Genomic DNA, 113,302 nt, shown 5'->3' with positions numbered 1-113,302 from the left:
TGTGGAGATTGTACTGCACCTCATCGGCCTCGGTTCGGACATAGCCGTTATGGACACCGTTTACCGTGGCGTAGAATGCATCTTCATCTGCTATTCCGAGATCGCCAAATGCGTCTTTCATCTGTCCAAACAGCCAGCCTGTGAAGGCGCGAGAGCGGCCCAACTGGTTCTCGTAAATCCGGCTTTGGCTTTCATGCACGCCCATCGACACGCCCTGCCCCAGCGGTGTCAGCGCATAGTCAGGGTCGATGCCCTGTTCATAGGCGGCATGGCCGACCTCGTGAATGGTCGAATAGAAACAGTTGAACGGATCGGTCTCGCTGGTACGGGTGGTGATCCGAACGTCCAGGCCGCTGCCCGAGCTGAACGGATGCACGGCCTTGTCGATGCGACCGGTGTTCAGGTCATACCCGAAGGTGACGGCAAGTTTCTGCGACAACCTCATCTGGACCAGCTCGTCAAAACTACCGGTCAGACCAGGCGGTGCGGGTTTATCCAGCACGGCCGCACGCAATGCCACCAGACGCGGGCGCATCTGATCGAAAATCTCTGCGATCTGAGTTCCGGTCGTGTACGGCTCATAATCCTCGACCATGGCGTCGTAGATGTCTCCGCCCTGCGCGAGCGCTGCGCCCTCTTCTCGCTTCAAAGCGACGACTTCGCTGAGCGCGGGTAGAAAGGCTGCGACGTCCTCATCGGCGCGGGCCTGCGCCCATGTGCCTTGTGCGGCCGACGTGACACGCGCGATGGCCGTGGCCAGATCCGCCGGAACTTTGACCGCGCGATCATAGGCGCGGCGAATTTCGCGTAGCTGCGCCTGCTCGACCTCATCCTTGGCACGGGCCTGTTCCAGCCAGTCTGCAACCCGAGGGTCGGAACGACGCGCGTGCAACACTGCCTCGATCGCAGCCATCTCTTCGGCGCGCTGCGCGGCCGCACCGCGCGGCATCACCGTTTCCTGATCCCAGCCCAACCGTCCGGCAATCTGCCCAAGGGCCGACGTTTCGCGTTGGAACGCCATCAGGTCTTTGTAAGCACTCATTGGTATCAGGCTCCGCGCAGAGAGGTTGCGATTGGGTAAGCTGTCAGGAAGCGGGCGCGCAGGATCAATGTCCAGACGACAACGGCCATGAACTGGTGGAAAATGGCGATCTGCCACGGCGCTCCGTAGACCACTGTCAGGATGCCGATCACCACTTGTAGCGACAACGCTGCAAAGGCCGCGTTTAAGGCAAAGCGCGTTTGCGGATGGGCGCTGGTGCTGCCACGACGCCAGACGACCACGCCGAATGCAAACAACAGATAGCCCGCGCAACGGTGGATGAACTGAACCAGGCCGGGGCTTTCGAAAAAGTTCCGCCACATCGGTTCCAGTATCGACGCGTCGGGCGGCAAGACCTGTCCGCCGATCAGCGGCCAATCGGTATAGGACCGGCCAGCGTCGATCCCGGCCACCATCGCGCCAATGAGTATTTGTAAAAAGGCGAAATGCATCAGGCCGGTGGATAGTGAGAACAGACGCGCCTCTTTCGCGCGCCGGGCCTGCATCAGGTCACGCTCTTCGCGGCCCAGCATAAAGATGTACCAGGCGAGGAACCCAAGGATTACAAACGCGAGGCCGAGGTGGATTGCCAGACGATAGCTTGCAACCGCGATCATCCCCTCGCCCTGAGTCACGCCCGAGGCGACCATCCACCAACCGACCGCGCCCTGAACACCACCCAGAGCACCCGGGATCAAAAGCCTGCTGGTCCAACCGACGGGAATTTTCCGAGCAATGAGAAATCCGAAGAACCCGATGGCCCAAACCAGTCCGATCACGCGGCCCAGTTGGCGGTGACCCCATTCCCACCAGTAAATGGATTTGAAATCGCCCAGCTCCATCCACTGGTTCTGGATGCGCCACTGGTCGATCTGCTTGTATTTGTCGAACTCGGCCTGCCAGTCGGTCTCGCTCATCGGCGGGATGGCTCCGGTGATCGGCCGCCATTCGGTGATCGACAGCCCGCTATCGGTCAGGCGGGTCAGCCCGCCCACGGCGATCATCACGACCACAAGTGCAAACAGGATCATAAGCCAGGCGCGAATAGCCTTGCGCGCGCCTCCGCGACCGCGGTCAATCATGCCCGGCTGAACGGCTTGTTGTTTTTCTGTGTCTGAGACGTCTTCGAAGATGCTGCGCTTACCGCTCATGCTGTCCTCTTGTGCCTTGGATTTCGTCGCAAGCTAGGGTGAAGCGGAACATAGGTCCAGCCTCAGCCCTTGTCTTTCCAGCGGACCATCTGCCGCATGATCCCGTGCAGCATCTGCACATCGGCCCGAGTCATGCGCATCCGTGACCAAAGATTGCGCAGGTTCGTCTTCATGCCTTCGGCCTTTTCAGGCGGGTAAAAGAACCCGGCCTCTTCCAGCCGGTCTTCATAGTGTTCGACCAGCTTCTCGACCTCGATGCCTGTGGCCCAGTCGCCCTTGCCCAGATCTGTGGCCTCATGCACCACGTCCCCGGTCTGACGCATCCACTCATAGGCGGTTAGCAACACACATTGCCCAAGGTTCAGCGAAGCATATTCCGGGTTCACCGGAACCGAGATGATGGCGTTCGCCTTGGCGATATCTTCATTCTCCAGCCCGGCGCGTTCAGGCCCAAACAAAACGCAGACCTTCTCGCCCGAGGCGACCTTTTCAGCGGCCAACTGCATTGCACGTTCGGGGCTGTAGACCGGTTTGGTCAGCCCCCGTTGCCGCGCCGTGGTGGCAAAGACAAAGGTGCTATCAGACAGCGCACCCGCCAGATCGTCGTATAGCTGCGCCTCATCCAGCAAACGCCCGGCCCCGCTGGACATCGCAACAGCCTTGGGGTTCGGCCACCCGTCGCGCGGCGCCACGATCCGCATCCGGTCCAGCCCGAAATTCCACATAGCCCGCGCGGCGGCACCAATGTTTTCACCCATCTGCGGGCGCACAAGCACGAATGAGGGCTGAGATTTGTCGCTGGGCATGGCTGTCTCCGAAAGTTCCGCCTGCTCTAATCCGCGCGCAAACGCAGGGCAAGCCGTCCACGCCTTCATTTACCCCCGAAACGGGCATAAAAGTTTGCTTCCCCGCCGCAATCCGCTAAACCGCGCAAAAGACTGAAAGCGAAGGACGCGCCAATGGACACCCCCGAGCAGCCACAGATTTACCTGATCACGCCTCCGACCATCGAGCTGAGCACCTTTCCCAACCGTTTGGCCGGCGTGCTGGACGGTGCCGAAATCGCCTGTATCCGTCTGGCACTGGCTGGCGGAGATGAAGACACCATCGCCCGCGCCGCCGATGCTTGCCGTGAAGTAGCTCATGCGCGGGACGTGGCACTTGTGATCTCGAACCATGTATTGCTGGCACAGCGTTTGGGGCTGGACGGCGTGCATCTGGACGACGCGGCGCGTTCCGTTCGAGCTGCGCGGAAAGAACTGGGTGCTGACGCAATCGTCGGCAGCTTTTGCGGGGCCTCCAGCCATGACGGCATGTCCGCTGGAGAAGCGGGTGTGGATTACGTCGCCTTCGGTCCGGTCGGATCGTCAACTTTGGGCGACGGCACAACCGCCGAGCGTGACCTGTTTCAATGGTGGTCCGAGATGATCGAGGTGCCGGTTGTCGCCGAAGGCGGCCTGACGCCAGACCTGATCCGTGGTCTGACACCCTGTACCGATTTCTTTGGCATCGGCGAAGAAATCTGGTCGCAGGATGACCCTGTGGCGGCGCTGACAGGTCTGACCGACGCGATGCGCTGAACCGTGTGAGCGTTAACCCTTGCACCCGCGCCGGGGCTGCGGCATGACGACGACATGACTCAGAACAGCGACATTCTTTGCATCGGTTCTGTCCTTTGGGACGTGATCGGCAGGTCTGCCAGCGCCATGCGGCAGGGCTCGGACGTGCCGGGGCGGATTACCCGGCTGCCCGGTGGTGTGGCCATGAACATTGCCATGACGCTTGTGCGCTTTGGCATGACACCTACCCTCTTGACAGCCATCGGCCGCGACCCCGAGGGCGATGAACTGGTCAATGCCTGCGCCCGGCTGGGGATGGTGACGGACCACATCTACCGCTCGCAGGATCTGCCAACCGACCGCTATATGGCCGTAGAAGGTGCTAATGGCCTGATTGCTGCCATTGCCGATGCCCATTCACTTGAGGCGGCTGGGGCCAAGATACTGCGACCACTGATGCACGGGCCGCTGGGGTTTGAAAACGCCCCCTTCAACGGACCGATCGCGCTGGACGGTAACCTGACACTGAACCTGCTTGAGGAAATCGCCCAAAGCCCCGCCTTTGCCCGCGCCGATTTACGCGTGGCCCCGGCCTCGCCCGGCAAGGCCGAACGTCTGCTGCCGTTCCTGAAACATGCGCGTGCGACATTGTATGTGAATCTCGAAGAGGCCGGCATTCTGTGCCAACGCGAATTCGCGAATTCCGAGTCGGCCGCGAAGGGCCTGCTGGATCGCGGCGCGTTGCGCGTGCTGGTCACGGATGGCGGCAACTCGGCCACCGTTGGCAATGCTGACGAGATTTTGACCCAAACACCCCCGTCCGTTCTGGTCACCCGCGTGACCGGCGCGGGGGACACATTCATGGCGGCCCATATCGCCTCAGAATCCGGCGGAGCATCCAGCGCAGAGGCTCTGACCCGCGCTCTGAACGCCGCCGCAACATACGTATCCGGAGAGACCCCACTGTGATCGACATTCAATATTCCGCCGAGGTCCGCGCCGCCAAAGACGCAGGCCAACCCATCGTTGCGCTGGAAAGCACCATCATCACCCATGGGATGCCCTACCCTCAGAATATCGAGGTGGCGGCACAGGTCGAACAGGACATCCGCGACGCAGGCGCAGTCCCGGCTACTATAGCCGTGATCAAAGGAAAGCTGCACGTCGGTCTTGAGGCCGATGAGCTGAAATCGCTGGGCCAGGCTCAGGGCGTCGCCAAGCTGTCCCGTGCGGACATGGCTGCCTGTATGGCAACCGGCGGAACCGGCGCGACGACGGTCGCGGCCACAATGATCGCCGCGCATTACGCCGGGATCGAGGTTTTCGCCACTGGCGGCATTGGCGGTGTACATCAGGGCGCCGAGACGACCTTTGACATCTCGGCCGATCTGCACGAGCTGGCGCAGTCCCCGGTAACGGTCGTGGCTGCGGGTGCCAAAGCCATCCTCGACCTGGCCAAAACGCTAGAGGTTCTGGAAACGCTGGGCGTTCCGGTCATCGCATACGGACAGGACGAATTCCCGGCTTTCTGGTCTGCGAAGTCGGCCTATGCCGCACCGCTTCGCATGGACAGCGCAGACGATATCGCCAAGGCCCACGCAACACGCCGCGCGCTTGGTCTTCCGGGCGGTCAACTGGTCGCCAACCCCATACCGACCGAGGATCAAATCCCGGCCGAGGAACTGGCCCCGATCATCGCCTCGGCCCAGGCTGACGCTGACGCACACCGTATCAGCGGCAAAGGTGTCACGCCCTACCTGCTGCAACGAATCTACGAGCAGACAGAAGGACGTTCGCTGACGGCTAACATCGCCTTGGTGCGTAACAATGCGCGACTGGCGGCCGGAATTGCACGGGCCCTGTCCAACCGAACCGATTGAGATAAACCTATTGTACCTACGCACCGGACTGCTTAACTAACTCGGCAGAAAACCGCTCAGGACCGCAATGAACACACCATTTGACGAAGAACCGCATCGCCGCCCGGGTCTGCTGTCCCGGCTGCGTGCGTCTTTCCTGACAGGCATTGTGGTCATTGCACCGGTGTGGCTGACGATCTGGCTGATCTGGTCGGTCGTCGGCTGGATCGACAGCGCGGTGCTGCCGCTTATACCTCAGCAGTTCCAGCCTCAGGAATATGTCGGCATTAACCTGCGTGGCGTGGGCGTCGTCATCTTCCTGACCTTCACCGTCATAGTCGGTTGGATTGCAAAGGGTATTCTGGGTCGGTCCCTGATCCACTTTGCTGAAAGCCTTGTGAGCCGGATGCCCGTTGTCCGGTCTGTCTACTCCGGGATCAAGCAAATCTCGGAAACCGTGTTTGCACAGACCGAGCGGTCCTTTGAAAAAGCCTGCCTGATCCAATACCCGCGCCGGGGCATATGGGCGATTGGCTTTGTCTCCACCACAGCAAAGGGTGAAGTCAGCGATCGGGCAGAAACCAGTGGCGGCCTGCTGGGTGTATTCGTTCCGACCACACCCAATCCGACGTCCGGGTTCCTTTTGTTCTTTCCGGCTGAGGACGTGATCATATTGGACATGTCCATCGAAGACGCCGCGAAACTGGTGATTTCTGCGGGCCTTGTTTACCCCAACGAAAAAGACCCGACGCAACCGCCCGAGTGATCAGCCAAACATCTCGGGCAAGTTGACGGTGCTGCGCGCGCCGAGATCATCCTTGTTTTCCGACAGGAACCTATCCGCGGCGGCACGTCCGGCATCTTTTAGTTTGTGCAGGATTACCGGGTTCGGAACTGTTTTCGTCGCAACCGAAAGCTCGTTCATCAACTCATCATCCGCAATCATATGTACGAGAACCCGGTTCATCTCTCCGGCCTTCAGCTTACCCTCCGCCAACAGACGCTGAACAAAACTGATCGCCCGCAGTTCACGAAACAGGGACGAGTTAAAGCTGATCTCGTTGATCCGGTTCTGTATCTGTTGCGGCGTTTTCGGCACCTCGTCCCGTTCCAGCGGATTGATGTTCACGATCACCACGTCGTCGGGCAAATCCGCGTTGAACAAAGGATACAGCGCCGGGTTGCCGGTATAACCACCATCCCAATACGCCTCCGTCCGGCCAGACTTCGGATCAAAGATCTCAACCGCCTGGAACAGGTTCGGCAGGCAGGCCGAAGCCAGAATGGCATCTGTCGAGATCTCATCTCCGGTAAATACGCGGATCTTACCGCTGCGCACACAGGTCGCGCAGACAAACAGCTGCGGCCCTTCATCGGCACAGATTTCATCGAAGTTGAACCGGTCCACGACCGGTTCCAACGGGTTGCGATAGAACGGACCATAGGCGTAAGGCGACACCAGACGCGACCAGGCATCGCCGACCGAGAAAGGCAACGAATATTCCATCGCCTGCGCGATCTGAGCGGGCTCCAGCGACTGCATCCAGTTGGCAAGGCGCATGTCGCCAACTGCGCCCATGCGGGTCCACAAACCGTCCAGACTCGCCCGCGCCCCGTCGCGCCTGTTGTGAACCATCCCGGACTTAAACGCGGCCCCATTCAGAGCCCCGGCCGAAGTTCCGGTAATCGCCGCGACCTCGACATCCTCTTCGTCCAGTAGCCGATCCAGAACGCCCCAGGTAAAAGCCCCATGCGCCCCGCCACCCTGCAATGCCAGATTGATCCGTTTCACCATCCCGCCCCTTCACCTTTTCCAAAATACTCCGGGGGTACGGGGGCAGAGCCCCTGTGAAACCTCACAAAGCCGTCCAACCGCCATCCACTGAAATCGTGGTCCCGGTGATTTGTGCGGCCGCATCTGAGCACAGGAAGATCGTGGTGCCGCCGAGTTGCTCAACCGTGGCAAACTCTTTCGATGGCTGACGCTCCAGCAGGACGTTTTTAACCACGTCCTCGCGGCTCATGCCATACTCCTTCATCGTGTTCGGGATCTGGGCTTCGACCAGAGGCGTCAACACGTAGCCAGGACATATCGCATTGCAGGTGATCGGTTCCTGCGCCGTTTCCAACGCCACAGTCTTGGTCATCCCCACGACCCCGTGCTTGGCCGCGACATAAGCTGCTTTGAACGGAGATGCCGTCAAACCATGCGCCGAGGCGATATTCACGATCCGCCCCCACCCGGCCGCGCGCATCATTGGCAGAGCAGCAGCCATAGTGTGATAGGTCGAGTTCATGTTGATCGCGATGATCGCATCCCACTTGTCGGTCGGAAACTGATCGATGGGCGCGACATGCTGAATTCCCGCGTTGTTCACCAGAATGTCGCAAGCCCCGGCCTGCTCGATCAGAGCGCGGCATTCATCACCCTTGGACATGTCGGCTTTGATATAGCGCGCATTGGTGCCGGTTTCTTGCGAGATCTCGGCGGCCAGGGCGTGATCCTCGTCGCGGTCGGTAAAGGAATTCAGCACGACGTTCGCGCCAGCCTTGGCCAATTCACGCGCGACCCCCAATCCGATGCCCGAATTTGATCCGGTGATGATGGCTGTTTTTCCCGAAAGGCTCATGGCCGAACTCCTTCAAAATCCAGTTTGACGACACACTGCCATGCTGCACCTGCAAAGAAAACGGGGAAACATTCGGACGGCACATCCGGAGCCAAATCCGCACAAAAAAAACGCCCGCACGAAGCGGGCGTTAAGTTATTGAGGCAGGTTTCATACAGGCAAGAAACCTATCGAGCAGTGGAACCTTTATAAGCAATTCCGCGCCTTCGTCCAAGCTAAAAGTTTGAAAATATGAAAAATCATCGCTACGATGAATCCCAACAAAATAAGGCCAGAGCAGGATTGTTTCCAAAATGAGCCCCGATTTTCTACGCCCCGTACGTCCTTGGATTGCGGGAATCACTGCCCTTTTGAGCACTTCCATCGCTCATGCAGAATCGGCCCATGGCATAGCTATGTATGGCGACCCGGCGCTACCACCGGATTTTGTGTCTCTGCCCTACGCCAATCCGGATGCGCCAAAAGGTGGGAACGTCGTTTTCGGGAATACCGGCGGCTATAACAGTTTGAACCCGTTCGTGCAAAAAGGCAGCTCTCCGTGGCAATTGCGGTTTTGGACCCACGAAAGCCTGATGGGCCGATCCTGGGACGAACCTTTCACTCTTTACGGGCTATTAGCCGAATCAGTTGAGACTGCTCCGGACCGGTCCTGGGTCGAATTTACGCTCCGGGAAAACGCTCGATTCTCGGATGGCACCCCGGTGACTGTCGACGATGTCATCTGGTCGTATGAGACGTTGGGCACCGAAGGCCATCTGCGATATCGCGGTCTGTGGGGCAAAATTGACAGCATCGAACAAACCGGACCTAGGTCCGTGCGCATCACCTTTAACGAGCCTGACCGCGAACTTGCCCTTATTGCGGGGATGCGCCCAATCCTGCAGAAAGCCCAATGGGAAGGAAAAGACTTCGCCAATGCCGGGCTGCATGACATTCCGGTCGGCACCGGCCCTTATGTCGTCGACAGCTATGAGGCTGGCAGATACGTAAACCTGAAACGGAATCCGGATTATTGGGGCACCGACATCCCCTTCCGCCGCGGCACCATGAATCTGGATGAGATGCGGATCGAATTTTACGGCGATGGCACCGTTCTGTTCGAGGCCTTCAAAGCCGGAGAACTGACCGCCGTGCGCGAATTCAACGCCGACAAATGGGCCACACAATACAACTTCCCGGCCGTTCAAAGCGGTGACGTCATCAAAATCGAAATCCCGCACGGCAAGCCCTCGGGCATGACCGGGTTCGTGATGAATACACGTCGGGCTCCGTTTGACGACTGGCGCGTTCGCGAAGCGTTAATGTTGGCCTTTAACTTCGAGTTTATCAACGACACCATCACGGGTGACGCACAACCGCGTATCACATCCTATTTCTCAGGCTCGGATCTGGCCATGCAGCCTGGCCCAGCTACCGGGCGCGTCGAAGAGCTGCTGCTGTCCTTCAAAGACGATCTGCCGCCCGGAGCGCTAGAGGGATACACCCTGCCGGAAGGCGATGGATCTGCCCGGAACCGGTCCAATGTCCGGGCCGCGACCAAACTGCTGGCTGACGCGGGATGGACCATTCAAGACGGTATACTGCGCAACGAAAATGGCGATTCCTTCACGATGACCGTGTTGCTACAACAAGGCGACACCGAGAGTCAGACGGCTATCGAGATTTACTCGCGCGCGTTGGAGCGTCTTGGTATTCAGGTGACAATAGAACAGGTCGACAGTGCCCAATTCACCGGACGAACATCCGAGCTGGATTTCGACATGACATTCTTCCGCCGCGCTCTGTCCTTGTCACCAGGCAACGAACAACGCCTGTACTGGGGCAGCGAAAATGCGGACACGCCGGGCACCCGCAATTTGATGGGTGTCACCTCACCCGCTGTGGACGGTTTGATTGACGCGATGCTTGCTTCGGAAAGCCATGAGGATTTTGTTGCGGCGACCCGCGCCCTTGATCGCGTTCTGACCGCGGGACGCTATGTCATTCCGATCTGGAACTTCGATGTGGGACGGATCGCCCATGCCAAAGAGCTTAAACAGCCGCAGACTCTGCCGATTTATGGCGATGGGCCGGAATACATGCCGCAGGTCTGGTGGTACGAAGAGTAATCAGCCAGTCGCGGCCTTTACAGGCGTAGGCGGAAATCGGCACAATGCCATATGCCACCGCATATAGCGGACCTCTTTCCGACCTGCGCCGACATGTTGTCGTTGACCCTACGTCAAGTAGCCTTTTAAAAAACCTACACAAAAGGCTTTACTGAACGGGTATTGGCAATATAGCTTGTACATATATTGCAGCGTACGTCGCGAACTGATTATTGCTTTGATTTTCAAAACATAACTCTTCGTCCGGTGCAATTCACATCGAATTCACGGACCGGCCTCCACTCACTCCAAACTTAGGTCCGTTTGCCCGTTGCGGGTAGGCTGCAACGGGCAATTTCGCTTCTGTCAAACAACATACACAGGTGCGACATTTTGTCATGCCCGGTCACTACCTTTGCGTCCGTACGCTGAACTACGGGCCGAGCAGTTGTGAAACCTAAAATACGGAAAGCTCGCTGATGTTGAACTGGACCGATCTAACGCAAGACTGGGACGCAATGTATGCGCGCGCCAAACGGCGTTTTCCGAACCTGCGGGATCAGGACATGGTGCGGTTGAGCAAGGACCGCAAACGTTTCGAAGCGTATCTGGCCGAGCGCCACCAACTGACTATGAACGAAGCCCACGAAGAGCTTGAGGACTTTTTGTTCACAGAAGGTTTGAACCGCGAATTTAGCCGCTCGTTAAGTAAGTGATGTCACCCACAGGATCATTGCGTCTTCGTCGCTGACCGAGATTACATTGTGACCCATGCTACCGTCGTAATAGGCGCTGTCGCCGCGGCGCATCTCAACTGGTTCATAAAACTCGGTATACAGGCGAACAACCCCCGTCAGAACATACAGGAACTCTTCGCCGTCGTGGCGCACCCAGCCGTCGAACTCTTCCATTGAACGTGCGCGGACGCGAGCCCGATAGGGCAGCATCTGCTTTTTCGTCAGCGTGTCAGCCAGCAATTCATGTTCGTAAGTGGCAGTGGGGTGTGCCGACCCTTCGCCCATCCGCGTTACGGCCATTCGGCCGATCACCTGCTCTCGCTGCGGCGGGGTAAACAGCTGCGGTACGGAAATCTCCAAACCGGTTGCCAGCTTTTTCAGCGCGTCATAGGTGGGCGACATCTGGCCGTTTTCAATCTTGCTGAGCGTTGAACGCGCCAGACCAGCCTGCGTTGCCGCCTGTTCAAGCGTCCACTGTCGCGCTTTTCGCAGCTCGCGCACACGCGCGCCGAGGTCAAGCGGTTCAACTTCCGTATGTTCGCCCGAGTCACGCGCGATGCGGATCAGGGATGTCTGGTCTTGGGTGCTCATGAGTCATTCTATAGGCGCAGCCTGTCGTGCTTGCAACGCACCTGTCGTCACGCTAGCCAGTTGCTATGCTTTCTGTATTCGATCAGGGGCCGCCGCCGGCCTGCCCGACACCATTCAATCTGGCTGCGCATGTTCTACGCTCTGCGGACAGGCTTGCGGACAAGACCGCCCTGTCCGTTCTGGGCCCGACGGATGCCACGCATTGGACATATCGCGACCTGAAACAGGCCATTCTTGGCACCGGAACCGGGCTGCTGAATGCCGGGTTAAAACCCGGCGATATCGCGTTGATGCGGTTGGGGAACACAGTTGATTTCCCCGTTGCCTATCTGGGCGCGATTGCTGTCGGTATCGTGCCCGTTCCGACTTCGTCGCAGCTGACCGAGCCCGAAACGGCGCGCATGATCGAAGACCTCAAGCCCGCCGCGATCCTGCGCGACCCGGCTGTCGCCTGCGCCATGCATCCGGTTCAGATTGATTTGAGCGCTTTGGCCGGGATGCGCGCCCTGCCCCCGGCCGCGTTTCAAATGGGCGACCCGGACCGAATGGCTTATGTCGTCTATACGTCAGGTACGTCCGGTAAACCGAGGGCCGTGGCCCATGCCCATCGCGCCATCTGGGCACGCCAGATGATGGTCGACGGTTGGTACGGTCTGCGCGAGAGCGACCGTTTGTGCCATGCGGGCGCGTTCAACTGGACGTATACCCTGGGCACCGGGTTGATGGACCCGTGGACTATCGGCGCGACGGCTTTGATCCCCGAACCTGGAACCGATTTAAACGCCCTGCCCGCCCTATTGCGCCGACATCAAGCAACCATATTCGCCGCCGCACCCGGTGTATTCCGAAAAGCGTTGAGCTCTGCGGATGACCTCCACCTGCCAGACCTGCGACACGGGCTGTGCGCCGGCGAAAAGCTGTCGCGCCACCTTCACGAAAGATGGACGCAGACGACGGGTACCGAGCTTTATGAGGCTTACGGGATGTCCGAATGCTCGACCTTCATTTCCTCCAGCCCGGAACATCCGGCGCGGGGCGATGCGTTGGGGCAACCTCAGCCCGGCCGTCGCGTGGCGATACTGGGGTCGGATGGGCCGGTGCCGCAGGGTCAGGAAGGTACGATTGCCGTGCACCGGTCTGACCCTGGCCTGATGCTGACCTATCTCAACGCTCCGGACGAAGCCAAAGCCCGCATGCAGGGCGATTGGTTCCTGACCGGCGATCAGGGAGCGATGGCCGTTGACGGCCAGATAACCTATCTGGGCCGCGACGACGACATGATGAACGCGGGCGGCTACAGGGTGTCTCCGGTCGAGGTCGAGGCCGTGCTGTCCAGATACCCCGGCATCGCACAGGTCGGGGCGGCCGTTGTCGAAGTCAAACAGGACACATTTGTGATAGCCGCCTTCTATACCGGTCCGGAAAAGCTGGACGAAAACGCTCTGCGCACCTATGTCGAGGCAAATCTGGCACGTTACAAACAACCGCGCGCCTTCATCCATCTGCCCGAACTGCCCACCGGCGGAAACGGCAAACTTCTGCGCCGGGCGCTGCCGGCCTACTTCAAGGCGACCAACGAATGACCCAGACCGTCAAGCTTGATATCATGTCCGACCCGATCTGCCCGTGGTGCTATATCGGCAAAACGCATCTGGACAAGGCTCTGGCAGCAATCCCCGACCACCCGTTCGTCATTGAATGGCATCCGTTCCAATTGAACCCCGATATGCCGGATGCGGGCATGGACCGCCGCGAATACCTTGAGCGTAAGTTTGGCGGCAAAGAAGGGGCTGTGCGCGCCTATGCTCCGGTCGTCGAGCACGCCGAAAATGCTGGTTTAAAGATCGACTTCGAAGGCATGAAGCGCACGCCCAACACTCTGGACGCCCATCGCCTGATCCACTGGGCCGGGATCGAGGGCAAACAGAACGCTATTGTGGACGCCTTGTTCGACGCCTATTTCGTACAGGCCCGCGATATCGGTGATCACGAGGTGCTGGCCGATATCGCTGACAATGCCGGAATGGACGCGGCCGTTGTACTGAAACTGTTGAAATCTGACGCCGACCGCGAGGATATCAGCAACCGCGACAGCCATTCCCGGCAGATGGGCGTCAGCTCGGTCCCAACCTTTATCGTCGCCAATCAGCACGCTGTTCCCGGGGCGCAACCCCCTGAAATGTGGGAAAAAGTGATTGCCGAGATCATATCTCAACTTGAGGCTTCCCCTGCAAATTAGCACAGACCCCTGTGCATTTAGACACCTAGCGCCACCTGATCTGCCGTGATAGCGCGATCAGGTCAGGAGGGCGCCATGGCCAATCGCATGTCTCGCGGCGAGTTCATCGCACTTATCGCAATGATGTTTGCAACGATCGCGTTTTCGATCGACTCGATGTTGCCGGCACTGCCGAATATTGGCGCACAGCTCAGCCCGGATGACGTCAACAAGGCGCAGCTGATCCTCACCTCGTTTGTTCTGGGCATGGGGATCGGCACGTTTTTCACCGGCCCGCTGTCCGACGCCTTTGGCCGCAAACCGGTGATCTATGTCGGTTCTGTTCTGTATATCGTGGCCGCCGCAGCGGCATGGGCCAGTTCTTCGCTCGAGATGCTGCTGGTTGCCCGTATCTTTCAGGGGATCGGGTGTGCGGCCCCTCGTGTGGTGGCCATGGCGATTATCCGTGACCTGTACTCGGGCCGTGAAATGGCCCGCATCGTGTCCATCGCCATGATGATCTTCACGCTGGTGCCCGCGATTGCGCCGATGCTGGGGGCTGGCGTGATCGCCCTGACAGGCTGGCGTGGCATCTTTGCCTCGTTCATGCTGTTCTCGCTGATCACCGTTGTTTGGATGGGTCTGCGTCTGCCCGAGTCGCTTGCTGCGGAAAACCGTCGCCCCTTGCGCCTGCCACTGATGCTGGACGCCGCACGCCAGATGTTTGCACACCCAACCGTTCGGGTGTCTATTATGGTGCAGACCCTCTGCCTAGGCATGCTGTTCACCATGCTGACCATGGTACAGCCGATCTACGACATCATCCACGACAGCGCCGACAGTTTCCCGTTCTGGTTCGGTTTCGTTGCCTTGATGTCTGGGTCCGCCAGCCTGTTGAACGCGGCGCTTGTTATCAAACTGGGCATGCGTCGGATCGTGACTTGGGCATTGGGCGCTCAGGTCATCTTCACAACAGCCGTCATCGCGCTAAATGCGACAGAGCTTTCGCCCACCTTGTCCTTTGCTGTTTTCGTCAGTTGGCAGACGGCCGTGTTCTTCATGGCGGGCATGACGATGGGCAACCTGAACGCCATCGCGATGGAGCCGATGGGCCATATTGCAGGTATGGCGGCTTCGGTGATCGGGGCGATCTCAACTGTTCTGGCCGCTGCGATCGCGGCTCCGATTGGCCTCTTGTTCGACGGATCAATCGCCCCGCTGGCACTGGGCATTCTGACCATGAGCACGCTTGGTTTCAGCCTGATGCTGCACATGGGCCGTGTTGAAAACCGGCTGGCGGCCTGACCTGTGCAGAGCCAATGAATCAGTCTAACCTTCCCTCAATCCGAGGGGAGATTTTCAATGAGCGATTACTACGATCTGGGCGTCTATTCCTGTCCTGTCACAACCAGTTCCTCTGACGCACAGCTGTGGTTCGACCGCGGGCTGAACTGGACCTACGGTTTTAACCACGACGAAGCAGTCGTGTGCTTTCAGCGTGCATTAGAGTTTGACCCCGATTGTGCAATGGCACACTGGGGCGTCGCGTACGCGGCGGGCCCGAACTACAACCTCCCCTGGGATCTGCGCGATGACCGCGGACAACAAAAAGCACTGGCACTCGCCTACGACGCAACTCAGCAGGCATTGACCTTGGCCGAGTATTGCACCCCCATTGAGCAAGCGCTGATCCGCGCCCTGCCTGCAAGGTACCCACAGCGCGACCCGGTTGATGATATGCACGGATGGGACCACGATTTTGCCGACGCCATGCGCGCAGCCTTTGTAGAACAGCCCGACCATTTAGATCTGCGCACCATTTACGTAGAGTCCTTGCTGAACCTGACCCCCTGGCAGATGTGGGACCTGAAATCCGGGCAGCCCGCAGAAGGCGCTGCGACGCTGGAGGCACAGAATGCGCTAGAAGATGCGATGGCCAACGATCCTGGGGCCATGTCACACCCGGGCCTGCTGCATCTTTACGTTCACCTGATGGAGATGTCGCCGACGCCGGAAAAGGCGCTGAAGGCCGGCGATGTCCTGCGCACTCTGGTTCCGGATGCTGGCCATCTGGTGCACATGCCGACGCATATCGACGTATTGTGCGGGCACTATCACAACGTCGTCTATTGGAATGAAAAGGCCACCGAGGCAGATCTGGAATATTACGAGCGCGAGGGCGCGTTCAACATCTACACCGGCTATCGCCAGCACAATTATCACTTTGCCATCTACGGCGCGTTGTTTCTGGGACAGATGGAACCCGCACTGCGCGCCAATCAGGGGATCTGGGACACCACGCCCGAAGAAATGCTACGTATGGAAAGTCCGCCCATGGCGGATTTCTTCGAAAGCTACATGTCGATGGGGCCTCATATCCTGATCCGCTTTGGTCGGTGGGAAGAGGCGAAAGCCCTGCCCTTGCCAGAAGACCAAAACCTCTACCGCACGGTCACGGCGACCACCCATTACGCCCGCGCAGTCGCATATGCCGCGACCGGACAGGTCGCCGAGGCTGAGGCCGAAGAGCAGCTGTTCCTCGCCGCCAAGGACCGGGTGCCTGAAACCCGGCTACTGCACAACAACCGGGTGGTTGATCTGCTGGAAATCGCCCGTGAAATGCTGCGGGGCGAAATCGAATACCGAAATGGCAACTACGAGCAGGCCTACACCCACCTGCGCCGTTCCGTCGAGCTGGACGACACGCTGCCCTACGACGAGCCGTGGGGCTGGATGCAGCCCACGCGCCATGCGCTTGGGGCGTTGCTGTTCGAGCAGGGGCACGCAGCCGAGGCAGAGGCGGTCTATCGTGAGGATCTGGGTTTGGGTGGCAACCTCAGCCGCGCCTCAATTCACCCGGACAATGTCTGGAGCCTGAAGGGTCTATACGATTGCCTGAAAGCCCGCGGCGAAACCGTCGAGATCCAACAGATAAAACAGCGCCTCGATCTGGCACTGGCCCGTGCCGACCGCGCTGTCGGAGCCTCCTGTTTCTGCGCCCAAGCCGCTATGAGGGCTACTTGATGAAATTTACCCTTGTGCTTTTGGCCATGATCTGCGGCCCGGCCCTTGCCGAGCGGCAGTCGTTTCCGCCCGTCGATGAGGCGGACCGCGATCCAACACTTGTGGCCTTTCGCGAGGCGTTGCTGGCTAAGGTTGCGGCGCGGGATATCGAAGGCGTCATCGCTGATACCTGCCCGGATATCTATCTCAGCCATGGCGGCAATGGCGGCCCTTTGGAGTTGCGCGCGAACCTTGACCCCGACCCGGAAACCCTGCCGGAACAGGATCGCCGCCACGCGGACAAGATCCGCGAAGGGTATTGGAGCGATCTGGAGCACACGCTGACCCAGCCCGGATATTTCGACGAAGAAGGCGAGTTCTGGATGCCGCATCAATGGCAGATCACCCTGCCCGCCACACTGGACCCGCACATGGCTTTCTATGTCACGGGTCAGGACGTGGCGCTGCGCAAAGCGGCCGTTGGCGGCGCACCAATACTGGCCCTTATCAGCCACGAGATCGTCATCGCCCCGAGCTACTCAGAGGTTAACGACTATCAAAGCGTCTATCTGACTGACGGAACAGCTGGCTACATGCACAGCGACTATCTGTGGCCCATGACTGGTCACCGTGCCGCGTTCGTGAAGTCCGACGCTGGCGAATGGCAACTGTGCACCTTTGTCAGCGGAGACTAGGCTTTCGCCTTTTTCTTCTTCTCGGCCATGACCTTCTCGGCCAGATCGCGAGCTATAGCGAAGGCGCCTTTGATTTTGTCGCTGTCCTTTTTCCAGTCACGACGCACGACGATCTTATTGTCTTTGACCTTCGCCAGCCCACGCTGGTTCTGGATGAACTCAACCAGACCCTGCGGGGACGCAAACTTGTCATTGTGGAATTGGATCGTTGCGCCTTTCGGCCCGCCATCCAGTTTTGCAATGCCTGCGCGTTTGCACATGGCCTTGATACGAACGACCAGCATCAGAGTGTTCACCTCTTTCGGCAGCGTGCCGAACCGGTCGATCAGTTCGGCGGCAAACCCTTCGAGTTCCACCTTGGTCGAGAGCGACGAAAGACGGCGATACAGACCCAGACGCACATCGAGGTCCGGCACATAATCCTCGGGGATCAGAACAGGCACGCCCAGATTGATCTGTGGTGCCCATTGATCGTCCGCGTCCGACAGCCCCTCCATCTCGCCGGCTTTGATCTTGGCAATCGCCTCTTCCAGCATGGATTGGTAAAGCTCGTACCCCACATCGCGCATCTGGCCGGATTGCTCCTCGCCCAGCAGGTTGCCCGCGCCGCGAATATCCAGGTCCTGCGAGGCCAGCGTGAAACCCGCCCCAAGGGTATCCAACGATCCCAGAACCCGTAGGCGTTTCTCGGCCGTGGCCGTCAGTTTCTGACGCGGCTTGGTGGTCAGATAGGCATATGCACGCGTTTTGGACCGTCCCACCCGGCCCCGGATTTGGTAGAGTTGTGCAAGGCCGAACATATCCGCACGGTGCACGACCATCGTATTCGCGGTTGGAATATCCAACCCGCTTTCGACAATCGTCGTCGCCAGCAACACGTCGTACTTGCCGTCGTAAAAGGCGTTCATCCGGTCGTCGAGCTCACCCGCCGCCATCTGTCCATGCGCCACGACATAGGTCAGCTCAGGTAGTTGTTCTTTCAGGAACTCTTCGATCTCAGGCAGGTCCGAGATGCGCGGCACCACGTAGAAGCTTTGCCCACCGCGATAGTGTTCGCGCAGCAACGCCTCGCGAATTGTCACCGCATCGAACTCGCTGACATAGGTCCGGATCGCCAGACGGTCGATGGGCGGTGTCCCGATGATCGACAAGTCCCGCACTCCGGTCAGAGACAATTGCAACGTTCGCGGGATCGGAGTTGCGGTCAGGGTCAGGACGTGGACATCACTGCGCAGTTGCTTCAGGCGTTCTTTGTGCCCAACACCGAAATGCTGTTCCTCGTCGATGATCAGCAGGCCGAGATTGTTGAACCGAATACCCTTGGCCAGCAGCGCGTGAGTGCCGATCACGATATCCACCGTTCCCCGTCCCAACCCGTCACGGGTCTGCTGCGCCTCTTTTGCAGAGACAAAGCGCGACAGTTGCCGCACCTCCAGCGGAAAGCCCCGGAAACGTTCCTTGAACGAAGCTGCGTGTTGGCGCGCCAACAGCGTGGTCGGTGCGATTACGGCGACTTGAACTCCGGACATGGCCGCAACAAAAGCCGCACGCATTGCAACTTCGGTTTTGCCAAATCCCACATCGCCGCAGATCAGGCGATCCATCGGCGCGCCTGAATGCATGTCCTCCATCACCTCGGAGATCGCGCGCAACTGGTCGTCGGTTTCCTGATACGGGAAGCGCGCGCTGAACTCCTCCCAGGCGTGTGGCGGCGGGTCCATGACAGGCGCCTTGCGCAATGCGCGTTCGGCCGCGATGCGGATCAGCTTATCCGCCATCTCGCGGATACGCTCTTTCAGCTTGGCCTTCTTCGCCTGCCACGCGCCACCACCCAGACGGTCCAGCAGCCCTTCGTCATGGCCGTATTTCGACAAAAGCTCGATATTTTCGACCGGCAGGTACAGCTTGGACTGTTCGGCGTATTCCAGCAGCAGGCATTCATGCGCGGCACCAGCAGCCGTGACGACCTCCATCCCCATATAGCGCCCGATCCCGTGGTCGACATGAACCACCAGATCACCGGGGGACAGCGATTGGGTTTCGGTCAGGAAGTTCTCGGCCTTGCGGCGTTTCTTGGGCTGGCGGATCAGGCGGTCGCCCAGAACGTCCTGCTCGGCAATGACCGCCAGACCCGGCGTTTCGAACCCATGCTCCAGCGCCCAGACTGCCAGATGCAGACCGCGTTTGCCGATGCGCGTGCCGTCGGTGACGGGGATCGCTTCGGCCAGACCTTCATCCTCGATCAAGCCAGTCAGGCGTTCACGCGCGCCCTCAGAGTAAGACGCGATTAGAACTGGCCGCTTGGCCATCTTGTCGGTGATATGGCTTGCCAGCGCACCAAACAGGCTGACGCTTTCCTGTTGTCTCTCGGGTGCAAAGTTTCGCCCGATGCGCCCGCCCGCGTCGATCACGCCGGGGCCACTGGCCTGTGGCAGAGGGCTGAACTGCATCACACGCCGGTCGCCGACCGCCTGTTCCCAGGCGGCGTCATCCAGATACAGCAATCCGGGTGGTGTTGGCTTATACACCGTGTCCATGCGCGAACGGTTTTCCAGCGCAAGCCGCCGCGTTTCGTATTGATCAGCAATCGTGTCCCACCGCGCCAGCCGCGCGGGCGTTACCTGATCGTCCAGCGAAACCGTCGCGCCGGGCAGATAGTCAAACAGCGTCTCGAGCTTTTCGTGAAAGAACGGCAGCCAGTGTTCGATACCCTGATGTTTGCGGCCTGCACTGACGGCCTCGTACAGCGGATCATCGGTACCGGCCGCGCCAAACTCAATACGGTAATTTTGACGAAACCGGGTTATGGCGGCATCGTCCAATATGACCTCCGAGACCGGTGCCAGTTCCACTACGTCCAGTTTTTCTGTCGTGCGCTGCGAAACCGGATCGAACCGGCGCGCACCATCGAGAACATCGCCGAACAGGTCCAGCCGGACAGGGCCGGATTCGCCCGGAGGGAAAATATCGATGATCCCGCCGCGGATTGCATAGTCGCCCGGCTCCATCACCGTTGGGCTCTGTGTGAATCCCATCCGCACAAGGAAGTTCCGCAACGCGGTTTCATCCACGCGTTGATTTACGCGCGCGGTAAAGGCGGCTTCGCGCAGGACATCGCGTGCAGGCACCCGCTGGGTCGCGGCATTCAGCGTCGTCAGCAGGACAAACCGATCGGGCATCTGGTGAACCAGCGCCGCCAGAGTCGCCACACGCGCTGCAGCGATATCTGCGTTGGGCGAGACCCGGTCATAAGGCAGACAGTCCCAACCCGGAAAAACGAACACCGGCATATCTGGCGCAAAAAAGGCCAGCGCCGCCCGCATGGCTTCCATTCGCTTGTCGTCGCGCGCGACATGACAGACCGGCCCGCCCGAGCGCGCGATCTCGTTCAGCACAAGCTGCGCGTCAAACCCTTCGGGAGCGCCGCCAACCGTCACATGGTTCGGAGCCGTCATCGCCTTGCCTTTCCGATTTTCATCCCCCGAGAACGCCGATCGAAACGTTCTGGTACATACCCCAAAGTGACGTAACCAAAATTGAGATCATGCCGATAATCTGCGTGTAAATTCGGCACCGGGTGAGCGTCTTCGTCACAAACTCCAACCTCTGGTCGCTCTGCTGTAGCTTACGCGCGGCACGTATATTGATAAGCGTCACGAGACACACGGGGAAAAGCAGTAAAAACACCGCCTGCGCAAATTCGACGCCGTAGTAAAATCCCAGCGTCGCGAGCCCGGTAAAAATGAAACAACTCAGCGCCAGAATGACCAGTCCGGACACATCCACGATGTACAGCAACCGGTTACGGTTTATCCGCACGATGTCCAGCAGATCCTGTTCGGACTGTCCGCCAACCCGACGCGCACGCACGACCAGATCGTAAGGAACCCCCATCGCCCAATGGCTTGCCGACGACCACAGAACCGCCAGAACGATCCAATACCACAGATTCGAAAAGCTGCGCATGTCGATGAGTTCGAAGATCGAAGAGTGCAAATCCACGCATCAGCCCTTTGTTCACTGTCCTTGGGGCCTTCTTCGCACAGGCGCGTCCATTGTTACCCTTGAGACCACCGGGAATTCATGCCACCCAATGCGCGAATATTCAAGGAGAGCGCGACATGAAACCGACCATCGCCCCTTATCCTCTGGCCCGATTTCGCAGAGCGCGCCAATCCGACGCGATCCGGGGGCTGGTGCGCGAGACTTCCCTGACCACGGACGACCTGATCTGGCCGGTTTTTGTGCGTGACGGCGAGGGTATTGAAGAACCCGTTCCCTCAATGCCGGGTGTGGTGCGCCGCTCGGTTGACCTGATCGCCAAAGCAGCGGTCGAGGCGCAGGCGCTGGGTATCCCCGCGATCTGCATTTTTCCGTACACGGACCCGTCCCTGAAAACCGAAGACTGCGCCGAGGCCTGGAACCCCGACAACCTGTCGAACCGCGCCATTCGGGCAATCAAGGCTGCGGCACCGGATATCGCCATTATGACTGATGTCGCATTGGATCCATACAACATCAACGGCCACGACGGCTATGTAGTGGATGGCGAGATCGTGAACGACCAGACAGTCGAAGCGCTTGTCAAAATGACGCTGGCGCAGGCCGACGCCGGAGCCGACATCATTGGCCCATCCGACATGATGGACGGCCGTATCGGTGCAATGCGCCGTGCGCTGGAAAAGGCCGGGCACACGAACGTCATGATCCTCAGCTACGCGGCAAAGTATGCCAGCGCCTTCTACGGCCCCTTCCGCGATGCGGTGGGCGCGTCGGGCGCGCTGACCGGCGACAAAAAAACCTATCAGATGGACCCGGCCAATTCGAACGAAGCCCTGCGCCTGATCGAAAGGGATCTGACCGAAGGCGCCGACATGGTGATGATCAAGCCGGGCATGCCCTACCTGGATATCTGTCGCCGCGTCAAAGACACGTTCGGAGCGCCGACCTACGCCTATCAAGTGTCCGGGGAATACGCGATGATTCAGGCCGCAGCTCAAAACGGTTGGATCGACGGCGAGAAGGTAATGCTGGAAAGTTTGTTGGCCTTCAAGCGTGCGGGCTGTGACGGCATCCTGACCTACTTTGCACCTCCGGTCGCACGCATCCTTCAAGGCTAAAACCCCAGACACACGCGATTTTTCGCCGATTGCGGAGGTGGGCTGCCCAGCTTTCCCGTGACACACGGGCGCAATCGGCGTATTCTTGCACACAAGATCGGGAACACCCGACACTCCAGGCAGTTAATACAGAGAAAAAACATGAGCAGTTCCAACTCTCCCCGACTGAACCGTCGCGGCTTTGCGCTTGGCATGGCCGGGCTGACGGTGACAGCAGCCTGCGGCAATGGCGTGGGCAATTCGAACGCGGCCCAGATCGACGCCCGCGTGAACGTGACGCTGAACGAAATGTTCACCAAGTACCCCAACACCGTCGAAATCGCCAACAAGTCCACCGGCATGCTGGTGATGCCGCTGATCACCGAGGCCGGGTTCATCTTTGGCGGTGCCTACGGTCAGGGTGCGCTGCGCATCAATGGTGCCACAGTCGACTATTACTCGGCCGTTTCCGGCAGCGCCGGCCTGCAGATCGGCGCGCAGCAATATGCACATGTTCTGTTCTTCATGACGCAGGACGCATTGGATGACTTCCGCCGCTCCAGCGGTTGGACCGCGGGGGCGGATATCGGCTATGTCGTCGATGCCACCGGCGAGTCAATCTCAACCGACACCAACCAATTGCGCAAACCCGTACTGGCCGCCGTTTTCGGGCAAGCCGGTCTGAAATTCGGCGCCACCGTCGAAGGCACCAAATACACACGCATCATTCCCTGATACCGGATACCACGACCCCCCTCCGGCAAACCCCGCCCCATCCTCCGACGATGTGGCGGGGTTTTTTATCTCAACATGTTAACACCAAGTTCCTGCGGCGTTCCTCTTTCGGTCAGTCAGGCCTTCAAGTAGTGTTCAGCACATAAATTTTCGCACGAAACTGTGGGGCATTCATGGGTCTTGTCTTTCGCTGGCTGGTTCGGATTGCAACGGGTCTGGTCCTGTTGGCTGTGGCGGCTGTGGGTCTTGTCTATTTCCTCGCCAGCCAGTCCCTGCCGGACTATGACCAGACCGTCGAAGTCAACGGGCTGAGCGCGCCTGTCGAGATTGTGCGCGACACCGCCAATGTCCCTCACATTCTGGCCGAAAACGACCCCGACGTGTTTTTTGGTCTGGGCTATGCCCACGCGCAGGATCGCCTGTGGCAGATGACCGTGATGCGCCGCACGGCTCAGGGCCGCTTGTCCGAAGTATTCGGCAAGCGCACGGTCGCCATCGACAAGCTGTTGCGCCGCTTTGATCTTTACGGCCTCGCCCATCGCTCGGTCGAGGTGCAGGACGATTACACCAAGGCTGCGCTTCGGGCCTATTCCGCAGGCGTAAATGCGCGTCTGGATGAGATCAACGAAAACGCGCTGGGACGCGGTGCACCCGAGATGTTCCTATTCAATGCGCCTGTTTCGCCGTGGCAGCCCGGAGACAGCATCGCGGTCATCAAACTGATGGGCCTTCAGCTGTCTGGCCATTTGAAAGACGAGGTGCTGCGCGCTCGCACATCCCTGATGCTGAACGATCCCGAGCGGCTGGCCGATATTCTGCCGGATGTACCAGGCCCGGGCATCGCGGCACTGCCGGAATACGCGATGCTGTTTCCCGGCCTCCCCCGCTATGCCAAAGGCACGCCGATGCCGGACTCTCCGTTGTCGCCATTCCCCAAGCGTGGTCTGGCCGGGGCATCGAATGCATGGTCCGCCGCACCTTCACGTTCGGCAATCGGCGGCACACTTCTGGCCAACGACCCGCATCTGGGTCTGACTGCGCCCGGTGTTTGGTATTTGGCACGTCTGGAACTGGCAAAAGGCGGCCTCATCGGCGCGACAATTCCTGGTATTCCCGCAATCATGACGGGCCGCAGTGACCGTCTGGGCTGGGGGCTGACCTCATCCTATCTGGACGATCAGGATGTTCATATCGAGCAGTTGAACCCCAACAACCCCGAGGAATACCTGTCGCCAGACGGCTTCCAGCGCTTCCGCACCCGCCCGTCGATCATCGAGATCAAAGATGAGGCGCCCATTACCCTAACCCTTCGTTGGACGGAAAACGGACCTGTCCTGCCCGGCAGCCATTATGATCTGGAAACGATCACCCCACCCGGACACGTTGCCTCCCTGTCCTGGACCGCGCTCAGCCCTCGCGACACGTCCATGACGGCGTCGATGGCGCTGATGAATTCGGACAATGTGCGCGAAGCCATTGATGTGGCAGAACTGTTCATCGCGCCCTCGCAAAACCTGTCGCTTGTCGACAAGGACACCATCGGTATGAAGCTGATCGGCGCGATGCCCAAGCGAGACATTCGCAACCAAAGCCGCGGTCGCATCCCTACACCCGGCTGGCTTGCCGAGAACCTCTGGCAAGGACGACTGCCTTATGCCGACAATCCGGAATTCGTTGCGCCTGCTGGCGGGATACTGGGCAACACCAATAACAAGATCATCGACCGCCCCTTTCCCGAGCATGTGTCATACGAATGGGGCGATACCCAACGCATAAACCGCTGGGAACGCCTTATGCAGTCGCGTGAAGTTCACACTCGCGACAGCTTTATCGAGGCACAGCTTGATACCGTCAGCTTTACGGCACGCTCGCTGCTTCCGCTGATTGGCGCGGACTTGTGGTTTACCGAGGCATCGGCCCCCGAAGGCACCCCGGAACGCCAGCGTCAGGTCGCTCTGTCTCTGCTGGCCGAGTGGAATGGTGAAATGAACGAACACCTCCCCGAGCCACTGATCTACGCCGCGTGGCTGCGCGCGCTGCAGATCCGTTTGATCTCGGACGAATTGGGACCGCTGGCGGCCGAATACAAACATGTCGAGCCGCTGTTCATCGAACGGGTGTACCGCGACATCGACGGCGCCTCAGTCTGGTGCGACGTCCGCCAGAGCGCGCCCGTGGAGACCTGTACCGATATGGCGCGGCTGGCGCTGGACGATGCGTTGATCTGGATAACTGAGAAATATGGCGGTGCTTTGGAATCCCTGCGATGGGGCGATGCCCATCAGGCCACGCATGACCACCAGGTTCTGGGGTCAGTTCCGGTTTTGCGATTCTTCGTCAACATCCGCCAATCCACCAGCGGCGGCGACAACACCCTGCTGCGCGGACGCACTTCAGGCGAAGGCCCCGACCCGTTCCAGAACGTGCATGGCGCAGGGTATCGCGGCGTTTATGACTTTGCCGATCCCAACAGCTCGGTCTTTATCACGGCAACCGGTCAATCCGGTCACTTCCTGTCGCGCTACTACGACGATCAGGCGCAGCTTTGGCGGCGGGGTGAGTACATCCCGATGTCGCTGGATCTGGATCTGGCACGGGCCGCGGCGGTCGGTGTCACCAACCTGATCCCGCGTTGATTTCATCGCTTCGGCAGGACCTTGCCCCTTTTTGAGCGCGCCGTGGACGCGCACAGGTGTTTTCGCCTACGATCTGCTGGCCGACAATTCGGGACCTTGGGGGTACAGATGGCCAGTATTCGGGATATGATGAACAATCTCGCGCGCGATTACGCAATCGCGTGGAGCTCAGGCGATCCAGAAGCGGTTGCCAGTTTTTATGCACCCGATGGGCAAATCACCATAAATCGGGGTGAACCGATCGTTGGTCGCGCCGCTGTTGCGGATATGGCTCGCGGGTTCTACGCAGACTTCCCGGACCTTGAAGTCCGATGCGACATGCTCCGGTGGGCTGGAACACACGCCATCTTTGTCTGGACACTAGAAGGCCACCATTCCGAGACCGGCAACCACGTAGTCACACGTGGCTGGGAAGAATGGGAACTGACGGCCGACAACAAGGTCCAGTCCTCGCTCGGCTGGTTCGACGCCGAAGACTATCAGCGTCAGATTGACGGGCGGTAATCTGAAATCCAGTTATTCGGTTGTGATCGCGTAGTCTCGGGGGATACCCTTGGTCACCTCGAACCATACGGATGCTTTGGTTCGAGCTTGGTGCGCGTCAAAAGCCACCTGACTTGCAAAGACTTCGCTGACATTGAACCGGCCCGGGACGGCCGCTTCTTCCTCAACATCGAACGAAAGGCAGCCGGGTTCAGCGCGTGTCAGCGCGATATGCTCGGGCAGAGCATCCCGGACCTGCGCGAGTCGATCAGCAGGTACGGATATGTGGCCTTTCAGAATAACTTTTGCCTCTGACATATTCGTCTCGCGGTCCCATCAAAGTGCGTTAAATTGTGCCGCCTGTTTGTCGGTCCACAAGACGGTGATCTCAAACCCGGTTTCCGTCTGTTCTTCGGATCGAACGACATCCTGACGGAACAACCAAGCGCGCTTGTCGCCTTCGGCAAATCCCAGCGTCAGCACAGCTTGGTGCCGAACGCCTTGCAGCTTGACCGCTATCTCGGCAAGCAACGGCTCGATACCCTCACCGGTAACGGCCGAAATGGCAAAGATTGACGGATCGCGATCAGCCCGCGCAAAAGCGGCCTCGCGTTCATCCTCGCTCAGCAGGTCAATCTTGTTCCAAACTTCAATGCGTGGGCGTTCATCGTCCACACCAAGCGAGGTCAGAATGGCCTCGACATCCTGTGCCTGTTCGTCGGTTTCCTCGTGACTGATATCGCGTACATGGACGACGATGTCTGCGCCCAGAACCTCTTCAAGCGTGGCTCGGAACGCTGCAACCAGTTCGGTTGGAAGGTTCGAGATAAAGCCCACCGTGTCCGACAGGATCACCTCGGGGCCGTCGGGAAGTTCGACCCGCCGCATGGTCGGATCGAGCGTGGCGAACAACATGTCCTTGGCCATCACTTCCGCCCCGGTCAGGCGGTTGAACAACGTGGACTTACCCGCGTTCGTGTACCCTACTAACGCCACAATCGGATAAGGCACCTTTGCCCGAGCCGCGCGATGCAGCGTGCGAGTCTTGATCACCTTCTGCAACTGACGGCGCAAGCGCACCAATTGGTCATCGATGGCGCGGCGGTCGGCCTCAATCTGGGTTTCACCCGGACCACCGACAAACCCCAGACCGCCCCGCTGACGTTCCAAGTGGGTCCAGGCCCGAACCAGACGCGTGCGCTGATAGCTAAGCGCGGCCATTTCGACCTGAAGCACACCTTCACGTGTGCGAGCGCGGTCGCTGAAAATCTCCAAGATCAGCCCGGTTCGATCAAGAATCTTAACCTTCCACGCCTTTTCCAGATTGCGTTGCTGAACCGGTGTTACCGGGCCGTCGATCAGCACCAGTTCGATTTCGTTCTCGTGGAAACGTGCGCCAAGCTCTTCGATCTTGCCACTGCCGAACAGAAGACCTGGCTGGGCGCGCTGAAGGCGCACGATTTCAGACCCGATCACATCCAGATCGGGCAAAGCGGCGGCCAGTGCCACCGCCTCTTCCAGCGCCGGTTCAGGGACACGGCGCTGTTCATCTGATTTGATTTCCGGATGCAGCACCCAAGCCCGGGTGCGCGTCCTGTCATGTTCCATCAAGAGGCGTCTTCGCCCTCATACAGGCTGATCGGCTGCGACGGCATGATCGTCGAAATCGCATGTTTGTAGACCAGCTGCGACTGTCCGTCGCGGCGCAACAATACGCAGAAATTGTCGAACCAGGTGATTACACCCTGCAATTTCACGCCGTTGATCAGGAATATTGTGACCGGGACCTTTGCTTTCCGTACATTGTTCAGGAACGCGTCCTGCAGATTCTGTCTGTCCGAAGCCATATTTTTATAATCTCGCCATTGTTCTTGCTACGCGCTGCGGACCAACGCGCTCCCTCTGGCCGAGTATGGAGTGGAGTTAGCCGATATTCCAGATGAAAAATAAGGCGTCAGCAAAGGTGAGGATTCTCAGTCTCGCCAGAGGGTTGGCGTGATCAACGCGATAATCGCCAATGTTTCCAGCCGCCCGATCACCATCGCCGCGCACATGGTCAGCTTTGCTCCCCACGGCAAATCAACCAGTCGAATGGGAACATCCGTGGCCAGTTCGATCAACGGCCCCGTGGTGCTGAGCGCAGCAACGCTGAGAACCATGGCTTGTTCGAACCCTGACCCCATCGCCGCCAGCAACAGATTGAACAGCGCCGCAGTGAGGGCAAACATCATCAGGAAGATCCAGGCGATAAAAGCCCCGTCGCTTTGAATACGCCGGTTGCCGCCGCCAATACCGCTGACGGACGATGGATAGATCAGGCGATCAATCTCGCGCGCGCCGTTCAGGTACAAGGCAAAAACACGCAACAGCTTCACCCCACCCGCCGTTGTGGCCACGCCTCCTCCGATCAGAGCGAGGCCCATCAGGATCAACCCCGGAGTCCCTAAGCCAGACAGCTGTTGCGCATCATTCCAATTCGCGCTTTCGAATCCGGCCGTAGTCAAAAAGGACAAGGCCGTGAAGATCATTCCCCAGATCACGCCGAGTGCCTGAAGCGGCTCCAACTGATTGCCAATTTCAAGGACACCAGCCCAGACGCGGGCAAACAACAGTGCAGCGACGAAACCGACAATCATCAGACCAATCCGAAATTCCGGGTCCTTGTCCAGCCGGGAATACCCCGACGTTGCCGTGTCCGTGGAAAACGTCAGCCGGGACAAGGCGAAGAACAGGAATAGGAACAGGATCGCCTCGCCTGTGATACCCGCCTGTGCCCCTTCCAGACCCCCAACCGGCGAAATACCGGACGTGGCCATGGTTGACATCGCGTGACATACGGCGGTCAGCCCCTCTTCTCCTGCGACAAGAAGCAGAATCCATATGACGGCCGTCAGCCCGGTATAGACAGGTGTCAGAGTGCGCGTTACCCGGATCAGCCGACCGCGCGGGTCGACCGCTTCGCTTTGGGCAACGCCTGAAACGGGGCGACCGGGCTGACCGCGCGCCGTAATCTCGAACCCGCCCAGCGACAAAGGGGCCAGAATGGCGGCCGCTGCAATCCACATCAGCAGGCCACCCATCCAACCGACTAGCGCCCGCCACAGGTGCAGTGGCGCAGTAAGGCGATCCGGGTCCGGGAACAGATCCGCACCGGTAGTGGTCACGGCGCTGACCATATCGAAATACGCGTTCAGGTAGGTCGTGTTGCCCAGGGCATCATGCAATGGAATCGCAAGAAACAGGGGCAAAACGGTGAAACACGCCAGCAGCACGGCCAGTTGTCCCAAGGTCCCGCGACGCGGAACCCGGTTGGACGAGGCCAGCGCGATGCTGGTCACAATGAACAGCCCCAACAAACCTGAGTAGAAAAACGATCTGGACGTATCGTGATCGTCTAGCGCCAGCGCATAAATTGCTGGTATCCACATGGACAACGCAACGATACCCGAGATCAACAGAAACAGCGGTAACCGCTGCACCAGCCTGATCTGTTGTGTCCGAGCGCGCGCCATCAGAAGAAATCGATTGAAACCTGCATCAGGCGTTCGACCTCGGGCACATCCTTGGCCATGGCGAAAATCGCCACCACATCCTTTTCATCGATCCGCAGGCTGCCGGTCGGGCGTAAAAGCTCATCGCCTTTTCGAACCGCGCCCACCAAAACGCCTTCGGGGAAATCAATGTCCCGCAGCTTCTGCCCTGCCATCGGAGAGGTCGACAGCACCTCGGCTTCGATCACTTCTGCCTCGGCATCCCCGATGGAGTAGACCTGCCGCACCCGCCCATGGCGGATATGGCGCAGGATCGAGCTGACCGTGGTTGCGCGCGGGTTGATATAGGCGTCAATCCCCAGCGGCCCCATCAGAGCCACCATGCTGGGGTCGTTGATCAACGCAATCGCCAAGGCGCACCCTTCGGCCTTGGCGCGCACAGCGGCCAGCAAGTTGGCGCGGTCATCATCGGTAACCGCCAGCATCGCGTCGGCACGTTCAATCCCGGCCTCGCGCAGCAACGCAGCATCCAGCCCATCGCCGTTCAGTACGATTGTCCGTTCCAATACTTCGGCCGCAATCTCAGCGCTTTGACGATCGCGTTCTATGACCTTGGCGCGCACACGGCTTTCACGTTCTTCCAGCGTCCGCGCTACTTCCAGCCCGACATTGCCGCCGCCAACGATCACAACGCGGTCCTGTTTCTTTTGCGCCTTGCCGAAAACCTCCATGGTCCGGTCCACGTCTTTGACATTGGTAAAGACGTAGCATTCATCGCCAACAAACAGCTGATCCTCGGATTCGGGAGCAAACAGAGTGCCCTCACGCCGTACACCGACGACAATCGAGCTGAGCGTTGAAAACAGATCCGTCAACTGCCGCAAAGGCGTGTTCACGATCGGACATTCTTCGTCGATGCGAATGCCCAGCAATTGCGCCTGCCCGTCCATGAACATCTCGGTATCAAAGGCGGACGGCGCCGACAGGCGACGCATTGCAGCGGCGGCGACTTCGCGTTCAGGGCTGATCACAACATCGATGGGCAGGTGGTCGCGCCGAAACAGATCCGAGTGGATGGCCTGCAGATAGGATTTCGCGCGCAACCGCGCGATCTTGCGTTGAATGGAAAAGACCGAATGCGCCATTTGGCAGGTGACCATGTTCACCTCGTCCGAATGTGTCGCCGCGATGATCATGTCGGCGTCCCGCGCGCCTGCGCGTTCAAGCACGTCAGGATAGCTGGCGAACCCGGCAATCCCCTGCACATCCAGCGTCTCCGTTGCCCGGCGCACCAGATCGGGATTGTTGTCCACCACCGTTACGTCATTCAACTCGCCCGACAAGTGACGTGCGATTTGCCAGCCGACCTGACCGGCACCGCAAATGATGACCTTCATGTTTTTGGCCCTTCTGCCTGAAATCTTTGAATGACAGATGCCCCGATAGCGGTCAATTGAATTGTCATACCCGCGAAGCTGGGGCAAGATAAGCCTATGAAATCAGTGCTTCGTCCGCTCATTCCCGTGATGTTCCTGTCGGCCTGTACCGGCCCACTTTCGCTGTATTACCGCGAGGGTGAAAGCGTCACGCGCGCGCAGTCGGAGACCACGCAATGCCAGGTTAAGGCGGTGAATGAGGTTCCCGTTGCCAATCAGGTGCGGCAAAGCCCGCCCACATATTGGCCCGGTCGCACCTATTGCGATGGTCGAGGGCGCTGCTATCGCTCGCCGGGTTGGTGGCAACCCGGACAGGTTTATACTGTCGACGTCAACGCGGGGCTGCGCAATCAGGTCGAGGCCCAATGTATGGCCAGAAAAGGGTTCCGTCCGGTCAGCCTGCCGCCCTGCAAGCAGAACGTTAAATCACAGGTATCGCCTGCGCGGACAACGACCATGCCGCCGTTGGGCACCGAGTCTTGCTACGTGAAATTCGACGACGGATCGTTTCAGATCATCACACCCGGTCAAACATGACGAAATCAGACAGGCTCGGCCTGCCTGCGCCGTGACGCAAACCACAGGTGAAATGCAATTGCGGTGGCATAAATACATATCACCACAGCCAACATTGCAGCCTCATCTGAGCGCAGCAGGATTGCAAGCAACAGCGGCGTGCCCAGCAGGTTTCCACCATTGCCCATCTGCGCCATCGCTCCATAGCCAAGCGCCTGCGCCTCGGCCGAGGCGTTTAGCTGAGGAACTGCCGCGAAACTGCCGCCCTGAACCAACCCCAAGACTGCGAACAATGCGATGCAAACGACCGGCAGAGAAGCGCCCCAAAACAGCGCTGAAATCGTTAGGATGCCCAACCCGAATCCAAGGTTGATGACAACGACACTGGACACGAAATTCAACAGCAGCGGAACAACCAGCCAGGACAGCACGATCCCCGCAAGCGGCATGAGACCAGCAATCGAGGCCCTCGTCGCCTCGGGCAATTGACCGGGCAGGATCGCCAGCAGCGAAACAAAGGTCAGCGTATAAAAGAACCAACCCAGCGCCGGTGCGGCCACAAAGGCCGAACGGTAAGTCTGCAGGTGAACCTCAGCAATGTACTTCAGGCTCCAATGCGCCTTTTCCGGTTGGCCCATGTCCACTTGCAGCCGGATCAGAACGATCAGCCCGGCTGTCGCCAACATCAGCCCGCCATGCAGCCCGAAAAAGGCGGACAAGCCGAACTGATCGATGAACGGCAAGCCAATCCAGGCGTTCAGGGCAAAAGCCACGCCGAAGAAACTGCTCCACAAAACCATCGCCGCATTCCGGGCTTTGCCCTGTGTGATCTGTGCGATCAGCGTCGGGGCGGCGACGACAATGGCGAGATGGGACAACCCTTCGAGCACACGGCTGGCCAGCATCGCGTAAAAGCCGGGGATCGTAGATTGGAACAAAGAGATGGCGCCGCCAAGCAGCAGGCCAAAAATCAAAAGCCTGACGGGCCCTACCCGCCCCGTGACCGCACCGGACACGGCCCCGAACACCGCACCGATCAGGCTGATGATCGACAACAACCAACCTATGGAGCCCGCGTATTCCGGATAGAGCAACCCAATATCGACGAAGGGCACTGCAATCTTGGCAAACTGCGTGGCTGCGCCCAACCCGGCCAGCCAAAGGATAAAAACTTGAATGAAAACGCGAACAGGCTGTGTCATGAGGCTGTTCTACAGGTGCCTTTAATCTGTGGACACGCATAAATTATGCGCAGCTGCCCCGCGACCCGCTGACCAACCGAACCGGCGTACCATCAGACAGATACAACCGTTCCCAAACGATCTGACCCGCACTGATCCTTATCTGATCATGCCGGGCCTCAGAAGTTATGAAAGATTTGGGTTCAGGGTGCTGCAGATCCCATCAGCCTTCCCCCTGCAACTCCGCCTCTGCCTGTCGGATTTCATCGGTCGCAAACTGCCAAAGAGACACACCCAGAAGTGAATTCTGACTGGCTTCCCAGTCCTTTGCGCGACCGGTCGAGTACGCTAGGCACTTGTGGCTGGCCTCTTCCACCAGGTGGACGCACTCGTTCGAGTTCGCCACCAGCCGCTTGAGCGCGCTGTCATCTCGTCTGGCCGAACCAAGGGCCGAAAAAACTGCTGCCTGAACCGCCGGGTCCGGGATCTGAACACCGTTCTCCCACCTGGAAATGGTTGTCTGGTCAACCCGCAACAATTCGGCAAGCGCGGATTGCTTGTACCCGACCGACCTGCGCATCCGTTTAAGACGCGGGCCAAATGCAGGATACCCCGCAACGGCTGACGTCATTTGAAGCGTGACTGCTGACTTTGCCATCCTTGTTTCCCGGCGGATTACTCCGCCGGTTCCGGTTCATCCAATTGCGCAACACGCGCACCTGATTTGTTCGACGTCACAACACCCAGCGATTTCAGCTTGCGGTGCAGCGCGCTGCGCTCCATGCCGACAAAGCTGGCGGTCCGGCTGATGTTGCCGCCGAAGCGGTTGATCTGCGTCAGCAGGTATTCGCGTTCAAACGCCTCGCGCGCTTCGCGCAACGGCAGGGTTGCCAACGCACCGGACAGGACTACGCGACCGGATTCATCCGTTTTTTCCTCTTCCGCAGGCAGTTCCTTGGCTTCGATCGGACCAGTCCCGTCGCCAAGGATCAGGACACGCTCGATCAGGTTCTTCAACTGACGCACGTTACCCGGCCATGTCATGGTCTGTAGCAAAGCCACGGCTTCTTCGGACATGTCCCGTATCGGCAACCCCTGGGATTCATTGCACATTTCAATAAAATGTTGCGCCAGAACCGGAATATCCTCGCGTCGGTCTTCCAACGACGGAACGGCAATCGGCACGACGTTCAGACGGTGGTACAGTTCTTCGCGGAACCGATCGGCTTCGATCTCAGCCTCCAGATCTCGGTTTGTCGAGGAAATTACCCTAAGATCGACGCGAACCTTGTCGGAACCCCCGACCCGCTGGAATTGCTGGTCGACCAGAACTCGCAGAATTTTGGACTGGGTGCCCAGTGGCATATCCGCGACCTCGTCAAAGTAGACCACACCGCCATGGGCCTCTTCCAGCAGTCCGGATTCGATCCCGCGCTCTGTGGACTCGCGTCCGAACAGCACTTCCTCAACCCGCTCCGGCTCGATCCCGGCGCAATTGACGGTGACGAAAGGCGCATTGGCCCGGTTGGAATGGGCGTGGATATAGCGCGCGGCGATCTCTTTGCCCGACCCGGCCGGGCCACTCAGCATCACGCGGCCATTCGACTTGGTGACCTTGTCCAAATGGCTTTGCATCGCGCGGAACGAGGCCGATTTGCCGATCATGTCCGAGTTTGTGACCTCGCGGCGTTTGAGCGAGGCATTCTCGCGACGCAGGCGCGAGGTTTCCATTGCGCGGCGAATCACAACCATCAGCTGGTCGATGTTAAACGGCTTTTCGATAAAGTCGTAGGCGCCCTGCTTGATGGCTGCGACAGCAATCTCGATATTGCCGTGACCCGAAATAATCACCACAGGCACGTCGGGGTTGTCGCGCTTGACCGCCTTCAGGATATCAATCCCGTCCATGCGGCTGTCCTTGAGCCAGATATCAAGGATCAAAAGACCCGGCGGCTCGGAATTGATCGACGACATGCACTCGTCCGAGTTTGCCGCCAACCGGGTTGAATAGCCTTCGTCCTCCAGAATGTCGGACACAAGTTCGCGAATATCGCGTTCGTCATCTACGATCAGAATGTCGCTCATCTTTGGCCTGCTTTCAGTTTGTTAGTATGAATTGCCTGCTTTAGTGGCGCTGCAGTCTGGGAAGTATTGCCCCCCGGCAAACGGATCACGGCCATCGCACCGAAATGGTCCTGTCCATCAAATACGGGCGCGTCTTCCAAAGTCAGCGCGCCGCCATGTTCTTCTATGATCTTCTTGACGATGGGCAGGCCCAGACCCGTGCCCTCGTCGCGTGTCGTGACATAAGGTTCAAACAGGCGCGCCCGGTCCTCGGGCAGGCCTATGCCATTGTCCGCAATGGTTATTACCGTTCCCGCTTCGTCATTGGTCAGAGCCACTTTGATCTGTGGCTTCAGGTTTTCCGGTGGGCCTTTTTTCTTAAGTGTTTCAATGGCCTCACCCGCGTTCTTGATCAGGTTCGTCAATGCCTGGTTCAACATCGTCGCGTCCACATCCGCCAGGATGGGCTGATCCGGCAGGGTCGCATCGATCTGAACATCAGGTTGTCCCGCCTGTTGCAGCAAGATCGCTTCGCGTACCAGCTCGACGATATTCTCCTCGCGTCGATCAGGCTCCGGCATCCGCGCGAATTTTGAGAATTCATCCACAATCCTCCGCAGGTCGTTGGTCTGCCGCACGATCACGTCGGTCATCGATTCAAGGCTGTCGCAATCCTCCTCGTCCAGCTTACGCGAGAATTTACGTTTGATGCGTTCAGCGCTGAGCTGGATGGGTGTCAGAGGGTTCTTGATCTCATGCGCGATCCGCCGGGCAACGTCGCCCCAAGCGGCCATACGCTGTGCGCTGACCAGATCGGTCACGTCATCGAAGGCCACCACGTAGCCTTCCAAACCACCATCCTCGCCGCGCCGGATCGCCATGCGTACCAGCAGGTTTTCCAGCTGCCCCTTGCGGGTCACCTTGATCTCACCCTGCACCGCCTCCTGACCGCTGGCCTTGAGGCTTTCGAACAAAGGCAGGAACTCAGGAACAGCAATGCCAATGGCCAAATGTTCCTCGCCGCGCGACCAGTCCAGCAGACGTTCGGCCGATCGGTTCACGAACGTGACGCATCCATCCGAATCCACGCCGACCACTCCGGACGTCACCGAACTGAGAACCGAATCAAACAGGCGGCGACGGCGTTCGATTTGACGGGTGTTCTCCAGCAGCGTATCGCGTTGCCCTTTAAGTTGTCGTGTCATCTGATTGAAATAACGGCCTAACATGGCGATTTCGTCATCGCTGGCCTCTTCGATGACCTGTACGCTCAGGTCCCCGGCCCCAACCCGTTGCGCGGCGGTTGTCAGGCGTCCGACCGGGCGCGACAGGCGTTCTGCGAACCACATCCCCAGCGACATCGCGGCAAGGATCAGGATGACGGCAAAGCTCAGATACAAAAGGCCGAATTCGAACAGAACCCGACCGCGTTCACTTTCAAGCTGTTGGTAAAACTGAACCGTTTCCTTGGTGTCGTCCAGCAGCGTCAACAGCTCACCGTCCACATCGCGGCTGATGTAGAGATAGCGGTCCAAATAGGCTTGCAGCGGCACCAGTGCGCGGAATTCGTTGTTTTGCCAATCAGCGATGATCAACAGGCCATTGTCGGTGGCCTCAACGATCTGTTCCGGTGTCGGCGCTTCGTAGTTGAACAGATATGACCGATCACCACGCGATTTGATTTCGCCACTCCCGTCAATGACATAGGCTTCGCGCAGGCCTCGCTGAATCTGCGATTGCCCCTGCGCCAGAACTTCACGCAGTTCGGCATCCGAGATGTAGAAATCCAGCGATCGCGCGTTGTCGAGGAACCGAGAAAGAACGACGGCATCCTGTGTCAGACCTCTGCGGTGCTCAAGCTCATAGGCTTCGGCGGCGGACAGCGACGATCCGACCACCTGCCGCACCCGGTCCGAGAACCAGCCCTCAAGGCCGATATTCACCGTAAGACCCGCAAAAATAGCGACGGTTACCGTCGGCACCAGTGCCAGTAAGGTAAACGCCCCAATCAGCCGCAGGTGCAGACGTGACCCGGCGGATTTGGCGCGTCGTGCCGCGATCAGACTGCCCACCTGTCCCAGCACCAGCGCAGCAACGACCAGCACGTAAACCAGATCGGCCAACAGAATCAGACGCAGCGTGGGCGCTGCTGAGCCAAGATCGAAGGGACCGATGACCAGATAGGTCGCCAGCGCCAAGACCGGCCCCAAAAGAACCAGCCCCAAAGTGCTAATATTGCGCAGTTTTCGGGATTTCCGCCACCGATCAATCGATACGATCAGCCCGCTCTGTGCCCGGGTTGCCACCGTCTGCCCTCATCCTGATGTGCCGCTTACGCGGCTTACCGCCATATCTCGTGGTCGTTGCCGGGTGCGTACCCGGATGCCACGCTTTGTGTGGCGATATTACATCAGTTTGCGTCGCCGTGTCACCTGAATATCGAGATCTGTAATTTTTTTGCGCAACGTATTTCTGTTGATCCCCAGTAAATCCGCACATTTCGCCTGATTTCCGCCAGTTGCGTCCAGTGCCTGTTCTATCAGGGGGGCTTCGACCTCACGCAGGATGCGCTGATACAGGCCCGGCGGTGGCAATAAATTGCCATGCAGATCGAAATAGCGGCGCAGGTGGCGGGCGACCGAGGCCGACAATTTTTCGCGTTCTCCATCGCCCAGCACCGGTTCAGCCTCGGGCTGGCTGCCCAATACCATCTCGACCTCGGCTCTTGAGATTTCCTCGGCCCGGCTGGTCAGGCTCAATCGGCGGATCGCGTTTTCCAGTTGCCTTACATTCCCCGGCCAGGAATATCGCCGGACCAGTTCCACGGCCTCTGGGCTAAGCCAGCGTTTTATGCCCTGTTCGCGTTCTTCACGGGCGAGGAAGTGATCAGCCAGCAAGGTGATATCATCCACACGTTCGCGCAGCGCCGGTACATGGATGGTTGCGCCGCACAGCCGGTAATAAAGGTCCTGACGGACACGACCGCTCTCCATCGCCCCGTTCAGATCCGATTGGCTGGTCGCCATGAAACGCGGAACATGGTCGCCGGGCGTATCCATCATACGGACGATTCGGGCCTGAAGCTCATCCTCGATATCAGCGATTTCGTCGATTAAAAGCGTACCACCGCGCACCCGCGCCATAACGCGCGCAGGTCCCTCCAGATCACGCAGATCACCGGCGGTCGCGGTCACAAACGGTAGAGTGCGCCGATCAGAAAAGTCGTGAATAGCTCGCGCTATCAATGACTTACCAGTCCCGCTTTCACCTGAAATCATCACGGAAAGATCGGTGTTCATCACCCGCGCAACAAGCCGGTAAAGCGCCTGCATCCCCGGTGTGCGTCCGACCAGCGGTAGTTCCTCGGGCCGGTCTTCCGCAGGCGCAACCGCATCCGCCTGTACGCGCTGCTTCTGTTCTAGCGCGCGCGCGGTGCGCTTCATCAGGTCCGGCAGATCGAAAGGTTTGGGCAAATAGTCATAAGCGTCAGCCTCAGCCGCCTGAATGGCCGTCATGATCGTGTTCTGAGCCGAGATGACAATAACCGGCAACCCAGGCCGATCCTGAGCGATCTTTGGCAGCATCTCCAACCCGTTCCCGTCCGGCATGACAACGTCCGAGATCACGACGTCGCCTTTTCCCTCACCAACCCAGCGCATCAAAGTTGTCAGCGAGGATGTCGCATGCACCTTGCACCCGGCCCGCGTCAGGGCTTGTGTCAGTACGGTTCGGATCGTGCGGTCGTCATCTGCGACGAGTACGGTTCCATCCATCGGGTGCTCTCCTTAGTCTCCGGCCGTTCGGCCAGCTGCCTTACGTTGTGTCACGAGGCGCCCGTCTGAGGGACAGGCGAAAAACTGTGTTGCCGGGAACCGACTCGGCGGAAATCCAGCCGTCATGGTCCGAGATAATCTTGCTGACCAGCGCCAGCCCAAGGCCGGTGCCGTTTTCCTTGCCAGATACGAACGGATCAAAAACATCGCTTCGGATTTTGTCCGGCAGTCCCGGCCCGTCGTCGATGATTTCGATCTGCAGGGGCAGAGAATATCCCGACCCATCACTGCGTCGCAGGCGAAAGGAATGTTCAAAATACGTCCGCAGACGAATGGTGCCCCCTTTGGGATCAGCCGCTTCGGAGGCGTTTTTGAGAAGATTCAGCACCACCTGCAAAAGCTGATCCGGATCACCGTAGGCCAGGGGCAGCGAGGGATCGTAATCCTCGACAATTGTCATATGCGCGCCGAACCCCAGCAGCGCCGAGCGTCGTGCCCGGTCAAGAACGTCATGAACGTTGACGGGTTTGAAATCCGGTTTCGACAGGTTCCCGAACTGTTCCACTTGCTCCAGCAGCTTCACGATACGGCGGCTTTCAGCCACAATTAGATCAGTCAGTTCAAGGTCTTGCTGACTGATATTCATACTCAAAAGTTGGGCTGCGCCGGTGATTCCGGCCAATGGGTTCTTGATTTCATGCGCCAGCATCTCGGCCATGCCAATCGCGGATTGCGCCGCCGACTTTACGGTATTGCCCCGTGTCATCCGCCCCGCCATCTCACGCGGGGACATTGTCATGATCATCGATCCCGGATGTCCCAGCAGCGGCGCGATCTGCAATGCGCATTGCAACGGCGCGCGATTGCCCGACCCGACATCCACGTCATTTACAAACAGCGGCGTGCCATATTCGCGCGCGCGCAGAAACGCCTCTTCCAGCGGCGCATCAACGGCAATCTGATCCCAGACCGGGTGTCCGATGACCGCCTTGCGGGATGCGTTCAGAAATCCCTCACCCGCGGAATTCACGTCTGCGATCCGATCTTCGGCATCAATGATGAAGGCCGGAACGGGCAGCGAGGTCCAGATGCTTTGATCTGAGTTCATGCCGCTGCCTCCGCATCGCCGCTGAGCGCGTCCCCCAGGAGGCGCAAGACCTCTGCCGTGTCGCGAGACGTTAAAACCGAACGGCGCAGCGCGGCCGGAGTTCCGACCTCATCCATGTACCAACCCAGATGCTTGCGCGCCACGCGCAGGCCCAGATCGGTACCATAGAAGCCGAGCATTGCTTCGTAGTGACCACGCACCATGTCGATAAGCTCGCCGTTCGCAGGAACAACCGGCGCCTGCGCGCCATAAAGGTCGTGGCACATCTGGGCCAGCAGCCATGGCTTGCCCTGTGCACCTCGGCCGACCATGACCCCATCCGCGCCGGAATGATGCAAAGCCGTGCGCGCGGCGGCACTGTCCACGATGTCTCCGTTCGCGATGACGGGGATCGAAACCGCCTCTTTCACCGACCGGATCGCGAGCCAGTCCGCGTGACCCTTGTAGAATTGGCACCGGGTACGTCCGTGAATCGTGACCATCCGAATACCCGCATCCTGCGCCCGGCGTGCCACGTCCGGCGCGTTCAGTAAGCTGTCATCCCACCCCAAACGGGTCTTAAGCGTCACCGGGACATCAACGGCCTCGACCACCGCTTCGATCAACGTCAGCGCGTGATCCGGCGTTTTCAGCAAGGCTGATCCGGAGTACCCGTTCGTGACCTTTTTTGCCGGGCAGCCCATGTTGATGTCGATCACCCGTGCGCCACGGTCGGCGACCTGACGGGCAGCCTCAGCCATCCAGTGCGCCTCACGCCCGGCCAGTTGAACGGCGGTGTTTTCGACGTCTGCGGATAACTCCGCGCGCTCGCGCACACCTGGCTTGGCCTGTACCATTTCTTGACTGGCAACCATTTCGCTTACGACCATGCCCGCGCCAAAGCGCATCACCAGATCGCGGAACGGCCGGTCGGTGATACCGGCCATCGGGGCCAGCATCACAGGCGGGTTGAGGGTTTTGTCAGCGAGTTGCAGAGTCAACGTGCTTAATCCTTGGGCAGTTGCGGCTTTGATATCGAATTCACCGCATATGAACAACAAAACGGCAGCAAACAAGCCTGCAAAATCATCATTTGCCTATTTTTTGTGCAGCATTACGTGGGTGATTGCCTCTGCATTCACCGCACCCTAAACAATGCCTCAAATCATCCGGAGAGATTGCCCACATGACCACCGCCGCCATCATCGTCGCCGCAGGACGCGGGTTGCGCGCCGGAGGGGTTGTTCCAAAGCAGTGGCGGCCACTTGCTGGTCGCCGTGTGGCGGACTGGACCATCGACCGGTTTCGCGGACAGGTCGACCATATCGTACTTGTGTTGTCTGAAGATGATTCATCCGCGTGGGAGGAGTTCTCGGGCACAGACCTTTTGTTGACTGCAGGCGGCAGTGACCGCGCAGGTTCCGTGCGGAATGGGTTAGGCGCCCTAAAGGGCCTGCAAGTTGAACATGTCCTCATACACGACGTTGCCCGGCCTTGTGTCAGCGGTCAGACCATTCAGGATGTTCTGAACGCTTTGACCACGCATACAGCCGCCGCGCCGGGTTTGGCTGTGACCGATGCACTCTGGACCGGTGACGGTGCCGTCGTGACGGGAACGCAGGATCGGAGCGGCCTGTTCACCGCGCAAACTCCACAGGGCTTTCACTACGACGCAATTGTCGCAGCGCACACGGCCCATCCGGGTGCAGCGGCAGATGACGTGGAAGTCGCGCGAGCCGCAGGATTGAACGTGGCCATCGTGGCTGGCGACGCCGATAATATCAAAATCACCCGACCCGAGGATTTTGCCCGGGCGGAACGCATATTGGGAACGGATATGGATGTAAGACTGGGCAACGGATACGACGTGCATCGGTTCGGCGACGGTGATCACGTGATCCTGTGCGGTGTGGAAGTGCCGCATGAGCGGGGCCTTCAGGGTCATTCGGACGCGGATGTCGGCATGCACGCCGTAACCGATGCGATCTATGGTGCACTGGCGAAGGGCGACATCGGCCAGCACTTTCCACCTTCCGACCCGCAATGGAAAGGTGCGGCCAGCGAGATCTTCCTGCGCCACGCGGTCGAACTGGCCGGGCAGATGGGTTACGCCATTTCGAATGTCGACTGCACACTAGTCTGTGAATATCCCAAGATCGGCCCCCACGCACCTGCCATGCGCGAGGAAATGGCCCGGATTATGGGCTTGCGCGCCAATCAGGTCTCGGTCAAGGCGACTACGTCTGAACGCCTGGGCTTTACAGGTCGCAGCGAAGGCATCGCTTCGCTGGCCACAGCTTGTCTGGTGAAATCATGAATACCGCGCGCCTGATCGGAACGGTTTGCGGCGTTGGATATCTTCGCCCCGCACCCGGGACCTGGGGGTCCCTGGCCGCCCTGCCCCTGGCGTGGATACTGCACACGCTCGGCGGCTTCCCCCTTCTGGTCATCACCACGCTTGCCGTATTTTTCGGTGGATTGTGGGCCACCAAGGTGATGACCGCAGGACGGGAAGATCACGACCCGTCCGAAATCGTCATAGACGAAGTTGCTGGGCAGTTCATCGCCCTCTGGGCCATATCGTACCCGTCATGGGCGCATGGGATCGAGATTACCGACCTCTGGCCCGGCTGGATTGCAGGGTTCCTTCTGTTTCGCCTGTTCGACATCACCAAACCCGGTCCAGTTGGCTGGGCGGATCGTAAGGGCGATGCGATGGGCGTCATGTTGGACGACGTAATCGCGGGCGTCTTTGCCGGCATAGGTGTCCTGATCCTTGCGGGGATTTCGCACGGAGTTCTGGGCCTATGAATGTCGCCGCCCTCCTCGACCGCGCCAAGGCACAAGGTGTCATGATTGCCACTGCTGAAAGCTGCACTGGCGGCATGGTCACCGCTGCGCTGACGGATATTCCCGGCAGCTCAGCCGTAGTTGACCGAGGGTTCGTCACCTATACAAATGAGGCCAAGCAACAGATGCTGGGCGTTCGCGCAGGCACATTGGCCGCGCATGGCGCGGTCTCTAAGGAAGTCGCCCATGAAATGGCAAACGGGGCGTTGGAAAACTCCAACGCTCAGCTTGCGGTTTCCATCACCGGTATTGCTGGCCCCGGCGGGTCAGAGTTCAAACCCGAGGGGCGCGTGTGCTTCGGGCTGGCCTCTGACAGCCAGCAGACGCTTACCGAGACGGTTGAATTTGGCGCGCTGGGTCGTGACAATGTCCGCCGCGCCGCACGCGATCATGCTTTGGCGCTGCTTTCGCAGGGACTTTTGTCACTTGCATAAAATTAGAGCATCACGCGCTTTAGGACGCCCATTTAATCACCGGTTGACAAAAAGCCCTTAAAACAGGCGCCAAATTTAGGGGCTGCCTCTTTTTTCCCCGTTCACTCTCGGCTTCAACGCCCGCTACGCAAGCTGAAGAGGAGACCGGCTGATGAATGGAGCCGATACCGCCTGGATCATAGTAGCAACCGCACTGGTCCTGTTCATGACATTGCCGGGCCTGGCCCTGTTCTATGGTGGCCTCGTGCGCGCCCGCAACGTGCTGAGTGTTTTCATGCACTGTTTCTCAATCGCCTGCTTGATGAGCATTCTGTGGCTGGTTGCAGGGTATTCCATCGCGTTTGGCGACGGCGGCTCGGGCCTGTGGGGCGGTTTGGGCAAAGCCTTTCTGAACGGTGTCGATGCTGACAGCTTGGCGGGTACCCTGCCCGAGGTTCTGTACTTTGCCTTCCAGATGACCTTTGCGATCATCACCCCGGCCCTGATCGTTGGCGCGTATGTGGAACGCGTAGGCTATGGTTTTGTCCTGATCTTCTCGGGCCTGTGGATGCTGCTGTGTTACGCACCGGTTGTTCACTGGATCTGGGGCGGCGGCATTCTGACAGATGGCGGCATTCTGGGTGAAATCGGCGTCCGAGACTTTGCCGGTGGCATTGTGGTGCATGAAACAGCAGGTCTGGCGGCGCTGATCATCGCTATCGTGCTTGGCCCGCGCCGCAACCGCACGACTCCTCCGCACAACCCCGGTTATGTCATGGTCGGTGCCGCAATGCTGTGGGTCGGTTGGTTCGGGTTCAACGGCGGTTCGCAACTGGCGGCAGATGGTGGTGCTGCGATGGCGATGACCGTCACGCATATCTCGGCCGCCACAGCGTCTCTGACTTGGGCGCTGTACGAGCGCATCAGGTATGGCAAAGCGTCGATGGTGGGTTTGGTCACCGGTACGATTGCCGGTCTGGCCTCGATCACCCCGGCTTCCGGCTATGTCGATCCGGTGCAGGCGCTGATCATCGGTGCCGTGGCCGGTGTTTTGTGTCAGGAAGCCGTCAACATCATCCGCAACAAGCTGAACATCGACGACACGCTGGATGTGTTCGCCGTGCACGGTGTCGGTGGCATCTTTGGCACCATCATGATCGCTGCATTCGGCCTTGGTACATGGACCGCGCAGTTGGGCGGGCTGGTGATCGTGGGTGTCTTTACGGCAGTTGTCACATTTGTGTTGATCAAGGTGGTTGCGCTGATCACCCCGCTTCGCGTAGACGCAGAGACCGAAACAAACGGGCTCGATCTGTCGGTACACGGCGAGCGTGCCTATGACATGAGCAGCTAAGCCCACCTTGGCTGCCACTTGCCCGCAAGGGCAAAAGCGGACCTCTGCGTGAGGTCCGCTTTTCTTTTGCGCGCACCCTCTCGACTCTGGGTCGCGGGACGGGCTATCAGCCCGCAACGTCATTTCAGCCCAGAGGTCCCGTCATGATCCCCAGTTCATTCCCCGACAGCACCGAAATCGCCCGCCTGACCGCGCGGATGTTGCTGGAGATCAAGGCCGTTCACTTCAATTCACGCGAGCCGTTCACGCTGGCCAGTGGCCTGCCCAGCCCGACCTATATCGACTGCCGCAAGCTGATCTCATACCCGCGTACCCGCTCGACCCTGATGGACTTCCTGACCGTCACCGTGATGCGAGACGCAGGCTTTGAGGCGTTCGACAACATCGCAGGTGGCGAAACCGCTGGCATCCCCTTCGCGGCGATGGTTGCAGAACGCATGGCGCTTCCGATGACTTATGTGCGCAAGAAACCCAAAGGCTATGGTCGCAACGCCCGTATCGAAGGCGCGATGAGCGAAGGTGAGCGCGTGCTGCTGGTCGAGGACCTGACCACCGATGGCGGATCGAAACTGTCGTTCGTAGACGCAATCCGGGAAACCGGCGCGACTTGTGGGCACACGGCGGTAATTTTCTACTACGGCATCTTCCCTGAGACGGAAAAGACTCTGGGCGACAACGGCGTACAATTGCACCACCTATGCACCTGGTGGGATGTGCTGGCCGAAGCCAAAGCGCAGAAAGCGTTTGACAAGGAGACACTTGAAGCCGTCGAAGCGTTCCTGAACGACCCGCGGGGCTGGCAGGAAGCAAACAAAGCGTGACGCGACGAAAACTGTTTTCACACCGGAAACAGTCGCGGTAAATATGACCGCATTCACACAATATGTTGACGCCTGACCCCTTTCCAATTCAAGATGGTGGGGTCGGGAGATATACACAGAATATCCCCAGAAAACATACAATTTGCCCCAATGGGCAAGGCCGCGCTATGGACCTTGTCCCAAGGGGATGGTGAGAGCAGCAATGAACGAGATAAGCAGCATCGAGCAGGCGGCGGCTCAGATTCAGAACGCCGAAACCATGCCGCATTCCATTGAGGCCGAGCAACAGCTTCTGGGTGCGATTCTGACCAACAACGACCTGTACGACCGGGTTGCGTCGATCATCGGGGCGGAACATTTCTATGATCCGGTCCATGCCCGGATTTACGAGGTCGCGGCCACACGCATCGCCAAGAATGCGCTGGCCTCACCGGTGACGCTGAAATCCTTCATGGCCGAAGATGAGGGCCTGAAGGAACTCGGCGGCCCGGCCTATCTGGTCAAGCTGGCCGGGGCTTCGATCAGTGCTTTCGCGGTCCATGACTACGCCCAGATGATCTATGACCTCGCCATCCGGCGCGAGTTGATCCGGCTGGGCCGGGACATCTCGGACAAGGCGGCGCGGGTCGACGTTAGCAGCGAGCCGAAAGAACAAATCGTCGAGGCCGAACAACAACTCTATCAGTTATCCGAGCAGGGCCAGACCGAACAGGGATTTCAATCCTTCCTCAAGGCGGTCACAGAAGCCGTCAACGTCACCAACGAAGCGTACCAGCGCGGTGGTGGCATGGCGGGGATTTCCACCGGTCTGGCCGACTTGGACAAGCAACTGGGTGGTCTGCACCCATCCGACCTGATCATCCTTGCGGGTCGTCCGTCGATGGGGAAAACCTCGTTGGCGACCAACGTGGCGTTCAACGTCGCCAAGGCATACAAACGCGGGCTGAAACCTGATGGAACTGAGGGCGCGATTGATGGCGGCGTGGTCGGGTTCTTCTCACTTGAAATGAGCGCCGAGCAGTTGGCCGGACGTGTTCTGGCCGAAGCATCGGAAATCTCTTCCCACAAGATCCGCCAGGGTGACATGACCGAAGCCGAATTCCGCCGTTTCGTCGACGCTGCCAAGGAACTGGAAGCCTGCCCCCTGTTCATCGACGACACGCCTGCCCTGCCGATCTCGCAGCTCGCCGCACGAGCGCGTCGGTTGAAGCGGACCCATGGGTTGGACTTGCTGGTGATCGACTACCTGCAGCTTTGCAGGGGTATGGCGGACAACCGGGTCAACGAGATTGCCGAGATTTCGATGGGCATGAAAGCGATCGCCAAGGAACTAAATATCCCGGTCATCGCACTGTCCCAGCTTAGCCGTCAGGTCGAAAGCCGGGACGACAAACGCCCGCAGCTATCCGACTTGCGGGAATCGGGCTCGATCGAACAGGACGCCGACGTGGTGATGTTCGTGTTCCGCGAGGAATACTACAAGGAACGCGAAAAGCCCGGCGATCACGAGCTGGAAAAGATGGAAGAGTGGAAGCAGGCCATGGAACGCCTGCACGCCAAGGCCGAAGTCATCGTCGGCAAGCAGCGTCACGGCCCCATCGGAACGGTGGAGCTTTCGTTTGAGGCGCAGTTCACCCGCTTTGGCAACCTGGTCAAGCCCTGGCAACAGGGCGGCGAGATCGAAGGGTACTGATCCCTACCAAAGTTCAGGTCGGTTAAACGCACTGACACAATGAGATGGCCCCTCAAAGGGTGCCATCTCGGCACCTGTCAACGACTGCCCCAGCCAGCCGTGGGGATGGCTCAGGGGCAAAGGCGCGCGGGCAAACTGTTCGGTAATCAGGTGAAACCCTGTTTTGCAGTAATATTTGGGATCGCCGTAGGTCACAGCAAAATCCACGCTGTGACGACGCAACTCATCCAATCCAAAGCGGATCAGCCTTTGGCCGATACCCGACTTTTGCCGATCCGTGCGCACGGCAACTGGTGACATCAGAAACACCAGACGCGGATCCTGATCAAAACGCAGGCGCGAAAACAAGATGCATCCAAGCGGCTCGGGACCATCTTGAGCGATGGCCGCAATCAGATCCTCGTCGGGTGTGGTGGACAGCAAATCCGTCACCAACGCACCGATTGCTTTCCCCTCATCCTCGCCTTCAGAGGCGGCAAAAACCTGTCTGAACAGATCGGGCAATGTGTCGACCCATTTCTGTTTCTCAGCGGTAAAATTCATCACGACCTCGATTCATACCCTGCGGCCTGCAACACCGCCACATAAGCACAAGGTTGAGACTCGAACGAGAGAGTACAACCTCTTTTTCGCCAATGCCTTGCACGACTGGCCGTTAGTTGCCCAACTTCCCGGCCAAGATTGCGATAATCGCCGCTTACCCCCTTGACCTGCCGCATTCCAATGTCATGAACAGTGCCATGAGTACCGCACGTTTGACGATCAATCTTCAGGCGCTCGCCAGCAACTGGCGGGCGCTCGACGCAAAAACGGATGTCGAAACCGGCGCCGTGGTTAAAGCCGATGCCTATGGCCTGGGGGCCGGACCGGTGTCTGCGACCCTGGCCGAGGAAGGCGTCCGCAAGTTCTTTGTCGCCGTCGCCGAGGAAGGCGCAGCTGTGCGCAAGGCCATCGGCCCCGGTCCGATGATCGGCATTTTCTCGGGCCATATGGAAGGCGACACCGATCTGCTGCGCGACCACGACCTGACGCCGCTGATCAACTCGCCCGAGCAGTTTCTGCGCCACCAGCAGGCATTGCCGGATCGCCCCTTTGGCATTCAGTTGGACAGTGGTATGAACCGCCTGGGACTGGAGCCTGCGGACTGGGCCGAACTGCGCCCGAAGGCCGAGCCCCTGAACCCTGTCGTCGTTATGTCCCACCTTGCCTGCTCGGACGAGCCCGACCACCCCATGAACCGCCAGCAGTTGAAGACCTTCCGGGAAATGACCGAAGGCGTTGCTGCTCCGCGGTCCCTGGCTGCGACTGCCGGTACTCTGCTTGGAGCCGAGTTCCATTTTGAATTCTGCCGCCCCGGCGTCGGCCTTTACGGCGGCATGCCGTTTGCCGATGCGAAACCGGTTGTGACAGTCGATCTGCCCGTCATTCAGGTGCGTCCTGTCGAAGTTGGTGAGTCGGTCGGGTACGGCAACAGTTGGACCGCGCGCCGTCCGTCGCGTATCGCGACCGTCGCTGCGGGCTACGCCGACGGGCTGCACCGGGCGATTGGTGGTGGAATCGACGCCTTCGCCGGCGGCCAACCCTGCCCCGTGGTTGGACGCATTTCGATGGACCTGATCACGGTCGACGTCACCGACCTGCCCGAAGACCCGGAACGCCTGCGCATCCTGAATGGCCACCAGACCGTCGATGATCTGGCCGAAGCCGCTGGAACGATCGGGTATGAGATCCTAACGTCGCTGGGCGCACGTTATTCCCGGGGTTACGTGGAATGAACCCTCTGGCCGCGCTGGGTGGGCTGGGCCGCGCTGTCCTGTCCCTGCTCGCCACCTTCGGCAAGGTGGCGATGTTCGCGCTGGACGCGATCTCGCACATTTTTCGGCCACCATTCTACCCGCGCGAGTTCTTGGTCGCCCTGATGAACGTCGGCTGGCTGTCTCTGCCGGTCGTCGGGCTCACCGCCATCTTCACCGGCGGAGCGCTCGCCCTGCAAATCTACGCAGGCGGCGCGCGTTTCAATGCCGAGGCCGTGGTGCCTCAGATCGTCGCCATCGGCATGGTGCGCGAGCTTGGGCCCGTTCTGGTCGGCCTGATGATCGCCGCGCGCGTGACCTCATCCATCGCTGCCGAGATTGCCACCATGAAAGTGACCGAGCAGATCGACGCGCTGGTCACCCTGTCGACCCACCCGATGAAATACCTGACCGCCCCGCGTGTACTGGCCGCCCTGATCACGGTGCCCATTCTGGTCGGGATCGGAGACATCATCGGCATCGCAGGCGGATATGTGGTCGCGACCCAAAATCTGGGCTTCAACGCGGCGACTTACCTGCAAAACACCGTCAACTTCCTTGAGGCCAAAGACATCGTGTCGTCGCTGGTCAAAGGCGCCGCTTTCGGCCTGATCGCGGCCATCATGGGCTGTTACTACGGCATGAACTCTGGCCGGGGCGCTCAGGGCGTGGGCCGGGCCACCAAGTCCTCGGTCGAATCTGCCGCGATTATGATCCTGGCCGCCAACTTCATTCTTACAGGGGTGTTCTTCTCGGTATGATCAGGATGGAGAACGTACATAAGGCTTTTGGCGACAATCAGGTTCTGCAGGGTATGAGCCTTGAGATCCCCAAAGGCACGTCGATGGTCATCATCGGCGGCTCTGGCACCGGGAAATCCGTGGCGTTGAAGTGCATTCTGGGTCTGATCAAACCCGACAGTGGCATGATCTACGTCAACGGCAAAGACGCGACCAAAGGCGACCGCGACAAGTTTCTGGCCCGCTTCGGGATGCTGTTTCAGGGGGCTGCACTGTTCGACTCCCTGCCCGTCTGGCAAAACGTGTCCTTCCGCCTGCTGCGCGGCCCGTTGAAGCGCCCTGCCGAATACGCCCGCGAGATCGCGATTGAGAAACTGCGCCGCGTGGGCCTGAAATCCGACGTCGCCGACCGCTTCCCGTCCGAACTGTCAGGCGGGATGCAAAAACGCGTGGGGCTAGCCCGCGCAATCGCCGCCGAGCCCGAGATCATTTTCTTCGATGAGCCCACAACCGGCCTCGACCCCATCATGTCCGGTGTCATCAACGACCTGATCCGCGAAATCGTGACCGAGATGGGCGCCACCGCGATGACCATCACCCACGATATGAGCTCGGTCCGTGCGATTGCCGACAACGTAGCCATGCTGCACGGAGGCGTCATCCAGTGGACCGGTCCCGCCAGCCAGATGGACGCCTCGGGCGATCCCTATGTCGAGCAGTTCATCAGTGGCAGTGCGGAAGGGCCGATTGAGGCGGTGCGGTAAAAGATTAGAAGCGCACTGGTATTATCCGCAATTTTTGCTCCGATAATTTTCTTGCCATTGTAGTTTCGTCTGCCCATCTTCAAAGCGGCCCGCGCGATCATTGTATGTTTACCGCTAGAATTCTGGAGGCTAACTAATTGCACGCAATTCTTAACCTTATCAAAGAGTTCTACACCCTTAACTCCGTGGGACTTAAGGCACTTGTGTGTTTTGCACCTCTGGTAGCATGGAAATTTGCTTTCCCAGAATATTACAATGAGATGCAGCGGGTCGAGCAGTTGGACGCAATAGTTGAGATCATGCTCCCACTTCTAGTTATCTTTATGTTTTGGGAATTTGTTAAGCTAAAAAGAAAAGAAGCAAAGTCGGGCAAATCTGACTTTGACGGATAGTGCGTATGCGATTCAAACCAGAAAAAATGAACGCACACATGACTCTCCGCCTCGCCACCCTTTCGCTGCTGATCCTCTACCCCATCGCATGGTTCGCCCCGCTGATGCGCGCAGGGCTTCTCCCAATCTTCGGCCTCAGCGAGATCAGCGTCATCATCGGCCTCCAGTCCTTGTGGAAATCGGACGTCTTTCTGGCGCTGATCGTCACCATCTTCGCCCTGTTTGCTCCTTACATAAAAACCATCGGCACCGCCCTGATCCAGTGGGACTTGCTGGACCCGCGTGTGCAACCCGTGCTGAACATCCTCGGGAAACTGGCCATGGCGGACATCTTCCTCATCGCGCTTTACATCACTCTGGCCAAGGGAATTTCCTACGCGACCATCGAAACCGCATGGGGTCTGTACCTGTTCACAGCATGCATTTTGGCCTCAATCGCATTGGGCCACATTACCGAAATGACACGCAGTTCACGAAATCCTCAGAACTAATTGATTGAAAACACTCATCTGAGTATCATCTTTATATTTCGAGCAGTGAAAATTTGTAGTTTCGGTCCTTAGCGGATCAATCTGTGTGCGTTAGTTGTTCTCCGCTTTGGGCTGGTTTGTTCCGGTTCCTAAAGGAGTTCGTCTATCATGACAGCCCTCCACAACATCACATTGCAATTTCAGAATGCCTTTTTAAGACTGACTTTTTTCCTGATATGCACCACGGCGATATTCTCAGTTGGCGCGTGCCTTTTGTCTGCTTTGGGCGTCTTACCCTGGCTCTCAATGCAAGCCGGATTCGGCACCGGACCCGTCGTGGACGCCGGTATGTATATCCAGATCGGCCTGACGGTACTGATTCTCATGCTGGCGTTTTATCTGCCCGCAAATGCCCGGATGATGTCTCTGGAAAACTCCCATCGGAAATTCGCACTCAACATGCATGACATTTCCCAGGCCTATCAGCTGGCTCATCATGCCGACCGTGGCGATACATTCATGATGTCCTCAGAGTTTGACGCAGTTAAGGAGAGGATGGCCTTCCTGCGCCACCACCCGGACCTGCAATCGCTCGAGCCGGAAATTCTCGAACTGGCCGCGCAAATGAGCCATATCAGCCAGGAACTGGCAGAAACCTATGGCGATGCCCGCGTGACCCGCGCCCGCATGTTCCTGCAGCAGCGGCAGGAAGAGATCGAATTGTTCCAAAAGCGGATCGAAGAAGCGCAGGTCATCCAGCATGAATTGCGCCAATGGACCCATGATATTGAGATGGAAGAATCCATTGCCAAGTCGCAACTGGCACGTCTTCGGGACGAGTTGTTCGAACTGCTGCCCGAATTGTCGGCACAGCTGCAATCGGCCTCGGACGAACGTGAATCCAAGAAGTCGAGCGTCATAGCAATGTCACCGCCCCGCGCTGCGGAGTAGGCGCTTCAGCGCCCACCGTGGACGATGGCCCATCGGGCCTGAGGACACGGCGCCCCACCGGCGGTGAGGAAAGCCCGCAAGGGCTTGAAGAACCGCCCAACCTCGGGCACCAAGGGCCGCATGGCAAAAACGACTTCTTTTTCCTGTTCGGCCTGTGGCGCAACGCATACCCGTTGGTCCGGGCGCTGCGACGCATGCGGTGAATGGAACACCATCGTCCAGAACGTACCCCTTTCGGCTGGCCCTGCTAAGAAATCCCTCGGTGGCAAACGCGGTCAGTCAATTGCACTCACGGACCTGTCGACCGAGGAAACACCACCACCTCGCACTTTATGCGGCGTAGAAGAACTAGACCGCGTTTTGGGTGGCGGTCTGGTCCCGGCATCGGCCCTGCTGGTCGGAGGGGATCCGGGAATCGGTAAATCGACGCTGCTTTTGCAGGCCGCAGCTCGGTTTGCGCGTGCAGGCGTGAAAACCGTCTACGTTTCTGGCGAAGAAGCCAGCGCGCAGGTCCGTATGCGTGCGCGGCGTCTGGGGTTGGAGGACGCGCCGGTCCAGCTGGCGGCGGAAACCAACCTGCGCGACATCCTCACCACGCTGGAGGCCGAGAAGCCGGGCCTCGCCATTATCGACTCGATTCAGACCATGTGGGCCGACAATGTCGACAGCGCACCGGGTTCGGTATCACAAGTACGGGCCGCTGCGCATGAATTGACCACGTTTGCGAAACGACATGGTGTATCCGTCATCATGGTCGGTCACGTCACCAAGGAAGGTCAAATCGCGGGTCCCCGTGTGGTCGAACACATGGTCGATACCGTCCTCTATTTCGAAGGCGAACGCGGGCACCAGTTCCGCATCCTGCGTGCGGTCAAAAATCGTTTTGGCCCTGCAGACGAAATCGGCGTGTTCGAGATGACAGGCAAAGGGCTGGCCCAAGTCACTAACCCTTCAGCCCTTTTCCTGTCCGAGCGCGGCACACCCAGCCCCGGATCGGTCGTGTTTGCCGGGATCGAAGGTACCCGCCCTGTTCTGGTCGAGCTGCAGGCCCTGGTCGCCCCTTCCCCTCATTCTCAGCCGCGCCGTACGGTCGTCGGCTGGGATAGCGGGCGATTGGCGATGATCCTCGCTGTGCTCGAAGCGCGTTGCGGCATTCCCTTTGCCGGGCTCGACGTCTACCTCAATGTCGCTGGCGGGCTGAAAATCGGCGAACCTGCTGCGGATCTGGCTGTTGCCGCTGCGTTACTCAGCGCCCGTGAAGACACTGCCCTGCCCGCCGACACAGTCGTTTTCGGAGAAATCTCGCTGTCAGGGGCACTTAGACCCGCCCCGCAGACCGAAAACAGGTTGAAAGAAGCCCAAAAACTTGGTTTCACGTCGGCCATAGCTCCGGCCGGTGGCAAAACCGGTACTGTGGCAGGTCTGACACTCACCCGACCTTCTGATCTGGTGGGGTTTGTTGGCGAAACCTTCGGAGCAGGTTAAAGTCGCGCCTTGAGGGGCAGAAAAAAAACAGGCGAGGGCCATGGAAGGTTTTACAATTATTGACGGGGTTGTCGCCCTGATCATCGTCGTGTCAGGCATTCTGGCCTATTCGCGCGGCTTCCTGCGCGAGGTTCTGGCCATCGCAGGCTGGGTCGCGGCAGCAGTTTTGGCCTTTATATTCGCGCCACAAGCCGTGCCTTTGGTCAAAGAAATCCCGGTGGTCGGCGATTTCTTGCGCGACAGCTGTGAATTGTCCGTAATCACAGGCTTCGCTGCGGTGTTTGCCATCGCACTGATCATCGTCAGCATCTTCACGCCGCTGTTCTCTTCGATTGTGCAGCGTTCCGCATTAGGCGGGCTGGATCAGGCACTGGGCTTTTTCTTCGGCATTGCGCGCGGCATCCTGCTGGTTGCCATCGCTTTCTTTGTCTACGACACGGTCATGACAGGTCAGTCTTACACAATTGTCGACGAAAGCCGCTCGGCCAAGGTGTTTGAGCAGTTCAGCGACAAGATCGAAGAGCAGAACCCCGAAGCTGCGCTTGGTTGGGTGACCCGCCAGTACGAAGAACTGGTCGCGAGCTGCACCGAAAGCTCAGCTCCGTCGGAAGAGCTGACGGCCCCCACCACCACCGAATAAATAAGAGCCCGGCCTAGGCCGGGCTTTCTTTTTCCAGAGAGAAAAACGTCGATCAGACGAAGCCCTCGCCTGCACAGACCGTGCATCTGATCGTTTTTAAGCCGAAACACCCATCGCAGCGGCTATGAATCGGTTTTCCATAAATATCGCGGGTCTTAATGACCTCGCCAGATCCGTTGCAAATCTGACAGGGTGCGCGCCCCATACCCCTGCACCGATGGCACCGGCGCTTAACGGGCTCTTCCTTCTTTTTTCCTTGCTTGTGCTGCCACATGTCCGTCGTCCAATCGAAACTCTGTCCCTGTCGCGAAACTTGCTACTTTTGTTATGACATCACATGCATGTGAATGTGTCACCTTTTCATGTGCCGATTGGCAAAATACGCATGCGTCAAATCGCAAATGTGATCCTTTGATGACACAGGCGCGGTTAGGCATTATGTGAGTGCCGAACTGACATGGAATCGGAGCTGCCGATCTTGCTGTATCTGTTTTCTTTCGCGCTCGCCCTCGTGACGCTGGCGCGTTTGCACCGTCCACTCGCCGGGCGACAATACTTACAGATAGCACCGTGCAGATTTTCCGACCCGCAACGCTAATCAACGTCAATACGTCGTAGAAATTGGAGCCCGTACATGTGTGGCATTTTGGGGATCGCAAGCAGGACACATGATGTCTTTGCGGAAATCTATGACGGGCTGCTGATGCTGCAGCACCGGGGCCAGGATGCCTCGGGGATCGTCACATATAATGGTGAGTACTTTCGCGAGAAAAAGGCGAACGGGCTGGTCAAAGACGTCTTTAACGCCAGCGACGCCGAGACCCTGTTGGGGCAAATCGGTATGGGGCATGTGCGTTATCCGACCGCCGGATCGCTCAGCGCAGCCGAGGCGCAGCCGTTTTTCGTGAATGCGCCCTACGGCATCTATCTGGTCCATAACGGCAACATCACCAACACAGCCGAGCAGCGAGAGAAAGTCACCGCCAAATACAGCCGCCATCTGCGCACCACTTCGGATTCGGAAATCCTGCTGAATGTTCTGGCCGACAAAGTGGCCGATGCCATCAAGGTCAACGGCAACGCCGAGCCGATCCGCAACATCTTTGCCGGTGTGAAGATGACGATGGAACGGGTTCAGGGCGCTTATTCGGTGATCTGCCTGGTGGCCGGTGTCGGTATGCTGGCGTTCCGCGATCCCTACGGCATTCGCCCTCTGTCAGTTGCCAAGCGTGACGTGGACGGAGACGGCGACGACTATGCCTTTGCCTCCGAAGACGTGGCGTTCGGCATCAACGGCTTTGACAAGCTGCGTGACGTGAAGCCCGGCGAAGCGATCCTGATCGATCTGGACGGCAATATGCACACGTTCCAGGCGGTCGAAGGGAAACTGACCCCGTGCATTTTCGAGTATGTCTACCTCGCACGCCCGGATTCGCTGCTGGACGGCGTCTCGGTCTACAAAACACAGATGCGTATGGGCCAAACGCTGGCGCGTCAGATCGAGGCCGCGGGTCTTGAGATCGACCGCATCATCCCCGTGCCCGACAGCGCGCGTCCTGTGGCACTTGAAGTCGCCAAAGCCACAGGCATCCCCTACCGCGAAGGTCTGGTCAAAAACCGTTACGTAGGCCGTACCTTCATTATGCCCGGTCAAGAGGAGCGGCAGAAATCCGTGCGCCGTAAGCTGAACGCCGTTCCGCTGGAGTTCAAAGGTCATAACGTGCTGCTGATCGACGATTCGATCGTGCGGGGCAACACGATCAAGAAGATCGTTCAGATGTGCCGCGAAGCCGGTGCCAAGAAGGTGTTCATCGCCAGCGCCTCACCGCCGGTAAAATTCCCCAATGTCTACGGGATCGACATGCCCACCAAGCATGAACTGATTGCCAACGGCAAGGACATCGAAGAAATCCGCGAGGAACTGGGCGCGGACGCCCTGTTCTATCAGCAACTCGATGATCTGATCTGGGCGGCCAAGGAAGGCAATCCCGAGATCGAAGCCTTCGATTGTTCGTGTTTTGACGGCGACTATATCACCGGAAGCGTAAGCGAAGACTATTTGGACAGTCTCGAAAACAGCAACCGGGTTAACAAAAAGAAGCAGGACATGCAGGTTCCGGGCGGGTCCTGGAACGCGGCTAAACTGGCGTCCGGGTAAGTCCAGGTCATAAGGACAGTACCGAATCAAATTGACTTTGGGTCCGTCTCGTTAACGCGACTCGGGCCTTGATTTGTCCGACTTTCAAGTCTGACAGGTCCGTTTCCGCGCACAACTTTTCGATGAAGAAAACGCAATCGCAAGGGCTTCTGCAAAGCGGTTAAACGACCGAAATAGGCCGCCATCGACGCCCCTTTTGTTCCGGGGTCCGGTTTGATAGCCCCTACCCCAAACCACTCATAAATTAAGGGGTCGGGCCACCGTTGCCGGGCCGGAAATCATGTCGAACGCCACCGTCAAAAGCGCGGCCACGCAGAAGGGCGCGTTGAAGAAGAATACCGTTTCCGTCCTGGGCGTCTTCGGCCCCAAGGCGGACATGCGCGCCCTGATGCGCCTGTCATCCGGCCGGGTTAAAAAGGTCAAGCTGGGCAGCCGTGTCTCCTCGGGCACAGTGGTTGCCATCGATGCTGAAGGCGTCATGCTGCGACAAAGCGGCCGGACCACGCGGATCGTCATTCCCGGCAGCTAATCTGCCTTGACGCCCTGCGCGCGGGGGTTCAAACCGCTGTCATGACCGATCAGACCAAAATTGCCCTCATCACCGGGGCCTCGCGCGGTTTGGGTGCTGCCCTCGCCGAAGCACTGGCGCCCGAGTATCACATCGTCGCCGTCGCCCGCACCACTGGCGGGCTGGAAGAACTGGACGACCGTATCAATGCCAAAGGTGGCGCGGCCACCCTGGCTCCGATGGACATCGCGGACCCGAACGCCATGGCAACCCTGTGCCGGGGTATTCATGATCGCTGGGGCAAGGTGGATCTATGGATGCACACTGCGGTCCACACCTCGGCCCTGACGCCCGCGCATTTCGTCGATCCCAAAGAATGGACAAAGGCGGTTAACATCAATGCAACGGCGACGTCGGTTCTGATCCCATACATCGCGCCGTTGTTGGGCGAGAGCGGACATGCCGTATTTTTCGACGACCCCAAGGCGGGCGAGAAATTCTATGGCATCTATGGCGCGACCAAAGGTGCACAACTGGCGCTCGCGCGCAGTTGGGCCGCCGAAACTGAGCGCACCGGCCCGCGTGTATCGATCGTTGAACCAGCACCGATGCCGACCGCCGTACGCGCCCGCTTCCATCCCGGTGAGGATCGCGATGCTTTGACAAGCACTATGGACGAGGCCGCACGGATTTTGGCGCTGTTGTAGGAATGGCCCTTTGGGCCATGCCTCCGGCGGAGGTATTTTTGGCCAGATGAAGCTGGGATCAGGCGATATGGACGCCGTTCCGCCCGGCGAGATCCACAAAGAATTGCCAGGCCACACGACCTGAGCGCGCGCCGCGCGTCGCCTGCCATTCGATGGCCTCGGCGCGCAGTGTGTCTGCGTCGACAGTGACACCGTAAGCTGCGCAATACCGGTCGATCATCGCCAGGTATTCGTCCTGATCGCAGGGGTGGAAGCCCAGCCACAGGCCGAACCGATCTGATAGCGAAACCTTTTCTTCCACCGCCTCAGACGGGTTGATGGCGCTGGAGCGTTCGTTTTCGATCATATCCCGCGGCATCAGGTGACGGCGGTTTGAGGTGGCATAGAAAACTACGTTCTCGGGCCGGCCCTCGATGCCCCCATCCAGCACGGCCTTGAGCGATTTGTAGTGCTGGTCGTCGTGGCTGAACGACAAGTCATCGCAGAACAGGATGAACCGGTACGGTGCGGCGCGCAGGTGGTTCAGCAGACGCGCGACCGAGCCCATATCCTCGCGCTGCAGTTCCACCAGTTTGAGGTCCGGAAAATCCGCCTGCAGATTGCCATGAACCGCTTTGACAAGGCTGGACTTACCCATACCCCGCGCGCCCCACAACAGCGCGTTGTTGGCCTTGAAGCCTGCCGCAAATCGCCTGGTGTTATCCAGCAGCGTATCGCGAGAGCGGTTGATGCCCACCAGCAGGTCCAGATCAACGCGATTGACCTGCGCGACCGGTTCCAGCCGGTCGGGCTCAACGTGCCAGACAAAAGCGGGGGCAGCCGCGAAATCGGGCGCGGCCAGCGGGGCCGGTGCCATGCGCTCCAACGCGTCAGCGATGCGATTCAGGGCTTGGTCGTCCATAGGCTCCTCCGGTCGGTCTTGCGGGTTTCAAACCACGTTCAGAACCGGACGACAAGACTATAGACAACACGATGTTTCACGCTGGAATGACTGGGAACAGATTGTCAGTGGCTCAGAGCGTCCCCGGGCAGATCCCGGCTGATAGGAGGGGCAGTAGCCAATTCTCGGTCGATGTCCACAGATTGGTTCCAGTGCAACGTCTGGTACAAAGCGACTATCTTCAAATCGTTGTCAGCTTTGTGTAGGAGCAAATCCCACACACCATCGAACAATTCAGCACCGTCGATGTCCGGGTCCAGTAGCGGTGAAACCGCAAGCCAGCCCTCTACGACTCTGTCATACCCGGAAAAGAAAACAACCGAACACCCTCCCCGGCAACGTGCATCCTCGGGTACAAAGGTCGACAGCCGCCTTTCCCAAATTGCATTACCAATAGCCAGGGCAGCTGAACCGGTTCCGCCACCGCTGTTCAAAGACACGCCTACCAGATTGGGATAGTTCGAGAGAACGTCTTGAAACTCGCCAACCAAACTTTCGGAAATGAAACCTCTAAGTCTGACAAAGCGACCGTCTTCAGAGACTGTGATTGTCGCAGGCTCTCCGGCAGGATCTCTCAACTGGATTGAGGCGAATTCCTGTTCGGACAACTCTGTGTCATTCAGTGACGCCCGTGTGACGGTCATGTTGGTCAATTCGCTGAAATACGTGGATTCATGGTAGCCATTGGCCAGGTAAAAGAACGCCCAGTTTCCCGTGCTGCCTATCGTGACATAACGCGTCATCTCGCATTTGCCGTGAATACAAAATTCAACGGCTTCACCGGGGTTGTCAGGGGTTTCGTTCCAGACAGTAGCCGCTAAAGATGACGAAAGACCGAAAAAAACAAGTGTGGCCGAAGCAACGGAACGTAGTATCTTTTCCAAATTAGTTTCCTACAAATTTCTAGTTTTCGTAGCCTTGTATAGCCAGATTTGTGTCATCAGTAGGGCAAAATCGGCCGCGTCAACATGGCTGTTTCTCTTGAATTTCAAAGGGGTGAAACAAAAAAGGCGCGCCCCGGAGGACGCGCCTGATTGTTACCAGAAGAAAAGATTACTTGCCTTCTTCTTCCTGAATAATCTCTTCGTCGGCTTCTTCTTCGTCGTCGTAGTAGCCGTCTGCACGCAGCTGTTCTTCGCGTTTTTTCTCGACCCGAGCGACCAGGAAGATCGAAATCTCGTACAAGCCGTAGACGACAACGAACAGAATGACCTGAGTGATCACGTCCGGCGGTGTCACCAGCGCGGCCAGCACTAGGATCGCAACGACCGCGTATTTGCGGACCGATCCCAGCCCTTCAGCGGTGACCAGCCCCGCCTTACCCATCAGGGTCAAGAGAACGGGCAATTGGAAGCAGAGGCCAAAGGCCACGATGAATTTGATCGTCAGGTTCAGGTATTCCTGAGCCGAGCCCTGGAACACCACGCTTAGCGGTGCTGCGGTTGCGCCTTCGGTCACGGCCTCGCCTTCAGCTCCGAATTGCTGGAAACCAAGGAAGAAGTCATAGGCCAGCGGCGTTACGACATAGAAGGCAAAGCTCGCCCCCAGCAGGAACATGAAGGGCGATGCGATCATGAACGGCAGGAACGCGTTCTTTTCTGACCGGTACAGGCCTGGTGCCACGAACCGCCACATCTGCATTCCGATATAAGGGAAAGCCAGAATGAAGCCGCCCAGCAGCGAGACCTTGATGGCAACGAAGAAACCTTCCTGTGGTGAAATGAAGATCAGCCCACAATCCTGCCCGCGTTCGGCGAGCACCTCACACAAGGGGTTTGTCAGGAAGTTAAACAGCGGCGTTGCAACGGTGAAACAGATTATCATCCCGATCAGGAACGCCACAACGCAGTGAATAAGCCGCGTGCGCAGTTCCGCCAGATGCTCGATCAGCGGGGCTGAGCTGTCTTCGATCTCGTCGGTCTTTGTCATGTCTTGCTTTCAGTCTTCAGCGCAGCTTCGGCCTCTTCGGCTTTGGCCAGCGCATCCGCGGCTTCCTTGGCCTTGCGTTCAGCGGCGGCACGGGCGGTAGAGGCCTGGATCTTCTTGGCCTGTTCGGCACGTTCAGCGGCCAGTTTGCCGGTTTCGCTGTCAGGGTCGAACTTGGTCGGGTCCATGCTCTTGGCCATTTCCTGTGCGGCTTCCTTCACGCCGTCCATGGCGCTGCCGACAGGATTCGTGGCCGCATTCAGACCCTTCTTGATCTCGTTCACGCCCGCCTGATCCGCCGCTTCGTTCATGGCGCTGCTGAATTCACGCGCCATGCCACGGGCCTTGCCGACCCAGCGGCCGACATTGCGGAACAACACCGGCAGGTCCTTTGGCCCCACAACGATCAGGGCAACAACGCCGATGACCAGAAGCTCGGTCCAGCCCAGATCAAACATCTGCGCTTAGGCCTTGTCTTTGTCGGTCTCAGGCGTGACGTCTTTCGCCAGCTCGGACGCGTCCTGCTCCAACTCGTCCGCGCCTTCCTTGACGCCCTTCTTGAACGAGGTGATGCCTTTGCCCACTTCGCCCATCAACGAGCTGATTTTACCGCGGCCAAACAGCACCAGCACCACAACGGCGATCAGCAGAAGACCGGGAAGGCCGATATTGTTGAGCATGTCTCTTCTCCTTTGAAGTCGGCGCGCTTGCGCCGGGAATGTGATCTGCGACCGTGTTTACGCCCGTGCAGTGCGCGGCAAAAGTGACTCAGACCAGTTCCGCACCCAAAATTGAACGGATCACGCAAATTTTGGGGACTCGCATTTTCCAACTGACAGGTTTATGTCAGTTGGAAACACTTACAACGGCCCTGTCTCAGCAAAACAGGAGCGTGACGTGACACAAATCGCAGAAACCGTAACCTTCAAACTCGCGGCCGATGTAACAGCGGAGGATTTCGTGAACATCATGAAAGGCACAGAATCCTTTGTTCGGAATGCAGATGGCTTTGTGTTCCGCCGCCTAAGTTCGGGTGGTGATGGGCTTTGGACCGATACGGTCATCTGGGCCGACATGGATTGCGCTCAGGCCGCCGCGGCTGCCTTCCCCAAGCAGGAATTTGCCCCAGCCGTCATGGCCGCAATCGCGCCGGACACCGTGACCATGCGCCATGATGCGATCCACTGGACCATCGGAGCGTCATGACCAGCAGGACATCCCATGCGCCGAACTGATCGGCTGTTCGATATTATCCAGATCCTGCGCGACGGTAAACTGCACCGCGCGCAGGATATCGCGGACCGGCTCGAGGTGTCAGTCCGCACGATCTATCGCGACATGGACACGCTGGTCGCCTCAGGTGTTCCGGTCGAAGGCGAACGCGGCGTGGGATACATGGTGCGTGAACAGATCACCCTGCCCCCACTGAACCTGACGCCAGCCGAACTTGAGGCACTGAACCTCGGCATGGCCATCGTGGCCGAAGCGGCAGACCCGGACCTCAAGGCTGCAGCCGAGTCGCTGGCGGACAAGATCGACGCGGTGCTGCCCACACAGGTCGTGACCGAAGCGGACAGTTGGAAATTCGCCGTTTATCCCTTTGCCGATGCAGCACGGGGTTTGGCCCATATGGCGCCAATCCGCGCCGCTATCAAATCCCGCCAAAAGCTGCTCTTGGTTTATCGTCGGATCGACGGCGTTCTGACCGAGCGGGTCGTACGCCCCCTGCATATGGAATACTGGGGGCGTGTCTGGACGCTGACAACATGGTGCGAGCTGCGTCAGGGGTTCCGCGTCTTTCGCATCGATTTGATCGAATCCGTCCTACCCCTGCCCGAGGTTTTCGCAGACGAACCCGGCAAGCGTCTGAGCGATTACGACCCCCACGCCTGACAGACTTCATCTTTTCACAAATACTCTCGCCGAAGGCATGGCCCGTTCAGGGCCATCACCCTCACCGCAGATAAGGTTCAGGATCGACGGATTCGAACCCTTTGCGCACCTCAAAATGGACATAGGCATTGTCGCCTCCCCGCAAGGACGCGATCTTTTGGCCGCGTTTTACACGGTCGCCCTTTTTGACGGTGATTTTCTCGACATTGGCGTAAACCGTCAGCAGATCGCTATTGTGTTTGACGACAACGATCGGCACCTGATCCGCGTCCGCAGTGATTGCGGCAACAGTTCCGGCGGCAGCGGCATCCACAGGACTACCGGGTGCGGCAGCAATATCAATCCCCTCATTCTTGCCTTTGTCATAGGTCCGAATAATCGTTCCGGTGACCGGCATCCCAAGGGCCGAATTGCTTTGGTTGGTGGGCGCTTCGGCGGTCACATCCGGGGCGGGTGTCGCCGGGGCAATCTCCTCATCCGGCAGCGGTTGCGTCGCACTTGGGGGCGTCGGCGTCGGCGAGCCCTGCCCCGGTTGCGTGATCGTGGTCGCTGGAACAGCAGCCGCCTGTCGAGGTGCTGGCTGGTTCTTGACCGGGATCAGCAGAAACTGCCCTTCGCGCACCGTAAAGTCCGAACCCAGCCCGTTCCATTCCGCCAACGCATCTACAGGCACGTCATACAGCCGGGCAATCGTATAGGCAGTCTCACCGCGCTTGACCTTATGTCGAATGGGCTCTGGTCCTGCCGGGGCGGGCGCAGGTGCAGGGGCTGGAGCTGCGGCTGGTTTAGCGGGCTCCAATGTCGATGTGCGCACCGACCCATCTGCCGGAGCTTCGTCAATCGCAGCGCCCGCAATTGATGCGATATCGACCGTGCTGGCCGTATTTACCTTTTGGGGCAACGCGATAACTTCACCGTCACGCAATGGATCCGTTGGTTGCAATCCATTGAAGCGGGCCAGTTCCGCCGCAGGCAAACCGATCCGTGCAGCGACATCGTTAACGGTATCGCCGCGACGTGCCACTGCCACCTGATAGTTCGGATAGGTGATCACACCATGCGCATCGGGTGCGGGCCGACTTCCCGTCGCTGCTAGCGCCGCGTCTGCTGTGGAGAACCCACCGACATTCCCACGCAGATCATAGTCAAGGGGGCCTTCGCATCCGGCCAGAAACGCCAAAGACGCCACACCTGCCGCGATTGCTGATTTGGAAACTGCTCTCATTTTACTGTCCTCAACACCTGCCCCTGTTTTCCGGGGTTCCGGCGCATATCGCAAAATATTCCTTTACGCCCCATCTTTGCCAAGCCCCTCAAGCAGGGGCACGAACCGAACGGGTAACAATTCATCATAGTCCAGGCCGGTCTCGGTGCGTCTGACCCGGATCAAGGTCTGAACCGCATCCGACTGTCCCACCGGCAATACCATGATACCGCCGATTTTGAGCTGCGCCAAGAGCGGCCCGGGCGGGTCCTCTGCGGCGGCGGTCACGATGATACGATCAAACGGCGCTTGCTCGGGCAAACCAAAGGATCCGTCCGACAGCATCGCCGTCACATTGGTCAGACCCATCTCGCGGAACAACTGCCCTGTTTCGCGCACCAGACGCTTGTGGCGTTCAACCGTGTAAACCCGGCGCGCAAGCTTCGCCAGGATCGCCGCCTGATAGCCCGAGCCTGTCCCGACCTCCAGCACGGTGTCGCGAGGGCGCACATCCAGCGCCTGCGTCATCAGTCCTACCACCGATGGCTGGCTGATCGTCTGGCCACAGGCAATCGGCAGCGGAGTGTCCTCATACGCGCGTTCGGCAAACAGACCTTTGACGAAACGGCCACGGTCGACCTGCTCCATCGCCGCCAGCACGCGGGCATCCGTTACCCCGCGCGACCGCAGAGCAAAAAGGAACTGCATGGTTGTTTGTGGATCCGGTCCGCTCATTCGATTGACTTCAGTTTCTCCAGCACGTCATGCGCCGTCAGGTCAGCGCGCATGGGCGTGACGGAAACATAGCCTTCTAGGTTAACCGCTGCATCGGTACCCGGTGCCGTGGGATTGTGTTGATACCCGCCCTTGATCCACAGGAACCGCCGCCCCGAAGGCGAGCTGTGTGGTTCCACCGAAAAGTGGGTGTCCCTGCGATAACCCTGCGGCGCGATCCGGGTGCCCAGCACCTCATCAGCTGGAACCGGAGGGAAATTCACGTTGTAGAACAAGCGGTAATCGGCTTGTTCTGATGGGGTTGCGTCGAGAATGCGGCGCACAAGATCCGCACCGAAACGGGTCGCGGTCTCGAACGGATCGTCCAGCCCCAGATTGCGCGGGCCGAAATACTGCGAAAGGGCAATCGCCGGAATGCCCTGCAAGGCCGCCTCCATCGCGCCGCCCACAGTGCCGGAATACAATGTGTTCTCAGCCGAGTTGTTGCCCCGGTTCACGCCGGACAACACTAGGTCAGGCGGTGCGTCCTTCATCACGTCATGCAGACCAGCCAGCACACAGTCCGCCGGCGAGCCTTCCGCAGCATAGCGACGCTCGCCCAGTTTGGCGACCATCATCGGGTGCGTGTAGCTGATGCAATGACCAACGCCGGATTGTTCGAACGCAGGTGCGACGACCCAGACCTCACCATCCGGGCCTGCCACATCAGCGGCAATTGCCTCCAGAGCGATGAGCCCCGGTGCATTGATCCCGTCGTCATTGGTCAGAAGAATACGCATATGCCCCATCCACCCCAGCGTTTTGACCTTGATAGACCCGCCCCCGCGTGTCGGCAAGCAAAGGGCGCATTCAATCTGAGGCTTTCGCGCACCACTTGGGCCAAAACTGTGACTTCAAACCCTATTCGGGGAAAACAAAGCACCTGTCCCGACGAACGGTCAGCCACATGACCCGCCCCGGACTAGGGACAAAAACATTCGGCACGGTGGCCCTCAGGATCGAGCCGTCATGGTCCATCCGGAACTCGACGAGGCTTTCATTGCCAAGAAATCGGGCCCGCTTAACAACACCACGCGCGGCAACGCCATCGGTGGGCGTCGGTAACGGTCCCTTGCCGTTACGGTCAAAATCCAGCCGGACGTGTTGCGGGCGAAAAACGATTTCAACATCCGTGTTATCCGGAACACCCGGCGCCAGAAACTGTCCAAAAGGGGTTTCAGCCAAAGCGCCATTCACCTTGGCCCGCAACACATTGACATCGCTAAAAAATGCCACCGCCGCCTTGTCTGCCGGTCGCGTATAAACGTTGTACGGTGCACCTTGCTGAACAATCTTGCCCCGCCGCATCAGCGCGATCTCGTCGGCCATGCGCATCGCCTCTTCCGGCTCGTGCGTGACCAACACGACAGCGGCATCCTCTTCCTTGAGGATCGCCAGCGTTTCGTCCCGAATGCCGTCTCGCAAACGGTTGTCGAGGCCCGAGAACGGCTCGTCCATCAGCATGATCCGTGGACGCGGGGCCAAAGCGCGGGCCAGTGCGACGCGTTGCTGTTCGCCGCCGGACAAATGATGCGGGAAATTGTCGACGAACCGCATCAGGTCGACCTTTCTCAGCAATTCTTCGACGCGGGAACGTTTCTCGTCCCGATGTCCTTTCAGGCCAAAGGCGACATTGTCGGCAACGCTCAGATGGGGAAACAGCGCAAAGTCCTGAAACATCAGGCCAATCTCGCGCCGTTCTGGCGGTACGCGAAACACCGTATCGCAGATCAATTTGCCATCGACATAGATCTCGCCGGACTCCTGCATCTCGACCCCGGCAATCATGCGCAACGTGGTCGACTTACCGCAGCCAGAAGGCCCCAGCAGGCACGTCACCTGCCCCGCCTGCACGGTCAGAGAGACATCATCCACGACAACGCGCCCCTCATACCGGGCGATCAGATTTCGGATTTCCAGTCGAGGAGGAGTAGCGTTTTCTGTCACCGATGGGCCCCGTTGCCTTTCCCGATCAAATCCATCGGGCTTGGGCGGGGATAACAACCCCGCCCGTCAGGCGCAAGAGATCAGCAGCACCCGCCGGTTGCAGCCTCGCCCGTGGCCTCAAACGGACTTTCGCCACCGCAGCCTTCGAAAATTCCGTAATGGGTCGAGAAATCACCGATGAACTCGAAATGCCGTTCAAAACGCGTATCTTTCAGCATCATCCATGTGTTGCCACAGACCGGAAAGACCTTGCCTGCCTCAATCGCGTGGTGATCATCCAGTTCGAACAGCTGCGGCGCGTTTGGAATGGTGCCTTTGTAGATCACGGCCTGACCGTAGTCCTCGCAAGCCGGTTCCAGTTCCGGCAGTTTGAACAACCGGTACGTGGCCGAGAGGAATTTCAAAGGTGCCACACGTTCCTCGAGCGCTGGGTTTTCGATGGTCAGCGGGCGATGGGTCACACGGCGCGGATCGCCAAACCCGGCCTTGCGCGAAATCGACAGAAAATCATTCCAATACAGCGCGCCCGAAAGGCATTCGCCATACAGAACTTCATCCTCCGCCATCGCTTGCGGAACGCGGCGGTCGGCATAGACGTCCGAGAAATACATCTCGCCGCCTTCTTTCAGCAACCGATGCGCGCCGCGCAACACAGCCTCTTTGTCGGTGGCCAGATTGATGACGCAGTTCGAGACGATGATGTCGAAGGAACCGGGTTCCAGATCAAGCTCATCCAGCTTTTCGATGTAACCGTGGTGGAATTCGACATTCGACGCGCCGTGCCCAAAGGCCTGCGCGTGATAGTCTTGGTGAGCACGCGCGACGTCCAGCTGCCCGGGCGTCATGTCTACACCGACCACGTGTCCCTTTTCGCCCACCATCGCAGACAGGGCGTAGACGTCTCGGCCAGCCCCGCAACCAAGATCCAGAATGCGCATCCCTTCAAGGTCCAGCGGTGCGATCAAGCCGCAGCCGTAGTAACGCGTTAGAACCTCATCGTGGACTTTCGACAGGATCTTTTTGAGGTGATCGGGCATGTCATCAGGTGTGCAACACGCGTTTGTCTGCAAGTCGTCACTGCCCTGCAGAACCTCGCCATAATAATTCTGCACTGCCTCATGCTTCATAGCGGCTTTCCTTTTTCCCGGTGGCTGCAAAGCAGCTAATGCAGAGCTACGCCCGGCGCAATCCGGACGCCCTCATTCTGACGAAAGCGTGAGAAAATGTTGGCGTTAGGCCAACAAATCGAAATCAAAACCTGCGCGCACTTTACCGTTCACCTGAATCTCAAGCCGGTGCGCTCCGGGAACCAGTTTGAACGTGGTCGCGTCACCCTTGAGTTTGTGCTTTTTGCTTAAGGATAGAGTTCCGTCTTTCAACTCGGACTGTTTCAGCTTGTGAACTTTGGGCGAAGTTTTTCCACCAGGTCGTTGAAAGTGAACAATATAGTCGACAAGAACCGGCAGATCCCCTGATCCGTTCAACGTAACGTCGAATTCAAGCGCACCGCCAATCTGAGCCTCGCCGTTGATCTTCACATCCACTGCAATCTCGGCATCCGGATCAAAGCACAGCATCTTCATTGCTCGCGGGTTACCTGCCTTCACAAGACCCCGCAGTGTATGCGATGTCATCCAATCCAGTTCGGCCTGATCCTGCTGCGCCGAGAGTGCCCAGCTCTGTAACCGGTCCAGCACCAGATCCGGGTTCTTTTTGGTAATGTCATTCAGATGGTTTGCCACCGACCGCGTGACGTACCGCGTGCCATCTGAATGCAGCCGGTCCAGCAGTGGCAACGGGTAAGTCAGGTCCAGCCCAACCGCCTGCCCCCAAGGCAAGCGCGGGCGTGTCCCCTCGCTGACCAGTCGGCGCACGTGATAGCTGTCATGCGCACACCAATCTTGCATCCGCGCCATGACCTGTTCGGGATAGGCGTTCAAGAATGGACGGATAGCCCATTCCATCGAAAACCGCTGAGTCAGTTCTGCCAGCACGTCCAGAGACTGATCCGGATGGTCCATCCCAACAGACACGACCCAATCCCCCAGTGGCGCAAAGATGAAATCACCGAAATCATCATCCGTCTTGTTGGGGTCCAGTGGAGGAGGCAGCGCGCGCAACAAGATCGGGGCGATAGCCGGTAAATCTCCGGGTACTGCGCTTTGCAGACATTTGGCGATCCACGCCATACGCTCTTTCAATTCCAGATCCAGCAGGCGCGACATGACCTGCGCCTGGAATGCATCCGCGTCAAAGGCCGGGTCTGCGCCAGCAAAGAGACCGGCCAGATAGCGGGTCTTTTCTGCGTTAAACAGCTGGTCTTTCAGTGAAAAATTCTGAGCCATCTCTATATCGTCAGGTTTGTGGCGCCGCCATCCAGCAGAATGTTCTGACCAACGATGAACCCGGCATGTTGCGAGCACAAGAACGCACAAGCAGCACCAAACTCGTCCCGCGTTCCATACCGGCGCGCAGGGATAGTTGCCGCACGCGCTGCACGGGCCTCGTCAATCGAAATCCCTTTTTGCGCCGCCACGCCGCCATCCAGCGAGTTCGCGCGGTCTGTGGCGTGGATACCCGGCAGCAGGTTGTTGATCGTGACACCTTTCGGCGCGACCTGGCGCGCTGTTCCGGCAACGTAACCGGTCAGTCCGGTGCGAGCCGCATTCGACAACCCCAGCGCCGGAATCGGCGCGCGCACCGATTGCGAAGTGATGTTGACCACCCGGCCCCAGCCCTTGTCCATCATGCCAGGCAGAAGTGCCTTCATGAACGCAATCGGCGTCAGCATGTTGGAATCCAGCGCCTTGATAAAATCGTCACGATCCCAGTCCGACCACAACCCCGGAGGCGGTCCACCCGCGTTTGTCACAAGGATATCAACGCCCTGTGCCGCTTCGATCACCTGCGCCTGCCCCTCGGAGGACGTCACATCGCAAGCTACTGTCCGGACCTGCACGCCATGTTCCGCGCGAATACGTTCAGCCGACACTTCCAAGGCTTCAGAACCGCGTGCGTTCATCACCAAATCAACACCAGCGGAGGCCAAAGCTTCGGCGCATCCCAGTCCCAGTCCTTTGCTGCTGGCACATACCAGCGCGCGTTTTCCTTTGATTCCCAGATCCATCTGATCCTCCCTGTCTTTGCCGGACATCTAGCACCAGCCTTTCAGGGAAGACCAGCAATCGATCCGGGGTCAGTAGAAGAACTCTTCGCGCACAATCTTGCCATCCGCGACGTGGTAGATGGCGACTTCGCGCATATCAAAGCTGTCACCGCTTTCCTTGACGGTGCCCTTCACTTCGAAGATCACGGCAAAGCGGTCGTCGCCATGGACAAACGGATCGCTCACCGAAGCGTGGGTCACATCATGTGCACCTTCCCACCACTCCTGCTTCGCCCGGATCGCGTCAAGCCCATTGGCTTCGCGGCCCATGCCCGAGTAATCCACCGATTCAACAGAAACGGCATCGTCTGAATACAGTTTATCCAAATTCTCTTTGTTTCGACCCTCGCGACATCCGGCGACCAGTTCGTCTGCGATTTCTTTAAAATTCATCACTCCTCTCCACTATTTGTTCACTATATGTTCTCATTGCCACATCCACGCGATTCTGAACAGCCCCTTTGTCTTGCCTCGGCAGGATTCCCCGCATATACGCGCGTTCATGCTTGATACCGCCTCGAACCAACCCGTTTTGCCGCCCGAGATCGCCCGGCGCCGGACATTTGCCATCATCTCACACCCGGATGCGGGCAAGACGACGCTGACTGAAAAGTTCCTGTTGTATGGGGGCGCGATTCAGATGGCCGGTCAGGTGCGCGCCAAGGGTGAGGCGCGTCGGACGCGTTCGGACTTCATGCAGATGGAGAAGGATCGCGGTATCTCGGTCTCGGCATCAGCCATGTCTTTCGACTATGACAACTTCCGGTTCAATCTGGTGGATACACCCGGTCACTCGGACTTTTCCGAGGATACCTATCGCACGTTGACCGCCGTGGACGCTGCCGTCATGGTGATCGACGGCGCGAAAGGTGTGGAAAGCCAGACACAGAAGCTGTTCGAGGTCTGCCGCCTGCGTGACCTGCCGATCCTGACCTTCTGTAACAAGATGGACCGCGAAAGCCGCGATACGTTTGAGATCATTGACGAAATTCAGGAGATGCTGGCCATCGACGTCACGCCCGCCGCGTGGCCCATCGGCGTTGGTCGGGACTTCATCGGCTGCTACGACATGCTGCGCGACCGGTTGGAGCTGATGGACCGCGCCGACCGCAACAAAGTGGCCGAAAGCATTCAGATCAACGGTCTGGACGACCCCAAGCTGGCCGAGCATGTGCCCGAGCATCTGCTGGACAAGCTGTTGGAAGAAGTCGAGATGGCCCGCGAATTGCTGCCTGCGCTCGACCCACAGGCGGTGCTTGAAGGTCATATGACCCCGATCTGGTTCGGCTCAGCTATTAATTCATTCGGCGTAAAGGAACTGATGGAGGGCATCGGTGCCTACGGGCCTCAGCCACAGGTTCAATCTGCCGAACCCCGGCAGATCGCGCCGAATGAAAAGAAGGTCGCAGGTTTTGTGTTCAAGGTGCAGGCCAACATGGACCCCAAGCACCGTGACCGTGTGGCCTTTGTGCGCATGGCTTCGGGCCATTTCAAGCGCGGCATGAAGCTGACCCATGTGCGGTCGAAGAAACCAATGGCGATTTCGAACCCTGTGCTGTTTCTGGCCTCTGACCGGGAACTGGCCGAAGAGGCCTGGGCCGGCGACATTATCGGCATCCCCAACCACGGCCAGCTGCGCATCGGTGACACGTTGACCGAAGGCGAAGCGCTGCGCGTGACCGGCATCCCCTCGTTCGCGCCTGAGCTGCTTCAAGGTGTCCGAGCGGGCGATCCGATGAAAGCCAAGCATCTGGAAAAAGCCCTGATGCAGTTTGCCGAAGAAGGTGCTGCCAAGGTGTTCAAGCCTTCGATCGGTTCCGGCTTTATTGTTGGCGTCGTTGGCGCGCTACAGTTCGAAGTTCTGGCCAGCCGTATCGAGATGGAATACGGCCTGCCCGTTCGCTTCGAGGCGTCTCAATTCACCAGCGCGCGCTGGGTCAGCGGTGAAAAGGCCGAGGTCGACAAGTTCGTCAACGCCAACAAGCAGCACATCGCCCATGACCACGACGGCGACATCGTCTATCTGACGCGTCTGCAGTGGGACATCGACAGGGTGGTACGCGACTACCCAGAGCTGAACCTGACCGCCACAAAAGAGATGATGGTGTGATTCAAATGGCCGATTGCACAGGCGGCAAAGCCTGTGCAAACTTGCGCACATGAGCGACGAACCTCTGATGTCTCCGGGCCGTATGCAGGGCACTGTGCGCGGAAACCGAAACCTGAGAAAACTATTTGAATTCAGCGTCGAATCGCCAGACGCTCATCCTTGCAATTCCCCTGATCACAGCGTCCTTTGGCAGGTTCCGGCATGACCACCTGGGGGATCGTGTCCATGGTCCGCGGGTCGACCGAGGACATCCTTAAGTTCGCAGCCCATCACCTCGATCTGGGCGCCGACTACTTGTACATCTACATGGACGAGCCCAACCCGGAAGCTCACAGAGTGCTTCGCAAGCACCCGAAAATCCGTTCGCGAATCTGCGATGACGCGTTCTGGGAGAAACGCAAACGAGATCGGCCGGAAAGGCATCAGGTACGCCAGACACTGCATGCGACATTTGCCTATCGCAACACCGATCTGGACTGGCTGGCCCATATCGATGTGGACGAGTTCCTGTGGTCCTCAAAACCCGTCCGGGAACAGTTGCAATCGGTCCCCTCCAACACCCCTGCCGTCCGCGTCCGGCCCATGGAAGTGATGGCGGGCGACGAGAATTTGTACAAGGCACACATCCCCAGCGGCCCGGACCGTTCGGCGATGGTGCAGTCTATCTATCCCAACTACGGCAGCTTTGTTCTTGGCGGGTTTCTCAGCCATGTTCAGGGCAAGTTGTTTGTCCGTACAGGGATGGAAAAACTGAACTTTCGCATCCACAACCTGTTTCATAACAAAGAGCTTTTGCCCTGCAAATTTGAACTGCCCGGACTGGAGTTGTGCCACCGCCATGCAGTGGACTGGGACCATTGGGTCGCCCACTATCCATTCCGGATGGAGCGCGGCTCTTACCAACCCGGTATGTCGCCCAATGTCCCCCGCGAGCTTGGCGGTCTGAACAAAAATGAGCTGTTCAACTGGATCGAAACGGAACAGGGTATGGACGGCCTGCGCGCTTTTTTCGAGGAAATCAGCGGTGCCGACCCCGACGTGCGGGCACGGCTGAAAGAGTATGGGCTGATCCGGCACAGGCCGCTGGATCTGGATGCGAAGATTGCGAAACACTTTCCCGGAAGCTGCTGAATTGTTGCGAAAAATCTGCAGCGGGCGATGGTGACATCAGGTTAAGGGGTCTTCATTTGACCCTGCCCCACGATTTTGTTATGTCCGCGCAAAGCCGAAATGTGCCTGACAGCGCATGGCCATCCGGGCCCGGCATACCTTTGACGCGCGGGCCAGGTCTAGTGTCCGCATGAACCGGACATACATGACAAAATTTAACGAACTGAACCTGAACCCGAAGGTCCTCAAAGCCATTGAGGAAGCCGGATACGAAACGCCCACTCCGATTCAGGAGGGCGCCATCCCCCCCGCGCTTGAAGGGCGCGACGTGCTTGGGATTGCGCAGACCGGCACTGGCAAGACTGCCAGCTTCACCCTGCCTATGATCACCCTGTTGGCCCGTGGCCGCGCACGCGCACGGATGCCGCGTTCGCTGGTGCTGTGTCCGACGCGGGAATTGGCTGCTCAGGTGGCCGAGAACTTCGATACTTACTCCAAACACTTGAAACTGACCAAAGCGCTGTTGATCGGCGGCGTCAGCTTCAAGGAACAAGAGGCCCTGATCGATCGCGGGGTTGACGTTCTGATCGCGACGCCCGGCCGCCTGTTGGACCATTTCGAGCGCGGCAAGCTGTTGTTGACCGGCGTACAGATCATGGTTGTGGACGAAGCCGACCGGATGCTGGATATGGGCTTTATCCCGGATATCGAACGCATCTTCTCGCTGACGCCGTTCACCCGTCAGACCCTGTTCTTCTCGGCCACCATGGCGTCGGAGATTGAGCGGATCACGGACACTTTCCTGTCCGCCCCCGCGCGGATCGAGGTCGCCCGCCAGGCCACCGCGTCCGAGACCATCGAACAGGGCGTCGTGATGTTCAAAGGCGGTCGCCGCGACCGTGAAGCCAGCGCCAAGCGCAAGACCCTGCGCGCGCTGATCGACTCAGAAGGCGAAGAGTGCACCAACGCGATCATCTTCTGCAACCGCAAGACGGATGTGGATATCTGCGCGAAATCACTGAAGAAATACGGCTATAACGCCGCAGCGATCCACGGTGATCTGGATCAGTCGCAACGGATGAAGACGCTGGACGGATTCCGCGATGGCTCACTTCGCCTGCTCGTGGCGTCTGATGTGGCCGCTCGTGGGTTGGATATCCCCTCGGTGAGCCATGTGTTCAACTTCGACGTCCCCGGCCACGCCGAAGATTATGTGCACCGCATTGGCCGTACGGGCCGCGCCGGACGTGAAGGCAAAGCCATCACCATCTGCTCAAAGCGCGATGAAAAGGCGTTGGACGCGATCGAAAAGCTGATCCAGAAGGAAATTCCGCGGATCGACAATCCGATCAAGGAAGAGCCTAAGGACGAAGCACCGAGGCCCGAAAAGAAAACCAAATCTTCAGAAGGCAGGAAGAGCGAAGCCAAAAAAGGCGACCGCAAAAGGGACAAAGATTCCAAAGGTCGCGGTCGCCGCGATGATGGCGGTCAGGCGGTTGTGGGCATGGGGGATCACCTGCCCAGCTTCATCGCTCTTAGCTTTGATGAGCGCCGGGCGGGCTAAATCGCCAATACCAGCGCCAGTATTGAGGCACCAAGCAACGTCATCCCGGCGATCTCGCGCCGGGTGATGCTTTCCCTGAAAAACAGGATCGAAGCAAACAGGCTGAGGATCAACTCAACCTGCCCTAGTGCTTTAACATAGGCGGCGTTCTGCAACGTAAAGGCAAGGAACCAGCAAAACGAACCGCACAGGCTGGTCAGGCCAACAAAAACACCGGTCTTGCGCGTATCCCACACCGCCCGCAGTTCTGTCCTGTCGCGCCACAGCAGCCACAGACCCATGCTGAGGAACTGGAAAGAGACCACGACGGCCAGCGTGATTAATGCGCGGAACCATGCGTCGATGTCGCCCAATTCCAACGAAGCTCCGCGATAGCTGACAGATGAAAAGGCGAAAAGTACCCCCGAACCCAATCCCAAGCGCGATGCGCGGTTGGTCAAGTGCTTCCACCACACCCCGTCCCCGCCGGGGTTTTTCGATAGCAGCAGCACTGCCACCAAGCCCAGAAAGATCGCGACCAATGCACCGGCGGACACCTGATCACCCAACACCAAAAAGCCGACGATGGCCGTTTGGATAACCTCGGTCTTTTTAAAGGTGATACCGACTGCGAAGTTGCGCTGTTTGAACAAGGCAACCACGCAGATGGTTGCGAGAATTTGAGACGTCCCACCAATGGCCGCGAACAGCCAGAACCGCCCGGTTAGTGATGGCACGCTGAAGCCGGTGACCTGAAGCGCCACGATCAGGCCCAAAACAGCCAGCGGCATCGAATAGGCAAAACGGGCAAAAGTCGCCCCAGCCGCAGAAAGCTTCACAGTGCTCAGCGATTTCTGCAGCATGAACCGTACGGTTTGAAACGCCGCAGCAGCGATGGTGACGGGAATCCATAAACTCATGGATTCCCTTGTGTCTTCAAATCACCCCTTTGGCCAGAGTGGATGCTGAACCGGGTCCTTGGCGCGCCAGAAATAGGACCGAAAGATCTCACCGTATGAGCGATAGACATAGGCTTCGTTGCTGGCCAGATAGCGGTCTTTGCCTGCACGATAAAGCGCAGGCAGCCGGTACCATGGCGCCCCCGGATTCATGTGATGAACAACGTGTAGATTGTTGTTTAAAAACAGAAATGCCAGCAGGCCACGATCTTCGACAATAACCGTTCGTGCTCTTGATTCTTCGTGCGCGCGGTGCTCAAGGAAGGTACGGATCTTAACCAGCCCCAACCCGATATAGGCCGACAGAACAAAGGCCCAGATCGGCATCGGGGACTGAGCGACAACCCACAGAACTGCGACCACCCCTGGGAGATGCAGCGCCCATGCCAGTAGAATGTCACGATCCCCACGCAGTGCGCCGCGAAGTTCATCCCGGAAGAACGTGTATTGCCCAATCGCCGGTCCAAGAACAATTCGCCCGAATAGCGTGTTGTTCGCCGATAGCAGCCATTTCTGCCAACCGCGCAGAGTGTTCCAGACCTTCGGATCAAGATAGTTCGACTCGGGGTCGTCATACGGGTCAGTCAGGGTTGAATCCCGATGGTGCGCCAGATGCAGGTCCCGAAACCTGTTGTACGGAATGAACAAGGTCAGCGGCAGTGCCATCAGCGCTTCGTTCACCCAACGTATGCGAAATGGATGTCCATGCAGCGCCTCATGCGTCAGTGATGAGTGCAGCGCTGCGACCAGCCCCATTGCCGGAATGGCCAGCCAGACCGGCAGCGCAAAGATCACCGCCAGCCATGCCGCATAGCAGGCCAGAATCAGGGCAAAGGTGCCCCACTCGGGTCCCGGCCGCTCAGACATTGCGACCCCAGGAGATTCCGGCCCAAACGCGCTCGTAAATTACATAGAGCGTCAAGCCGATTGCCGTGTTCACAACGGCCAGTGTCCCACCAACTGTGGCTGAGCCTGTAGCAACTAGCCCAACCAGAGTCATCATGACCAGGCCCATCGCATTCCACACCACTGCTTTCACGACAGATCTTCGTCGCGTTTCCATTCCGTCACCCATATTGTTGTTATATTTTAAGAATTACGTATCTGGACCGGGGTTGAAAATTCTGAATATGATTAACAAAACTCATCAGTTGTGATATTTTTCATCACATGACGGATAAAATAGACAAACGAGACCGCGCTGCGCAATTCAGACTACGTCTTGCCCGCGCCATGGAAGAGCGACAGGTCAGCCAAAGCGCATTGGCGAGAAATATTGGCGTTGACCGCTCGACTGTGTCACAGCTTTTGACCGGTGAAGGTGCGCGGCTTCCGAACGCGCATGTGGTGGGCAGCTGTGCCTCGGCGCTGGGGGTTTCTGCGGATTGGCTGCTCAGCCTGTCTGACCGACCTGAAAGCGCAGCCGAGTTGCTGGCAAGTTCCCTGAGCATGACCAAGGCCCCGCGCGCGCTGGTTGATGAGCGTATTTTCGAATGGCACAAAGAAGCTGCGGGCTACAAAGTCCGGTATGTTCCGGCGACTTTGCCAGACATGTTGAAATCCCGTGCCGTGCTGGAATGGGAATATGCCCCACATCTGGGCCGAACGGCCGATCAGGCCATTGGGGCCTCGGCGGATCGCCTGACTTGGATGCGCAGCGCGCAATCCGACTATGAAATCGCGATGCCGCTGTTTGAGGTCGACAGCTTCGCCCGCGCGACTGGCTATTACGAAGGTCTATGCCCGAAAATCCGTTTGGACCAAATCGATCACCTGCTTGAGGTATGCGAACAGCTTTACCCCCGTCTGCGCATCTATCTTTTCGATGCCAAACGCCTGTATTCCGCACCGGTCACGATTTTCGGGCCTCTGCTGTGTGTGTTTTATGCGGGCAGCCACTATATGGCGTTTCGCGACCGCGACCGAATCGAAACTTTTACCCGTCATTTCGACACATTGGTGCGCGAAGCAGATGTGACGGCGCGGGACTTTCCCGAGCACCTTCGACAATTGCAAGCGGCAATCCCCGCCTGATAGCGATCCCATGATGCGCGCGCCACCAAGGTGTGATATCGTCACTTGGCGCGAACTTTCGGGCATTCCGATTACAGACGGAGGACCACAGGAATGGACGCATTAAAAACCGCTCAATATGCTCGGGCGCTTTATTCGGCCCACGGCGATCAGGCCGAGGCGGAAGCTGCACAGAAAATGCGCGAGTGTGAAGCCGCCGGGAACATACAACAGGCCCGGGATTGGCAGGCAGTCCGCCAATCCATCCGCCAGATCCGCGGGCCCAATCAGGGCTGAAAGCGCTTAAACCTTTGGGTCGGGGTTAACTGTATGCCCGTCGACGGCAATCACTTGCCCCGACACCAGCCGTGCTGCGTCAGACGCAAGAAACACGGCCATATTGGCGATATCGTGACCTTCGACAAAACGCCCCATTGAGGTGCCCGAAGCATAGCCTTCATAAACCTGGTCGCGGGTCATACCCTTGGCGTCGGCTTCGCGTTGCAACACGCCTTCCATCCGCGGGCCTTCGACCGCGCCGGGGCAGATGGCGTTGCACCGCACACCATGCGGACCCAGTTCCATCGCCAGCGTCTTGGCCAGTCCGATCATCCCCCATTTCGCCGCCGCGTAAGGCGCCCGATTGGGATAGCCATATTGGCCAGCGGTCGAAGACGTGATTACGACTGCGCCGTTACCCTGCCGCTTAAGCAGTGGCGCCGCATATTTCGAGCAGAGAAACGCCCCTTCCAAGTTGACCGCAAGGCACATGCGCCAGTCATCCAAGGCCACATCCTCGACTAGGGCCGTCGGCCCCGCGATCCCTGCATTTGCGCACAGGGTGTTCAACCCGCCCCATTCGGCCTCTATGTCGTTGAACAAGGCGGCCACGGCCTCCTCATCCGCAACATTGATCTCAGACCGCTGCCAACTGACGGGGCATTTGGACAGCGCATTCGGATCGAGATCCGCCACCCAGACTTGCGCGCCAGCAGCATCGAATGCCTCAGCCATGGCGCGGCCAACGCCCGAGGCGCCAGCCGTGATTAGAACGCGCCCGCTCATGCCGGTTTCCGGATCGCAGCGCCTGCGCCTTCCGGATAGGGCAATCCTGACTGCGCTTCGGTAATCCGGGCCATCGCGGCCTCGATTTCAGCTGACGGCGCGCTGGGACGGCGGGTTTCCAAACTGACATGCAGCAGGAAGCTTTCGCCAGTGGCCAGCAGTTTGTCGCCTTCATACATGCTGTGGAACACGTGCAATTTCTTGCCCTGCCCCAACAGCATCTGCGTGCGCACTTCGATCTTCGCACCAGCGTTAACTTCGTCAATATACCGAATGTGGTTTTCGGCGGTGAAGTAGCTGCCACCTGATGAGATGTAGTCCGCGTCACAGCCGATAACCTCCATGAAACGGTCGGTCGCGGCAGCGAAGGCCTCAAGATACCGGGCTTCGTTCATGTGGCCGTTATAGTCCGTCCAGTCCAACGGCACCGCGCGTGACAGCGTCAGGATCGGCTGGCTCAGATCGGCCTGCTCCATCGTCGGCAAAGCACCCGGTTTCAACGCGGCATCGTGTTGGTTCAGCACTGCGCCCGCGCCATAGTTTTGCGCCTTCAACGCGCGCATCATGCCCACAAGGTTATTGTCGCGAATACGCTCCAACTCGCGGATCGAGTGCATACCGGACTGTGCATCTGACTGATCGGCGATCATGTCGACCAGTTCACCCGTGAATTCCGGAACATCCATCAGCTTGGTCCAGGGCCATTTCAGGGCTGGCCCGAACTGCGCCATAAAGTGTCGCATCCCGGCTTCGCCGCCGGCCACGCGATAGGTTTCGAACAGACCCATCTGCGCCCAGCGGATACCAAAGCCCATACGGATCGCTTCGTCGATTTCCTCGGTCGTTGCGATGCCATCCTTGACCAGCCACAGCGCCTCACGCCAGACGGCCTCGAGGAAACGGTCAGCAATATGCGCGTCGATCTCTTTTTTGACGTGCAGCGGGAAAAAGCCCACCGATTTCAACAGGTCCTGCGCCCGTTCGATCATCTCAGGCGGGTTCTTGTCGGTCGGCACCAGTTCGATCAGCGGTAACAGGTAGACCGGGTTGAACGGATGCGTCACCACGATCTGTTCGGGACGCAGCGCTCCTTCCTGCAGTTCTGAAGGTTTGAATCCACTGGTCGAAGAGCCGATGATCGCATCCGCGTCACAAGCCTCCTGCAAGCCTTTGTAAACCCTCAACTTCAGATCCAGTCGTTCCGGCACGCTTTCCTGAATCCAAGTGGCCCCCTGAACGGCCTCGGCCAGATCGTCGTGGAAGGTCAAAGTGCCCTCGGGAGGTAACGGCACATCGCTCAATCCCGGCAGGGACCGGCGGGCATTGTCCAGAACCTCTCCAATCTTTCGTTCCGCTTCCGGGTCCGGGTCAAGCACCCGAACGTCCCAGCCGTTCAACAAGAACCGCGCGGCCCATCCACCACCAATTACACCACCACCGATGATAGCTGCTGTTGTCATGCCATCCCGCCTGTCTAAGTAAGAATCTTCATCTTTTCAAAAGTACTCCGGGGGCTTGGGGGCTGGCCCCCAAATACCCACGCTGATCACTTCGCCACCGGCGCCCGTTTCACTAGTCCCAGCTTCTCACGCACTTCCTGCGCACCGATCACCCGAGCGCCCATGTTCGAGACGATGGTGTTGGCACGTTCAACCAACTGCCAGTTCTCAGCCAGAACACCTTTGTCCAGCCAGAGGTTATCCTCGAGACCGACGCGTACATTGCCGCCTGCCAGCACCGAAGCCGACGCATAAGCCATCTGGTTCCGGCCAAGCGCGAACGCACTGAAGGTCCAGTCATCAGGCACGTTGTTCACCATCGCCATGAAGGTGTTCAGGTCATCCGGCGCGCCCCATGGCACGCCCATGCACAGTTGAACCAGAGCCGGGCTGTCCAGAACGCCGTCCTTCACCAGCTGCTTGGCGTACCACAGATGACCGGTGTCAAAGGCTTCGATCTCGGGCTTCACACCCAGATGTGTCATCATGCGGCCCATCGCCTGCAGCATGCCCGGCGTGTTGGTCATGACATAGTCGGCCTCGGCAAAGTTCATCGTGCCGCAGTCCAGCGTGCAGATTTCGGGCAAACACTCGGCCACATGCTCAACCCGCGCGGCCGCGCCGATCATGTCGGTGCCATCTTCGTTCAACGGCAGAGGAGATTCGGTGGGGCCAAAGATCATGTCTCCGCCCATCCCGGCAGTCAGGTTCAGAACTACGTCCACCTCGGCCTCGCGAATGCGCTCGGTTACCTCGCGATACAGGTCCAGACGACGACTGGGCGCACCGGTTTCCGGGTCACGCACATGACAGTGAACAATGGCCGCGCCGGCCTTGGCTGCGGCGATCGCGCTTTCGGCAATCTGCTTCGGCGAACGCGGCACATGCGGGCTGCGATCCTGCGTTCCGCCCGAGCCGGTAACGGCACAGGTGATGAAGACTTCACGGTTCATTTCCAATGGCATGGTGTTTTCCCCAACTTATACCCGGTTTTGACCCAAGTTATCCTCAGGCTTCTCCCCGGATTCCGATTTGCTTTCATGCCCGACTCTGGCGCAGCCTTGTGCAAACAACTTGCCAGAATGCGAATCGAACTTGATGAAATCCGCAAAAAACATACTCCAGCCCGAACATCGCGCCCTGAAAACGGCCGTGCTGGTTCTGGACGAATGCAACACACTCAGCTTTGCGTCGGCCGTCGATCCGATGCGCGCCGCCAATCGGTTAGCGGATCGTCCTGCTTTTGACTGGGACTATGTGACCGCAACAGCGGAGCCAGCGATGCTGACCAGCGCCCTGAACGTTCCGGGCATTCCACTGGCGCGGCTGCAGGGTTGCGACCTGATGATCGTCATCGCAGGGTTTCAACTGGCGCGCCACGCCACCCCTAGCCTATTGGCGGGACTGCGCCGCATCGCAAGCACCGGAGCCACCATGGCCGGTATTGACGGAGGGCCATGGTTACTGGCCGAAGCCGGGCTGCTGGACGGTCATGCCGCCACCACCCATTGGGAAGATCTGGACAATTTTGCGAACCGCTTCCCCGAGGTGGACGTCCGCCCCGACCGCTTCACAGTCTCAGGTAACCGCCTGACCTCTGGCGGCGCGATTCCGGCGGTCGAGATGCTGCTGCATATCATCGCCGCGCGCCACGGCGCAGGTTTTGCGGCCCGTGTATCGGGTCTGTTCCTATATGATGGCGCACCGAGCCCATCGAAACCGCAAAGCCGCACAGGTGCCCCACATCGCCACACGGCTTTGACGGCCAAAGCGAACACACTGATGGAATCATCCCTCGACGACCCTCTGCCGCTGGCGGATATCGCCCACACCCTGGGCACCAGCCCGCGCACATTGCAACAGCAGTTCCGCCTGCGCCTGAACACAACGCCGCAGGATCATTACCTGCAACTGCGTCTGGCCGAAGCGCGCCGCCTCGTCACCGATACCGACATGCCGCTGATGGATGTGGCCCTCGCCACCGGATTTGGCTCACAGTCTAGCTTCGCCCGCGCCTTCCGGACAGCCCATGGCCTTTCGGCCCGCGACCTGCGTCAGGACCGCGCCCAGCCGACGCATCACTGACGGGATCCCCTTCATCTGGCCCCAAATACCTCGGGGGAGCCGCGCAACGCGCGGCGGGGGCGGAGCCCCCTAAAACGGCATAGGGTGTGCTCGGTGCGCGGCACTGATCTCTTTCAGCACCTCATCCGCCAATTGCAGGTCCTTACCCGCCAGAATATGCTCAAGCTGCGCCACAGTGGTCGCTCCGAAAATAGCCGACATCATGAACGGCCGCGTCCGGCACCAAGCCAGCGCCATATGAACCGGGTCCATACCGTGCCGATTGGCAATCTCCAAATAGGCATCGACCGCGTCGAACACGCGGACGTACTTGCGACCGCCCATTGTCGGAACCAGAGACATACGCGACCTGTCGGGCACGACATCATTCTGGTATTTGCCGGTCAGGAATCCAGCTGCCAATGGCGAGAACGCCATCAGGCCCACATCCTCGTGTACGCTCAGCTCGGCCATATCCAAGTCGAAGTGGCGGCACAGCAGCGAATATTCGTTCTGCACCGAGGCGACGCGCGGCGTACCCATCTGTTCGGCCAGACGCAGCCATTGCGCCGTTCCCCAGGCGCTTTCGTTCGACAGGCCGAACGCGCGGATGTTGCCCTTGTCGACCTGCCGCTGCAGAGCCGTGAGGCATTCCTGCATGTTCGCCAGCACTTCGCTGGTGTTGTGACCGGACGGCGCATAATCCCAGTTCTGCCGGAACATGTAGCTGCCGCGATTGGGCCAGTGAAACTGGTACAAATCGATGCAATCGGTCTGCAGCCGGCGTAGCGAGCCCTCGATGGCCTCAGGGATCGTCTGCGCCGTAATGGGTGCCCCGTCCCGCGCATGCATGAAACCGGCTCCGGAGTGCTTTGTGGCCAAAATGTACTCACCCCGCCGCGCGGAATTGGCCGCGTTCCAGTTGCCGATTATTTCTTCGGTTCTTCCGACGGTTTCTTTGGAAACCGGGTTCACCGGGTACATCTCGGCCGCGTCGAGGAAATTGATCCCGGCGTCCAGTGCCATATCAATCTGCGTGTGTGCGTCAGCCTCAGAGGTTTGCGTGCCGAAAGTCATCGTTCCAAGGCACAGATCCGTCACCTCAATCCCGGTGCGTCCCAATGGGTTCTTTTTCATCTCAAAATCCTTCTGCTCGCAACGACGCGCACCCTAAAGCAGAAGACCGCCAGAGCAAGGGCGCCGGACATCAATTCAGGTAAATCAGGCTGGCCACTGCAAAAAAGGTCAGCACGCCAAAGACATCATTCGAGGTCGTTATGAATATCCCTGTCGCCGCAGCCGGGTCCTGTTTGAGCGCGCGCAATAGAAACGGTACCATCGCCCCAACCGAGGCGGCTATGATGGTGACAATCGCCAGGGCGACTATCGAAGTCACTACCAGCAGGCCGGGCCGGTCTATGGGAATGAACAGGCTACCCAGCAGAACCAGAATGCCCACAACAGAACCGACAATCAGGCCATTCAGCAGGGCGCCGTAAAGCTCACGCACGAAGCGCGATGCAAGGTCCCCGCGCCATTCGACGCCCGAGGTGAGTACCTGCACAGATACGGTTGAAGCCTGAATTCCGGCGTTCCCGGCTGTGGCCAGAACCACCGGGATAAAGCTGGCGAGGATCGCGGATTCAGCCAGGGCGTCTTCGTAGGAAACGATGGCGACAGCCGCGATAGAGCTGCCAATCAATCCGCCAAGCAACCATGGCAACCGGCGCCTCAGGATTTGCAAGGGTGTATCAAATTGGGTTGCGTCCGGAGAGACACCGCCCATCTTGAGCATGTCTTCCCCGACCTCCTCCCTCGCAATTTCCGACAGTTCCGGCGGCGCGATTCCGCCCAGAAATCGCCCGTCAGCATCCACTACAGCAATGACCGAAGCATCGCGCGCATCCGCTAGACGCAGCACCTCTTCCTGATCGGTGGCTCCGTCCACCGTGACCGGATCGCGCCTGACGATGTCCTCAATCCGCGTACTCTCGGGGTTCAACAACAGGTCCCGCATACGCAGATATCCGACAAGGCGCATATCGGATTCAACGACGAACATCATGTCCAGCCTATCGATGTCATCCGCGACGTCCCGCAGGTGCGAGACCACGTCACCGATCGTCCAAATCACCGGAATGGTCAGTACGCCATGCCGCATATGCGCGGCCGCGCTGTCATCGTGCACCGCCAGCGCCTTGTGCAGCTTGTCCGCATCCTTCCGGTCCGCGATCAGATCCTCGTGGGTTTCGGGCGGCAACGCTTCCAGCAGTTCGATGGCGTCGTCTCGCGAGATTTTGGAAACGATCTTGCGGAATTTTTTTCGCGTCGCGGCCTCATAAAGGACCGACCGAAGTTCCGGGTCCAGTTCGACCAGAACCGGCAGGCCGACGTCATCCGGCAACCATTCGAACAGGCGCCGCGCGCGTTTGGGGCGCATCTTGAGCAGGCATTTCAAAATGTCTGCCGATTGCCACCCTTTGAGAGCGGACAGAACGGCAAGGCGCTTGTCCAACGCGATCAGGGCTTCAAGGGATTGCACAACGGCCGCGTTGTTCCGCTTTGCCTCGGGCGTCTTTGAACTGTCCCAGTTCATCTCGCTGGGGCGTACCTGATCCATTGGTCACCTCATTTCGGTCAGTTGATCCCCTACTGGCATCACGTGACCTTAGTGTGAAATGCGGCTAATCGAGAACAATCTGCCCGAGGTAAGGCTCTCAGGACTCAGCCTTCTTTTCCCAGCGACCGGATTCTTCGGACCAGTATTGGGCCGAACATCCCGCGCCGGTCAGCGCCTTCCATTGGACACGTGCATGTTGGACGGCCTCGCCATCGTTGCCGTCAAAAAGGACGCATACGCGGTCGAGTTTTTCGACCTCACCGGGGTCAACCGGCGCGCCATCCACTGCCATAACGCAGGTCGGATCGTTGGCAGCCTGCGCTTCGGTCGTCAGCAGAATCGGCTGCGCTGCGTCGTGCGGCCCACCTGCCCGGCCATGTGGCAGGAACCCCTCTTCGGGCCCCAGCCACAGTTTTTCGTCCAGCCAATCCATCCGCGCGGGGTCGGTCCCCCGCACGGCAATCTTCCACCCGGCCTGCCGTGCCTTGTCCAGCAGCACCGGCAAGGTGTGCTCAAGCGGTTGGCGGGTCAGGTGGTAGAAATAGACAGCGCCCATCAGCTTACTCGAAGTTGTCCTGAACAAAGCGACTGAGCGCGCGGACGCCCCAACCGGTTGCGCCCTTGGGGGCGTAGGATGTCTCGGACGAGACCGAAGCCACACCTGCGATGTCCAGGTGAATCCACGGCGTTTCCTCTTTGACAAAACGCTGCAGGAACTGCGCGGCAGTAATCGAGCCCGCCGGACGCCCGCCGACGTTCTTCATGTCGGCAATCCGCGATTTGAGCTGCTTGTCGTAGCCTTCGCCCAGTGGCAGCCTCCATGCGCCTTCATCCTCGGCACCCGCCGCCTTCAGGAAGGCGTTGCAGAACGTGTCATTGTTCGAGAACACACCTGCATTCTCATGGCCCAGACCGATGATGACCGCACCGGTCAGCGTGGCCAAATCGACCATGCCCACCGGCTTGAACCGCTCCTGCGCGTACCACATCACGTCGCACAGAACCAAGCGGCCCTCGGCATCCGTATTGATGATCTCGACCGTGTCGCCCTTCATGGATTTGACCACATCGCCCGGACGGGTCGCATTGCCCGACGGCATGTTCTCGACCAAGCCGACCAGACCTACGACATTGGCCTTGGCCTTGCGCTGTGCCAGCGCCCGCATGGTGCCTGCGACGACGCCCGCGCCGCCCATGTCCATGGTCATGTCTTCCATGCCACCCGCCGGTTTCAACGAGATACCACCGGTGTCGAACACAACGCCCTTCCCGACCAGAGCCAGCGGCGCGTCATCCTTGTCGCCGCCATTCCACTGCATCACCACAACCTTCGAGGGGCTGACCGACCCCTGCCCGACGCTCAGCAGCGTGCGCATGCCCAGTTCGGCCAGTTTGTCTTCTTCCAGAACCTCGACCTCAAGGCCCAGCTCTTTCATCTCGGCCAGACGGTCGGCGAATTCAGTTGTGGTCAGGACATTGGCGGGTTCGTTGGTCAGATCGCGGGTCATCCGCACACCGTCAGCGACCGCGTAGAGCGGCGCAAAGCTGGCTTCGACTTCATCCGCTTTCTGGTGGCTGATTGTGACTGTGCCAGCCTCATCCGTCTCTTTGGTCTTGTGCGCATCGAAATCGTAGCTGCGCAACGCGATGCCCATGGCCAGATCTTCGGCTTTGACCTGATTGCCTGCCATCACCAGCAAGTCCTTGCTGCCCGCCAATTTGGCCAGCGCGGCACCAGCCTTGCGGGCCTCGGCCGGATCGGGGCGGCGCGGCAGAATCAGAACGTCCAGTGCCTCGGCGGCCATGCCGCCGGGCCACGCCATCGAGATCACGTCACCGGTTTTCACCTTTTCGAACCGCTCGCTTTCAACCAGCCGTGCAACGGCACCGCGCGTCAACCGGTTCGCACGGCGCGCTGCGGGGCTCATCTTGCCGTCAGACGGAATTATGATCGCCACACGGCCTTCGGCCTGCGCCATCGCATCCATGTCTGGGGCCTGGAAACGGATCGGTACAAGACTGCTCATTGCAAACTCCTCAAAATAAGTTCCCCAAGACCTAGCCCGCGCCGCCCGGCTTGACCAGATAGCAGTTTTCCCCGGCTGGCATTTGCATTACAGTCCCCGAAAAAATCCGACAGGCTCGGGGGAGAAGAATTTGGCAAGACAGAGCAGGCATAGGCCGTCGCACACTGCAACGTGCAGCGGTGATTCTGGCCTGTACCCGGCCCACAATCCCTTGTGCCCCAGTTTGGTGAGGGTTCCTTCGTGATCCTTGACCGTTACTTCGCCCGTCGTTTCATTCAGAGCTTTCTGGTTATTGGCGTCATCTTTCTAACGCTGATGATTCTGATCGACCTGATCGAACAGGTGCGCCGCTTTGACGAGGCAAACCTGTCTTTTGGACAATTGCTGCAACTGACCCTGTTAAACACACCCGCTGCAATCAGCGAGATGTTGCCCCTGCTGATCATCCTGTCGACGATTGCGCTGTTCATCGGGCTGGCGCGCAGCTCGGAACTTGTGGTGACCCGCGCCACCGGGCGGTCGGGCATTCGGGCCCTTCTGGCCCCGGTGATCATTGCGTTCATCATTGGCGCCATGGCGGTGGGACTGTTGAACCCCATCGCAGCGGCGACCTCGGAAGAATACAAGCGACTCGCCGATGCCTACAAAAACGACGGCGGATCGGCCTTTTCGATCAGTGCGGAAGGCTTGTGGTTAAGGCAGGGGTCTGCCAATGGCCAGTCGGTCATCCATGCGCGGGACACTTCAAACGGGGACACGTTTACCCTCAACCAAGTGACGATCATTACCTTTGCGCCGGACGGCACGCCGACCCAGCAGATCGTGGCCGATCAGGCCGATCTGGAGGCCGGGAAATGGGTTCTGAGCAATGCCAAAATCTGGTCGCTGGAGAATGGGGTAAACCCCGAGACCCACGCCGCTGAACATGCGGAGCTTGAAGTTCCAACCTCGCTCACTCGGCAGCGCATTCTTGATAGATTGGGAGAACAGGATTCAGTTTCGGTCTATGATCTGCCAGAGCTGATCCGCGACCTGCGCGAGGCCGGGTTTTCGACCAAACAATACGAAGTTTGGCTTCAGGTGCAGCTTGCCCGCCCCCTCTTCCTGATGTCGATGGTCCTGATCGGCGCAGCCTTCACCATGCGACACGTACGATTTGGCGGCACAGGTATCGCAGTTCTGACGGCCGTCCTGTTGGGCTTTGCCATCTACTTCATTCGCAACTTTGCCCAAATTCTAGGGGAAAACGGTCAATTGCCTATCTTAGTCGCGGCCTGGGCTCCGCCCTTTGCAGCCATCCTACTGTCTCTCGGTCTTTTGCTGCATGCGGAGGACGGCTGATGCGGCTTGTTGCCAGCTTGTTGCTGTCGGGCGCTGTTGCGCTGGCGATACCGATTGGCGTCGCGGCGCAGACGCAGTCGGCAGCTAATCCCGCGCAAAGTACCGCGCAAGAGGATCAACCGGCGCTTCTGGTGGCCGACAGGATCTTTATCACTCCGGAACGAAACCTGGTGGCCGAGGGGAATGTCGAGGCGTTTCAGGGCGACGTAAAGGTAACGGCCAAACGCATCACCTACGATCGGGAAACCGGCAACCTGTCGCTGGAAGGTCCGGTACGCCTCGATCAGGCTGGCGAAACTACATTGCTGGCGGATTCCGCCGAGTTGGACGACGGCATCATGAACGGCCTGCTCATTGGCGCGCGCATGGTGTTCGACCAGCAGGTTCAGATCGCCTCGGTTCAAGCCGCCCGCGCTGGTGGCCGATATACGCAGTTCAGCAAGGTCTCGGCAACGTCGTGCCACGTCTGCGCCAACGGCAAAGCGCCGCTGTGGCAGATTCGCGCCCGAAAGGTCACGCATGATCAGTTGGAGCGTCAGCTGTATTTCGAAGGCGCGCAGTTCCGAATTCTGGACTTTCCGATTTTCTACTTCCCTTACCTGCGCCTTCCTGACCCGACATTGGACCGGGCAACCGGCTTCCTGGTTCCGTCTGTCCGGACCACATCGCAGCTGGGAACTGGCCTTCAGGTGCCGTACTTCATCAAGCTGGGCGACCATAAGGACCTGACGCTGACGCCGTATGTCTCTCCGAAAACGAGAACGCTGGGCTATCGGTATCGTCAGGCGTTCAAACGGGGGCGGATCGAACTCAACGGGGCCTTTACCCGCGATGATTTACAACCAGACGAGGATCGGGGTTATTTATTCGCGAACGGTTATTTCTTCCTTAACAATGACTTTCGCTTCACCTTTGACCTAAAAACCACGTCGGATAACGCCTATCTCGCCGATTACGGCCTGCCCGACTTCGACCGCCTGCGCAGCGAAATCGCACTGGAAAGAATCAAGCGCGATACGGCGTTCCGCACCAGCTTCATCCACTACAAAAGCCTGCGGGACAGTGAGAATGAAGAAGAGATTCCCTCGCGGATTTTCGACCTTTACTATCAAAAACGCTATTTCCCGACATCAGTTGGCGGCGAGGTCCGTTTGGGTTTCATCGCCCATACACACGAACGCACCAGTGATCAGGATGTCGTCGGACGGGACGTTGCTCGCGCAACTTTCGACACGGAATGGCTGCGCAGTTGGACCTTCGCCTCGGGCCTGCGAGCGGACGCTCAGGTCGGCGCGTCCGTGGACACGTTTAATATACGCAACGACAGCAACTATCCCGATCGCGTAACCCGGGCGACACCGCGTGCCGCCCTTACGCTGCGCTATCCGATGTCCAAACGTGAAAAGTCCGGCGCGACGCAGATTCTGGAACCGATTGCGCAAATCGGTTGGACGCATGTGACGGATCAGGACATTCCAAACGACGAAAGCACCTTTCAGGAATTCGACCAGGGCAACCTGCTGTCCCTGTCGCGCTTTCCGGCCCCGGACCGACGGGAAGACGGAGCCACAGCCGTGTTTGGCCTGAACTGGGCGCGTTACGCCGCAAACGGCTGGCGCGCGCTGGCAACCGTGGGTCAGGTGTTCCGCCAAACCGCGGATCCCAACTTTAACCTTACGTCAGGCCTGCAGGGCACAGCCTCGGATATTCTGCTGGCCGGTCAACTTCAGACAGCCAATGGTTGGTCGCTGGCTGGTCGCGGTCTGTTGAACGGGGATTTCAGCTTTGCCAAGGCGGAAGTGCGCGCGGGCTGGAACAAGGAAAATGTCGGTATTTCCGGCAGTTACGCCTGGCAAGAACCCGATCCGGCGGAAAACGTGGACGATGAAATATCCGAAGTTCGGGTAAGTGGGCGCTACCGTGTGGACCAGAACTGGCTGACTGTGGCCGGAGCAAGATATGACCTCAGCGAATCCGAACCTATCCGCTATGGGCTGGGTATCACGTACCAGAACGAGTGTGTGCGGGTTAACATGACCGTCAGCAGGCGATTTACCTCATCATCAAGTATTGAGCCTTCGACAGAATTCGGGTTTACCGTTGCCCTGACAGGTTACTCCATCGAGGGTGGCGGCCAACAGTACAAGAGAAGATGCAGTTGATTTCAGGTTTCTCCCGTTTCATCCGTTCCGGTTGGCTAAAACCGGTTGCACCGGCGCTGAGCGCCGCCTTGCTGACTATTGCTGCCACGCAGGCCCAGGCCCAAAGCCTGTTTTCGCCTGCGATCAAAGTCAATCAGGACATCGTCACCTGGTACGAGTTGGAGCAGCGACAGCAGTTTCTGACCGCTCTGGGTGCGCCCGGTTCTACCGAGGAAGAAGTGCGCGAGGCGTTGATCGATCAGCGGCTGCGAAAGCAAGCCATGCGCGAAGCGGGCATTGAGGCTTCGCCCGAGGATGTTCAGGTCGGGATTGATGAGTTTGCAGCCCGCGGTCGTCTATCGACAGACGAGTTTCTGCAACTTTTGGCCGATTCCGGGGTGTCTCGCGAGACCGTGCGGGATTTTGTCGCCGATCAGCTGTCATGGCGCGATTTTGTCAGTTCGCGCTTTTTGTCTCAGTCCAGACCCACCGAGGACGAAATCAATCGCGCGATGGGACAGGCGGGCAGCGGTGGCCTGCAGGTGCTGATGTCGGAAATCATCATCCCGGTGACGCCACAAACCGTCGCTCAGGCTGAATTGCTGGCCGAGGAAATCGCGCAGCTGCAAGGCTTCGATTCATTCTCGTCCGCCGCCGCGCAGTATTCGGCGGCTGGCACCCGAAATGACGGCGGCAGGTTGGAATGGCTGAACCTGACGGACTTGCCCCCTGCCCTGCAGCCCGTGATTTTGGGCCTGAACAAAGGCGACATCACCCAACCGTTGTCGTTGCCCAACGCAATTGCCCTGTTCCAGCTGCGCGGCTTGCGCGAAACAAGCACAAGCACGCCGCGCTACTCGAAAATCGACTACGCGATCTACAACATGGCCGGTGGACGCAGCGCCGAAACTCTGGCCCGTGCCGCTGAATTGCGCGAACAGGTTGATACCTGCGACGACCTCTACGGCATTGCCAAGGGTCAGCAACCTGAGGTTCTGCAGCGAATCGAGGCCAGCCCATCAGAGATTCCACGCGACGTGGCATTGGAGCTGTCCAAGCTGGACCTCAACGAAGTGTCGACCACGCTGACTGGGAACAACGGCCAGACCCTGAAGTTTCTGATGCTGTGCACCCGCACGCTTGACCGTGGCGAAGAAACGTCGCGCGTGGACGTTGCCAACGCTCTGACACAACAGCGTCTGCAAGCCTTCGCGGACAGCCTTCTGGAGCAGATGCGCGCAGACGCGACGATTATCGAGCAATGATCCGGCCCATCGCGCTCAGTTGCGGTGATCCTGCAGGCGTTGGCCCCGAGATCGCAGCCAAAGCCTGGTCTGAACTGCGGGCGACCTGCCCGTTTTTCTATATTGGTGACGCGGCACACCTGCCCTCTGGTACGCCTGCGCAGCAGATCACAGACCCGGCGCAAGCCCGTGATGTCAGCGCCACCGCCCTGCCCGTTCTGCAATTGGATTTCCCGGCTCCGAACGTGCATGGCCGACCTGATCCTGCAAATGCGCCCAGCGTGATCGACTCGATCGAAGCCGGCGTCTCGCTGGTTCAATCCGGTACCGCCTCAGCGCTCTGCACCGCTCCGATCAACAAAAAGGCGCTGATCGACGGGGCTGGCTTCGCCTATCCCGGCCACACCGAGTTTCTGGCGGCTTTGGCCGGGCGCAAGCGTGTGGTGATGATGCTGGCCAGCGATCAACTGCGCGTCGTACCTGCCACGATCCACATTCCGCTGTCGCGCGTTCCGTCTGCGCTGACGCCGGAACTGCTGAAGGAAACCATCTCCATCACGGCCGAGGGCCTAAAGAAACAGTTTGGCATCGCTCATCCCCGCATCGCCATCGCTGGCCTGAACCCGCATGCGGGCGAAGGCGGCAAGATGGGCCATGAAGAACTCGACTGGATCGCCCCACTGATCGCCGACTTGCCATCCGACACCTATTCGGTGACTGGACCACATCCGGCAGACACGATGTTCCACGCTGCAGCCCGCGCGCGGTACGACGCGGCGGTTGCCATGTATCACGATCAGGCCCTGATCCCGATCAAAACGCTGGATTTTGATCGAGGGGTAAATGTGACGCTGGGTCTGCCCTTTATCCGCACCTCACCCGACCACGGGACCGCGCTTGATATAGCCGGACAAGGCGTAGCCAACCCCACCAGCCTGATCGAAGCATTGAAACTGGCCCAACGTATGGCGCAAAGCACTTGATCCTTCACCTGGTTGAAATTATCCCCGCCGCAGACAAAAAATCTCTGGCGTTGCCCCACCAACACGCGCCACGGTAATCGGATTATGAGTGCAATCGACTCCCTTCCCCCTCTGCGCGACGTCATCGCGACGCATCAGCTTTCAGCACGCAAATCGCTGGGGCAGAACTTTCTGCTGGACCTGAACCTGACAGCCAAGATCGCACGGCAAGCGGGCGACCTGACCGAATGCGACGTGCTGGAAATCGGCCCCGGCCCCGGAGGTCTGACCCGAGGCCTGTTGTCCGAAGGCGCACGCAAAGTTGTGGCGGTCGAAAAGGACACGCGCTGCATTGCCGCGCTGAATGATATCGCCGCCGCCTACCCAGGGCGGCTTGAGGTCATCAACGGCGACGCGCTGGAAATCGACCCATTGGCGCATCTGACACCACCGATCCGGATTGCGGCCAATCTGCCCTATAACGTCGGTACCGAACTCTTGGTTCGGTGGCTGACACCTCGGGAATGGCCGCCGTTCTGGCAAAGCCTGACCCTGATGTTTCAACGCGAAGTGGCTGAGCGCATCGTCGCCCAACCTGGCAGCAAGGCCTATGGTCGCCTCGCGATCCTCGCCCAATGGCGGGCCGAGGCGCGCATTGCGATGTCCCTGCCCCCCGGAGCGTTCACCCCGCCGCCCAAAGTGTCCAGCGCAGTGGTCCATCTGACGGCCCTGCCCGAGCCACGCTACCCGGCCGATGCCGCGACCCTGTCGCGTGTCGTCGCAGCAGCTTTCAATCAACGCCGCAAAATGTTGCGCGCTTCTCTGAAGGGCGTGGCGCCAGACATCGAAGACCGTCTGCTGGCTGCCGGTATCCAACCCACGGAACGCGCTGAACAGGTACCGCTTGAGGCCTTCTGCGCTTTGGCCAGAAATGTTTCTTCAGCCTGAATTTAATCAACTGTCGAACTAGCCCAATAACACGCGCGCAAAAAAACTCCGGTCAATTGACCGGAGTTTTTTCATTCTACCATACGGTCCTGATTACTCAGCCGCCTCTGGCGCGTCACCGTTGCTTGTCGGTGCTTCCTCGGCAGTTTCGGGCGCAGCTTTGGGTTTGCGGGTGCGCGGGCGGCGGGCCGGCTTTTCCTTTTTCGCCGGAGCTTCCGCAGCCGGAGCGGCATCTTTACTTTCCGGCGTCTCAACCAAACTGGAATCCGGAGCGGTTGCCTCGGGCGAGAAGTCCATCACGTCAGGCTGCGGCGCTTCGGCCGGGTCCGCCTGACGGGCGGCGGCTTCGCGTTCCTGGCGCTCGGCGCGTTCACGGTCACGTTCGGCCTGGCGCTCGCGGTTCTGGCGCTCCTGCTCTTCGCGGCGCGCTTCCATTTCGCGCTGCGCCTCGCTCAGCAACCGCAGATAATGTTCTGCGTGCTGCTGAAAGTTCTCGGCGGCCACACGGTCGTTGGACAGCTGGGCATCGCGCGCCAACTGATTGTATTTGTCGATGATCTGCTGGGGCGTGCCGCGCACTTTGCCCTCGGGTCCCGAGCTGTCAAAAACCCGGTTTACGACATTACCCCCAGAGGGACGATTGCGGTTGTTCTTGGCCCGCGAGCGGGATTTGGAAGATCTCATTTACTTTACGTCAGCCTTGTCAGTCACTGTCGATCAACCCGCATCCTGCACTGCTCAAACGCTTTAGCTGTGACGCGATGTCGACTTTTTTGGGCTTGGCGTCAGGGGCCCGCTGAACCAGCGTCAACCTCTCTGACTAAACCTGAGTAAACACGTCCTGCGCGTGCAGACAAGGGGTTTGTCCAAAAATTCGCAGGATTTTTACATCAATCGGCGCTTTTCGGCCTCAGTATGCCTGTTTACTGCGGCATTCTGGCAAAAACGACACGATCACGACCATCCAGATCGGGGATGATCTGCGTCGCCGTCAGCCCAGCCGACTCGAACAGGGCCGCAACGCTGCGCCCCTGAGTTGGCCCGATTTCAACCAGCAGACGCCCGCTAGGCATCAGAAAATCCGGTGCACCGGCAGCGATATGCCGATAGGCGCCCAATCCATCGCCCTCATCCGTCAACGCCATGCGCGGTTCATGCTCGCGTACCTCCGGCGACAAATCGTCCATTTCAGACAAGGAAACATAGGGCGGGTTTGAAACGATAAGGTCATACTGGCCATCGATGTTCTGAAACCAATCGGATTGCAGAATCTCGACGCGGCCCTGCACCTGATGCTGCACGGCATTTGCACTGGCCTGCAGGCAGGCAGACTCGCTCAGATCGGCACCTACGCCTGAGGCACTTGACCGTTCGGCGAGCAGCGTGATCAGGATACAGCCCGACCCGACCCCCAGATCCAGAACATGATCGAACGGTTCGCTCAGCGCGGCTTCGATCAACGCTTCGGTCTCGGGGCGCGGGTCCAGCACGTCGCGGCTGACGCGGAACCGACGACCGTAGAATTCGCGTTCGCCCAGCAGATGCGACACCGGCACACGGACGGCACGAAGTGATATCAGCTGATCATAGCGTTCAGCGATTTCGGGCGACAGTTCTTCAGGCGCAATCAGAGTAACACGGCTGGCCTCAATCCGCGCTGCATGCGCCAATAGGACCCGCGCATCCCGCGCTGGATCAGCCACGCCAGCAGCGCGCAAGCGCGCGGTGGCAGCCACCATCGCTTGCGCGGCCGTCAACGCCCCGTTCATTGCGCCATCTCGGCCAATAGTCGCGCCTGCCCGTCGGCGGTCAGCGCGTCGATCACTTCGTCCAGATCGCCGTGCATCACCTGATCCAGTTTGTACAGCGTCAGGTTGATGCGATGATCCGTCATACGGCCTTGCGGAAAATTGTAGGTCCTGATCCGTTCGGAGCGATCTCCGGAACCGACCTGACTGGCCCGATCGGCGGAACGTTCACTATCGATCCGCTGACGTTCCAGATCATATAGCCGTGTCTTCAGCACCTGCATCGCAATCTCACGGTTGCGGTGTTGCGATTTCTCGGAGCTGGTCACAACTATCCCTGTCGGCAGGTGGGTGATCCGCACCGCCGAGTCGGTCGTGTTCACGTGCTGCCCACCCGCACCAGAGCTGCGCATCGTGTCGATGCGGATGTCATTCGCGTCGATCTGGATGTCGACATCCTCGGCCTCGGGCAGTACCGCGACTGTGGCCGCCGAGGTATGAATCCGCCCGCCGCTTTCAGTTTCGGGTACGCGTTGTACCCGATGCACGCCGGATTCGTATTTCATGCGGGCAAAAACGTTCTCACCCTTGATATGGGCCACGACTTCTTTGATGCCGCCCAGATCCGAGGCCTGTTCCTCGATAATCTCGAATTGCCACCCATGCGCCTCGGCATAGCGCTGATACATGCGCAGCAGGTCACCAGCGAACAGCGCCGCCTCATCGCCGCCGGTTCCGGGGCGGATTTCCAACATCGCGGGCCGTGCATCCGCTGCGTCCTTGGGCAGCAATGCCAGCTGCAACGCATGCTCCGCCTCGGGGATGCGCGCCTGCAGACTAGGAATTTCCTCTTCGGCCAGTTCCTTCATGTCCGGGTCGGCCAGCATCGCTTCGGCCTCGGCCAGATCGGCCACCAACTGGCGCCACGCCAAGATCTGATCTACGACGGGCTTGAGATCAGAGTACTCCTTTGCCAAAGCCGCAATGTCCCCGCCCGAGGCACCATCCGCCATGGCCGCTTCGAGGTACTGGAATCGCTGGGTTATCTGTTCAAGTCGTTCTTCGGGGATCATTCGGGCGGTGTCTATCAATCCGGGGCTTTGGTCAAGGCCCGTCGCTGTGCTAAGCTTATCAACATGAAACGGTTGGCACTTGTTCTAGCACTGTTCACAACGCCGGTTCTGGCCGATGTGGTTGGCCCCGGAGGCAAGGTTCAGGACTGCTATTGCACCGACAAATCAGGCACTCGCGTGGAATTGGGCGAAATGATCTGCCTGCAGGTCGACGGCCGCATGTTCATGGCGCAATGCCAGATGTCGCTGAACGTGCCCATGTGGCGCGAGGTGCAGGAGGGGTGTTTGTCGTCAGGGTTGCAGCAGAGCAAGCCACCCGTCGACGCGGGCGCGGTTCACGCCAAAATCTGATCTGCCGAACCTCAGGCGTGCGTAGATACGCAAGGTATCTCCATCTTGCTGAACAGTGGTGTAATCGGGAAAGCCGATCACTTTTGTACGAGTGACGTAGGTGATCATCCCCTCATCAACCGATCCCGCCAACACCGACGTCCGCGCTGTTTCCCGTGCGAAGGCATCCAGTCGCGACAAGCCGTCCGGACCCGTTTCGACAACGCGGAACGCGCCGCCTTCGAGGTCGCGATCCTGATCGCCGACCGGCGCAACATGCCATTTCGCCGGGTCAGAGGGCGCAAGCCGGATATAGGCAGCACCCGGCACAACAATACCCACAACAAGCCATAGCGCGATCATCTTCATCCCAATCCTGCCCCTTTCGGAAGATCATATTCCGGCCAGTATTGGGGGCAAGACACCAAACTACCCGCTACCGCGACGTCACACCTGGCAGAATGCACAGCAGTTCAAACAACAGGTTGGCCGCTGTAAGCGCCGTATTCCCCGACGGATCGTAAGGCGGAGAGACTTCGACCAGATCGCAGCCGACCACATTCACGCCCGCCAAGGCATGGATCAGTTGCAGCGCCTGTGGCGTGGTCAACCCTCCGATCTCGGGCGTACCGGTGCCGGGGGCATAGGCCGGGTCCAGACTGTCTATGTCATAGGTGATATAGACCGGGTGATCGCCGATCGTCTTGCGGATTTGCGAGCCGATCTCGGTGAGGTTCTGCTGCCATAGCTCCCACGCGGGAAACTGGCGAAAGCCCCAATCCCTGGCCTCAGAAAAATCGCTGGCCGCATAGCCCGAACCGCGAATGCCGATCTGGAAGGTTTTGTCCGGTACGATGAGCCCCTCTTCGTAGGCGCGGCGAAAGACAGTGCCGTGAGTTTCACGCTCACCAAACATCTCGTCATTCACATCCGCATGGGCATCCACATGCACCAGCGCCACCGGCCCGTGCTTGGCCGCAATGGCGCGCAGGATCGGCAGTGCAATCGAGTGATCACCCCCCATCGCCACCGGAATCACGGCCTGATCAAGAATGGAATCGTAGCTTTCCTTGATGATCTTCAGGCTATCGGCCAGCGAAAAGGTGTTGATCGCCAGATCACCGATATCCGCGATCTGCAGGCTGTCGAACGGAGCTGCAGAATTGGCCATGTTGTAGGGCCGGATCATCGCGCTTTCGCTGCGGATTTGCTTTGGCCCGAACCGCGTGCCCGACCGCCAGGAGGTGCCGATATCCATTGGAATACCCAGAACGGCCACGTCCAGACCGGCCAGAGACTCCGCCTGCGGCAGACGCATGAACGTATTCGGCCCGGAAAACCGCGCCAGATCATTGCCGCTGATCGGTTGGTTAAAGTCAGTCATGCCCGTATGTCTCCCGTCCGGTCTTTTGGTTAACGTGATACCGGAAAGATGGCTAACCAAAGGTTAAGGCAGCAGCTTGTTCCACCCCAACAGGCAAATGATCTGCGTCGCCACATGCGCGCCTGCAATGGCCGTTGCGCCGGACGTGTCATAGGGCGGCGATACCTCGACCACGTCCCCGCCCTTGATGTTGATACCCGCGATGTCGCGCAGGATGATCTGCGTCTGGATTGAGGTCAAACCACCCCACACGGGCGTTCCCGTGCCGGGGGCAAAAGCCGGGTCCAGTCCATCGATGTCAAAGCTCAGGTAGACCGGGCTGTCGCCCAAAATGCCCTTGATCTTTTGCGCCACGGCGGCCGGGCCGGCCTCATAGACCTCGCGTGCATCAATGATGTTGACGCCCAGAGTGTCCTCGTTGGTCGTCCGTATACCCACCTGAACCGAGCGTTTCGGGTCCACAATCCCGGATTTCACCGCCTTGTAGAACATCGTCCCATGATCGACGCGCGACATGTCGTCGTCGGCCCATGTGTCGGTATGCGCATCGAATTGCAGCAGAGACATTGGCCCATATTTCTCGGCATAGGCTTTGAGGATCGGGAAGCTGATGTAGTGGTCGCCACCCAGCGTCACCGAGGCCACATCAGCGGCCAGAATCGTGCGGATATGATCGGTCAGCGTGTCGTGAAAGGCCGGGATGTTGGCGTAGTCATAGGCCATGTCGCCATAGTCTACGATGGCCAGCTCACTCAGCGCGTCAAACGGCCAGCCATAAGGTGCGTCCGGGGATTGCAAAGCGCTTGCCTCGCGGATCGCGCGCGGCCCAAGACGAGTGCCGGGGCGGTTGGTCACCGCCTGATCAAAGGGCACACCGGTCACGGCGATATCCACGCCCTTCAGCTCCTTGGTGTAGAGCCGTCGCAGGAACGAAGTCGCACCGCCAAAGGTGTTCTCAAATGACAAGCCTTTAAGATCAGGGTTGGTGAATGCCTCATCCACCTGATTTTTTGCGTCTTCCAGTGCCATGTCTTTCCCCCGTCAGCCCAGCGGCTGGGCCTTTTCGACGATCCGCGCGAAGAACGAAGCGCCAACAGGCGCGATCTCGTCGTTGAAATTGTATTTAGGATGGTGCAGTCCGGCCCCCTCGCCCTGCCCCAGAAACAGATACGCACCCGGTCGCGATTGCAGCATGTAGGAAAAATCCTCGGCCCCCATCTCGCGGCCCATATTACCGACCACGCGCTCGACCCCGGACACGTCGCGCGCCACCTCGGCGGCGAACCCGGCCTTTTCGCCGTCGTTGATCGTGGCCGGGTAGTTCTTTTCATAATCCAGCCGCGCTTCAACACCGTAAGAGGCCGCCTGCCCTTGCACGATCTGTTGCATCCGTTCGATCACCATCTGCTGGACGGTCGGATCAAAGGTGCGGACTGTGCCGTTGATGAAGGCAGTGTCTGGAATCACGTTGTTCACAGTCCCGGTGTGGATTTGCGTGACCGAGACGACCAGATCGTCCAGCGCATAGTGGTTGCGGCTAACGATGGTCTGGATCGCCTGCGCGATGCCACAGGCCGCCATCACCGGATCGCGTGTTTCATGCGGCATGGCACCATGGCCACCGACGCCCTGAATGTGGATCTCGAAGGTGTCCACTGCCGCCATGATCGGCCCCGGTGTCGTGTGAAAAGCGCCCTCGGGCAGGTTCGGCGCATTGTGCAGCGCGTAAACCTGAGAGATGTCGAACCGGTCCATGACCCCTTCTTCGACCATCACGCCTGCACCGCCGCCTTCCTCTTCGGCGGGTTGAAAGATCAGCGCCACGCGGCCGCGAAAATTCCGCGTCTCGGCCAGATAGCGCGCAGCACCCAGCAACATTGTGGTGTGCCCGTCGTGACCACAGGCATGCATCTTGCCCGGGTTGGTCGAGGCGTATTCCACCCCTGTCTCCTCGGGGATCGGCAGCGCATCCATATCGGCGCGCAGGCCAATCGTCGGTCCTTCGCCCTGCCCGTTGATGATGGCAACGATGCCGGTCTTGGCGATGCCTTCGTGCAGTTCATCCACTCCGAACTCTCGCAGACGGTCCGCTACGAATGCCGCCGTCTCATGACATTCGAACTCCAGCTCTGGGATCGAATGCAGGTGTTGGCGCCATGCGGCCATATCGGCTGAGTAATCGGCAATTCGGTTGACGACGGGCATCTGGGGTGGACTCCTGATCCTGACTGCGGAATGGATGCATCTGACACCGGAACGAAAGGGTTCGCAATGGCCGAAAATCCTCTGATCCATGACAGCGACGCAGGGATTGAGCGTTTGCTGGAAATCATGCGCCGCCTGCGCGATCCTGAAACGGGTTGCCCGTGGGACATCGAACAGGATTTTGCCACCATCGCCCCCTACACGATCGAAGAAGCCTATGAGGTCGCCGACGCCATCGAACGCGAGGCCTATGATGAGTTGAAGGGAGAGTTGGGCGACCTGCTGTTCCAGTCCGTCTTTCACGCGCAAATGGCCGAAGAGGCGGGGCATTTCACATTTCAGGACGTGGTCCGCACCATGTCGGACAAGATGGTTGCGCGGCACCCCCACGTGTTCGGCGACGAATCCCGCGACAAGTCGGCAGACCAGCAGACGGTGGATTGGGAAACCATCAAGGCGGCCGAACGCGCGGGCAAGGAACAGAAAGGTGCCTTGGACGGAGTTGCGGCCAACCTCCCTGCTCTGTTGCGCGCCCAAAAGCTGCAGAAACGCGCCGCGCGTGTGGGGTTCGATTGGCCGGATGCCAATCATGTGTTGGCCAAAATCACGGAAGAGGCCGCAGAATTGGAAGAAGCGCGCGACAAGATGGACGCGGACGCACTTGAGGATGAATTCGGCGATTTGCTGTTCGTGATGGTCAATCTGGGCCGCCATCTGGGTATCGAACCCGAGGCCGCCCTGCGCCGCACCAACGCCAAGTTCACCCGGCGTTTCGAACAGGTCGAGGCGCGCCTTGCTGACCGCGGCAAGACACCCGCACAAAGCGATCTGGCCGAGATGGATGCGCTGTGGGATGAGGTCAAAACCGAAGAACATCGCGCCAATGGCAAACTCCCGCCAGCGATGGTCACAACTGCACGGGGCGGCGCTTAATTCGGCTGGACAAGTGACGCGACACTTGCCAGTGTCCGCGCTTCAAGACCCCGGAGGCAAAGCATGGCACCGCGCAAGATCATCATCGACACCGACCCCGGGCAGGACGACGCCGTCGCCATCCTGCTGGCGCTGGCCAGCCCCGAAGAGATTGAGGTTTTGGGCATCACTGCCGTTGCCGGAAATGTGCCGCTGGAGCTGACCGCAAAGAACGCGCGGATTGTGTGCGAACTGGCCGGCCACACGCATATCCCGGTCTATGCCGGGTGCGACCGGCCGCTGAACAGGCCACTGGTCACGGCCGAGCATGTGCACGGGAAAACCGGCCTGGACGGCCCCGTGCTGCCTGACCCGGAGATGCCTCTGGCCGACGGCCATGCGGTCGACTTCATCATCGACACCCTGCGCGCGCATGAGCCGGGAACCGTCACGCTGTGCCCCCTCGGGCCGTTGACCAACATTGCCTCAGCCTTTCAGAAAGCGCCCGACATTGTTGACCGGGTGCGCGAGATCGTCCTGATGGGGGGCGCGTACTTTGAAGTGGGCAACATCACTCCGGCCGCCGAGTTCAACATTTACGTCGACCCCGAAGCCGCTGATATCGTTTTTAAATCCGGCGCACATATCGTTGTGATGCCCTTGGACGTGACCCATGATGCGCTGGTCACACCACATCGCAATGATGCGTTCCGGGCATTGGACAGCAAAGTTGGACATGCCGTAGCCGAGATGACCGATTTCTTCGAACGCTTCGACAAGGAAAAATACGGCTCGGAAGGAGCGCCGCTGCACGACCCCTGCGTCACCGCCTATCTGATCCGCCCCGAGCTGTTCTCGGGCCGCCACATCAATGTCGAGATCGAAACCCAGTCAGAATTGACATTGGGAATGACAGTGGCCGACTGGTGGCGGGTAACCGACCGCGCACCAAATGCCATGTTCATGGGTGACGTTGACGCCCAAGGTTTCTTCGACTTGCTGACCGAACGGTTGGCGCGACTATGAGCCTGCTGGAACCCGCCGATCCAAACTGGCCTGACGAGGCCCAGACCGAGATTCAACGCTGGCAGGACGCGAGCTTGCCGGGACTTTTGACAATCCACCACATTGGGTCGACGTCTGTCCCGGATCTGCTTGCCAAACCGGTAATCGATCTTTTGCCGGTATTTTCTGACATGGCCAACCTCGACGCTGCCCGCCTCACCATCGAGACTATGGGCTACGAATGGCTGGGGGAATTCGGGCTTCCGGGGCGTCGGTACGTCCGCATGGATGATCCGCAAACCGGCAAGCGCATCCTGCAGGCACATTGTTATGTGGACGGCTCTGCCGAAATCACCCGCCACCTCGCCTTTCGAGATGCGCTGCGCGCTGATCCGGCGCTGCGGGACACCTACGCTACCGTAAAATCTCGTTGCGCCGCCGCGCATCCTGACAACTATCACGCCTACGGCGATTGCAAATCCACATGGATACAGCAGACCGAGGCCCAAGCATTGGAAACATACAAATGAGCGCCGCCCTGCGTCTTGCCCGCCCCGAAGACCTGGACCGCCTTATGGGGTTGGTGACCGCCTTCCATACCGAAGCCGGGATCGCTCAGGATATGGACCAGACGCGCAGCGCTCTGACACCATTGCTGGACGGCATCCCCCACGGGTGCGTGTACCTGATTGGCCCGGGCCGCGCGCCGCTGGGCTATGTCATTCTGACCTTTGGCTGGTCGGTCGAATTCGGCGGCATGGACGGTTTCGTGGACGAGATATACATCCGCCCTGCCGTCCGCGGCCGCGGTATCGCCACCGAGGTACTGCTGGATCTGCCCAAAGCCCTAGCCGAGGCTGGCCTGACCGCCCTGCATCTAGAAGTCGACCGCACCAATGAAGCCGCGCAGAAGCTTTATCTGCGCACTGGCTTCAAACCGCGCGATCGCTATACGCTTATGAGCCGAAAGCTCTGATTAAAGAACAAGCTTACCGGCGTTGTCACCGGTGCCCCCCCAACGAAAACCTTAACGGGCTTCTCCGCGGTACATGTACGTGGGCGATTCCATATTCCGAACCGGGTCATTTGCGGAAACCGGATCACCGGTGATCGGATAAGTGCCCGGCCCTGCACAGGCCGCCAGAAGAACAGTGCTGATCACTGAAGCTACGAGAAGGAATTTCGAACCAGTCATGGCGTGCTCCTTTCTGTAATGCAGGCACATTACGCGACACCGGGAGCGGTCAAATAGGTAAAAGTTCACACATAAGGATATTTATGACGGCAATTTTTTGCCAAAACACAGTTTCCCAAAGAATAACAATGGGAACAGCTGAAAATTAAATTTCGGCTTTTTTACTTTTCCGCTTTCTTCGAGGTCAGTTTCATTTCGAAAAACAGCAGATGACCGTCGGCGACTTCAGGAACTTCGGAATAGGAATCGCGCAACTGAAACCCCATCGAAAGGTACAGACGCCTCGCCGCCTCCAGAGGTTTGCCGGTGTCCATGCGGATATAGTCGTACCCCTGGGCCCTGCACGCGTCGATCAGGGACTGCATGATCGCGAACCCTGCACCCGTACCGCGGGCGTCCTCGGTCACAAACACGCGCTTGATTTCGGCGACACCCGGCTCGATCGTATGGAACATCCCGCATCCCACGGGCTTACCATCCTTCAAAGCAAGACGGGTTGCGCCATTCGGATGGCAGTGAATGACTTCTATGTCCTCCATCACGCGTGCGTATTTTTCTTGCGAGTATAGAGTATGAACAATGCATCTGGATCTTTCGTCCAACGTCAGCAGGAAATCCCGGTAGTCCCAGCACAATCGCCGGACAGCATCGAAGTGCTCCGGTGTTTTTGGCTCAATAACTTTTAGCAAAACGAAATCCTCGAATGAAATTGAGACTCAGCTTAGACGGAGAGCGTCGGTTGGGAAAGATCACACCCATAGTTTTTGACGTGTCGTAAAATGGACTGATCGGCTCGACTGTTTTGCCTCAGGCAACTGCTATTGGGAGCTACTCCTCAACTCACGCGAAACTAGAAATACTGACGTAGAAGTCCGGGACGTTCTTCGCCGGACAGTTTTGTCTGTCGAACTGCCCTGAACGTTCATCTGATCCGTCAGGTACTCGCCCTGAACAAAAATCACCTCAGTGCCAGCCCGCGCTGCATATTCTCACTCCGCCTCGGTGGGCAGGCGATAAACCGGCGCACCCATTTTCCATGCGCCAAATGGTCACTTCGTCTCCGCCCATTGCAGCTGGGGTAACGACCGATACCGGATGTATGGGCCGTTAATGAATCGCGCTACTCGGCTCATCCTGTGTTGCTCACCCGCAAGCAATCGAATGCATGGTGAACGACTGAACTATCCCAAGTGTCTTCTGGACGTCGACTTAACCGTGCACCTCAACTGAGGGGACGGTTAAGAGTTCAAAAAAAACCGGCCCTTGTGGCAAGGACCGGTCCAGAAAATTCGACACGAGGCTGGTTAGCGCTTCAGGATTGATACGCCTGCGTACTCCGCGACCTCACCCAGTGATTCCTCGATGCGGATCAGCTGGTTGTACTTGGCCAGACGGTCCGACCGCGCCAGCGATCCGGTCTTGATCTGACCACAGTTGGTCGCAACCGCCAGATCGGCAATGGTGGCGTCCTCGGTCTCGCCCGAGCGGTGCGACATGACATTGGTGTAACGCGCGCGGTGCGCCATATCGACGGCACGCAGGGTCTCGGTCAGCGAGCCGATCTGGTTGACCTTGACCAGCATCGAGTTCGCACAGCCACGCTCGATCCCTTCGGCCAGACGTGCCGGGTTGGTCACGAACAGGTCGTCGCCGACCAGTTGCACCTTGTCACCGATAGCGTCGGTCAGGGCCTTCCAGCCGCCCCAGTCATCCTCGGACATCCCGTCTTCGATCGAGATGATCGGGTAGTCCTTGACCAGAGCGGCCAGATACTCGGCGTTTTCCTCGGAAGTCAGCGAGATATTCTCACCCGACAGGACGTACTTGCCGTCCTTGTAATATTCGGTGGCGGCGCAATCCAGCGCCAGGTGGATCTCTTCGCCCGGCTTGTAGCCCGCCTTTTCGATGGACTGCAGGATGAAGTCCAGCGCCTCGCGGGTGGATGCGATGTTTGGGGCAAAACCGCCCTCGTCACCGACACCGGTGGCCAGACCTGCCGCCGACAGTTCACGCTTCAGTGTGTGAAAGACCTCGGAACCCATGCGCACGGCTTCGCGGATATTCGCGGCCGAAGTCGGCATGATCATGAATTCCTGAATGTCGATCGGGTTGTCTGCGTGTTCGCCGCCGTTGATGATGTTCATCATCGGAACCGGCAGAACACGGGCCGAGGTGCCGCCGACATAGCGATACAGAGGTTGCGTGGTGAAATCCGCTGCAGCCTTGGCGGTTGCCAGCGACACACCCAGAATGGCGTTTGCGCCCAGACGGCTTTTGTTCTCGGTCCCGTCCAGTTCGATCATTGCGCCATCGATGGCCACCTGTTCGGTCGCGTCATAGCCCACCAGCTCTTCCGCGATCTCACCGTTCACGGCGGCGACTGCCTCTAGCACGCCCTTGCCCATGTAACGCGATTTGTCGCCGTCGCGCTTTTCAACGGCTTCATAGGCGCCGGTCGATGCGCCCGAGGGAACGGCCGCACGACCCATGGTTCCGTCTTCCAGGATCACGTCCACTTCGACGGTAGGATTGCCCCGGCTGTCCAGGATTTCGCGTGCGTGGATGTCGATGATTGTGCTCATGAGGCCCGTCCCTATGGCTGCATTTGGTTGCATGCCTCATAGCATCACCGGGCCAAAAGTAAACCGGCCATGTTATCGCTAACACGCATATTCCCTGCACTTTAGGGCTAACAGTTTCCTGTTTGCGCCAACGTGCGACGATCCGTCAGGCCGCAACTGCCAGTTCGCGCGCCAACCGGCGCTCGCGGAGAAAGGTGTACATACCAGAGCCGAGGATCAGCGCGGCCCCCGCCACCGTCATCAGATCAGGGCGTTCACCGAACATCAGCATCCCGGCCGCGATAGAAAACACAAGGCGCGTGTACCGGAACGGCGTCAGGGCCGAAGCCTCTCCGATCCGCATCGCCGTCACGATGCCGTAATAGCCAAGAACGCCAAAGCCGATTGCGCCCAGATACGGGCCAACCTGCGTGGTCTGGAGCGGAACGACGGGCTGCGCAAAAAACACCATCAGGACCGCGCCTGCGATCGCCACGGCAATGTAGGCCTGCAGTGCGACAACGGATGAGGCCACGCGGACGTCCAGCTTGCGTGTGATCAGGTCACGTGCAGCAATTGCAACCACGGTGGCCACGACAAACAGCGACTCGGGCTGAAACCCTTCCAGACCGGGCCGAATAATCATCAGGACACCAATAAAGCCGACCCCGATGGCGCTCCACCGTCGCCAGCCAACGTGTTCCCCCAGAAACAGCGCGGCCCCCATGGTCACGGCGAGTGGCATGGCCTGAAAGACAGCGGCGACCGTGGACAGCTCGACCAGAGACAGCGCGGTGACAAAGGTTAGCGCCCCAACCGCTTCGGCTCCGGCGCGGGCCAATGGCAGGGGTTGCCAGGCGACGGGGTCAAAGATGCGTTTGCGGGTAGCCAACGACATCACCACAAACACCAGTCCACAGAACAGACCCAGCACGATCATGATTTGACCGGTCGATACACTGGTCGACAAATGCTTGATGAACATGTCCTCAAGCGAAAAGGCCGCCATCGACCCAATGATCAGCAAAATGCCGTTTACGTTGTTCATGCGCGTGTCCGTTGGAATGGGCTGTAAAATCTGCGCCCTTGAGTCACCAAAACCGAAACATTCGCGACGCCGCAAGCAATATTGCGACATGATTGATGAATTGCCGTGCGGCAACCAATCGCGTTTCGTGATGAATCAGTCCTGTTCCAGCGGAACGCCGTACAGTTCCAGCCGGTGCCCTTTCAGCTTATAGCCAAGCTTCGCAGCGATTTTTTCCTGCAGAGCCTCGATCTCAGGGTCGACGAATTCGATCACCTCACCCGATTGCATATCGATCAGGTGGTCGTGGTGATCGCGTTCGGCATCCTCATAGCGCGCGCGTCCGTCGCCGAATTCCAGCCGTTCGAGAATCCCTGCCTCTTCGAACAGCTTCACGGTGCGATAGACAGTGGCGATGGAAATGCCCGAATCCACTTTCGAGGCACGGGTATACAGCTCCTCTACATCCGGGTGATCTTCGCTTTGCTGCAACACCTGCGCAATTGTGCGGCGCTGACCCGTCATGCGCAGACCTTTAGCTTCACAACGGGCGATGATCGTATCGGACATGGTGACCCTCAGAGTAGTTCGGGTTTCTGTCTTAATACGTCTGCGCGGCTGGCGCCACAGGGGAAATGCGCCTAACCCTCGCGGCGCAGGTCGGCCCATATCGGCAGGTGGTCCGACGCGATATGAGCAGGCCGTGTGTCGTGCACCCCATGGAGAACCGCCTCAAGCCCGTCGCCCAGCGCAATGCGGTCCAGAGCCCCCAGCGGCTGTGCGGCAGGGTAACTTGGGACCGGCGGTAAAAAGCGCATGTCGGGCGCGAGATGGTCGAGCACAGGCTGCCGCGACCATTCGTTGAAATCCCCAGCCCAGACGGTAGGCATCTGATCCAGATCCTCATCGCAGCGCCGAATGTGGTGGATCTGCTGTCGTCGGGATGCGGGCAACAGTCCAAGATGCATCCCCATCACCCGTAGCGGCCCGATTTGGGTATCGAACTCAACCCGCACGGCCCCTCTGGGTTCCAGCCCCGGCAGGTCGTGATGTCCGGTCTGCCGAACACCGATTCTGTCCCCGCGCCAGATTACCGCGTTGCCGTGCCACCCCAGACTACCGGCACCGCCAAGATCGACGATTTCCCAACCGGCCTCGTCCAGCATGAAATGCGGCAGGGCAGCGGGTCTGGGTGGCAGACGCTTGTCGGCCTCTTGCAGCACGACGATATCGGCCTGCATGCTTTCGATGACCTGCATGATGCGCTGCGGCTGACGGCGAAAGTCAAGCCCGACGCATTTCTGGATGTTGTAGCTTGCAATCCGCAGGGTTGAATGAGGCGACATAGGCTTCCGATCAAATCACTGATGCTTAAAGTGCCACGCTGGTGGCCGGGTGCAACCCCTCAGCCCTAATGGTGCGCAAGGAAACGTGGTTCCCCTTGCTCGTCTTGCCCCAAATTTGGGCACCAACGCGGGGCGCGCCTGATCGCGACGGCGTTCCTTGATCAGCGACATCCGAATAGCGTATCCCGACGACGAACAGCTTCTCACACGCGAAAAGCGACAACAGGCGGCCCCTGATCACCCGGAGAACAAATGGTTTCCAGCGAAACAGCTATAAACAGCAGAACCTGGGCCAGTATCGTTCTGGTGATCGGCGGGATGATGTGGGGCCTTTATTGGATTCCCGTGCGGTTCTTCTATGATCTGGGCCTCACCGGACCGTGGCCAGGGATTGCGATGTACAGTGCTGCATTGCTTGGGCTTGTCCCGTTCGTCTGGAAAGAGCGGCAGGCGCTGGCCCGGCAATGGCGCGATCTGGTGTTCAGCGGGATGTTCACCGGAGCGGCATTCAGCCTCTATTCGATCAGCCTTGTCTACACGGACGTCGTGCGGTCGATCCTTCTGTTTTACCTCACACCGATTTGGGGCACGATTCTGGGGCTGATCTTCCTGGGTGAGCGCCTTGGGCTGGGGCGGATAGCTGGCCTTGTCTGCGGGGTCGGCGGGTTGTTCGTAGTCCTTGGCGGTTCGAACTTTGTCCCCTGGCCTCAGAACATCGGCGACTGGCTGGCGCTGGCGTCCGGTATGTGCTGGGCGCTGGGCACCTTGGGCTTGTACCGGACCAGTTCGATCTCTGCTTCGGGACAAGTGTTTGCCTTTGTGATGGGCGCGCTCATTCTGTCTTTGGTCAGTTTGACTGTGCTTCCGGAACCGGCCCTGCCGAAACTCGCCAAAGCAGATTTCCTCTGGACCCTGCAATTCGTGCTTTTATCTGCATTCTACACGTTGCCCATGGTATTCATGACCATCTGGCCGGCAACCAAGCTGTCCCCTGCCCGTGTTGGCCTTTTGCTCATGAGCGAAGTGGTCGTCGGTCTGGCCTCGGCCGCAGCATTCGCGGGCGAACCGTTCGGCTTGCGCGAATTGGTGGGCGCAATCCTAATCGTCAGCGCCGCCGTGCTGGAAATCGTACGGGACTAGCCGCCTCCACCTTCGGCGATCAACTGCCATGCCTGACGCAAGTGTTGGCCTATCCCATTCGAACGTTTATCTGTTCCGGTGTTTGATGCCAAATCAGGACGTTACGAAATGACGACGCCCAGCGTGGACCGCAGAAAACAGCTCGAAGGCCGATCGCTGATCGTGGCCATGATCGGCAACCTCTTTATGGGCGCGGCAGGTATCCTTGCGGGCGTGTTGTCCAACTCCAATGCCATCATGATGGACGGCCTGTTCTCGTTAGTCGGTTTTGGGTCGGCGTTTCTGGGGCGGCGGATAAGCCTTCGCATCGATGCCGGCCCCGATAAACGTCGGCCGTTCGGTTATGCGGCGGATGAGGCGATTTTCTCTACCTTCCGTTCGTTGTCCCTGTTGGGGCTGGTTCTGTTTGCAATCTCGAACGCAGCCAAGAACATCTACGTCTATTACAACGGGATGATGCCCGAGCCGCTGATTTTCGGCCCGATGTTCATTTATTTCGCCGTAATCGGTCTGACCTGCGTTCTGCTTTGGGCATTTCACTATTTCACCTGGAGGCATACCGGCAAGACCAGCGCAATCCTGCGGCTGGAGGCGAAAGCTGCAATGTTCGACAGCTTGTTCACCGCCGCCGCGGCATTTGGCCTGGGTGCAATCTACCTGTTCCGCGACGGAGCGCTGTCAGCCATCGCCCCCGTCGGCGACTCGATCATCGTTCTGTTCCTGTGTCTGCTGGCCATCGGCTCATATCTGCGCGACTTTCGCGGCGGTTTGGGAGAGCTGGCCAATGCGACTGCAAGCCCCGAACTTCTCGCCGCTGCCCGGCGCGCCCTGCGCCCGGCAATCGCCGAAGACGGTGGCGCATTGCGGGACATGTCCGTGATCAAACAAGGCCGGGCCATCACAATAGCTGTCTACTATGACCCCCTCCGCGCCATCACCGCTGACGAGGTAGACACCCTGAACCTGCGCATGGTTCGGGATGCGCGTAAGGCAATTGACGGGGCGGATGTCTACTTGATGATCTCGCAATACGCGCGGCGCTGGCCAGACGAAATCAATCCCTATCGGGACGACGCCTGACCCTCAGGTCCCGCAGAACGTGGCGTGGACAATCTCGCTGTCGGTGGGCGGGCGTGTCAGGTCGACCGCATCTGACTGATCCTCATAGGGCCGCGACAGTACCGTGTTCAGCCTGTGGAACGGCTCATAGTCGCCCTGAACAGCGGCTTGGATCATCTGCTCAACCCGGTGGTTACGCGGGATGAAGGCCGGATTTGCGGCAGTCATGACGGCAGTTGGATCCTGTTCGCGCCCAAGCCGCGCGCGCCAACCGTCGGACCAGTCGTCAAAGGCCGCAGGATCGGTGAACTGATCACGTGCGGAATCGCCCGCCAGCGCATAGAAGGTGTTGGTGAAATCGGATTGGTTCTGCGCCATGCGCGTCAGCAGGTCCGAGATCAGCTCAAGATCGCCCTCTTCCTCTGTCGCCAAGCCGATCTTGGCCCGGAACCGCCGTAGCCAGTTCTCCTGCATCTTTCCGGGCATGGCGTGCACAATCTCTGTGGCTTCTTCCACAGCGGCTTCTTTGTTGTCCATCTGCTGGATCAGGGCCGTCGCAAACTGCGCCACATTCCAGACTGCAATGTCAGGCTGGTTGGAATAGGCATACCGCCCCATCCGGTCGATAGAGCTGTAGACTGTGTTCGGGTGATAGCTGTCCATGAAGGCGCAGGGCCCATAGTCGATCGTCTCACCCGCAATCGAGCAATTGTCGGTATTCATCACCCCATGGATGAAGCCGACGCTCATCCAAGCCGCGATCAGCCGCGATTGCGCGTCTACAACTCCGCGCAACAATCCCATGGGCCCATCCGCATCGGGATAATGGCGCTGGATGGCGTAGTCGGTCAGGCGCTGCAGGCTGTCCAACTGGCCTCGCGCTGCGAAAACCTGAAACGTGCCGACACGCAGGTGGCTCTGCGCCACACGGGTCAGAACGGCACCCGGCATTGGGCCTTCACGCAGAACGATCTCTCCGGTCTCTACCGCAGCCAGCGCACGGGTCGTCGGGATGGCCAGCGCGTGCATCGCCTCGGAAACCACGTATTCACGCAGCACCGGCCCCAGCCATGCTCGCCCGTCGCCCTGACGGCTGAACGGTGTTGGCCCTGAACCTTTCAATTGGATATCCCGGCGAATGCCATCCGCCCCAACCGTTTCCCCCAACAAAACGGCACGCCCATCCCCAAGCTGAGGGTTGTAGTTGCCAAACTGATGCCCGGAATATAGCTGTGCAATCGGCTCGGCCCCTTCAGGAAGCGTATTCCCGGCAAAGGTTTCGGCCATCTCTTCCACGTCCCCCGGCGCGACCTTCAGAATCTTGGCCAAATCGGCATTGAACGCAATCAGTCGTGGCGCGCGTACCGGGACTGGCGCCTGCCGTGCATAAAAGCTGTTGGGAAGGCGGGCGTAGCTGTTGTCAAAGGGGATCGTCAGGGTCATGCGGCAAACATATTCCTTACATGCACGAATACCATAGCGGATCGCGCAATCCCGTGCATAATCACTCCGAATGACGAGAGACTCCATGACAGCACAACAGATCATCGACCACCTGAAACTGGAACAACACCCCGAGGGTGGCTGGTTCCGCGAAACATGGCGCGCGGATAACGAGGGCCGTGCCACAGGTACGTGTATCTACTTCCTGCTGGCCGAGGGTGAAAGCAGCCACTGGCACCGCGTCGACGCGACCGAGATCTGGCTGTACCACGCAGGCGCGCCCCTGATCTTGTCGCTGAGCGCTACTGATGACGGCCCCGCCACCGACCATCTGCTGACCCCGGACCTGTCAGAAGGTGCACCGCAACTGATTGTGCCCAAGAACCACTGGCAAGCGGCGCGCTCGACGGGGGAGTACACGCTGGTCAGTTGCACCGTTTCCCCCGGCTTTCAGTTTGAGGGCTTCGAACTCGCCGCGCCAGAGTTCGACATAGCTAGGGGCTAATCCATGGATCACCGCGCCCTCATAGCGTCGCTGCCCCCCGAGGCCAAAGACAGATTGCAACAGCGCGCTGACACGGCAGGTCTGCGGCACTTGGGGGGCTACCTGACGCTCTTGGTCCTGACCAGCACTGGAATTGCCCTGCAAGTCCCTCTGTGGCCGTTGCTGATCCTGCCGCAAGGTGTGCTGTTGGTGTTTTTCTTCACACTCAGCCACGAATGTACCCACAAAACCCCGTTCAAGACCAGCTGGCTGAACGACGCCGTCGGACATCTGGTATCCGTTCCGATCGCCCTGCCTTTTACATGGTTCCGGTACTTTCACCTGGCCCACCACAAATGGACGAACCACCCGGAAAAAGATCCTGAGTTGGGCGGCAAGCCAAGACCGGACAATTGGCTGAGCCTACTGATCTACCTGACCGGCTGGCACTACTGGAATGGGATGACGATCGTTCTGTTCCAAAACGCGTTCGGCCGCGTCGACGCCCCGTACCTACCTGCGCGCCAGCATAAAGCGATGCGCATCGAGGCCCGAGTACTTCTGACGATCTATGCAGCTGCGGCGATCAGCCTGTTCTTCTTTCCACTGCTGTTCTGGGTCTGGATTTTGCCGGTGCTGGTCGGGCAGCCATTCCTGCGCCTTTACCTTCTGGCGGAACACGGATTGTGCCCCCCTGTCGCCAACATGCTCGAGAACTCACGCACAACATTCACCAATCGGATTGTCCGCTTTGTTGCTTGGAACATGCCTTACCACGCCGAACACCACGCCTTTCCGAATGTCCCGTTCCATCAACTTCCAGCGCTGCATCGCTGGACACGGGAACATCTGAAATCGACTTCGGACGGATACTCCCAGTTTACAAGTAGTTATGTACGCAGCGTGAATCACCAATCATTCAGCTAGTTGGTTACGGAAAGGCTGCTTTGAGCCTTATTTTGTTCTCTAATCTGTCAATGTTCGTTTTCACTTTTGTGTTTTTCTGACGTCTGAGGTTGCCTTGGTTGTCTTCGAGCTCGCGGGCTCATAATGGGGTTGGCTGGGTGTGGATCGGCAAGGTT

General features: G+C 59.0%; 112 protein-coding genes (1 of these 112 cut by a window edge). 54 read left to right on the top strand and 58 right to left on the bottom strand.

What is annotated here, in order from left to right:
- From MHN28_RS00560 to MHN28_RS00550, 3 genes are all read right to left on the bottom strand, one after another.
- Window positions 1–1,042, bottom strand: partial view of a carboxypeptidase M32 gene (locus MHN28_RS00560; protein ID WP_239334923.1) — the 5' portion only. It extends 428 nt beyond the left edge of the window; the window shows 1,042 of its 1,470 coding nt (coding positions 1–1,042); its start codon is at window positions 1,040–1,042; its stop codon lies beyond the left edge, outside the window.
- 5 nt (window positions 1,043–1,047) lie between these two features.
- The gene (gene ctaA / locus MHN28_RS00555; RefSeq protein ID WP_239334921.1) at window positions 1,048–2,193 is read right to left on the bottom strand and encodes a heme A synthase; all 1,146 of its coding nucleotides are present in this window, start codon (window positions 2,191–2,193) and stop codon (window positions 1,048–1,050) included.
- 62 nt (window positions 2,194–2,255) lie between these two features.
- The gene (locus MHN28_RS00550; RefSeq protein WP_239334919.1) at window positions 2,256–2,999 is read right to left on the bottom strand and encodes an RNA methyltransferase; all 744 of its coding nucleotides are present in this window, start codon (window positions 2,997–2,999) and stop codon (window positions 2,256–2,258) included.
- A 153-nt stretch (window positions 3,000–3,152) separates the two neighbouring features.
- Here MHN28_RS00550 and MHN28_RS00545 point away from each other — a divergent pair, with 153 nt between their 5' ends.
- From MHN28_RS00545 to MHN28_RS00530, 4 genes are all read left to right on the top strand, one after another.
- On the top strand, window positions 3,153–3,773 hold the full coding sequence (locus MHN28_RS00545) for a thiamine phosphate synthase (RefSeq protein ID WP_239334917.1): 621 nt from the start codon (window positions 3,153–3,155) through the stop codon (window positions 3,771–3,773).
- A gap of 54 nt (window positions 3,774–3,827) precedes the next feature.
- Window positions 3,828–4,721, top strand: a complete 894-nt coding sequence (locus MHN28_RS00540; RefSeq protein ID WP_239334915.1) for a PfkB family carbohydrate kinase — start codon at window positions 3,828–3,830, stop codon at window positions 4,719–4,721.
- Window positions 4,718–5,632, top strand: a complete 915-nt coding sequence (locus MHN28_RS00535) for a pseudouridine-5'-phosphate glycosidase (protein WP_239334913.1) — start codon at window positions 4,718–4,720, stop codon at window positions 5,630–5,632. The genes MHN28_RS00540 and MHN28_RS00535 overlap by 4 nt, the downstream gene beginning before the upstream one ends.
- 67 nt (window positions 5,633–5,699) lie before the next feature.
- The gene (locus MHN28_RS00530; RefSeq protein ID WP_239334912.1) at window positions 5,700–6,377 is read left to right on the top strand and encodes a DUF502 domain-containing protein; all 678 of its coding nucleotides are present in this window, start codon (window positions 5,700–5,702) and stop codon (window positions 6,375–6,377) included.
- Here MHN28_RS00530 and MHN28_RS00525 read toward each other — a convergent pair whose 3' ends face one another.
- Both MHN28_RS00525 and MHN28_RS00520 read right to left on the bottom strand, forming a co-directional pair.
- Entirely contained in the window at window positions 6,378–7,406 is a 1,029-nt protein-coding gene (locus tag MHN28_RS00525; RefSeq protein WP_239334910.1) for a patatin-like phospholipase family protein, read from the bottom strand.
- Between the two features lie 61 nt (window positions 7,407–7,467).
- The gene (locus MHN28_RS00520; RefSeq protein ID WP_239334908.1) at window positions 7,468–8,241 is read right to left on the bottom strand and encodes a 3-hydroxybutyrate dehydrogenase; all 774 of its coding nucleotides are present in this window, start codon (window positions 8,239–8,241) and stop codon (window positions 7,468–7,470) included.
- 293 nt (window positions 8,242–8,534) lie between these two features.
- Here MHN28_RS00520 and MHN28_RS00515 point away from each other — a divergent pair, with 293 nt between their 5' ends.
- Together MHN28_RS00515 and MHN28_RS00510 are read left to right on the top strand one after the other, a co-directional pair.
- Window positions 8,535–10,349 (top strand): extracellular solute-binding protein, encoded by a 1,815-nt coding sequence (locus tag MHN28_RS00515; protein WP_239334906.1) that lies wholly within the window; start codon window positions 8,535–8,537, stop codon window positions 10,347–10,349.
- A gap of 458 nt (window positions 10,350–10,807) precedes the next feature.
- On the top strand, window positions 10,808–11,044 hold the full coding sequence (locus tag MHN28_RS00510) for a hypothetical protein (RefSeq protein WP_239334904.1): 237 nt from the start codon (window positions 10,808–10,810) through the stop codon (window positions 11,042–11,044).
- Here the strand turns inward: MHN28_RS00510 and MHN28_RS00505 are convergent.
- Window positions 11,033–11,656 (bottom strand): helix-turn-helix domain-containing protein, encoded by a 624-nt coding sequence (locus MHN28_RS00505; protein ID WP_239334902.1) that lies wholly within the window; start codon window positions 11,654–11,656, stop codon window positions 11,033–11,035. The genes MHN28_RS00510 and MHN28_RS00505 overlap by 12 nt on opposite strands.
- A gap of 65 nt (window positions 11,657–11,721) precedes the next feature.
- On the opposite strand from MHN28_RS00505, the gene MHN28_RS00500 reads away from it, so the two are divergent.
- The 5 genes from MHN28_RS00500 to MHN28_RS00480 all read left to right on the top strand — a co-directional run bounded on the left by MHN28_RS00500 (window position 11,722) and on the right by MHN28_RS00480 (window position 17,572).
- Window positions 11,722–13,239 carry a class I adenylate-forming enzyme family protein gene (locus MHN28_RS00500; RefSeq protein WP_239334900.1) on the top strand — a complete coding sequence of 506 codons (1,518 nt, stop codon included), beginning with the start codon at window positions 11,722–11,724 and terminating at the stop codon, window positions 13,237–13,239.
- The gene (locus MHN28_RS00495) at window positions 13,236–13,895 is read left to right on the top strand and encodes a DsbA family oxidoreductase (protein ID WP_239334898.1); all 660 of its coding nucleotides are present in this window, start codon (window positions 13,236–13,238) and stop codon (window positions 13,893–13,895) included. Before MHN28_RS00500 ends, MHN28_RS00495 begins: the two co-directional genes overlap by 4 nt.
- A gap of 75 nt (window positions 13,896–13,970) precedes the next feature.
- Window positions 13,971–15,179 carry a multidrug effflux MFS transporter gene (locus tag MHN28_RS00490; RefSeq protein WP_239334896.1) on the top strand — a complete coding sequence of 403 codons (1,209 nt, stop codon included), beginning with the start codon at window positions 13,971–13,973 and terminating at the stop codon, window positions 15,177–15,179.
- A gap of 57 nt (window positions 15,180–15,236) precedes the next feature.
- On the top strand, window positions 15,237–16,898 hold the full coding sequence (locus MHN28_RS00485; RefSeq protein ID WP_239334894.1) for a tetratricopeptide repeat protein: 1,662 nt from the start codon (window positions 15,237–15,239) through the stop codon (window positions 16,896–16,898).
- Entirely contained in the window at window positions 16,898–17,572 is a 675-nt protein-coding gene (locus MHN28_RS00480; RefSeq protein WP_239334892.1) for an SH3 domain-containing protein, read from the top strand. The genes MHN28_RS00485 and MHN28_RS00480 overlap by 1 nt, the downstream gene beginning before the upstream one ends.
- On the opposite strand, the gene mfd is transcribed toward MHN28_RS00480, so the two are convergent.
- Both mfd and MHN28_RS00470 read right to left on the bottom strand, forming a co-directional pair.
- Window positions 17,569–21,027, bottom strand: coding sequence for a transcription-repair coupling factor (gene mfd, locus MHN28_RS00475; RefSeq protein WP_239334890.1), 3,459 nt, complete (start codon window positions 21,025–21,027; stop codon window positions 17,569–17,571). The two genes, MHN28_RS00480 and mfd, sit on opposite strands and share 4 nt — an antisense overlap.
- Window positions 21,028–21,046: 19 nt before the next feature.
- Window positions 21,047–21,574, bottom strand: coding sequence for a component of SufBCD complex (locus MHN28_RS00470; protein WP_239334888.1), 528 nt, complete (start codon window positions 21,572–21,574; stop codon window positions 21,047–21,049).
- Window positions 21,575–21,693: 119 nt separating this feature from the next.
- Here MHN28_RS00470 and hemB point away from each other — a divergent pair, with 119 nt between their 5' ends.
- From hemB to MHN28_RS00450, 4 genes are all read left to right on the top strand, one after another.
- Entirely contained in the window at window positions 21,694–22,692 is a 999-nt protein-coding gene (gene hemB, locus MHN28_RS00465) for a porphobilinogen synthase (protein ID WP_239334886.1), read from the top strand.
- Window positions 22,693–22,833: 141 nt separating this feature from the next.
- Entirely contained in the window at window positions 22,834–23,406 is a 573-nt protein-coding gene (locus tag MHN28_RS00460) for a YSC84-related protein (RefSeq protein WP_239334884.1), read from the top strand.
- A 173-nt stretch (window positions 23,407–23,579) separates the two neighbouring features.
- Complete coding sequence (locus MHN28_RS00455) at window positions 23,580–26,042, top strand: penicillin acylase family protein (protein ID WP_239334882.1); 2,463 nt, start codon at window positions 23,580–23,582, stop codon at window positions 26,040–26,042.
- A gap of 108 nt (window positions 26,043–26,150) precedes the next feature.
- Window positions 26,151–26,546, top strand: a complete 396-nt coding sequence (locus tag MHN28_RS00450) for a nuclear transport factor 2 family protein (protein ID WP_239334880.1) — start codon at window positions 26,151–26,153, stop codon at window positions 26,544–26,546.
- A 12-nt stretch (window positions 26,547–26,558) separates the two neighbouring features.
- On the opposite strand, the gene MHN28_RS00445 is transcribed toward MHN28_RS00450, so the two are convergent.
- The 5 genes from MHN28_RS00445 to trkA form a co-directional block, all read right to left on the bottom strand.
- The gene (locus MHN28_RS00445; RefSeq protein ID WP_239334878.1) at window positions 26,559–26,843 is read right to left on the bottom strand and encodes a putative quinol monooxygenase; all 285 of its coding nucleotides are present in this window, start codon (window positions 26,841–26,843) and stop codon (window positions 26,559–26,561) included.
- Between the two features lie 18 nt (window positions 26,844–26,861).
- A complete protein-coding gene (hflX, locus tag MHN28_RS00440) occupies window positions 26,862–28,133 on the bottom strand; it encodes a GTPase HflX (RefSeq protein WP_239334876.1) in 1,272 nt (423 codons plus the stop codon).
- Window positions 28,133–28,372: an RNA chaperone Hfq gene (gene hfq, locus MHN28_RS00435; protein WP_010440340.1), complete on the bottom strand. Its 240-nt coding sequence runs from the start codon at window positions 28,370–28,372 to the stop codon at window positions 28,133–28,135. The genes hflX and hfq overlap by 1 nt, the downstream gene beginning before the upstream one ends.
- Before the next feature lie 126 nt (window positions 28,373–28,498).
- Window positions 28,499–30,037, bottom strand: coding sequence for a TrkH family potassium uptake protein (locus tag MHN28_RS00430; protein ID WP_239334874.1), 1,539 nt, complete (start codon window positions 30,035–30,037; stop codon window positions 28,499–28,501).
- Window positions 30,037–31,413: a Trk system potassium transporter TrkA gene (gene trkA / locus MHN28_RS00425; protein ID WP_239334872.1), complete on the bottom strand. Its 1,377-nt coding sequence runs from the start codon at window positions 31,411–31,413 to the stop codon at window positions 30,037–30,039. The genes MHN28_RS00430 and trkA overlap by 1 nt, the downstream gene beginning before the upstream one ends.
- Window positions 31,414–31,509: 96 nt before the next feature.
- Between trkA and MHN28_RS00420 the strand changes: the two genes are divergently transcribed.
- Window positions 31,510–31,989, top strand: coding sequence for a hypothetical protein (locus tag MHN28_RS00420; protein ID WP_239334870.1), 480 nt, complete (start codon window positions 31,510–31,512; stop codon window positions 31,987–31,989).
- Between the two features lie 5 nt (window positions 31,990–31,994).
- Here the strand turns inward: MHN28_RS00420 and MHN28_RS00415 are convergent, their stop codons facing one another.
- The 7 genes from MHN28_RS00415 to dusB form a co-directional block, all read right to left on the bottom strand.
- The gene (locus MHN28_RS00415) at window positions 31,995–33,170 is read right to left on the bottom strand and encodes an MFS transporter (protein ID WP_239334868.1); all 1,176 of its coding nucleotides are present in this window, start codon (window positions 33,168–33,170) and stop codon (window positions 31,995–31,997) included.
- Between the two features lie 202 nt (window positions 33,171–33,372).
- Window positions 33,373–33,807: a helix-turn-helix domain-containing protein gene (locus MHN28_RS00410; RefSeq protein ID WP_239334866.1), complete on the bottom strand. Its 435-nt coding sequence runs from the start codon at window positions 33,805–33,807 to the stop codon at window positions 33,373–33,375.
- A 17-nt stretch (window positions 33,808–33,824) separates the two neighbouring features.
- Window positions 33,825–35,234, bottom strand: coding sequence for a sigma-54 dependent transcriptional regulator (locus tag MHN28_RS00405; protein ID WP_239334864.1), 1,410 nt, complete (start codon window positions 35,232–35,234; stop codon window positions 33,825–33,827).
- Window positions 35,231–37,519: a PAS domain-containing sensor histidine kinase gene (locus MHN28_RS00400; protein ID WP_239334862.1), complete on the bottom strand. Its 2,289-nt coding sequence runs from the start codon at window positions 37,517–37,519 to the stop codon at window positions 35,231–35,233. Before MHN28_RS00400 ends, MHN28_RS00405 begins: the two co-directional genes overlap by 4 nt.
- A 99-nt stretch (window positions 37,520–37,618) precedes the next feature.
- Window positions 37,619–38,986, bottom strand: a complete 1,368-nt coding sequence (locus tag MHN28_RS00395; RefSeq protein ID WP_239334860.1) for a response regulator — start codon at window positions 38,984–38,986, stop codon at window positions 37,619–37,621.
- 40 nt (window positions 38,987–39,026) lie between these two features.
- Window positions 39,027–40,094: a nitrogen regulation protein NR(II) gene (locus MHN28_RS00390; protein ID WP_239334858.1), complete on the bottom strand. Its 1,068-nt coding sequence runs from the start codon at window positions 40,092–40,094 to the stop codon at window positions 39,027–39,029.
- Complete coding sequence (dusB, locus tag MHN28_RS00385) at window positions 40,091–41,074, bottom strand: tRNA dihydrouridine synthase DusB (protein WP_255731823.1); 984 nt, start codon at window positions 41,072–41,074, stop codon at window positions 40,091–40,093. Before dusB ends, MHN28_RS00390 begins: the two co-directional genes overlap by 4 nt.
- A gap of 185 nt (window positions 41,075–41,259) precedes the next feature.
- Here dusB and MHN28_RS00380 point away from each other — a divergent pair, with 185 nt between their 5' ends.
- The 6 genes from MHN28_RS00380 (at window position 41,260) to MHN28_RS00355 (ending at window position 47,204) form a co-directional block, all read left to right on the top strand.
- Window positions 41,260–42,390, top strand: a complete 1,131-nt coding sequence (locus tag MHN28_RS00380) for a bifunctional 2-C-methyl-D-erythritol 4-phosphate cytidylyltransferase/2-C-methyl-D-erythritol 2,4-cyclodiphosphate synthase (RefSeq protein ID WP_239334856.1) — start codon at window positions 41,260–41,262, stop codon at window positions 42,388–42,390.
- Window positions 42,387–42,884 (top strand): phosphatidylglycerophosphatase A, encoded by a 498-nt coding sequence (locus MHN28_RS00375; protein WP_239334854.1) that lies wholly within the window; start codon window positions 42,387–42,389, stop codon window positions 42,882–42,884. Before MHN28_RS00380 ends, MHN28_RS00375 begins: the two co-directional genes overlap by 4 nt.
- Entirely contained in the window at window positions 42,881–43,357 is a 477-nt protein-coding gene (locus tag MHN28_RS00370; protein WP_239334852.1) for a CinA family protein, read from the top strand. The genes MHN28_RS00375 and MHN28_RS00370 overlap by 4 nt, the downstream gene beginning before the upstream one ends.
- Before the next feature lie 151 nt (window positions 43,358–43,508).
- A complete protein-coding gene (locus MHN28_RS00365; RefSeq protein WP_239334850.1) occupies window positions 43,509–44,690 on the top strand; it encodes an ammonium transporter in 1,182 nt (393 codons plus the stop codon).
- Window positions 44,691–44,833: 143 nt separating this feature from the next.
- Window positions 44,834–45,511, top strand: a complete 678-nt coding sequence (locus MHN28_RS00360) for an orotate phosphoribosyltransferase (RefSeq protein WP_239334848.1) — start codon at window positions 44,834–44,836, stop codon at window positions 45,509–45,511.
- A gap of 202 nt (window positions 45,512–45,713) precedes the next feature.
- Window positions 45,714–47,204 carry a replicative DNA helicase gene (locus tag MHN28_RS00355; protein ID WP_239334846.1) on the top strand — a complete coding sequence of 497 codons (1,491 nt, stop codon included), beginning with the start codon at window positions 45,714–45,716 and terminating at the stop codon, window positions 47,202–47,204.
- A gap of 3 nt (window positions 47,205–47,207) precedes the next feature.
- Here MHN28_RS00355 and MHN28_RS00350 read toward each other — a convergent pair whose 3' ends face one another.
- On the bottom strand, window positions 47,208–47,747 hold the full coding sequence (locus tag MHN28_RS00350) for a GNAT family N-acetyltransferase (protein WP_239334844.1): 540 nt from the start codon (window positions 47,745–47,747) through the stop codon (window positions 47,208–47,210).
- Between the two features lie 197 nt (window positions 47,748–47,944).
- On the opposite strand from MHN28_RS00350, the gene alr reads away from it, so the two are divergent.
- The 10 genes from alr to MHN28_RS00300 all read left to right on the top strand — a co-directional run bounded on the left by alr (window position 47,945) and on the right by MHN28_RS00300 (window position 57,812).
- Window positions 47,945–48,979 (top strand): alanine racemase, encoded by a 1,035-nt coding sequence (alr, locus tag MHN28_RS00345; protein ID WP_239334842.1) that lies wholly within the window; start codon window positions 47,945–47,947, stop codon window positions 48,977–48,979.
- A complete protein-coding gene (locus MHN28_RS00340) occupies window positions 48,976–49,758 on the top strand; it encodes an ABC transporter permease (RefSeq protein WP_239334840.1) in 783 nt (260 codons plus the stop codon). Before alr ends, MHN28_RS00340 begins: the two co-directional genes overlap by 4 nt.
- On the top strand, window positions 49,755–50,501 hold the full coding sequence (locus MHN28_RS00335) for an ABC transporter ATP-binding protein (protein ID WP_239334838.1): 747 nt from the start codon (window positions 49,755–49,757) through the stop codon (window positions 50,499–50,501). Before MHN28_RS00340 ends, MHN28_RS00335 begins: the two co-directional genes overlap by 4 nt.
- A 430-nt stretch (window positions 50,502–50,931) precedes the next feature.
- A complete protein-coding gene (locus tag MHN28_RS00330; protein ID WP_239334836.1) occupies window positions 50,932–51,384 on the top strand; it encodes a paraquat-inducible protein A in 453 nt (150 codons plus the stop codon).
- A gap of 147 nt (window positions 51,385–51,531) precedes the next feature.
- Complete coding sequence (locus MHN28_RS00325) at window positions 51,532–52,314, top strand: DNA repair protein (RefSeq protein WP_239334834.1); 783 nt, start codon at window positions 51,532–51,534, stop codon at window positions 52,312–52,314.
- Between the two features lie 120 nt (window positions 52,315–52,434).
- Window positions 52,435–53,799 (top strand): DNA repair protein RadA, encoded by a 1,365-nt coding sequence (gene radA / locus MHN28_RS00320; protein ID WP_239334832.1) that lies wholly within the window; start codon window positions 52,435–52,437, stop codon window positions 53,797–53,799.
- 40 nt (window positions 53,800–53,839) lie between these two features.
- Window positions 53,840–54,439, top strand: a complete 600-nt coding sequence (locus MHN28_RS00315; protein WP_239334830.1) for a CvpA family protein — start codon at window positions 53,840–53,842, stop codon at window positions 54,437–54,439.
- A gap of 634 nt (window positions 54,440–55,073) precedes the next feature.
- Window positions 55,074–56,597, top strand: a complete 1,524-nt coding sequence (gene purF / locus MHN28_RS00310) for an amidophosphoribosyltransferase (protein ID WP_239334828.1) — start codon at window positions 55,074–55,076, stop codon at window positions 56,595–56,597.
- Window positions 56,598–56,877: 280 nt separating this feature from the next.
- Entirely contained in the window at window positions 56,878–57,126 is a 249-nt protein-coding gene (locus MHN28_RS00305; RefSeq protein WP_239334826.1) for a hypothetical protein, read from the top strand.
- A 41-nt stretch (window positions 57,127–57,167) separates the two neighbouring features.
- Complete coding sequence (locus tag MHN28_RS00300) at window positions 57,168–57,812, top strand: SDR family oxidoreductase (protein WP_239334824.1); 645 nt, start codon at window positions 57,168–57,170, stop codon at window positions 57,810–57,812.
- Window positions 57,813–57,870: 58 nt separating this feature from the next.
- Here MHN28_RS00300 and MHN28_RS00295 read toward each other — a convergent pair whose 3' ends face one another.
- The 5 genes from MHN28_RS00295 to MHN28_RS00275 form a co-directional block, all read right to left on the bottom strand.
- On the bottom strand, window positions 57,871–58,713 hold the full coding sequence (locus MHN28_RS00295) for an ATP-binding protein (RefSeq protein WP_239334822.1): 843 nt from the start codon (window positions 58,711–58,713) through the stop codon (window positions 57,871–57,873).
- Window positions 58,714–58,817: 104 nt separating this feature from the next.
- Window positions 58,818–59,495: a hypothetical protein gene (locus MHN28_RS00290; RefSeq protein ID WP_239334820.1), complete on the bottom strand. Its 678-nt coding sequence runs from the start codon at window positions 59,493–59,495 to the stop codon at window positions 58,818–58,820.
- A 310-nt stretch (window positions 59,496–59,805) separates the two neighbouring features.
- Window positions 59,806–60,681, bottom strand: coding sequence for a twin-arginine translocase subunit TatC (tatC, locus tag MHN28_RS00285; RefSeq protein WP_239334818.1), 876 nt, complete (start codon window positions 60,679–60,681; stop codon window positions 59,806–59,808).
- Window positions 60,678–61,136 (bottom strand): Sec-independent protein translocase protein TatB, encoded by a 459-nt coding sequence (tatB, locus tag MHN28_RS00280; RefSeq protein WP_239334809.1) that lies wholly within the window; start codon window positions 61,134–61,136, stop codon window positions 60,678–60,680. The genes tatC and tatB overlap by 4 nt, the downstream gene beginning before the upstream one ends.
- Before the next feature lie 6 nt (window positions 61,137–61,142).
- Window positions 61,143–61,358 (bottom strand): twin-arginine translocase TatA/TatE family subunit, encoded by a 216-nt coding sequence (locus tag MHN28_RS00275; protein ID WP_039531114.1) that lies wholly within the window; start codon window positions 61,356–61,358, stop codon window positions 61,143–61,145.
- Window positions 61,359–61,575: 217 nt separating this feature from the next.
- Between MHN28_RS00275 and MHN28_RS00270 the strand changes: the two genes are divergently transcribed.
- Window positions 61,576–61,884 (top strand): hypothetical protein, encoded by a 309-nt coding sequence (locus MHN28_RS00270; protein ID WP_239334807.1) that lies wholly within the window; start codon window positions 61,576–61,578, stop codon window positions 61,882–61,884.
- 15 nt (window positions 61,885–61,899) lie between these two features.
- Entirely contained in the window at window positions 61,900–62,571 is a 672-nt protein-coding gene (locus tag MHN28_RS00265) for a YafY family protein (RefSeq protein ID WP_239334805.1), read from the top strand.
- A 61-nt stretch (window positions 62,572–62,632) separates the two neighbouring features.
- Here MHN28_RS00265 and MHN28_RS00260 read toward each other — a convergent pair whose 3' ends face one another.
- The 8 genes from MHN28_RS00260 to MHN28_RS00225 form a co-directional block, all read right to left on the bottom strand.
- Complete coding sequence (locus tag MHN28_RS00260; RefSeq protein WP_239334803.1) at window positions 62,633–63,796, bottom strand: LysM peptidoglycan-binding domain-containing M23 family metallopeptidase; 1,164 nt, start codon at window positions 63,794–63,796, stop codon at window positions 62,633–62,635.
- Window positions 63,797–63,859: 63 nt separating this feature from the next.
- On the bottom strand, window positions 63,860–64,510 hold the full coding sequence (locus MHN28_RS00255; protein ID WP_239334801.1) for a protein-L-isoaspartate(D-aspartate) O-methyltransferase: 651 nt from the start codon (window positions 64,508–64,510) through the stop codon (window positions 63,860–63,862).
- Window positions 64,507–65,289, bottom strand: coding sequence for a 5'/3'-nucleotidase SurE (gene surE, locus MHN28_RS00250; protein ID WP_239334799.1), 783 nt, complete (start codon window positions 65,287–65,289; stop codon window positions 64,507–64,509). The genes MHN28_RS00255 and surE overlap by 4 nt, the downstream gene beginning before the upstream one ends.
- 121 nt (window positions 65,290–65,410) lie before the next feature.
- Entirely contained in the window at window positions 65,411–66,496 is a 1,086-nt protein-coding gene (locus tag MHN28_RS00245; RefSeq protein WP_239334797.1) for an ABC transporter ATP-binding protein, read from the bottom strand.
- 80 nt (window positions 66,497–66,576) lie between these two features.
- Window positions 66,577–67,623 carry a methyltransferase domain-containing protein gene (locus tag MHN28_RS00240; RefSeq protein WP_239334795.1) on the bottom strand — a complete coding sequence of 349 codons (1,047 nt, stop codon included), beginning with the start codon at window positions 67,621–67,623 and terminating at the stop codon, window positions 66,577–66,579.
- Window positions 67,624–67,728: 105 nt separating this feature from the next.
- Complete coding sequence (locus MHN28_RS00235) at window positions 67,729–68,841, bottom strand: hypothetical protein (protein WP_239334794.1); 1,113 nt, start codon at window positions 68,839–68,841, stop codon at window positions 67,729–67,731.
- A 2-nt stretch (window positions 68,842–68,843) separates the two neighbouring features.
- Complete coding sequence (locus tag MHN28_RS00230) at window positions 68,844–69,623, bottom strand: SDR family oxidoreductase (protein WP_239334792.1); 780 nt, start codon at window positions 69,621–69,623, stop codon at window positions 68,844–68,846.
- A 69-nt stretch (window positions 69,624–69,692) separates the two neighbouring features.
- The gene (locus tag MHN28_RS00225) at window positions 69,693–70,055 is read right to left on the bottom strand and encodes a nuclear transport factor 2 family protein (RefSeq protein WP_239334790.1); all 363 of its coding nucleotides are present in this window, start codon (window positions 70,053–70,055) and stop codon (window positions 69,693–69,695) included.
- Between the two features lie 109 nt (window positions 70,056–70,164).
- Here MHN28_RS00225 and MHN28_RS00220 point away from each other — a divergent pair, with 109 nt between their 5' ends.
- The 3 genes from MHN28_RS00220 (at window position 70,165) to MHN28_RS00210 (ending at window position 74,446) form a co-directional block, all read left to right on the top strand.
- The gene (locus MHN28_RS00220) at window positions 70,165–71,772 is read left to right on the top strand and encodes a peptide chain release factor 3 (RefSeq protein ID WP_239334788.1); all 1,608 of its coding nucleotides are present in this window, start codon (window positions 70,165–70,167) and stop codon (window positions 71,770–71,772) included.
- Window positions 71,773–71,973: 201 nt separating this feature from the next.
- Window positions 71,974–72,903 carry a glycosyltransferase family 2 protein gene (locus MHN28_RS00215; RefSeq protein WP_239334786.1) on the top strand — a complete coding sequence of 310 codons (930 nt, stop codon included), beginning with the start codon at window positions 71,974–71,976 and terminating at the stop codon, window positions 72,901–72,903.
- A 184-nt stretch (window positions 72,904–73,087) separates the two neighbouring features.
- A complete protein-coding gene (locus tag MHN28_RS00210) occupies window positions 73,088–74,446 on the top strand; it encodes a DEAD/DEAH box helicase (RefSeq protein WP_239334784.1) in 1,359 nt (452 codons plus the stop codon).
- On the opposite strand, the gene MHN28_RS00205 is transcribed toward MHN28_RS00210, so the two are convergent.
- The 3 genes from MHN28_RS00205 to MHN28_RS00195 are packed head-to-tail and all read right to left on the bottom strand — an operon-like array spanning window position 74,443 to window position 76,447.
- Entirely contained in the window at window positions 74,443–75,345 is a 903-nt protein-coding gene (locus MHN28_RS00205) for a DMT family transporter (RefSeq protein ID WP_239334782.1), read from the bottom strand. The genes MHN28_RS00210 and MHN28_RS00205 overlap by 4 nt on opposite strands.
- Window positions 75,346–75,366: 21 nt before the next feature.
- Window positions 75,367–76,251 carry a fatty acid desaturase gene (locus MHN28_RS00200; protein WP_239334780.1) on the bottom strand — a complete coding sequence of 295 codons (885 nt, stop codon included), beginning with the start codon at window positions 76,249–76,251 and terminating at the stop codon, window positions 75,367–75,369.
- Window positions 76,244–76,447 (bottom strand): DUF2061 domain-containing protein, encoded by a 204-nt coding sequence (locus MHN28_RS00195; RefSeq protein ID WP_239334778.1) that lies wholly within the window; start codon window positions 76,445–76,447, stop codon window positions 76,244–76,246. The genes MHN28_RS00200 and MHN28_RS00195 overlap by 8 nt, the downstream gene beginning before the upstream one ends.
- 107 nt (window positions 76,448–76,554) lie before the next feature.
- On the opposite strand from MHN28_RS00195, the gene MHN28_RS00190 reads away from it, so the two are divergent.
- Window positions 76,555–77,418, top strand: a complete 864-nt coding sequence (locus MHN28_RS00190; RefSeq protein WP_239334776.1) for a helix-turn-helix domain-containing protein — start codon at window positions 76,555–76,557, stop codon at window positions 77,416–77,418.
- A 93-nt stretch (window positions 77,419–77,511) separates the two neighbouring features.
- Window positions 77,512–77,694 carry a hypothetical protein gene (locus MHN28_RS00185; protein WP_239334774.1) on the top strand — a complete coding sequence of 61 codons (183 nt, stop codon included), beginning with the start codon at window positions 77,512–77,514 and terminating at the stop codon, window positions 77,692–77,694.
- A 6-nt stretch (window positions 77,695–77,700) separates the two neighbouring features.
- Here the strand turns inward: MHN28_RS00185 and MHN28_RS00180 are convergent, their stop codons facing one another.
- The 3 genes from MHN28_RS00180 to MHN28_RS00170 all read right to left on the bottom strand — a co-directional run bounded on the left by MHN28_RS00180 (window position 77,701) and on the right by MHN28_RS00170 (window position 80,926).
- Window positions 77,701–78,462: an SDR family oxidoreductase gene (locus MHN28_RS00180; RefSeq protein WP_239334772.1), complete on the bottom strand. Its 762-nt coding sequence runs from the start codon at window positions 78,460–78,462 to the stop codon at window positions 77,701–77,703.
- A complete protein-coding gene (locus tag MHN28_RS00175) occupies window positions 78,459–79,922 on the bottom strand; it encodes a carnitine 3-dehydrogenase (protein WP_239334770.1) in 1,464 nt (487 codons plus the stop codon). The genes MHN28_RS00180 and MHN28_RS00175 overlap by 4 nt, the downstream gene beginning before the upstream one ends.
- An 86-nt stretch (window positions 79,923–80,008) precedes the next feature.
- Window positions 80,009–80,926, bottom strand: a complete 918-nt coding sequence (locus MHN28_RS00170) for a 3-keto-5-aminohexanoate cleavage protein (RefSeq protein ID WP_239334768.1) — start codon at window positions 80,924–80,926, stop codon at window positions 80,009–80,011.
- Window positions 80,927–81,059: 133 nt separating this feature from the next.
- On the opposite strand from MHN28_RS00170, the gene MHN28_RS00165 reads away from it, so the two are divergent.
- The gene (locus MHN28_RS00165) at window positions 81,060–82,046 is read left to right on the top strand and encodes a GlxA family transcriptional regulator (protein WP_239334766.1); all 987 of its coding nucleotides are present in this window, start codon (window positions 81,060–81,062) and stop codon (window positions 82,044–82,046) included.
- A 69-nt stretch (window positions 82,047–82,115) separates the two neighbouring features.
- On the opposite strand, the gene MHN28_RS00160 is transcribed toward MHN28_RS00165, so the two are convergent.
- From MHN28_RS00160 to MHN28_RS00145, 4 genes are all read right to left on the bottom strand, one after another.
- On the bottom strand, window positions 82,116–83,162 hold the full coding sequence (locus MHN28_RS00160; RefSeq protein WP_239334764.1) for an aldo/keto reductase: 1,047 nt from the start codon (window positions 83,160–83,162) through the stop codon (window positions 82,116–82,118).
- Between the two features lie 70 nt (window positions 83,163–83,232).
- Complete coding sequence (mgtE, locus tag MHN28_RS00155; RefSeq protein WP_239334762.1) at window positions 83,233–84,645, bottom strand: magnesium transporter; 1,413 nt, start codon at window positions 84,643–84,645, stop codon at window positions 83,233–83,235.
- A gap of 97 nt (window positions 84,646–84,742) precedes the next feature.
- Complete coding sequence (locus MHN28_RS00150) at window positions 84,743–85,201, bottom strand: DNA polymerase III subunit chi (protein ID WP_239334760.1); 459 nt, start codon at window positions 85,199–85,201, stop codon at window positions 84,743–84,745.
- Window positions 85,202–85,205: 4 nt separating this feature from the next.
- Window positions 85,206–86,672 (bottom strand): leucyl aminopeptidase, encoded by a 1,467-nt coding sequence (locus MHN28_RS00145; protein WP_239334758.1) that lies wholly within the window; start codon window positions 86,670–86,672, stop codon window positions 85,206–85,208.
- A gap of 240 nt (window positions 86,673–86,912) precedes the next feature.
- On the opposite strand from MHN28_RS00145, the gene lptG reads away from it, so the two are divergent.
- From lptG to rsmA, 5 genes are all read left to right on the top strand, one after another.
- Window positions 86,913–88,013 carry an LPS export ABC transporter permease LptG gene (gene lptG, locus MHN28_RS00140; RefSeq protein ID WP_239334756.1) on the top strand — a complete coding sequence of 367 codons (1,101 nt, stop codon included), beginning with the start codon at window positions 86,913–86,915 and terminating at the stop codon, window positions 88,011–88,013.
- On the top strand, window positions 88,013–90,175 hold the full coding sequence (locus MHN28_RS00135) for an LPS-assembly protein LptD (RefSeq protein ID WP_239334754.1): 2,163 nt from the start codon (window positions 88,013–88,015) through the stop codon (window positions 90,173–90,175). The genes lptG and MHN28_RS00135 overlap by 1 nt, the downstream gene beginning before the upstream one ends.
- Window positions 90,166–91,419: a peptidylprolyl isomerase gene (locus MHN28_RS00130; protein ID WP_239334743.1), complete on the top strand. Its 1,254-nt coding sequence runs from the start codon at window positions 90,166–90,168 to the stop codon at window positions 91,417–91,419. The genes MHN28_RS00135 and MHN28_RS00130 overlap by 10 nt, the downstream gene beginning before the upstream one ends.
- Entirely contained in the window at window positions 91,416–92,381 is a 966-nt protein-coding gene (gene pdxA, locus MHN28_RS00125; protein ID WP_239334741.1) for a 4-hydroxythreonine-4-phosphate dehydrogenase PdxA, read from the top strand. The genes MHN28_RS00130 and pdxA overlap by 4 nt, the downstream gene beginning before the upstream one ends.
- Before the next feature lie 84 nt (window positions 92,382–92,465).
- The gene (gene rsmA / locus MHN28_RS00120; protein ID WP_239334739.1) at window positions 92,466–93,308 is read left to right on the top strand and encodes a 16S rRNA (adenine(1518)-N(6)/adenine(1519)-N(6))-dimethyltransferase RsmA; all 843 of its coding nucleotides are present in this window, start codon (window positions 92,466–92,468) and stop codon (window positions 93,306–93,308) included.
- A 93-nt stretch (window positions 93,309–93,401) separates the two neighbouring features.
- Here rsmA and MHN28_RS00115 read toward each other — a convergent pair whose 3' ends face one another.
- From MHN28_RS00115 to prfA, 3 genes are all read right to left on the bottom strand, one after another.
- On the bottom strand, window positions 93,402–93,992 hold the full coding sequence (locus MHN28_RS00115) for a DUF4167 domain-containing protein (protein ID WP_239334737.1): 591 nt from the start codon (window positions 93,990–93,992) through the stop codon (window positions 93,402–93,404).
- A 239-nt stretch (window positions 93,993–94,231) separates the two neighbouring features.
- Window positions 94,232–95,077: a peptide chain release factor N(5)-glutamine methyltransferase gene (prmC, locus tag MHN28_RS00110; RefSeq protein WP_239334735.1), complete on the bottom strand. Its 846-nt coding sequence runs from the start codon at window positions 95,075–95,077 to the stop codon at window positions 94,232–94,234.
- Window positions 95,074–96,129: a peptide chain release factor 1 gene (prfA, locus tag MHN28_RS00105; RefSeq protein WP_239334733.1), complete on the bottom strand. Its 1,056-nt coding sequence runs from the start codon at window positions 96,127–96,129 to the stop codon at window positions 95,074–95,076. The genes prmC and prfA overlap by 4 nt, the downstream gene beginning before the upstream one ends.
- A gap of 63 nt (window positions 96,130–96,192) precedes the next feature.
- Between prfA and MHN28_RS00100 the strand changes: the two genes are divergently transcribed.
- Window positions 96,193–96,480: a hypothetical protein gene (locus tag MHN28_RS00100; protein WP_239334723.1), complete on the top strand. Its 288-nt coding sequence runs from the start codon at window positions 96,193–96,195 to the stop codon at window positions 96,478–96,480.
- Here MHN28_RS00100 and MHN28_RS00095 read toward each other — a convergent pair.
- From MHN28_RS00095 to MHN28_RS00080, 4 genes are all read right to left on the bottom strand, one after another.
- Window positions 96,421–96,828 (bottom strand): DUF1499 domain-containing protein, encoded by a 408-nt coding sequence (locus tag MHN28_RS00095; protein WP_239334721.1) that lies wholly within the window; start codon window positions 96,826–96,828, stop codon window positions 96,421–96,423. The two genes, MHN28_RS00100 and MHN28_RS00095, sit on opposite strands and share 60 nt — an antisense overlap.
- A gap of 67 nt (window positions 96,829–96,895) precedes the next feature.
- Window positions 96,896–97,843 (bottom strand): agmatinase, encoded by a 948-nt coding sequence (gene speB / locus MHN28_RS00090; protein WP_239334719.1) that lies wholly within the window; start codon window positions 97,841–97,843, stop codon window positions 96,896–96,898.
- A 63-nt stretch (window positions 97,844–97,906) separates the two neighbouring features.
- The gene (gene speB, locus MHN28_RS00085; RefSeq protein ID WP_239334717.1) at window positions 97,907–98,872 is read right to left on the bottom strand and encodes an agmatinase; all 966 of its coding nucleotides are present in this window, start codon (window positions 98,870–98,872) and stop codon (window positions 97,907–97,909) included.
- Between the two features lie 12 nt (window positions 98,873–98,884).
- Window positions 98,885–100,048, bottom strand: a complete 1,164-nt coding sequence (locus MHN28_RS00080) for a M20 aminoacylase family protein (RefSeq protein WP_239334715.1) — start codon at window positions 100,046–100,048, stop codon at window positions 98,885–98,887.
- A 66-nt stretch (window positions 100,049–100,114) separates the two neighbouring features.
- Between MHN28_RS00080 and mazG the strand changes: the two genes are divergently transcribed.
- The 4 genes from mazG to MHN28_RS00060 all read left to right on the top strand — a co-directional run bounded on the left by mazG (window position 100,115) and on the right by MHN28_RS00060 (window position 102,941).
- Window positions 100,115–100,981, top strand: coding sequence for a nucleoside triphosphate pyrophosphohydrolase (gene mazG / locus MHN28_RS00075; protein ID WP_239335680.1), 867 nt, complete (start codon window positions 100,115–100,117; stop codon window positions 100,979–100,981).
- Between the two features lie 63 nt (window positions 100,982–101,044).
- Window positions 101,045–101,986, top strand: a complete 942-nt coding sequence (locus tag MHN28_RS00070; RefSeq protein WP_239334713.1) for a nucleoside hydrolase — start codon at window positions 101,045–101,047, stop codon at window positions 101,984–101,986.
- A complete protein-coding gene (locus MHN28_RS00065; RefSeq protein WP_239334703.1) occupies window positions 101,983–102,495 on the top strand; it encodes a GrpB family protein in 513 nt (170 codons plus the stop codon). Before MHN28_RS00070 ends, MHN28_RS00065 begins: the two co-directional genes overlap by 4 nt.
- Window positions 102,492–102,941: an N-acetyltransferase gene (locus MHN28_RS00060; RefSeq protein ID WP_239334701.1), complete on the top strand. Its 450-nt coding sequence runs from the start codon at window positions 102,492–102,494 to the stop codon at window positions 102,939–102,941. The genes MHN28_RS00065 and MHN28_RS00060 overlap by 4 nt, the downstream gene beginning before the upstream one ends.
- Window positions 102,942–102,992: 51 nt before the next feature.
- On the opposite strand, the gene MHN28_RS00055 is transcribed toward MHN28_RS00060, so the two are convergent.
- The 6 genes from MHN28_RS00055 to MHN28_RS00030 form a co-directional block, all read right to left on the bottom strand.
- Window positions 102,993–103,160, bottom strand: a complete 168-nt coding sequence (locus MHN28_RS00055) for a hypothetical protein (protein ID WP_239334699.1) — start codon at window positions 103,158–103,160, stop codon at window positions 102,993–102,995.
- Window positions 103,161–103,321: 161 nt separating this feature from the next.
- Window positions 103,322–103,849 (bottom strand): GNAT family N-acetyltransferase, encoded by a 528-nt coding sequence (locus MHN28_RS00050; protein ID WP_239334697.1) that lies wholly within the window; start codon window positions 103,847–103,849, stop codon window positions 103,322–103,324.
- Between the two features lie 615 nt (window positions 103,850–104,464).
- Window positions 104,465–105,742 carry a phosphopyruvate hydratase gene (eno, locus tag MHN28_RS00045; RefSeq protein ID WP_239334687.1) on the bottom strand — a complete coding sequence of 426 codons (1,278 nt, stop codon included), beginning with the start codon at window positions 105,740–105,742 and terminating at the stop codon, window positions 104,465–104,467.
- A gap of 145 nt (window positions 105,743–105,887) precedes the next feature.
- On the bottom strand, window positions 105,888–106,769 hold the full coding sequence (locus MHN28_RS00040) for a DMT family transporter (RefSeq protein WP_239334685.1): 882 nt from the start codon (window positions 106,767–106,769) through the stop codon (window positions 105,888–105,890).
- Between the two features lie 135 nt (window positions 106,770–106,904).
- A complete protein-coding gene (locus MHN28_RS00035) occupies window positions 106,905–107,318 on the bottom strand; it encodes a Fur family transcriptional regulator (RefSeq protein ID WP_239334683.1) in 414 nt (137 codons plus the stop codon).
- A 71-nt stretch (window positions 107,319–107,389) separates the two neighbouring features.
- Window positions 107,390–108,094 carry an endonuclease/exonuclease/phosphatase family protein gene (locus tag MHN28_RS00030; protein WP_239334681.1) on the bottom strand — a complete coding sequence of 235 codons (705 nt, stop codon included), beginning with the start codon at window positions 108,092–108,094 and terminating at the stop codon, window positions 107,390–107,392.
- A gap of 252 nt (window positions 108,095–108,346) precedes the next feature.
- On the opposite strand from MHN28_RS00030, the gene MHN28_RS00025 reads away from it, so the two are divergent.
- Together MHN28_RS00025 and MHN28_RS00020 are read left to right on the top strand one after the other, a co-directional pair.
- Window positions 108,347–109,234: a DMT family transporter gene (locus MHN28_RS00025; protein WP_239334679.1), complete on the top strand. Its 888-nt coding sequence runs from the start codon at window positions 108,347–108,349 to the stop codon at window positions 109,232–109,234.
- 108 nt (window positions 109,235–109,342) lie between these two features.
- Window positions 109,343–110,314: a cation transporter gene (locus MHN28_RS00020; protein WP_239334677.1), complete on the top strand. Its 972-nt coding sequence runs from the start codon at window positions 109,343–109,345 to the stop codon at window positions 110,312–110,314.
- Window positions 110,315–110,317: 3 nt separating this feature from the next.
- Here the strand turns inward: MHN28_RS00020 and MHN28_RS00015 are convergent, their stop codons facing one another.
- The gene (locus tag MHN28_RS00015) at window positions 110,318–111,736 is read right to left on the bottom strand and encodes a YdiU family protein (RefSeq protein ID WP_239334675.1); all 1,419 of its coding nucleotides are present in this window, start codon (window positions 111,734–111,736) and stop codon (window positions 110,318–110,320) included.
- 85 nt (window positions 111,737–111,821) lie between these two features.
- On the opposite strand from MHN28_RS00015, the gene MHN28_RS00010 reads away from it, so the two are divergent.
- Window positions 111,822–112,241, top strand: a complete 420-nt coding sequence (locus tag MHN28_RS00010; protein ID WP_239334673.1) for a cupin domain-containing protein — start codon at window positions 111,822–111,824, stop codon at window positions 112,239–112,241.
- A gap of 3 nt (window positions 112,242–112,244) precedes the next feature.
- On the top strand, window positions 112,245–113,147 hold the full coding sequence (locus tag MHN28_RS00005; protein WP_239334671.1) for a fatty acid desaturase: 903 nt from the start codon (window positions 112,245–112,247) through the stop codon (window positions 113,145–113,147).
- The last annotated feature ends 155 nt before the right edge of the window (window positions 113,148–113,302 follow it).

Origin of the sequence: Ruegeria sp. Ofav3-42 (assembly GCF_022347725.1) — a bacterium.
In the GTDB taxonomy this organism is placed as follows: domain Bacteria; phylum Pseudomonadota; class Alphaproteobacteria; order Rhodobacterales; family Rhodobacteraceae; genus Ruegeria.
This window is presented reverse-complemented; position numbering and strand designations above follow the sequence as displayed.

Excerpts from the sequence above, each read along its gene's own strand:
- ctaA (WP_239334921.1), bottom strand. The coding sequence starts at position 2,193 with ATGAGCGGTAAGCGCAGCATCTTCGAAGACGTCTCAGACACAGAAAAA.
- MHN28_RS00550 (WP_239334919.1), bottom strand. The coding sequence starts at position 2,999 with ATGCCCAGCGACAAATCTCAGCCCTCATTCGTGCTTGTGCGCCCGCAG.
- MHN28_RS00545 (WP_239334917.1), top strand. The coding sequence starts at position 3,153 with ATGGACACCCCCGAGCAGCCACAGATTTACCTGATCACGCCTCCGACC.
- MHN28_RS00540 (WP_239334915.1), top strand. The coding sequence starts at position 3,828 with ATGACTCAGAACAGCGACATTCTTTGCATCGGTTCTGTCCTTTGGGAC.
- MHN28_RS00530 (WP_239334912.1), top strand. The coding sequence starts at position 5,700 with ATGAACACACCATTTGACGAAGAACCGCATCGCCGCCCGGGTCTGCTG.
- MHN28_RS00525 (WP_239334910.1), bottom strand. The coding sequence starts at position 7,406 with ATGGTGAAACGGATCAATCTGGCATTGCAGGGTGGCGGGGCGCATGGG.
- MHN28_RS00520 (WP_239334908.1), bottom strand. The coding sequence starts at position 8,241 with ATGAGCCTTTCGGGAAAAACAGCCATCATCACCGGATCAAATTCGGGC.
- MHN28_RS00515 (WP_239334906.1), top strand. The coding sequence starts at position 8,535 with ATGAGCCCCGATTTTCTACGCCCCGTACGTCCTTGGATTGCGGGAATC.
- MHN28_RS00510 (WP_239334904.1), top strand. The coding sequence starts at position 10,808 with ATGTTGAACTGGACCGATCTAACGCAAGACTGGGACGCAATGTATGCG.
- MHN28_RS00505 (WP_239334902.1), bottom strand. The coding sequence starts at position 11,656 with ATGAGCACCCAAGACCAGACATCCCTGATCCGCATCGCGCGTGACTCG.
- MHN28_RS00500 (WP_239334900.1), top strand. The coding sequence starts at position 11,722 with ATGCTTTCTGTATTCGATCAGGGGCCGCCGCCGGCCTGCCCGACACCA.
- MHN28_RS00495 (WP_239334898.1), top strand. The coding sequence starts at position 13,236 with ATGACCCAGACCGTCAAGCTTGATATCATGTCCGACCCGATCTGCCCG.
- MHN28_RS00490 (WP_239334896.1), top strand. The coding sequence starts at position 13,971 with ATGGCCAATCGCATGTCTCGCGGCGAGTTCATCGCACTTATCGCAATG.
- MHN28_RS00485 (WP_239334894.1), top strand. The coding sequence starts at position 15,237 with ATGAGCGATTACTACGATCTGGGCGTCTATTCCTGTCCTGTCACAACC.
- MHN28_RS00480 (WP_239334892.1), top strand. The coding sequence starts at position 16,898 with ATGAAATTTACCCTTGTGCTTTTGGCCATGATCTGCGGCCCGGCCCTT.
- mfd (WP_239334890.1), bottom strand. The coding sequence starts at position 21,027 with ATGACGGCTCCGAACCATGTGACGGTTGGCGGCGCTCCCGAAGGGTTT.
- hemB (WP_239334886.1), top strand. The coding sequence starts at position 21,694 with ATGAAACCGACCATCGCCCCTTATCCTCTGGCCCGATTTCGCAGAGCG.
- MHN28_RS00460 (WP_239334884.1), top strand. The coding sequence starts at position 22,834 with ATGAGCAGTTCCAACTCTCCCCGACTGAACCGTCGCGGCTTTGCGCTT.
- MHN28_RS00455 (WP_239334882.1), top strand. The coding sequence starts at position 23,580 with ATGGGTCTTGTCTTTCGCTGGCTGGTTCGGATTGCAACGGGTCTGGTC.
- MHN28_RS00450 (WP_239334880.1), top strand. The coding sequence starts at position 26,151 with ATGGCCAGTATTCGGGATATGATGAACAATCTCGCGCGCGATTACGCA.
- MHN28_RS00445 (WP_239334878.1), bottom strand. The coding sequence starts at position 26,843 with ATGTCAGAGGCAAAAGTTATTCTGAAAGGCCACATATCCGTACCTGCT.
- hflX (WP_239334876.1), bottom strand. The coding sequence starts at position 28,133 with ATGGAACATGACAGGACGCGCACCCGGGCTTGGGTGCTGCATCCGGAA.
- hfq (WP_010440340.1), bottom strand. The coding sequence starts at position 28,372 with ATGGCTTCGGACAGACAGAATCTGCAGGACGCGTTCCTGAACAATGTA.
- MHN28_RS00430 (WP_239334874.1), bottom strand. The coding sequence starts at position 30,037 with ATGGCGCGCGCTCGGACACAACAGATCAGGCTGGTGCAGCGGTTACCG.
- trkA (WP_239334872.1), bottom strand. The coding sequence starts at position 31,413 with ATGAAGGTCATCATTTGCGGTGCCGGTCAGGTCGGCTGGCAAATCGCA.
- MHN28_RS00420 (WP_239334870.1), top strand. The coding sequence starts at position 31,510 with ATGAAATCAGTGCTTCGTCCGCTCATTCCCGTGATGTTCCTGTCGGCC.
- MHN28_RS00415 (WP_239334868.1), bottom strand. The coding sequence starts at position 33,170 with ATGACACAGCCTGTTCGCGTTTTCATTCAAGTTTTTATCCTTTGGCTG.
- MHN28_RS00410 (WP_239334866.1), bottom strand. The coding sequence starts at position 33,807 with ATGGCAAAGTCAGCAGTCACGCTTCAAATGACGTCAGCCGTTGCGGGG.
- MHN28_RS00405 (WP_239334864.1), bottom strand. The coding sequence starts at position 35,234 with ATGAGCGACATTCTGATCGTAGATGACGAACGCGATATTCGCGAACTT.
- MHN28_RS00395 (WP_239334860.1), bottom strand. The coding sequence starts at position 38,986 with ATGGATGGAACCGTACTCGTCGCAGATGACGACCGCACGATCCGAACC.
- MHN28_RS00390 (WP_239334858.1), bottom strand. The coding sequence starts at position 40,094 with ATGAACTCAGATCAAAGCATCTGGACCTCGCTGCCCGTTCCGGCCTTC.
- MHN28_RS00380 (WP_239334856.1), top strand. The coding sequence starts at position 41,260 with ATGACCACCGCCGCCATCATCGTCGCCGCAGGACGCGGGTTGCGCGCC.
- MHN28_RS00375 (WP_239334854.1), top strand. The coding sequence starts at position 42,387 with ATGAATACCGCGCGCCTGATCGGAACGGTTTGCGGCGTTGGATATCTT.
- MHN28_RS00370 (WP_239334852.1), top strand. The coding sequence starts at position 42,881 with ATGAATGTCGCCGCCCTCCTCGACCGCGCCAAGGCACAAGGTGTCATG.
- MHN28_RS00365 (WP_239334850.1), top strand. The coding sequence starts at position 43,509 with ATGAATGGAGCCGATACCGCCTGGATCATAGTAGCAACCGCACTGGTC.
- MHN28_RS00360 (WP_239334848.1), top strand. The coding sequence starts at position 44,834 with ATGATCCCCAGTTCATTCCCCGACAGCACCGAAATCGCCCGCCTGACC.
- MHN28_RS00355 (WP_239334846.1), top strand. The coding sequence starts at position 45,714 with ATGAACGAGATAAGCAGCATCGAGCAGGCGGCGGCTCAGATTCAGAAC.
- MHN28_RS00350 (WP_239334844.1), bottom strand. The coding sequence starts at position 47,747 with ATGAATTTTACCGCTGAGAAACAGAAATGGGTCGACACATTGCCCGAT.
- alr (WP_239334842.1), top strand. The coding sequence starts at position 47,945 with ATGAGTACCGCACGTTTGACGATCAATCTTCAGGCGCTCGCCAGCAAC.
- MHN28_RS00340 (WP_239334840.1), top strand. The coding sequence starts at position 48,976 with ATGAACCCTCTGGCCGCGCTGGGTGGGCTGGGCCGCGCTGTCCTGTCC.
- MHN28_RS00335 (WP_239334838.1), top strand. The coding sequence starts at position 49,755 with ATGATCAGGATGGAGAACGTACATAAGGCTTTTGGCGACAATCAGGTT.
- MHN28_RS00330 (WP_239334836.1), top strand. The coding sequence starts at position 50,932 with ATGACTCTCCGCCTCGCCACCCTTTCGCTGCTGATCCTCTACCCCATC.
- MHN28_RS00325 (WP_239334834.1), top strand. The coding sequence starts at position 51,532 with ATGACAGCCCTCCACAACATCACATTGCAATTTCAGAATGCCTTTTTA.
- radA (WP_239334832.1), top strand. The coding sequence starts at position 52,435 with ATGGCAAAAACGACTTCTTTTTCCTGTTCGGCCTGTGGCGCAACGCAT.
- MHN28_RS00315 (WP_239334830.1), top strand. The coding sequence starts at position 53,840 with ATGGAAGGTTTTACAATTATTGACGGGGTTGTCGCCCTGATCATCGTC.
- purF (WP_239334828.1), top strand. The coding sequence starts at position 55,074 with ATGTGTGGCATTTTGGGGATCGCAAGCAGGACACATGATGTCTTTGCG.
- MHN28_RS00305 (WP_239334826.1), top strand. The coding sequence starts at position 56,878 with ATGTCGAACGCCACCGTCAAAAGCGCGGCCACGCAGAAGGGCGCGTTG.
- MHN28_RS00300 (WP_239334824.1), top strand. The coding sequence starts at position 57,168 with ATGACCGATCAGACCAAAATTGCCCTCATCACCGGGGCCTCGCGCGGT.
- MHN28_RS00295 (WP_239334822.1), bottom strand. The coding sequence starts at position 58,713 with ATGGACGACCAAGCCCTGAATCGCATCGCTGACGCGTTGGAGCGCATG.
- MHN28_RS00290 (WP_239334820.1), bottom strand. The coding sequence starts at position 59,495 with ATGACGCGTTATGTCACGATAGGCAGCACGGGAAACTGGGCGTTCTTT.
- tatC (WP_239334818.1), bottom strand. The coding sequence starts at position 60,681 with ATGACAAAGACCGACGAGATCGAAGACAGCTCAGCCCCGCTGATCGAG.
- tatB (WP_239334809.1), bottom strand. The coding sequence starts at position 61,136 with ATGTTTGATCTGGGCTGGACCGAGCTTCTGGTCATCGGCGTTGTTGCC.
- MHN28_RS00275 (WP_039531114.1), bottom strand. The coding sequence starts at position 61,358 with ATGCTCAACAATATCGGCCTTCCCGGTCTTCTGCTGATCGCCGTTGTG.
- MHN28_RS00265 (WP_239334805.1), top strand. The coding sequence starts at position 61,900 with ATGCGCCGAACTGATCGGCTGTTCGATATTATCCAGATCCTGCGCGAC.
- MHN28_RS00260 (WP_239334803.1), bottom strand. The coding sequence starts at position 63,796 with ATGAGAGCAGTTTCCAAATCAGCAATCGCGGCAGGTGTGGCGTCTTTG.
- MHN28_RS00255 (WP_239334801.1), bottom strand. The coding sequence starts at position 64,510 with ATGAGCGGACCGGATCCACAAACAACCATGCAGTTCCTTTTTGCTCTG.
- surE (WP_239334799.1), bottom strand. The coding sequence starts at position 65,289 with ATGCGTATTCTTCTGACCAATGACGACGGGATCAATGCACCGGGGCTC.
- MHN28_RS00240 (WP_239334795.1), bottom strand. The coding sequence starts at position 67,623 with ATGAAGCATGAGGCAGTGCAGAATTATTATGGCGAGGTTCTGCAGGGC.
- MHN28_RS00235 (WP_239334794.1), bottom strand. The coding sequence starts at position 68,841 with ATGGCTCAGAATTTTTCACTGAAAGACCAGCTGTTTAACGCAGAAAAG.
- MHN28_RS00230 (WP_239334792.1), bottom strand. The coding sequence starts at position 69,623 with ATGGATCTGGGAATCAAAGGAAAACGCGCGCTGGTATGTGCCAGCAGC.
- MHN28_RS00225 (WP_239334790.1), bottom strand. The coding sequence starts at position 70,055 with ATGAATTTTAAAGAAATCGCAGACGAACTGGTCGCCGGATGTCGCGAG.
- MHN28_RS00220 (WP_239334788.1), top strand. The coding sequence starts at position 70,165 with ATGCTTGATACCGCCTCGAACCAACCCGTTTTGCCGCCCGAGATCGCC.
- MHN28_RS00215 (WP_239334786.1), top strand. The coding sequence starts at position 71,974 with ATGACCACCTGGGGGATCGTGTCCATGGTCCGCGGGTCGACCGAGGAC.
- MHN28_RS00210 (WP_239334784.1), top strand. The coding sequence starts at position 73,088 with ATGACAAAATTTAACGAACTGAACCTGAACCCGAAGGTCCTCAAAGCC.
- MHN28_RS00205 (WP_239334782.1), bottom strand. The coding sequence starts at position 75,345 with ATGAGTTTATGGATTCCCGTCACCATCGCTGCTGCGGCGTTTCAAACC.
- MHN28_RS00200 (WP_239334780.1), bottom strand. The coding sequence starts at position 76,251 with ATGTCTGAGCGGCCGGGACCCGAGTGGGGCACCTTTGCCCTGATTCTG.
- MHN28_RS00195 (WP_239334778.1), bottom strand. The coding sequence starts at position 76,447 with ATGGAAACGCGACGAAGATCTGTCGTGAAAGCAGTGGTGTGGAATGCG.
- MHN28_RS00190 (WP_239334776.1), top strand. The coding sequence starts at position 76,555 with ATGACGGATAAAATAGACAAACGAGACCGCGCTGCGCAATTCAGACTA.
- MHN28_RS00185 (WP_239334774.1), top strand. The coding sequence starts at position 77,512 with ATGGACGCATTAAAAACCGCTCAATATGCTCGGGCGCTTTATTCGGCC.
- MHN28_RS00180 (WP_239334772.1), bottom strand. The coding sequence starts at position 78,462 with ATGAGCGGGCGCGTTCTAATCACGGCTGGCGCCTCGGGCGTTGGCCGC.
- MHN28_RS00175 (WP_239334770.1), bottom strand. The coding sequence starts at position 79,922 with ATGACAACAGCAGCTATCATCGGTGGTGGTGTAATTGGTGGTGGATGG.
- MHN28_RS00170 (WP_239334768.1), bottom strand. The coding sequence starts at position 80,926 with ATGCCATTGGAAATGAACCGTGAAGTCTTCATCACCTGTGCCGTTACC.
- MHN28_RS00165 (WP_239334766.1), top strand. The coding sequence starts at position 81,060 with ATGAAATCCGCAAAAAACATACTCCAGCCCGAACATCGCGCCCTGAAA.
- MHN28_RS00160 (WP_239334764.1), bottom strand. The coding sequence starts at position 83,162 with ATGAAAAAGAACCCATTGGGACGCACCGGGATTGAGGTGACGGATCTG.
- mgtE (WP_239334762.1), bottom strand. The coding sequence starts at position 84,645 with ATGGATCAGGTACGCCCCAGCGAGATGAACTGGGACAGTTCAAAGACG.
- MHN28_RS00150 (WP_239334760.1), bottom strand. The coding sequence starts at position 85,201 with ATGGGCGCTGTCTATTTCTACCACCTGACCCGCCAACCGCTTGAGCAC.
- MHN28_RS00145 (WP_239334758.1), bottom strand. The coding sequence starts at position 86,672 with ATGAGCAGTCTTGTACCGATCCGTTTCCAGGCCCCAGACATGGATGCG.
- MHN28_RS00135 (WP_239334754.1), top strand. The coding sequence starts at position 88,013 with ATGCGGCTTGTTGCCAGCTTGTTGCTGTCGGGCGCTGTTGCGCTGGCG.
- MHN28_RS00130 (WP_239334743.1), top strand. The coding sequence starts at position 90,166 with ATGCAGTTGATTTCAGGTTTCTCCCGTTTCATCCGTTCCGGTTGGCTA.
- pdxA (WP_239334741.1), top strand. The coding sequence starts at position 91,416 with ATGATCCGGCCCATCGCGCTCAGTTGCGGTGATCCTGCAGGCGTTGGC.
- rsmA (WP_239334739.1), top strand. The coding sequence starts at position 92,466 with ATGAGTGCAATCGACTCCCTTCCCCCTCTGCGCGACGTCATCGCGACG.
- MHN28_RS00115 (WP_239334737.1), bottom strand. The coding sequence starts at position 93,992 with ATGAGATCTTCCAAATCCCGCTCGCGGGCCAAGAACAACCGCAATCGT.
- prmC (WP_239334735.1), bottom strand. The coding sequence starts at position 95,077 with ATGAACGGGGCGTTGACGGCCGCGCAAGCGATGGTGGCTGCCACCGCG.
- prfA (WP_239334733.1), bottom strand. The coding sequence starts at position 96,129 with ATGATCCCCGAAGAACGACTTGAACAGATAACCCAGCGATTCCAGTAC.
- MHN28_RS00100 (WP_239334723.1), top strand. The coding sequence starts at position 96,193 with ATGAAACGGTTGGCACTTGTTCTAGCACTGTTCACAACGCCGGTTCTG.
- MHN28_RS00095 (WP_239334721.1), bottom strand. The coding sequence starts at position 96,828 with ATGAAGATGATCGCGCTATGGCTTGTTGTGGGTATTGTTGTGCCGGGT.
- speB (WP_239334719.1), bottom strand. The coding sequence starts at position 97,843 with ATGACTGACTTTAACCAACCGATCAGCGGCAATGATCTGGCGCGGTTT.
- speB (WP_239334717.1), bottom strand. The coding sequence starts at position 98,872 with ATGGCACTGGAAGACGCAAAAAATCAGGTGGATGAGGCATTCACCAAC.
- MHN28_RS00080 (WP_239334715.1), bottom strand. The coding sequence starts at position 100,048 with ATGCCCGTCGTCAACCGAATTGCCGATTACTCAGCCGATATGGCCGCA.
- mazG (WP_239335680.1), top strand. The coding sequence starts at position 100,115 with ATGGCCGAAAATCCTCTGATCCATGACAGCGACGCAGGGATTGAGCGT.
- MHN28_RS00070 (WP_239334713.1), top strand. The coding sequence starts at position 101,045 with ATGGCACCGCGCAAGATCATCATCGACACCGACCCCGGGCAGGACGAC.
- MHN28_RS00065 (WP_239334703.1), top strand. The coding sequence starts at position 101,983 with ATGAGCCTGCTGGAACCCGCCGATCCAAACTGGCCTGACGAGGCCCAG.
- MHN28_RS00060 (WP_239334701.1), top strand. The coding sequence starts at position 102,492 with ATGAGCGCCGCCCTGCGTCTTGCCCGCCCCGAAGACCTGGACCGCCTT.
- MHN28_RS00055 (WP_239334699.1), bottom strand. The coding sequence starts at position 103,160 with ATGACTGGTTCGAAATTCCTTCTCGTAGCTTCAGTGATCAGCACTGTT.
- eno (WP_239334687.1), bottom strand. The coding sequence starts at position 105,742 with ATGAGCACAATCATCGACATCCACGCACGCGAAATCCTGGACAGCCGG.
- MHN28_RS00040 (WP_239334685.1), bottom strand. The coding sequence starts at position 106,769 with ATGAACAACGTAAACGGCATTTTGCTGATCATTGGGTCGATGGCGGCC.
- MHN28_RS00035 (WP_239334683.1), bottom strand. The coding sequence starts at position 107,318 with ATGTCCGATACGATCATCGCCCGTTGTGAAGCTAAAGGTCTGCGCATG.
- MHN28_RS00030 (WP_239334681.1), bottom strand. The coding sequence starts at position 108,094 with ATGTCGCCTCATTCAACCCTGCGGATTGCAAGCTACAACATCCAGAAA.
- MHN28_RS00025 (WP_239334679.1), top strand. The coding sequence starts at position 108,347 with ATGGTTTCCAGCGAAACAGCTATAAACAGCAGAACCTGGGCCAGTATC.
- MHN28_RS00020 (WP_239334677.1), top strand. The coding sequence starts at position 109,343 with ATGACGACGCCCAGCGTGGACCGCAGAAAACAGCTCGAAGGCCGATCG.
- MHN28_RS00015 (WP_239334675.1), bottom strand. The coding sequence starts at position 111,736 with ATGACCCTGACGATCCCCTTTGACAACAGCTACGCCCGCCTTCCCAAC.
- MHN28_RS00010 (WP_239334673.1), top strand. The coding sequence starts at position 111,822 with ATGACAGCACAACAGATCATCGACCACCTGAAACTGGAACAACACCCC.
- MHN28_RS00005 (WP_239334671.1), top strand. The coding sequence starts at position 112,245 with ATGGATCACCGCGCCCTCATAGCGTCGCTGCCCCCCGAGGCCAAAGAC.